The sequence below is a fragment of the Alloyangia pacifica genome (assembly GCF_003111685.1).
GTDB lineage: Bacteria > Pseudomonadota > Alphaproteobacteria > Rhodobacterales > Rhodobacteraceae > Salipiger > Salipiger pacificus_A.
This window is the reverse complement of the sequence record NZ_CP022191.1, coordinates 113,137-226,525: the sequence shown is the minus strand read 5'-3', so window position 1 is coordinate 226,525 and position 113,389 is coordinate 113,137. Positions and strand designations below refer to the sequence as shown.

Annotated in this window: 103 protein-coding genes and 2 pseudogenes (2 of these 105 running past the window's edge); 55 read left to right on the top strand and 50 right to left on the bottom strand. The window is 67.4% G+C overall.

Going from position 1 to position 113,389, the window contains the following annotated elements; all coding sequences use genetic code 11:
• The 6 genes from CEW88_RS20225 to CEW88_RS20200 all read left to right on the top strand — a co-directional run.
• Window positions 1-213, top strand: the final stretch of a protein-coding gene (locus CEW88_RS20225) for a carnitinyl-CoA dehydratase (RefSeq protein ID WP_108970171.1). Its footprint begins 573 nt before the window's first position; the window shows 213 of its 786 coding nt (coding positions 574-786); its start codon lies off the left edge, out of view; the stop codon is at window positions 211-213.
• Window positions 214-232: 19 nt separating this feature from the next.
• Window positions 233-1,156, top strand: coding sequence for a 3-keto-5-aminohexanoate cleavage protein (locus tag CEW88_RS20220; protein WP_108970170.1), 924 nt, complete (start codon window positions 233-235; stop codon window positions 1,154-1,156).
• Window positions 1,153-2,574: a carnitine 3-dehydrogenase gene (locus CEW88_RS20215; protein ID WP_108970169.1), complete on the top strand. Its 1,422-nt coding sequence runs from the start codon at window positions 1,153-1,155 to the stop codon at window positions 2,572-2,574. Before CEW88_RS20220 ends, CEW88_RS20215 begins: the two co-directional genes overlap by 4 nt.
• Before the next feature lie 21 nt (window positions 2,575-2,595).
• Window positions 2,596-3,330 (top strand): class II aldolase/adducin family protein, encoded by a 735-nt coding sequence (locus CEW88_RS20210; protein WP_108970409.1) that lies wholly within the window; start codon window positions 2,596-2,598, stop codon window positions 3,328-3,330.
• Window positions 3,331-3,449: 119 nt separating this feature from the next.
• Complete coding sequence (locus CEW88_RS20205; protein WP_108970168.1) at window positions 3,450-4,457, top strand: zinc-dependent alcohol dehydrogenase family protein; 1,008 nt, start codon at window positions 3,450-3,452, stop codon at window positions 4,455-4,457.
• 137 nt (window positions 4,458-4,594) lie between these two features.
• Window positions 4,595-5,551, top strand: a complete 957-nt coding sequence (locus tag CEW88_RS20200) for an NAD(P)-dependent oxidoreductase (protein WP_108970167.1) — start codon at window positions 4,595-4,597, stop codon at window positions 5,549-5,551.
• 16 nt (window positions 5,552-5,567) lie between these two features.
• On the opposite strand, the gene CEW88_RS20195 is transcribed toward CEW88_RS20200, so the two are convergent.
• From CEW88_RS20195 to CEW88_RS20180, 4 genes are all read right to left on the bottom strand, one after another.
• The gene (locus CEW88_RS20195; protein WP_254694577.1) at window positions 5,568-6,320 is read right to left on the bottom strand and encodes an ABC transporter permease; all 753 of its coding nucleotides are present in this window, start codon (window positions 6,318-6,320) and stop codon (window positions 5,568-5,570) included.
• Between the two features lie 88 nt (window positions 6,321-6,408).
• A complete protein-coding gene (locus tag CEW88_RS20190; RefSeq protein ID WP_108970165.1) occupies window positions 6,409-7,128 on the bottom strand; it encodes an ABC transporter permease in 720 nt (239 codons plus the stop codon).
• Between the two features lie 70 nt (window positions 7,129-7,198).
• Complete coding sequence (locus CEW88_RS20185) at window positions 7,199-7,975, bottom strand: transporter substrate-binding domain-containing protein (RefSeq protein WP_108970164.1); 777 nt, start codon at window positions 7,973-7,975, stop codon at window positions 7,199-7,201.
• A gap of 38 nt (window positions 7,976-8,013) precedes the next feature.
• A complete protein-coding gene (locus CEW88_RS20180; RefSeq protein ID WP_108970163.1) occupies window positions 8,014-8,787 on the bottom strand; it encodes an ABC transporter ATP-binding protein in 774 nt (257 codons plus the stop codon).
• 155 nt (window positions 8,788-8,942) lie between these two features.
• Between CEW88_RS20180 and CEW88_RS20175 the strand changes: the two genes are divergently transcribed.
• Window positions 8,943-9,605, top strand: a complete 663-nt coding sequence (locus tag CEW88_RS20175) for a TetR family transcriptional regulator C-terminal domain-containing protein (RefSeq protein WP_108970162.1) — start codon at window positions 8,943-8,945, stop codon at window positions 9,603-9,605.
• Window position 9,606: 1 nt separating this feature from the next.
• The gene (locus tag CEW88_RS20170; RefSeq protein WP_108970161.1) at window positions 9,607-10,791 is read left to right on the top strand and encodes a pyridoxal phosphate-dependent aminotransferase; all 1,185 of its coding nucleotides are present in this window, start codon (window positions 9,607-9,609) and stop codon (window positions 10,789-10,791) included.
• A 267-nt stretch (window positions 10,792-11,058) separates the two neighbouring features.
• Here the strand turns inward: CEW88_RS20170 and CEW88_RS20165 are convergent, their stop codons facing one another.
• From CEW88_RS20165 to CEW88_RS20140, 6 genes are all read right to left on the bottom strand, one after another.
• Window positions 11,059-12,540: a carboxypeptidase M32 gene (locus tag CEW88_RS20165; protein WP_108970160.1), complete on the bottom strand. Its 1,482-nt coding sequence runs from the start codon at window positions 12,538-12,540 to the stop codon at window positions 11,059-11,061.
• A complete protein-coding gene (locus CEW88_RS20160) occupies window positions 12,537-13,559 on the bottom strand; it encodes an ABC transporter ATP-binding protein (RefSeq protein ID WP_108970159.1) in 1,023 nt (340 codons plus the stop codon). Before CEW88_RS20160 ends, CEW88_RS20165 begins: the two co-directional genes overlap by 4 nt.
• Entirely contained in the window at window positions 13,556-14,521 is a 966-nt protein-coding gene (locus CEW88_RS20155) for an ABC transporter ATP-binding protein (RefSeq protein WP_108970158.1), read from the bottom strand. Before CEW88_RS20155 ends, CEW88_RS20160 begins: the two co-directional genes overlap by 4 nt.
• Complete coding sequence (locus CEW88_RS20150; RefSeq protein WP_108970157.1) at window positions 14,518-15,456, bottom strand: ABC transporter permease; 939 nt, start codon at window positions 15,454-15,456, stop codon at window positions 14,518-14,520. The genes CEW88_RS20155 and CEW88_RS20150 overlap by 4 nt, the downstream gene beginning before the upstream one ends.
• Window positions 15,456-16,430 carry an ABC transporter permease gene (locus CEW88_RS20145; RefSeq protein ID WP_108970156.1) on the bottom strand — a complete coding sequence of 325 codons (975 nt, stop codon included), beginning with the start codon at window positions 16,428-16,430 and terminating at the stop codon, window positions 15,456-15,458. The genes CEW88_RS20150 and CEW88_RS20145 overlap by 1 nt, the downstream gene beginning before the upstream one ends.
• 103 nt (window positions 16,431-16,533) lie before the next feature.
• Window positions 16,534-18,105: an ABC transporter substrate-binding protein gene (locus tag CEW88_RS20140; protein WP_108970155.1), complete on the bottom strand. Its 1,572-nt coding sequence runs from the start codon at window positions 18,103-18,105 to the stop codon at window positions 16,534-16,536.
• Between the two features lie 168 nt (window positions 18,106-18,273).
• Here CEW88_RS20140 and CEW88_RS20135 point away from each other — a divergent pair, with 168 nt between their 5' ends.
• The 6 genes from CEW88_RS20135 to CEW88_RS20110 are packed head-to-tail and all read left to right on the top strand — an operon-like array spanning window position 18,274 to window position 23,556.
• Complete coding sequence (locus tag CEW88_RS20135; protein ID WP_108970154.1) at window positions 18,274-19,269, top strand: GntR family transcriptional regulator; 996 nt, start codon at window positions 18,274-18,276, stop codon at window positions 19,267-19,269.
• A 1-nt stretch (window position 19,270) separates the two neighbouring features.
• Window positions 19,271-19,972: a creatininase family protein gene (locus CEW88_RS20130; protein WP_108970153.1), complete on the top strand. Its 702-nt coding sequence runs from the start codon at window positions 19,271-19,273 to the stop codon at window positions 19,970-19,972.
• Window positions 19,969-20,988 (top strand): ketopantoate reductase family protein, encoded by a 1,020-nt coding sequence (locus CEW88_RS20125; RefSeq protein WP_108970152.1) that lies wholly within the window; start codon window positions 19,969-19,971, stop codon window positions 20,986-20,988. Before CEW88_RS20130 ends, CEW88_RS20125 begins: the two co-directional genes overlap by 4 nt.
• Window positions 20,979-21,731 carry an SDR family NAD(P)-dependent oxidoreductase gene (locus CEW88_RS20120; protein WP_108970151.1) on the top strand — a complete coding sequence of 251 codons (753 nt, stop codon included), beginning with the start codon at window positions 20,979-20,981 and terminating at the stop codon, window positions 21,729-21,731. The genes CEW88_RS20125 and CEW88_RS20120 overlap by 10 nt, the downstream gene beginning before the upstream one ends.
• Entirely contained in the window at window positions 21,728-22,627 is a 900-nt protein-coding gene (locus CEW88_RS20115) for a polysaccharide deacetylase family protein (RefSeq protein WP_108970150.1), read from the top strand. The genes CEW88_RS20120 and CEW88_RS20115 overlap by 4 nt, the downstream gene beginning before the upstream one ends.
• Window positions 22,624-23,556: an isoaspartyl peptidase/L-asparaginase family protein gene (locus tag CEW88_RS20110; RefSeq protein WP_108970149.1), complete on the top strand. Its 933-nt coding sequence runs from the start codon at window positions 22,624-22,626 to the stop codon at window positions 23,554-23,556. The genes CEW88_RS20115 and CEW88_RS20110 overlap by 4 nt, the downstream gene beginning before the upstream one ends.
• Before the next feature lie 301 nt (window positions 23,557-23,857).
• On the opposite strand, the gene CEW88_RS20105 is transcribed toward CEW88_RS20110, so the two are convergent.
• The 3 genes from CEW88_RS20105 to CEW88_RS20095 form a co-directional block, all read right to left on the bottom strand.
• Window positions 23,858-24,613: a sulfite exporter TauE/SafE family protein gene (locus CEW88_RS20105; protein WP_108970148.1), complete on the bottom strand. Its 756-nt coding sequence runs from the start codon at window positions 24,611-24,613 to the stop codon at window positions 23,858-23,860.
• Between the two features lie 229 nt (window positions 24,614-24,842).
• Complete coding sequence (locus CEW88_RS20100) at window positions 24,843-25,832, bottom strand: NAD(P)-dependent oxidoreductase (RefSeq protein WP_108970147.1); 990 nt, start codon at window positions 25,830-25,832, stop codon at window positions 24,843-24,845.
• 150 nt (window positions 25,833-25,982) lie between these two features.
• Window positions 25,983-27,215, bottom strand: a complete 1,233-nt coding sequence (locus CEW88_RS20095; protein WP_108970146.1) for a urate hydroxylase PuuD — start codon at window positions 27,213-27,215, stop codon at window positions 25,983-25,985.
• Window positions 27,216-27,316: 101 nt separating this feature from the next.
• On the opposite strand from CEW88_RS20095, the gene CEW88_RS20090 reads away from it, so the two are divergent.
• The 4 genes from CEW88_RS20090 to CEW88_RS20075 all read left to right on the top strand — a co-directional run bounded on the left by CEW88_RS20090 (window position 27,317) and on the right by CEW88_RS20075 (window position 31,814).
• Window positions 27,317-28,252, top strand: a complete 936-nt coding sequence (locus CEW88_RS20090) for a LysR family transcriptional regulator (RefSeq protein ID WP_108970145.1) — start codon at window positions 27,317-27,319, stop codon at window positions 28,250-28,252.
• Window positions 28,253-28,376: 124 nt separating this feature from the next.
• Window positions 28,377-29,813, top strand: coding sequence for an allantoinase PuuE (gene puuE / locus CEW88_RS20085; protein WP_254694572.1), 1,437 nt, complete (start codon window positions 28,377-28,379; stop codon window positions 29,811-29,813).
• A complete protein-coding gene (locus tag CEW88_RS20080; protein ID WP_108970144.1) occupies window positions 29,810-30,298 on the top strand; it encodes an ureidoglycolate lyase in 489 nt (162 codons plus the stop codon). Before puuE ends, CEW88_RS20080 begins: the two co-directional genes overlap by 4 nt.
• Before the next feature lie 52 nt (window positions 30,299-30,350).
• Window positions 30,351-31,814 (top strand): uracil-xanthine permease family protein, encoded by a 1,464-nt coding sequence (locus CEW88_RS20075; RefSeq protein WP_108970143.1) that lies wholly within the window; start codon window positions 30,351-30,353, stop codon window positions 31,812-31,814.
• A 177-nt stretch (window positions 31,815-31,991) separates the two neighbouring features.
• On the opposite strand, the gene bhcD is transcribed toward CEW88_RS20075, so the two are convergent.
• From bhcD to bhcA, 4 genes are all read right to left on the bottom strand, one after another.
• A complete protein-coding gene (gene bhcD / locus CEW88_RS20070; RefSeq protein WP_108970142.1) occupies window positions 31,992-32,957 on the bottom strand; it encodes an iminosuccinate reductase BhcD in 966 nt (321 codons plus the stop codon).
• A 106-nt stretch (window positions 32,958-33,063) separates the two neighbouring features.
• Complete coding sequence (gene bhcC, locus CEW88_RS20065; RefSeq protein ID WP_108970141.1) at window positions 33,064-34,227, bottom strand: 3-hydroxy-D-aspartate aldolase BhcC; 1,164 nt, start codon at window positions 34,225-34,227, stop codon at window positions 33,064-33,066.
• A gap of 3 nt (window positions 34,228-34,230) precedes the next feature.
• On the bottom strand, window positions 34,231-35,202 hold the full coding sequence (gene bhcB / locus CEW88_RS20060) for a beta-hydroxyaspartate dehydratase BhcB (protein WP_108970140.1): 972 nt from the start codon (window positions 35,200-35,202) through the stop codon (window positions 34,231-34,233).
• Window positions 35,202-36,392, bottom strand: a complete 1,191-nt coding sequence (gene bhcA / locus CEW88_RS20055) for an L-aspartate--glyoxylate aminotransferase BhcA (protein WP_108970139.1) — start codon at window positions 36,390-36,392, stop codon at window positions 35,202-35,204. The genes bhcB and bhcA overlap by 1 nt, the downstream gene beginning before the upstream one ends.
• A 168-nt stretch (window positions 36,393-36,560) precedes the next feature.
• Between bhcA and bhcR the strand changes: the two genes are divergently transcribed.
• A complete protein-coding gene (bhcR, locus tag CEW88_RS20050) occupies window positions 36,561-37,403 on the top strand; it encodes an HTH-type transcriptional regulator BhcR (RefSeq protein ID WP_108970138.1) in 843 nt (280 codons plus the stop codon).
• Here the strand turns inward: bhcR and CEW88_RS20045 are convergent.
• The 6 genes from CEW88_RS20045 to xdhA all read right to left on the bottom strand — a co-directional run bounded on the left by CEW88_RS20045 (window position 37,384) and on the right by xdhA (window position 46,170).
• Entirely contained in the window at window positions 37,384-38,265 is an 882-nt protein-coding gene (locus CEW88_RS20045) for a bifunctional allantoicase/(S)-ureidoglycine aminohydrolase (protein WP_108970407.1), read from the bottom strand. The two genes, bhcR and CEW88_RS20045, sit on opposite strands and share 20 nt — an antisense overlap.
• Window positions 38,266-38,451: 186 nt before the next feature.
• Window positions 38,452-39,789, bottom strand: coding sequence for a guanine deaminase (guaD, locus tag CEW88_RS20040; RefSeq protein WP_108970137.1), 1,338 nt, complete (start codon window positions 39,787-39,789; stop codon window positions 38,452-38,454).
• A 117-nt stretch (window positions 39,790-39,906) separates the two neighbouring features.
• A complete protein-coding gene (locus CEW88_RS20035; RefSeq protein ID WP_108970136.1) occupies window positions 39,907-41,490 on the bottom strand; it encodes a xanthine/uracil/vitamin C permease in 1,584 nt (527 codons plus the stop codon).
• Between the two features lie 67 nt (window positions 41,491-41,557).
• Window positions 41,558-42,385, bottom strand: coding sequence for a xanthine dehydrogenase accessory protein XdhC (gene xdhC / locus CEW88_RS20030; protein ID WP_254694571.1), 828 nt, complete (start codon window positions 42,383-42,385; stop codon window positions 41,558-41,560).
• Window positions 42,382-44,706: a xanthine dehydrogenase molybdopterin binding subunit gene (gene xdhB / locus CEW88_RS20025; protein WP_108970135.1), complete on the bottom strand. Its 2,325-nt coding sequence runs from the start codon at window positions 44,704-44,706 to the stop codon at window positions 42,382-42,384. The genes xdhC and xdhB overlap by 4 nt, the downstream gene beginning before the upstream one ends.
• Window positions 44,707-44,718: 12 nt before the next feature.
• The gene (xdhA, locus tag CEW88_RS20020; protein WP_108970134.1) at window positions 44,719-46,170 is read right to left on the bottom strand and encodes a xanthine dehydrogenase small subunit; all 1,452 of its coding nucleotides are present in this window, start codon (window positions 46,168-46,170) and stop codon (window positions 44,719-44,721) included.
• Window positions 46,171-46,327: 157 nt separating this feature from the next.
• Here xdhA and CEW88_RS20015 point away from each other — a divergent pair, with 157 nt between their 5' ends.
• Window positions 46,328-47,248 carry a LysR family transcriptional regulator gene (locus tag CEW88_RS20015; protein WP_108970133.1) on the top strand — a complete coding sequence of 307 codons (921 nt, stop codon included), beginning with the start codon at window positions 46,328-46,330 and terminating at the stop codon, window positions 47,246-47,248.
• 305 nt (window positions 47,249-47,553) lie between these two features.
• Here the strand turns inward: CEW88_RS20015 and CEW88_RS20010 are convergent, their stop codons facing one another.
• Window positions 47,554-48,108 (bottom strand): cytochrome b, encoded by a 555-nt coding sequence (locus CEW88_RS20010; RefSeq protein ID WP_108970132.1) that lies wholly within the window; start codon window positions 48,106-48,108, stop codon window positions 47,554-47,556.
• A gap of 102 nt (window positions 48,109-48,210) precedes the next feature.
• Between CEW88_RS20010 and CEW88_RS20005 the strand changes: the two genes are divergently transcribed.
• The 7 genes from CEW88_RS20005 to CEW88_RS19975 are packed head-to-tail and all read left to right on the top strand — an operon-like array spanning window position 48,211 to window position 56,009.
• The gene (locus tag CEW88_RS20005) at window positions 48,211-48,951 is read left to right on the top strand and encodes a CDP-alcohol phosphatidyltransferase family protein (protein WP_108970131.1); all 741 of its coding nucleotides are present in this window, start codon (window positions 48,211-48,213) and stop codon (window positions 48,949-48,951) included.
• Complete coding sequence (locus CEW88_RS20000) at window positions 48,948-50,597, top strand: sulfatase (protein WP_254694570.1); 1,650 nt, start codon at window positions 48,948-48,950, stop codon at window positions 50,595-50,597. Before CEW88_RS20005 ends, CEW88_RS20000 begins: the two co-directional genes overlap by 4 nt.
• A complete protein-coding gene (locus CEW88_RS19995; RefSeq protein ID WP_108970130.1) occupies window positions 50,594-51,517 on the top strand; it encodes a lysylphosphatidylglycerol synthase transmembrane domain-containing protein in 924 nt (307 codons plus the stop codon). Before CEW88_RS20000 ends, CEW88_RS19995 begins: the two co-directional genes overlap by 4 nt.
• A 30-nt stretch (window positions 51,518-51,547) precedes the next feature.
• The gene (locus CEW88_RS19990) at window positions 51,548-52,537 is read left to right on the top strand and encodes an ABC transporter substrate-binding protein (RefSeq protein WP_108970129.1); all 990 of its coding nucleotides are present in this window, start codon (window positions 51,548-51,550) and stop codon (window positions 52,535-52,537) included.
• A gap of 36 nt (window positions 52,538-52,573) precedes the next feature.
• On the top strand, window positions 52,574-53,377 hold the full coding sequence (locus CEW88_RS19985; protein ID WP_108970128.1) for an ABC transporter ATP-binding protein: 804 nt from the start codon (window positions 52,574-52,576) through the stop codon (window positions 53,375-53,377).
• Window positions 53,374-54,969, top strand: coding sequence for an ABC transporter permease (locus CEW88_RS19980; protein WP_254694569.1), 1,596 nt, complete (start codon window positions 53,374-53,376; stop codon window positions 54,967-54,969). The genes CEW88_RS19985 and CEW88_RS19980 overlap by 4 nt, the downstream gene beginning before the upstream one ends.
• Complete coding sequence (locus tag CEW88_RS19975) at window positions 54,966-56,009, top strand: glycosyltransferase family 4 protein (RefSeq protein WP_108970127.1); 1,044 nt, start codon at window positions 54,966-54,968, stop codon at window positions 56,007-56,009. The genes CEW88_RS19980 and CEW88_RS19975 overlap by 4 nt, the downstream gene beginning before the upstream one ends.
• A 284-nt stretch (window positions 56,010-56,293) precedes the next feature.
• Here CEW88_RS19975 and CEW88_RS19970 read toward each other — a convergent pair whose 3' ends face one another.
• The 4 genes from CEW88_RS19970 to CEW88_RS19955 form a co-directional block, all read right to left on the bottom strand.
• Complete coding sequence (locus tag CEW88_RS19970) at window positions 56,294-57,334, bottom strand: glycosyltransferase family 4 protein (RefSeq protein ID WP_159099690.1); 1,041 nt, start codon at window positions 57,332-57,334, stop codon at window positions 56,294-56,296.
• Between the two features lie 97 nt (window positions 57,335-57,431).
• Window positions 57,432-58,442, bottom strand: a complete 1,011-nt coding sequence (locus tag CEW88_RS19965) for a glycosyltransferase family 2 protein (RefSeq protein WP_108970125.1) — start codon at window positions 58,440-58,442, stop codon at window positions 57,432-57,434.
• Window positions 58,443-58,465: 23 nt separating this feature from the next.
• Window positions 58,466-59,386 carry a glycosyltransferase family 2 protein gene (locus tag CEW88_RS19960; protein WP_108970124.1) on the bottom strand — a complete coding sequence of 307 codons (921 nt, stop codon included), beginning with the start codon at window positions 59,384-59,386 and terminating at the stop codon, window positions 58,466-58,468.
• Between the two features lie 3 nt (window positions 59,387-59,389).
• Window positions 59,390-60,640: an oligosaccharide flippase family protein gene (locus tag CEW88_RS19955; protein ID WP_108970123.1), complete on the bottom strand. Its 1,251-nt coding sequence runs from the start codon at window positions 60,638-60,640 to the stop codon at window positions 59,390-59,392.
• Between the two features lie 254 nt (window positions 60,641-60,894).
• Between CEW88_RS19955 and CEW88_RS19950 the strand changes: the two genes are divergently transcribed.
• Window positions 60,895-62,064 (top strand): polysaccharide biosynthesis/export family protein, encoded by a 1,170-nt coding sequence (locus tag CEW88_RS19950; protein ID WP_108970122.1) that lies wholly within the window; start codon window positions 60,895-60,897, stop codon window positions 62,062-62,064.
• Between the two features lie 129 nt (window positions 62,065-62,193).
• Here the strand turns inward: CEW88_RS19950 and CEW88_RS19945 are convergent, their stop codons facing one another.
• Window positions 62,194-63,555 carry a WecB/TagA/CpsF family glycosyltransferase gene (locus CEW88_RS19945; RefSeq protein ID WP_438839488.1) on the bottom strand — a complete coding sequence of 454 codons (1,362 nt, stop codon included), beginning with the start codon at window positions 63,553-63,555 and terminating at the stop codon, window positions 62,194-62,196.
• A 282-nt stretch (window positions 63,556-63,837) separates the two neighbouring features.
• On the opposite strand from CEW88_RS19945, the gene CEW88_RS19940 reads away from it, so the two are divergent.
• The 4 genes and pseudogenes from CEW88_RS19940 (at window position 63,838) to CEW88_RS19925 (ending at window position 68,098) form a co-directional block, all read left to right on the top strand.
• The gene (locus CEW88_RS19940) at window positions 63,838-64,452 is read left to right on the top strand and encodes a response regulator transcription factor (RefSeq protein ID WP_108970121.1); all 615 of its coding nucleotides are present in this window, start codon (window positions 63,838-63,840) and stop codon (window positions 64,450-64,452) included.
• Between the two features lie 142 nt (window positions 64,453-64,594).
• Window positions 64,595-66,061: a hypothetical protein gene (locus CEW88_RS19935; RefSeq protein ID WP_254694568.1), complete on the top strand. Its 1,467-nt coding sequence runs from the start codon at window positions 64,595-64,597 to the stop codon at window positions 66,059-66,061.
• Between the two features lie 23 nt (window positions 66,062-66,084).
• Entirely contained in the window at window positions 66,085-67,341 is a 1,257-nt protein-coding gene (locus CEW88_RS19930; protein ID WP_108970120.1) for a capsular biosynthesis protein, read from the top strand.
• 135 nt (window positions 67,342-67,476) lie between these two features.
• Window positions 67,477-68,098, top strand: a pseudogene (locus CEW88_RS19925) (DDE-type integrase/transposase/recombinase).
• 218 nt (window positions 68,099-68,316) lie between these two features.
• On the opposite strand, the gene CEW88_RS19920 reads toward CEW88_RS19925, so the two are convergent.
• The gene (locus tag CEW88_RS19920) at window positions 68,317-70,692 is read right to left on the bottom strand and encodes a response regulator transcription factor (protein WP_108970119.1); all 2,376 of its coding nucleotides are present in this window, start codon (window positions 70,690-70,692) and stop codon (window positions 68,317-68,319) included.
• A 109-nt stretch (window positions 70,693-70,801) separates the two neighbouring features.
• Between CEW88_RS19920 and CEW88_RS19915 the strand changes: the two genes are divergently transcribed.
• The 18 genes from CEW88_RS19915 (at window position 70,802) to CEW88_RS19830 (ending at window position 90,075) form a co-directional block, all read left to right on the top strand.
• Entirely contained in the window at window positions 70,802-71,830 is a 1,029-nt protein-coding gene (locus CEW88_RS19915; protein ID WP_108970118.1) for an ABC transporter permease, read from the top strand.
• Window positions 71,830-72,714: an ABC transporter permease gene (locus CEW88_RS19910; RefSeq protein ID WP_108970117.1), complete on the top strand. Its 885-nt coding sequence runs from the start codon at window positions 71,830-71,832 to the stop codon at window positions 72,712-72,714. The genes CEW88_RS19915 and CEW88_RS19910 overlap by 1 nt, the downstream gene beginning before the upstream one ends.
• 1 nt (window position 72,715) lies before the next feature.
• Window positions 72,716-74,362, top strand: coding sequence for an ATP-binding cassette domain-containing protein (locus tag CEW88_RS19905; RefSeq protein ID WP_108970116.1), 1,647 nt, complete (start codon window positions 72,716-72,718; stop codon window positions 74,360-74,362).
• Window positions 74,363-74,376: 14 nt separating this feature from the next.
• Window positions 74,377-75,951, top strand: a complete 1,575-nt coding sequence (locus CEW88_RS19900) for a hydantoinase/oxoprolinase N-terminal domain-containing protein (RefSeq protein WP_108970401.1) — start codon at window positions 74,377-74,379, stop codon at window positions 75,949-75,951.
• Window positions 75,944-77,074 (top strand): DUF917 domain-containing protein, encoded by a 1,131-nt coding sequence (locus CEW88_RS19895; RefSeq protein WP_108970115.1) that lies wholly within the window; start codon window positions 75,944-75,946, stop codon window positions 77,072-77,074. The genes CEW88_RS19900 and CEW88_RS19895 overlap by 8 nt, the downstream gene beginning before the upstream one ends.
• A 32-nt stretch (window positions 77,075-77,106) precedes the next feature.
• Window positions 77,107-78,699: an ABC transporter substrate-binding protein gene (locus tag CEW88_RS19890; protein ID WP_108970114.1), complete on the top strand. Its 1,593-nt coding sequence runs from the start codon at window positions 77,107-77,109 to the stop codon at window positions 78,697-78,699.
• A gap of 75 nt (window positions 78,700-78,774) precedes the next feature.
• The gene (locus CEW88_RS19885) at window positions 78,775-79,851 is read left to right on the top strand and encodes a DUF917 domain-containing protein (protein ID WP_108970113.1); all 1,077 of its coding nucleotides are present in this window, start codon (window positions 78,775-78,777) and stop codon (window positions 79,849-79,851) included.
• Window positions 79,848-81,386: a hydantoinase/oxoprolinase N-terminal domain-containing protein gene (locus tag CEW88_RS19880; RefSeq protein ID WP_108970112.1), complete on the top strand. Its 1,539-nt coding sequence runs from the start codon at window positions 79,848-79,850 to the stop codon at window positions 81,384-81,386. The genes CEW88_RS19885 and CEW88_RS19880 overlap by 4 nt, the downstream gene beginning before the upstream one ends.
• Window positions 81,387-81,458: 72 nt before the next feature.
• Window positions 81,459-82,418 carry an isoaspartyl peptidase/L-asparaginase family protein gene (locus tag CEW88_RS19875; RefSeq protein ID WP_108970111.1) on the top strand — a complete coding sequence of 320 codons (960 nt, stop codon included), beginning with the start codon at window positions 81,459-81,461 and terminating at the stop codon, window positions 82,416-82,418.
• 5 nt (window positions 82,419-82,423) lie between these two features.
• Complete coding sequence (locus CEW88_RS19870) at window positions 82,424-83,446, top strand: dipeptidase (protein WP_108970400.1); 1,023 nt, start codon at window positions 82,424-82,426, stop codon at window positions 83,444-83,446.
• A gap of 186 nt (window positions 83,447-83,632) precedes the next feature.
• Window positions 83,633-84,670 (top strand): zinc-dependent alcohol dehydrogenase family protein, encoded by a 1,038-nt coding sequence (locus CEW88_RS19865; RefSeq protein ID WP_108970110.1) that lies wholly within the window; start codon window positions 83,633-83,635, stop codon window positions 84,668-84,670.
• 166 nt (window positions 84,671-84,836) lie between these two features.
• Window positions 84,837-85,325 (top strand): hypothetical protein, encoded by a 489-nt coding sequence (locus tag CEW88_RS25265; protein WP_159099689.1) that lies wholly within the window; start codon window positions 84,837-84,839, stop codon window positions 85,323-85,325.
• A gap of 215 nt (window positions 85,326-85,540) precedes the next feature.
• Window positions 85,541-86,098, top strand: coding sequence for a sigma-70 family RNA polymerase sigma factor (locus CEW88_RS19855; RefSeq protein WP_108970109.1), 558 nt, complete (start codon window positions 85,541-85,543; stop codon window positions 86,096-86,098).
• Window positions 86,095-86,790, top strand: a complete 696-nt coding sequence (locus tag CEW88_RS19850) for an anti-sigma factor (RefSeq protein WP_108970108.1) — start codon at window positions 86,095-86,097, stop codon at window positions 86,788-86,790. The genes CEW88_RS19855 and CEW88_RS19850 overlap by 4 nt, the downstream gene beginning before the upstream one ends.
• A gap of 100 nt (window positions 86,791-86,890) precedes the next feature.
• A complete protein-coding gene (locus tag CEW88_RS19845) occupies window positions 86,891-87,454 on the top strand; it encodes a fasciclin domain-containing protein (RefSeq protein WP_108970107.1) in 564 nt (187 codons plus the stop codon).
• A gap of 364 nt (window positions 87,455-87,818) precedes the next feature.
• Entirely contained in the window at window positions 87,819-88,625 is an 807-nt protein-coding gene (locus CEW88_RS19840) for a DUF4394 domain-containing protein (protein ID WP_108970106.1), read from the top strand.
• A 260-nt stretch (window positions 88,626-88,885) separates the two neighbouring features.
• On the top strand, window positions 88,886-89,350 hold the full coding sequence (locus tag CEW88_RS19835; RefSeq protein ID WP_193989107.1) for a sigma-70 family RNA polymerase sigma factor: 465 nt from the start codon (window positions 88,886-88,888) through the stop codon (window positions 89,348-89,350).
• Window positions 89,347-90,075, top strand: a complete 729-nt coding sequence (locus CEW88_RS19830) for an anti-sigma factor (protein WP_108970104.1) — start codon at window positions 89,347-89,349, stop codon at window positions 90,073-90,075. The genes CEW88_RS19835 and CEW88_RS19830 overlap by 4 nt, the downstream gene beginning before the upstream one ends.
• A gap of 253 nt (window positions 90,076-90,328) precedes the next feature.
• Here CEW88_RS19830 and CEW88_RS19825 read toward each other — a convergent pair whose 3' ends face one another.
• The 11 genes and pseudogenes from CEW88_RS19825 to CEW88_RS25165 all read right to left on the bottom strand — a co-directional run bounded on the left by CEW88_RS19825 (window position 90,329) and on the right by CEW88_RS25165 (window position 97,669).
• Entirely contained in the window at window positions 90,329-91,177 is an 849-nt protein-coding gene (locus tag CEW88_RS19825) for a F0F1 ATP synthase subunit gamma (protein ID WP_108970103.1), read from the bottom strand.
• Window positions 91,174-92,703, bottom strand: coding sequence for a F0F1 ATP synthase subunit alpha (locus CEW88_RS19820; RefSeq protein WP_108970102.1), 1,530 nt, complete (start codon window positions 92,701-92,703; stop codon window positions 91,174-91,176). Before CEW88_RS19820 ends, CEW88_RS19825 begins: the two co-directional genes overlap by 4 nt.
• Complete coding sequence (locus CEW88_RS19815) at window positions 92,696-93,430, bottom strand: F0F1 ATP synthase subunit delta (RefSeq protein ID WP_108970101.1); 735 nt, start codon at window positions 93,428-93,430, stop codon at window positions 92,696-92,698. The genes CEW88_RS19820 and CEW88_RS19815 overlap by 8 nt, the downstream gene beginning before the upstream one ends.
• A gap of 11 nt (window positions 93,431-93,441) precedes the next feature.
• Window positions 93,442-93,690 (bottom strand): F0F1 ATP synthase subunit C, encoded by a 249-nt coding sequence (locus CEW88_RS19810; protein WP_108970100.1) that lies wholly within the window; start codon window positions 93,688-93,690, stop codon window positions 93,442-93,444.
• Entirely contained in the window at window positions 93,687-94,385 is a 699-nt protein-coding gene (locus CEW88_RS19805; RefSeq protein ID WP_193989106.1) for a F0F1 ATP synthase subunit A, read from the bottom strand. Before CEW88_RS19805 ends, CEW88_RS19810 begins: the two co-directional genes overlap by 4 nt.
• Complete coding sequence (locus tag CEW88_RS19800; RefSeq protein WP_159099688.1) at window positions 94,385-94,672, bottom strand: N-ATPase subunit AtpR; 288 nt, start codon at window positions 94,670-94,672, stop codon at window positions 94,385-94,387. The genes CEW88_RS19805 and CEW88_RS19800 overlap by 1 nt, the downstream gene beginning before the upstream one ends.
• Complete coding sequence (locus CEW88_RS19795; protein WP_108970097.1) at window positions 94,669-94,956, bottom strand: AtpZ/AtpI family protein; 288 nt, start codon at window positions 94,954-94,956, stop codon at window positions 94,669-94,671. Before CEW88_RS19795 ends, CEW88_RS19800 begins: the two co-directional genes overlap by 4 nt.
• Complete coding sequence (locus tag CEW88_RS19790) at window positions 94,956-95,420, bottom strand: F0F1 ATP synthase subunit epsilon (protein WP_108970096.1); 465 nt, start codon at window positions 95,418-95,420, stop codon at window positions 94,956-94,958. Before CEW88_RS19790 ends, CEW88_RS19795 begins: the two co-directional genes overlap by 1 nt.
• Window positions 95,417-96,841, bottom strand: a complete 1,425-nt coding sequence (gene atpD / locus CEW88_RS19785) for a F0F1 ATP synthase subunit beta (protein WP_108970095.1) — start codon at window positions 96,839-96,841, stop codon at window positions 95,417-95,419. The genes CEW88_RS19790 and atpD overlap by 4 nt, the downstream gene beginning before the upstream one ends.
• 129 nt (window positions 96,842-96,970) lie before the next feature.
• Window positions 96,971-97,159 (bottom strand): annotated as a pseudogene (locus CEW88_RS19780) (transposase); the annotation flags it as partial.
• A 378-nt stretch (window positions 97,160-97,537) separates the two neighbouring features.
• Complete coding sequence (locus tag CEW88_RS25165; protein WP_255455613.1) at window positions 97,538-97,669, bottom strand: hypothetical protein; 132 nt, start codon at window positions 97,667-97,669, stop codon at window positions 97,538-97,540.
• 414 nt (window positions 97,670-98,083) lie between these two features.
• Here CEW88_RS25165 and CEW88_RS19775 point away from each other — a divergent pair, with 414 nt between their 5' ends.
• Complete coding sequence (locus tag CEW88_RS19775) at window positions 98,084-98,935, top strand: ribosome-recycling factor (RefSeq protein WP_254694567.1); 852 nt, start codon at window positions 98,084-98,086, stop codon at window positions 98,933-98,935.
• On the top strand, window positions 98,925-99,983 hold the full coding sequence (locus CEW88_RS19770) for a hypothetical protein (RefSeq protein ID WP_159099687.1): 1,059 nt from the start codon (window positions 98,925-98,927) through the stop codon (window positions 99,981-99,983). The genes CEW88_RS19775 and CEW88_RS19770 overlap by 11 nt, the downstream gene beginning before the upstream one ends.
• Before the next feature lie 70 nt (window positions 99,984-100,053).
• Here CEW88_RS19770 and CEW88_RS25160 read toward each other — a convergent pair whose 3' ends face one another.
• From CEW88_RS25160 to CEW88_RS19730, 7 genes are all read right to left on the bottom strand, one after another.
• Window positions 100,054-100,179 (bottom strand): hypothetical protein, encoded by a 126-nt coding sequence (locus CEW88_RS25160; protein ID WP_255455614.1) that lies wholly within the window; start codon window positions 100,177-100,179, stop codon window positions 100,054-100,056.
• Window positions 100,180-100,392: 213 nt separating this feature from the next.
• Entirely contained in the window at window positions 100,393-101,805 is a 1,413-nt protein-coding gene (locus CEW88_RS19765) for a hypothetical protein (protein ID WP_254694566.1), read from the bottom strand.
• Between the two features lie 14 nt (window positions 101,806-101,819).
• Entirely contained in the window at window positions 101,820-102,893 is a 1,074-nt protein-coding gene (locus CEW88_RS19760) for a glycosyl hydrolase family 8 (RefSeq protein ID WP_108970091.1), read from the bottom strand.
• On the bottom strand, window positions 102,890-105,127 hold the full coding sequence (locus CEW88_RS19755) for a cellulose biosynthesis cyclic di-GMP-binding regulatory protein BcsB (RefSeq protein ID WP_159099686.1): 2,238 nt from the start codon (window positions 105,125-105,127) through the stop codon (window positions 102,890-102,892). The genes CEW88_RS19760 and CEW88_RS19755 overlap by 4 nt, the downstream gene beginning before the upstream one ends.
• Before the next feature lie 4 nt (window positions 105,128-105,131).
• Window positions 105,132-107,501: a UDP-forming cellulose synthase catalytic subunit gene (gene bcsA / locus CEW88_RS19750; RefSeq protein WP_108970089.1), complete on the bottom strand. Its 2,370-nt coding sequence runs from the start codon at window positions 107,499-107,501 to the stop codon at window positions 105,132-105,134.
• Window positions 107,498-108,181 (bottom strand): hypothetical protein, encoded by a 684-nt coding sequence (locus CEW88_RS19745; RefSeq protein ID WP_159099685.1) that lies wholly within the window; start codon window positions 108,179-108,181, stop codon window positions 107,498-107,500. The genes bcsA and CEW88_RS19745 overlap by 4 nt, the downstream gene beginning before the upstream one ends.
• A 689-nt stretch (window positions 108,182-108,870) precedes the next feature.
• A complete protein-coding gene (locus CEW88_RS19730) occupies window positions 108,871-109,992 on the bottom strand; it encodes an MFS transporter (protein WP_370457214.1) in 1,122 nt (373 codons plus the stop codon).
• A gap of 362 nt (window positions 109,993-110,354) precedes the next feature.
• Here CEW88_RS19730 and CEW88_RS19725 point away from each other — a divergent pair, with 362 nt between their 5' ends.
• The 3 genes from CEW88_RS19725 to CEW88_RS19715 are packed head-to-tail and all read left to right on the top strand — an operon-like array spanning window position 110,355 to window position 111,808.
• Window positions 110,355-110,744, top strand: a complete 390-nt coding sequence (locus CEW88_RS19725; RefSeq protein WP_108970086.1) for an MbcA/ParS/Xre antitoxin family protein — start codon at window positions 110,355-110,357, stop codon at window positions 110,742-110,744.
• Entirely contained in the window at window positions 110,741-111,442 is a 702-nt protein-coding gene (locus tag CEW88_RS19720; protein WP_108970085.1) for an RES family NAD+ phosphorylase, read from the top strand. Before CEW88_RS19725 ends, CEW88_RS19720 begins: the two co-directional genes overlap by 4 nt.
• Window positions 111,443-111,448: 6 nt before the next feature.
• Window positions 111,449-111,808, top strand: a complete 360-nt coding sequence (locus CEW88_RS19715) for an ATP-binding protein (RefSeq protein WP_108970084.1) — start codon at window positions 111,449-111,451, stop codon at window positions 111,806-111,808.
• Between the two features lie 426 nt (window positions 111,809-112,234).
• Here CEW88_RS19715 and CEW88_RS19710 read toward each other — a convergent pair whose 3' ends face one another.
• Complete coding sequence (locus CEW88_RS19710; protein WP_108970083.1) at window positions 112,235-113,200, bottom strand: pirin family protein; 966 nt, start codon at window positions 113,198-113,200, stop codon at window positions 112,235-112,237.
• Between the two features lie 128 nt (window positions 113,201-113,328).
• On the bottom strand, window positions 113,329-113,389 hold the 3' end of the coding sequence (locus tag CEW88_RS19705) for a GNAT family N-acetyltransferase (RefSeq protein ID WP_108970082.1). It continues 239 nt past the right edge of the window; the window shows 61 of its 300 coding nt (coding positions 240-300); its start codon lies off the right edge, out of view — the gene reads right to left on this strand; it ends in the stop codon at window positions 113,329-113,331.

Below are 113,389 nucleotides of genomic sequence, written 5' to 3'. Positions count from 1 at the left end.
ATGGCGGACGAACTGGCCGCCGGTCCGCCGCTGGTCTTCGCCGCGATCAAGGAGATCGCCCGCGAGGCCGAGGACATGAAGTTCCAGGACGCGATGAACCGCATCACCCGCAGCCAGTTCGAAACCGTCGAGCGGCTCTACCGCTCCGAGGACCAAAAGGAAGGTGCCCGCGCCTTCGCCGAGAAACGCGACCCGGTCTGGAAAGGCCGGTAACGAGACGACAGGAGACACCATGCCTCTTCAGATGAACCGCAAACCCTTCATCACCGCTGCGATCACTGGCGCGGGCGCAACGCAGGACAAGAGCCACCTCGTACCGCGCTCGCCCAAGGAAATCGCCGATGCCGCCATCGACGCCGCCAGGGCCGGGGCCGCGATCGTGCACTGCCACGTGCGCGACCCCGAGACCGGCGCGCCCTGCCGCGATCTGGACTACTACCGAGAAGTGACCGACCGCATCCGCGCGTCCGAGGTGGACGTGGTGCTGAACCTCACTGCGGGCATTGGCGGCGATCTGACCTTCGGCGATCCCGAGACGCCGATGCAGCTCGATACGCCGAACACAGACATGGCGGGCGCGACCGAGCGTATGGCCCACATCCGCGCCTGCCTGCCGGAGATCTGCACGCTCGACTGCGGGTCGATGAACTTCGGCGACGGCAATTATGTGATGACCAACACCACGGGCATGCTGCGCGCCATGGGCCAGCAGATGACCGAGCTCGACGTAAAACCCGAGATCGAGGCTTTCGACACCGGCCATCTATGGTTCGCCAAGCAGCTGGTGAAGGAAGGCGTGCTGGAAAACCCGGCGCTGGTGCAGCTCTGCATGGGCGTCCCGTGGGGTGCGCCGAACGACCTCAATACCTTCATGGCGATGGTCAACAACGTGCCCGAGAGCTGGAATTGGTCGGCCTTCAGCCTTGGCCGCGATCAGATGCCCTATGTGGCGGCGGCGGCACTGGCAGGCGGCAACGTCCGGGTCGGGCTGGAGGACAACATCTACCTCGAGCGTGGCGTGCTGGCGACCAACGCGCAGCTTGTCGAGAAGGCAGCCAACCTGCTGAGCAACATGGGCGCCTCGCTGATCGGGCCGGAAGAGGTGCGCGCGCAGCTTGGCCTCGTGAAGCGCGCCGCCCCCGCGGCTCCGGCATGAGCCGCGCCGCGATCATCGGCGGGGGCGTCATCGGCGGTGGCTGGGCCGCGCGCTTCCTGCTCAACGGCTGGGACGTCGCCGTCTTTGACCCAGATCCCGAAGCCGCGCGCAAGATCGGTGAGGTGCTGGACAATGCCCGCGCCGCGCTGCCCGCGCTCTATGCCCGCCCGTTGCCGCCCGAGGGCAGCCTCACCTTTGCCACCTCGATCTCCGAAGCGGTGGCGGGCGCGGACTGGGTGCAGGAGAGCGTCTCGGAGCGGCTCGAGCTGAAGCACAGGGTGTATGATGAAATCACCGCGGCGCTGCGCGAGGGTGATTTCATCGCGTCCTCGACCTCGGGCTTCAAGGCCAGCGACCTCGCCTCCGGCGGCGCGCCGGTGGTGGTGGTGCATCCGTTCAACCCGGTCTACCTGCTGCCTCTGGCGGAAATTTCGGGCGATCCGACACTTTGCGACAAGGCCGCCGAGGTGGTTACCTCGATCGGCATGCACCCGCTGGTACTGCGCAAGGAGATCGACGCCTTCATCGGCAACCGCTTCCAGGAGGCGGTCTGGCGCGAGGCACTGTGGATGCTGAAGGACGGCATCGCCACCACCGCCGAGATCGATGACGCGATCCGCATGAGCTTCGGCCTCCGCTGGGCGCAGATGGGGCTCTTCGAGACCTATCGCATCGCAGGCGGCGAGGCGGGAATGCAGAGCTACATCGCGCAGTTCAGCCCGACCCTCGACTGGCCATGGACAAAGCTGACCGATGTGCCCGAGCTGGATGCGGCGCTTGTCGAAACCATCAGCAGCCAGTCCGACGCCCAGTCCGGCCATCTTGGCATCCGGGAGCTGGAGCGGCTGCGCGACGACAATCTTGTCGCCATCCTGCGCGGCCTCCGCCGCACCGGCAGTGGCGCGGGTGGGGTGCTTCTGCGGCACGAGAAATTGCTGGACAGGGGCGGCGAGCAAGACGGTCTGCCGATCACCCTGCGCCAGTCGGTGCCGGTCACCTGGACGGACTACAACGGTCACATGAACGAGGCTGCCTATCTCGAGCTGGGCACCTGGGCCACCGACGGGCTGATGAAACTCGTGGGCGCGGATGACGCCTATGTCGCCTCGGGCAAGAGTTTCTTCACTGTCGACACCCGCATCCGCTATCTGAGTGAGGTGCATCGCGGGGACCTCCTGACGGTGACCACACAGGTGCTGGAGGGCGCGGGCAAGAAGATGAAACTCTTCCACCGGGTGATAAAACCCGATGGGACCCTTGCGGCCACGCTCGAAACCTTGCTTGTTCACACCGACCTCACCACGCGCCGCGCATGCCCGCCGGAGCCGCAGGTGGCGCAGGCGCTCGAAACCCTGGCCGCGGCCCACGCCGGGCGCCCCGCCGAGGGCGCCGGTGGCGCCGTCGGCCAACGCAACTGAAGACCGGAGACACCGATGACCATGTCCCCTGAAGAGAAACAGACCCGCGAAGAGCTCGCCGCCTGCTACCGGCTCGCGGCGCTGCATAAATTCACCGACCTCATTTACACGCATATCACCGCCCGCGTGCCGGGCGAAGACGGGCATTTCCTGATCAACCCCTATGGCTGGCGCTGGGAAGAGATCACGGCCTCCTCGCTGGTGAAGATCGATGTCGACGGCAACAAGGTCGACGGCAGCCCGCAGCGGGTGAACCCGGCGGGCTTCACCATCCATTCGGCGGTGCACATGACCCGGCATGACGCGGCCTGGATCATGCACACCCATACCCGCGCGGGCGTGGCGGTCTCCTGCATGGAAGAAGGGCTGCTGCCGCTCAATCAGATTTCGCTGCAGTTCCACAATCGCATCGGCTACCACGACTTCGAAGGCATCGCGCTGGATCTGGAAGAGCGCGAGCGCATCGTCGAGGACCTCGGCGATCACCCGGTGCTGATGCTGCGCAACCACGGGCTCATCGCCACTGGCCGAAGCGCCGCCGAGATGTTCAACAACATGTTCTACCTCGAGCGCGCCTGCGAGATTCAGATCGCCGCCACCTCCAGCGGCCAGCCGCTGCGCATGGTGGACGACGAGATCGCCGCCCGGGTGCACCAGCAGTACGTGCAGATGAACGAGGAAGATGGCGATCTCGAACTCGAATGGCAGGCGCATCTGCGCTCGATCGAAGGCGTCGGCCCCGACTTCCGCGGCTGAGCGAGCGACGGGCCTCTTACGCAAGCGCCTCGGGAATGGACTCTCGGCGAGGCGCGCTAGATCCGCCGAAAAGGTGGGCGTGGCCTGCCAGCGGGCCAAGACAGAAGGAAGGCAATCCAATGAAACAGGTGACAAACAAAGCGCCGGGCGGTCTCGAGAATCTCGTCACGAGCGACACCGCGGAGCCTTCGGCTCCGGCGGCCGGTGAAATTACCGTGCGCCTGCGCGCCAGTTCGCTGAACTACCACGACTACCGGGTCTGCGCCGTCGAGGGCGCGCTGCCTGACGGTCGGATCCCGATGGCCGATGGCGCGGGCGAGATAGAGGCGGTCGGCGCAGGTGTCGAGGGCTTCGCAGCCGGCGATGCTGTGGTGTCCTGCTTCTTCCCCGACTGGCAGACCGGCGACGATCGCCCTAGCGATTTCTCGACCACGCCGGGTGACGGGCGCGACGGCTACGCCCGTGAGCGGGTCACGCTGCCCGCCTCCTGGTTCACCCCTGCGCCCGCGGGCTGGAGCCACGAGGAGGCATCGACGATCACCACCGCCGGGCTGACCGCCTGGCGCGCGCTGGTGGTCGATGCGGGGATCAAGGCAGGCGATACGGTCGCGGTGCTGGGAACCGGCGGCGTGTCGATCTACGCGCTTCAGCTTGCCAAGGCGATGGGTGCAACGGTGATTGCGACCTCGTCGTCCGACGCCAAGCTCGAGCGCCTGCGCGCGCTCGGGGCGGACCACGTGATCAACTACCGCACCACGCCCGAATGGGGCGAGGAGATGCGCCGCCTCACCGGCGGGCGCGGCGTTGACATCGTGGTCGAGGTTGGCGGTCCGGCGACGCTGGCACAATCCATCGTTGCGGGGCGCCCGGGGGCACATATCGCACTGATCGGCGTGCTCACCGGGCGCTCCGGCGAAATTCCCACGGCATTGTTGATGGCGCGCCAGCAGCGGCTTCAGGGACTGATCGTCGGCTCGCGCCAGCACCAGCTCGACTTCGTCAAGGCGCTCGAGGCGCTGAACCTCCGCCCAGTGATCGACCGCAGTTTCGCGCTGGCCGATCTCGCCGAGGCCTTCCGCTACCAGGAAAGCGGCGCGCATTTCGGCAAGATCTGTGTGACCATGTGATCTCGCGCCGGTCGCGGCATGGGCGCGACCGGCGGCCGCGCGCGGGCGCCGATCCGGCGGATGGCAGAGCCGGCGGCATGGCGTCTATTGTACATTTGTGCAATAAGAGTCCCGATCAATGAAAGGGAAGCAGCCCCATGCCCGCGCAGTCACCAATCCTCGGTGTATACCTCAGTGCAACGGCGGACCTGGATGCGCTTTACGGCGCAGCGCTGCGGCAGTGTGCGTCGGATGTGTTGCTGCGCCGCCCCGACCAGATCGACCGACCCGAGGATGTGCGCTTCGCGATTTGCTGGGAGCCGGGAGAGGGGGCTTTCGCGCCTTATCCGAACCTTGGGCTCGCCATGTCGGTCGCGGCGGGCGTCGACGCTTTGCTGGCGCATCCCGGACTGCCCGACGCTGCCGTCGTTGCGCGGGTGCGTGATCCGCATCAGGCCGAACTGATGGCGGGCTATGCGGTGCATGAGGTGTTGCATTACGAGCGCGGCTTCGCCGAGATGGCGCGCAATGCCGCCAAAGCCCGGTGGCTTCCGCTTCGGATGAGGGCCCCGGGTTCGGTGCAGGTTGCGGTGCTGGGACACGGGACTATGGGCCGGGCGGTGGTGACCGGGCTGCGGGCCTTGGGATTTTCGGTACGCGTGGCCTGTCGCGGCGAACCGGCAGAGCGGCTGCCGGGTGTGAGCTATCTTTCCGGGCCGGGCGCCGTGGCGCGTGCGGCCGAGGGTGCACAGTACCTCGTCAATGTCCTGCCGCTGACTGCCGAGACCGAGAACGTGTTGGATGCGGCGCTCTTCGCGCAGCTCGCTCCGGCGGCGAGTCTGGTGCAAATCGGTCGTGGCGAGCACCTTGTGGAGGCCGATCTCGAGGCGGCACTGGACAGCGGCCAACTGGCGGCGGCGACGCTGGATGTCTTCCGCGCAGAGCCGCTGCCGCCTGAGCACCGCTTCTGGCAAGATGCGCGGCTGCGGATCACCCCTCATGTGGCCAGCGACTCTCTGCCCGAGGTGGTGGCCGAGCAGGTGGTCGAGACGGCGCGGGCGCTGCGCGACGGGCGCCCGATGATCTGTGCGGTGGACCGGGCGCGCGGCTACTGACCTTCTCGGGGCGGGCTCAGCGCCCGCTCGGCACCCGCCCCTCCATCCAGCGCAGCAGCAGGGTCAGAGTGCCGCTCAGGCACAGGTAGATCGCGATCAACAGCAGCAGCGGCTCGTAGGTGAGGTAGGTGTCCTGCCGCACGCGGGTGATCACTGCATAGAGGTCGGTGACGGTGATTGTCGCGACCAGTGGCGTCGCCTTGAGTTGCAGGATAATCTCGCCCGCCAGCGTGGGCAGCGCGCGGTGCATGGCGCGGGGCAACCAGACCCGGCGGAACACTTTTGGCGGCGACATGCCAAAGGCCCGGGCAGCCTCGAGTTCGCCCCGCGGCACCCCGGCGAAGGCGCCGCGCATCACCTCGCCCTCGTAGGCGGCGAAGGAGAGGGCCAGCGTCAGGAAACCGTAGGGCCAGGCCTGCCGCAGGTAGGGCCAGAGCCAAGAGCCGCGAATCTCGGGGAATTGCGCGAAGAGTGCGCCGAGGCCGTAGTAGATCAGCCAGAGTTGCAGCAGCAGCGGCGTTCCGCGGATCACCGTGCAGAAGCCGGCCGCCAGCCAGCGCAGGGGCGCCGGGCCGGCGACCTGCACCGCGCCGAGCGGCAGCGCGAGCGCGAGGCCGGCGGCGATGCTCGAGCCCAGCAGCGTCAGGGTCACCAGCAGTCCGTGGCCGATCTTCGGCAGGTAGGCGGGCAGCCAGGTCCAGTCCATCTGGGTGAGGATCGCCGCGAGCGCAGCCAGCGCCAGCGCCGCCAGGGCCAGGCGGTGCGGCATCAGCAGCGGCGCGAGTCGGGCGCGCAGGGGCAGCGCAGGGGCGGGGCGGATCGGAGAGGCGATGTTGATATCGGGCATGGGGCGCTCCTCAGGCGGCGGCCGGCAAGCCGCGGCGGGCGCGCCGTTCGAGCCAGCGCAGGCCGAGGTTCGAGATCAGGGTGAGCGCGAGGTAGAGCAGCCCCGCGGCGGCGAAGAACAGGAAATACTCCCGCGTCGCGGCGGCGGCCTGCTTGGTCACCAGCGTCAGCTCGGAGAAGCCGATCACGGCAAGCAGCGCGGTGTCCTTGGTGGCGATCATCCACAGGTTCGCCATGCCGGGCAGCGCATGCGGCGTCATGGCAGGCAGGGTCACCCGGCGCAGCACCTTGAGCGGTGACATACCGAAGGCCTGCGCGGCCTCGATCTGCCCGGGCGGCACGGCGCGGATGGCGCCGCGGATCACCTCGGTGGCGTAGCCGCCCTGCACCAAGCCGATCACCAGGATACCGGCGCTGAGGCCGTCGATGTCGATACCCTCGCGGCCCAGGGTGGCCATCAGCTTGTTCAGCAGGTCGGTGCCCACGTAGTAAAAGAGCAGCATCAAGACCAGCTCTGGCACCGCGCGGATGAGCAGCGTGTAGAGTTCGGCGATATCGCGCAGCACGCGCCCGCCGTAGAGCTTGGCGGTGGCACCGAGCAGGCCGATGACGATGCCGAGCAGATAGCCGCCTGCCGCCAGTTCGACCGAGCGCAGGAACCCGGCAAGGAGCGCGCCGCCCCATCCCGGTGACGTGAGGGCGAGCAGGCTGAAATCGAAAGCATCGAACATCGTGCGGCGGTGTCCTTGATTATTGCAGTGCCCGGGCCGCGACGGTCGTGTCGCGGCCCGGGAAGGCGGCTTAGCTGCCGTAGATGTCGAGACCTTCGAAGTAGGGCTCCGAGATCTTGTCGTAGGTGCCGTTCTCGCGGATCGCCGCAATGCCAGAGTTCACCCGTTCGAGCAGCTCGCTGTCCTCCTTGCGCAGTCCGACGCCGACCCCTTTACCGAGGATCGCCGGGTCGCTGTTGACCGCGCCGCGGTACTCACAGCAGGCCGCGCCGGCTTTGGTGTCGAGGAAGGGCATCATCGCCAGCATGTCGCCGATCACCGCGTCGATCCGGCCCGCGGCGAGATCCTGAAGCTCTTCGTCCACCGTGGGGTAGCTGCGGATGTCGGCGGCGGTCTCGGAGAAATGCGTGCGGGCGTAGGTCTCGTGGATGGTGCCCACCGAGACGCCGAGATAGGCACCCTTGACGCCCTCGGGGGTGGGCTCGACCTTGCTGTCCCTGAGGGCGATCACGCCGGTCGGCGTGTCATAGTACTTGTCCGAAAAGGCGATCTGTTTGGCGCGTTCCTCGGTGATGCTCATCGAGGCGACGATCATGTCGATCTTGCCGGTGTTGAGCGCCGGGATGATGCCGTCCCAGGCCACCGGGGTGATCTCGCAGTCGGCCTCGATCTCGGCGCAGAGCGCGTCGGCAAAATCGATCTCCCAGCCGCTCCAGCTGCCGTCCGAGGCAGGGCTGTAGAAGGGCGCATAGGGCTCGGCGGCGATGCCGACCTTGTAAGGCTCTGCGAGGGCCGGGGCGGCGAGCGTGGCGGCGGCAGTGGCGGCAAGCGCGAGTGTTCTGAACATGGTCTCTCCTCTGTTGGTCTTGTCGTGCACCCGCGCGGTCAGGCGATCGAGCGGATGAATTGCTGTAGGTGCGGCGAGCGTGGGTCGCCGAAGATCTGTTCTGGCGAGCCCTCCTCCTCGATCCTGCCGTCCTTCAGGTAGACGACGTGGCTCGCCACATCGCGGGCGAAGCCCATCTCGTGGGTGACGAGGATCATCGTGCGCTTTTCGGCGGCGAGGTCGCGGATCACATTCAACACCTCGCCGACCAGTTCGGGGTCGAGCGCCGAGGTCGGCTCGTCGAAGAGCATCGCCAGCGGCTCCACTGCCAACACGCGGGCGATGGCGCAGCGCTGCTGCTGGCCACCGGACATGTGGGCGGGGTAGGCGCCTTCCTTGTCCGCCAGCCCGACGCGGACGAGGACCTGACGGGCGCGGGCGACGGCTTCCTCCTTGGGGATGCCGAGCACCTGCATTGGAACCTCGATCACATTGCCGAGCACTGTGCGATGCGGCCAGAGGTTGAAGTTCTGGAACACCATGCCGAGCTGGGCGCGGATGCGCTGCAACTGCGCGCGGTCCGAGGGCTCGAGCCCGCCGTCGCGGGTGGGGCGCATGGCATAGGGCTCGCCATGGATGGCGATCCGGCCGGCGCTGGGGGTCTCGAGCATGTTGATGCAGCGCAGCATGGTGGACTTTCCCGAACCCGAACCGCCGATCACCGCCACGACGTCGCCGGGGCGGGCGGTGAGCGAGATGCCATTGAGCACCTCGAGACGTCCGAAGTGCTTGTGCAGGTCGCGGATCTCTACCGCCGGCGTGGCGTCGTTCATGGCTGTCCCTCTGCCGAATCCGGACGATCCCGGGTGGCTGCATCCCTTGCAATTTCTTCGCTGTTGTACGACTGTAAAACAAATCTCGACGAGGAAGTCAAAGTGACCATACGGAATGCGCGTGACAGGATGCTCTTGGCGGCGGGAGGCCGGGCGTGACCCGGCGTGTCTATAGCCGCCTGTCGCAGGACCGTCGCCGCACCGACCTGCTCGAGGCGACGCTCTCCTGCGTCGCCGATCTCGGGCTCGACAAGGCCGGGGCGCGGCAGATCGCCGAGCGCGCCGGGGTCTCGGCGGGGCTGATCCGTCACTATTTCCCTTCGAAAGAGGAGATGGTGCGCGCCGCCTACGCCTACCTCATGGGACAGATGACCGCCGCCGCCGAAGATTCCGGGGCCGGCGGCGCGCAACCGCCCGACGCGGCGCTGGCGGAATTCATTGCCGCCAACTTCGCGCCGCCCAGCCTTTCCGGGGTGAAGGTCTCGCTCTGGGCTACTTTCGTGGGCCGCGTGCGCGTCGATCCGGCCTATGCCGACATCCACCGCGAGGGCTACCGCGAGTTCCTCGATCTGCTTGAAGCCCGCATCCACCCGGTGCTCTTGGCGCATGGCTGCCCGGCGGACCCGGCCCGGTGCAAGCATCTGGCCATCGCGCTCAACGGGTTGATCGATGGCCTTTGGATCGAGGGGTCGCTCGGCCACGGGCTTTACGATGCGCGGCGGCTCTCTGGCATCGCGCTTCAGGCCGCCGAAGGCATCATGAGGCTGCCCGACACCACGCTGACGCGCCACCTGGCGCTCGAAGACGAAAGGACCTGACATGCGGTATGCCGCGATCACCGAACGCCTGCGCACCCTCGGCGGAGACAAATGGGCGGTGCACAACGCGGCCCGCGCGCGGCGCGACGCGGGAGAGGACATCCTCGAGCTGACCATCGGCGAGCCGGATATCTCGCCTGCGCCGGAGCTGATCGAGCGCTGCGTCACCGCGCTGCGCGCAGGCCGCACGCAATATTCCAACGGGCGGGGCGAGCCGGGGCTGATCGATGCGCTGGTCGAGGCCTACCGGCCCCGGCAGCCGGATATCGGACCCGAGAACGTGCTGTGCTTTCCCGGCACCCAGACCGCGCTTTTCACCGTCATGCTGGGGCTGGTGGGGCCGGGCGAGGGGGTGCTGATCGGCGATCCCTACTATGCCACCTACGAGGGCGTGGTGGCCGCCGCCGGTGGCCACGTGCAGCCGGTGCCGCTGCACATGGACCGGGATTTCGTGCTGCAGCCGGACGACCTGAGCGCGGCCATAACGAAGGACAGCCGGGTGCTGCTGCTCAACACGCCGCACAACCCGACGGGCGCGGTGATCGACCGCGCGACGCTGGAGGCTCTGGGGGAAATCTGCGCCGAGCACGACCTCTGGATCGTCTGCGACGAGGTCTACGCGGAGCTTATCTTCGAGGGCAGCTTCGCCTCGCCGATCGAGATCGCGGCGCTTCGCGAGCGGGTGGTCGTGGTTTCTTCGATCTCGAAGAGCCACGCGGCCACGGGCTTTCGCAGCGGCTGGGCCATCGGCCCGGCGGAGTTCTGCGCGGCTGTGCTGCCGGTCTCGGAAACGATGCTGTTCGGCAACCAGCCTTTCATCGCGGATATGACCGAGGCCGCCCTGCGCGGGGCCTTTGATACCTCGGAGCGGATGCGCGAGGCCTTTGGCCGGCGAGCGCGCATGCTCTGCGACCGGTTGAACGATGTGCCGGGTCTTTCGTCCCAGATGCCGCGCGGCGGCATGTTCCTGATGCTCGACGTTTCGGGAACGGGGCTCGATGGCGAGGGCTTCGCCTGGCGGTTGCTGGAGGAGCAGGGCGTGGCGGTGATGCCGGGCAGCGCCTTCGGCAGCAACGGCACGGGGCTGGTGCGTGTGGCGCTGACGGTTCCGGACGCAGAGCTCGCGCTGGCCACGCAGCGGATCGAGGCGCTGTGTCGGACGCTGGTCGGGCGCGCCGTCGCCTGATAGGTGGTGCCGGGTCGGCAGCTCGATGCCCCTGCCTATTGGGCGGTGCCAAGGCTGCGCGTGACGGGTGCGCGTCAACTCATCCATGGGTCGACCTTGTCCGAGAGATTGACCGCCCCACAGCCTGCTGCGGCGAGACCGGGAAAGCACTCTTTCGAGCGGTGCGCCCGACGCGGTGAGTGACGGCGCCTTCATTTGCATGGAACTGACCGCCAGCAAGGGGCACCGCCTGGGCCTCAGATATGGACGCGTGTCGCTGGCCCGCGGTCAGGTGAACTTTCGTCGAAGGTATCCGATATAGGCCGCTGGGTCCGAAGCCGTCTGCCCCAGTCCGTCCAGGATTTCCGCCCGGCTGCGGCTCCGCCCGTGCCGCCAGACATCTGCCTTCAGAGCCTCGCGCAGCGGACCCGTCTCGCCGCGCCCGAGTCCGGCCGCGATCTCGGGCCGATGGTTGCGGTAATGCTCGATGATCTGCGCGGCGGTGACATTGCCAATGGTGTAGGTCGGGAAGGAGCCGATGTAGCCCGAGGACCAATGCACGTCCTGCAGGCAGCCGAGACCATCGTGCGGCACCTCTACCCCGAGATCTTCGCGCATGGCGGCGTTCCAGGCGTCGGGCAGGTCGGCGGGGTCGAGGCTGCCTTCCATCAGCGCCATCTCGAGCCGGACGCGCAGCATGATGTGGAAATCATAACTCAGCTCGTCGGCCTCGACCCGGATGAGGCCTGGCTCGACACGGTTGACGGCCGCGACGAACTCCTCTGCGCTGACATCCGAAAGCTGCTCGGGGAAATGATCGCGCAGGGTGTCGAAGTGGCGCTGCCAGAACTCCGGCGCGCGGCCGACGTGGTTTTCCAGCAGGCGCGATTGGCTTTCGTGCATCCCGAAGCTGGTGCCGCCAACGGCGTAGAGGCCGATCATGTCGGTGGTCATGGCGCTCCGGGTGAAGCTCGGGTCGACGCCCATTTCGTAGAGCGCGTGGCCGGTCTCGTGGATCGAGCCGAAGATCGACATCGGCAGGTAATCGGGCCGCCAGCGCGAGGTGATGCGCACGTCGCCGCGGGTCATGCTGATCTCGAAGGGGTGCACCGCCGTGTCCAGTCGCCCGTGGGCGAACTCATAGCCCAACTCGGCAACCAGCGCGCGGCAGAAGGCTTGCTGCTGCGCGACGGGATAGTCGCGGTAGAGGAACTCGGTCCGGGGTCTGGGTTTGCCGAGCGCGCTGTCGAGGATCGGCTTCTGCGCGGCGCGCAGCCGGTCGAAGAGCGCGGCAAGGCTGGCGGCCGCCTCGCCCGGTTCGAAGGCGTGGACCATCGCGTCATAGGGGTGCGCGCCGAAGCCGCTCGCCTGCGCGACCTGCCGCGCGAGGTCCAGCATGGTCTGCAGGTAGGGTTTGAAGAGGGCGAAATCTCCGCTGGCGCGCGCCTCGGCCCAGACCGCGCCGGCGAGGGCGGATTGCTCGGCCTGGCGGCGCAGCAACTCGGCGGGCAAGGCGGCGTGCCAGCGGCGCGCGGCCTGAACCGCCCGCGCCGCGGCATCCTCACCGGTGCCAAGCGCCGCCTCTGCCGCGGCTTCCATTGCCGGGTCGAGGATCATCTCGCGGGCGATGCCTTTGAGCGTGGCAAGCTGGTGGCCGCGGGTTTCGGCCCCGCCGCGCGGCATCATCACCCGCGCGTCCCATTGCAGCGCGTTGACGCTGCAAAGGACGTCGTTGAGCCGGGCGACACGGGTCGAGAGATCGCTGGTCATGCCGCCGCCTCCGTCGCGCCGGTGCCGCCGTCGCGCAGGTGGCAGGCGACGGAATGGCCGGTCTCGGGGGCCGCGAGCCGGGGGACCTCGGTGCGGCAGCGCGGCCCGGCAAAGGGGCAGCGCGGGTGGAAGGCGCAGCCCTTGGGCGGGTTCAGCGGTGAGGGGATCTCGCCCTTGATCGGGTGAAAGGCGGCGCGGCCGGTGCCGAGCGTGGGCACCGAGGCGAAAAGCGCCTCGGTATAGGGGTGCATCGGGCGGGCGTAGAGCCGCGCGGCGCTGGACAGCTCGACCACCCGGCCAAGGTACATGATCGCCACCCGGTCGCAGACGTGACGCACCACGGAAAGGTCGTGGCTGATGAAGAGCGCTGTGAGGTCGAGCTCGCGCCGCAGGTCGATGAAGAGGTTGAGCACCTGCGCCTGGATCGACACGTCGAGCGAGGCGACCGCCTCGTCGAGCACCAGAAGTTCGGGCTCCATGGCGAGCGCGCGGGCGATGGCGATGCGCTGGCGCTGGCCGCCCGAGAACTGGTGCGGCAGGCGGTCGGCGTAGGCGCCTTCGAGCCCGACCTGTTCCAGCAGCTCGGCGACGCGGGCGCGCAGGCGCCCGGCCTCCACGATGCGGTGGACGCGCGGGCCCTCGGCGATGGTCTCGCCGACTTTCATGCGCGGGTTGAGGCTGGCAAAGGGATCCTGATGGATCATCTGCACGCGGGTGGTCAGCTTTTCTATGCCGTGATCCGCACCGCGGGCGACCGGCTTGCCGCCCAGCAGGACCGCGCCCTCGGTCGGGGCGTAGATGCCCGACACGATCCGCCCGAGCGTGGACTTGCCGCAGCCGGATTCGCCGACGATGCCCAGCACCTCGCCGCGCGTCACCTCGAGCGAGACATCGGTCAGCGCGTGCACGGTGCTTTCCGAGCTGCGGCCGGTGATCCGATCGATGCCGCGGCCCAGCAGGCCCGGCTTGCGGCTGAACCGCTTCGAGACAGTGTCGATCTTCAGCAAGGGGTCGGTCATGTCGCCTCCAGCGGGTGATGGCACAGGACGTGGCGGCCGTGCGCCTCGTGCAGGGGAGGGGGGCTGGCGCAGGCCTCGGTGGCGAAGGCGCAGCGCGGGCGGAACGGGCAGCCGGAGGGCAGGTTCGCGAGCTGCGGTGTCGCGCCGGGGATCTGCGGCAGCTTTGCGCCGGGCTCGTGCAGGCTTGGCACGCTGTCGATGAGCCCGCGGGTGTAGGGGTGGCGCGGGTTGCCGATCACCTGCGCGGCGGTGCCGCTCTCGACGATGCGCCCGGCGTACATCACCGAGATGTCGTCGGCGAGCGAGCTGACCACGGCGAGGTCATGGGTGACCCAGACGATGGCGGTGCCGGTCTCGTCGGCAAGGCGGCGCACCTCGGCGAGGATCTGCCCTTGGATCGACACGTCGAGCGCGGTGGTCGGCTCGTCGGCGATGATCACCGCGGGTCGGTGCAGCAGCGCCATGGCGATGGCGACGCGCTGGCGCATCCCGCCCGAGAGCTGGTGCGGATAGGCCTGCAGCCGCTCGGCGGGGGCGGGAATGCCCACGGTCTCGAGCGCCTGCCGGGCGCGGTCCCAGGCGGCGCGCTTGCTCATCTTTTCGTGCACCCGCACCGCCATGGCCATCTGATCGCCGACGCGCAGGACCGGGTTGAGGGTCATCATCGGATCCTGGAAGACCATCGACACCTTGCTCCCGCGCATCCGGCGCAGCGCGTCGGGCGAGAGCGTTCGCAGGTCGGTGCCCTGCACCAGCACCTGACCGCCGGTGACGCGCCCCGGTTCGTCGATCAGCCCGAGTACGGAAAAGCCGGTGACGCTCTTGCCCGACCCGCTTTCGCCGACCAGCCCCATGATACGCCCCGGTTGCACCGAGAAGCTGACGTCGTTGACGGCGGTGACCGGGCCCTTGCGGGTCTCGAAGCGGGTGGTGAGGCCGCGAACCTCGAGCGCGGCGGTCATCGCTGGCCTCGCGGGTCGAGCACGCTGCGCACCTGGTCCCCGACGAGGTTGATGGCAACCACGGTGATCATCAGGAATATCCCCGGATAGATGGACAGCCAGTAGCGGTCCGAGTGGATGTACTTGAAGCCGTTGGAGATCAGCGAGCCGAGCGAAGGCTCGGTCAGCGGCAGGCCGACCCCGAGGAACGAGAGCGTGGCCTCGAGCGCGATGGCGCTCGCGACTTGCACGGTGGCGACCACGATCAGCGGCGGCATGACGTTGGGCAGCAGGTGCCGAAAGAGCACGCGGCGCGTTGGCAGCGGCGTCGAGCGCGCGGCCTCGATGTAATCCTTGCTGCGCTCGACCGTGGCGGCGCCATGGGTGGTACGGGCGAAATAGGCGTATTGCGCGACAACCAGCGCGAGGATGATCTGCCCGACGCCCTGGCCCAGCATGGCCACCAGCACCAGCGCCAGCAGGATCGCGGGCATCGAGAGCTGAAGATCGACGATGCGCATCAGCAGGCTTTCAACCCGGCCGCCGAAATAGGCCGCGGTGAGCCCGACGCAGATGCCGGTGAAGAGCGCCAGCGCCCCCGCCGAGAGGCCGATGACGAAGCTTGTGCGCAGCCCGTAGAAGATCGCCGAGAGCATGTCACGCCCGGCGTTGTCGGTGCCGAGCAGATGGGTGTAGCCGCCCGAGCCGGTCTCGCCCGGATGCAGGAAGGCATCCATCCAGTCGAGCGCGGCCATGTCATAGGGATCCTGCGGCGAGACCAGCGGCGCGCCGAAGGAGACGAAGGCCAAGAGCAGGATCACCACCAACGAGGCCACCGCCACCGGCGAGCGGCGGTAGTCAGCCCAGAAATTGCGCAACCGCTGCGCGCGGGTTTCGACATCGGGTGCGGGTGGCAGGGGCAGGCTGGCCTGCGCAATGGGAGCGGTGTCGGACATCAGGCTTTCCCCTTCAGGCGCACGCGCGGGTCGAGCCGGGCGTAGACGAGATCGACCACCAGGTTGATCAGCACGAAGAGGATCACCACCAGCACCAGGTAGGTGACCATTACCGGCCGGTCGAGCTGCAGGATCGAGTCGATGATCAGCTTGCCGACGCCGGGCCAGGTAAAGACGCTCTCGGTGACCACGGCGAAGGCGAGGGTCGAGCCGAGCTCGAGGCCGAAGACCGTGACGATCGGGATGGAAATATTGCGCAGCACGTGGCTGAAGACGATCTGCCGGTCGGGCAGCCCCTGCGCCCGGGCGAATTTCACGTAGTCGGTCTGCATGGCCTCGACCATGCCGGCGCGGGTGAGGCGGATCAGCAGGCCCATCTTGAAGAGCGACAGGTTCAGCGCCGGCATGATGACATGGCTCCAGCCGTCGGCGGTGGCCAGCGAGGTGGGGATGCCGAAGAGGCTGCCGACATCGCCGCGTCCACCAGAGGGCAGCCAGCCGAGATTTACCGCGAAGGCCATGATCAGCAGCATGCCGATCCAGAAGGTCGGCACGGAAAAGCCCAGAACCGACAGCGCCATGATCGCGCGGGCTCCGAGGCTCCCGGGCTTGTAACCCGCGTAGAGCCCCGCCGGGATGCCGATGAAGGTCGCGATGCAGACCGAGACGAAGACCAGCTCCAGCGTCGCGGGCAGGCGCGAGAAGACCAGATCGACCACCGGGATGTTGTAGACCATCGAGGTGCCGAGATCGCCCTGGGCGACGTTCGAAAGGAAGGTGAAATACTGCCGCCAGAGCGGCTGGTCGAGCCCGTACTGGGCGATCAGCTTGGCGCGGATCTCCTGCGTCGCGCCGGGGTCGATCAGCACGTCGATCGGGTTGCCGATGGCGTAGACGCCGACGAACACGATGATCGACATGGCGAAGACCACGACCACGGCCTGGGCGAGACGCCTGGCGAGATATCCTAGCATTGGGGCCTCTTGTCGGTGACGGCGCGCAGCGGAAGCGGCCCGCCGCGCGGTTGCAGGTAGGGGCGCCCGGGCAGGCGCCCCCTCTATCAGCGGAGCGTCCGGATCACTTGGCCGGCCAGATTTCGTAGGCGCGGGTCTCCTGATCGACGCGCGGCGTGAACTCCAGAGAGGAAGCATCCGCCGCCCAGACCGTCTGCAGGATGACCGTCGGGATCAGCGCCCGGTCTTCCATCGCGATGTAGGACGCCTTCTCGTAGAGCTTGCGGCGTGCCTCCGGGTCGAGCGTCTGCGCGCCCTCGTCGAAGACCTTGTCGAACTCGGGGTTCGAATAGCCGGTGCGGTTGAAGTTGCCGAAGCCCTTCTCCTCGTCCGGGGTGTGGGTCAGGGCGCCGTAGGTGTAGGCGGCCTCGCCGGTCAACGTGCCCCAGGCGGACATGGCCATGGTGTATTCCTTGCGCGCCGCGGCAGGGAAGAAGACGGTGCCGTTGAGCGCCTGCGCCTTCACCTTCAGCCCGAGCCGCGACCACATCTGGGCCAGCGCCTCGCAGACCACCGCGTCACCCGGGACACGGTTGTTGGTGCAGGTGAAGTCGATCTCGAACCCGTCGGGATAGCCGGCTTCTGCCAGCAGCGCCTTGGCCTGCTCGATGTCGTATTCACGCGCGCCGATCTCGTCGGAATAGCCGAAGAAGCCCTCGGGCATAAGCTGGTTGGCGGGGGTGCCGAGGCCTTCGAGGACGACATTGACCAGCACGTCGCGGTTGATCGCGAGGTCCAGCGCCTTGCGCACGCGCACATCCTGCAGCGGGTTGCCGTCGACCGGCGCGCCGTTGAGCGTGATCGGCTGCGGCTCTTCGTCAACGACCGAGGGCTGCACGTTGAGGATGTAGACCGAGTCCGAGATGAAGGTCTCGAGGCCGGAATCATTCTTCATCGCCAGGTAGTCGGAGGCGGGCACGTAGTTGATCATGTCGACCTCGCCCGAGCGCAGCGCGGCGACGCGGGCGGCATCGTCCGGGATCTCCTTGCGAATGACCTTGTCCCAGGCCGGGGTGTCGGCCCAGTAGCCGTCGAACTTCTCGAGCACGAGATCGCCCTTGGGCTGCCAGGAGACAAAGGTGTAAGGGCCGGTGCCGATCGCCTTGGCGCCCGAGTTGAACTCTTCGTTGCGCGCCTCCATGCCGGTCTCGGAGGGAACGACGAAGAGGCGGGTGAAGTCGTTCGGCAGGGCCGGGGCGATGCCCTTGGTGTGGACGCGCAGCGTGTAGTCGTCGACCACTTCGACGCTGTCCACATACTTTGTGTAGAGCGTCATCGACATCGGGCCGGTGACCTCGGGGATTCGCTCGATCGAGAATTTCGCGTCCTCGGCGGTGAAGTCGCTGCCGTCGTGGAATTTCACGCCTTCGCGCAGCTTGAAGTCCCAGGTGGTGTCATCGACGGGTTCCCAGGACAGGGCGAGGCCGGGCTTGAGCTGCAGGTTGTCATCCACATCGACGAGCGTGTCATAGATGTGGCGCAGGGCCTCGGCCTGGCTGCCGAGGGTGGACCAATGCGGGTCGATGGAATCGGGACCGGCGCGCAGGCCGATCACCAGATCATCGGCCATAACCATCGGGGCCGTGCCCAGCAGGGCCAAAGCCGCGACGGCGGACTTGAGTGTCGCTCGTGTCATCTTGAAACTCCCTTGTTGTGTTATTTGATGTTGATACACTGAGGTGAGTTATTGATACGGTCAAGAAAATGTTGATACGGATAGCTACGAACAGATTAGCTGCATAAATAATGTGCAGGGAAAAACATAACACTTGGCAGTTAAAGTGTTTAAATGCAATGTGACGAAATGAGCAAGAAACAGGCCCAACTTGATCAATCCCTGAACCGCATCGCCGAGGCGATCGACCGCGAGTCGTCGGTACAGGTCTCTGTCCAGCTGCGTGGGGCGCTGGAATTCGGAATCGCCTCGGGCGAGCTTCCCGCCGGGGCGCGACTTCCCTCGGTGCGGGTGATGGCCGCGCGGCTCGGTATCTCGCCGGTCACCGTCAGCACGGTCTACGCGACGCTGCAGGAGGGTGGGCACTTGGAGGGACGGGTGGGCTCGGGCACCTTCGTGTCTGCCGGGGCGGCGGTCACCTGCGCCACGCAGCTGCGCAAGCTCGACGAGCTTGTCGCCGAGCTGATCCGGGTGGGCAAGCAATGCGGCTTCAGCGCCGACGACCTGGCTACGCGGGTCTCGACCGCGCAGTCCCGCAAGCGCCGGGCGCTGCGCATGATGATGCTCGGCAACTTCCACGATGCGACCGAGGCCTATGCCGCCGCGCTGCGCCCGCGCCTGGCGGAAGGCGACGAGATCGTGCCGGGCGTGCTCTCCGAACTTCGCGGGGCGCCGCCGCAGGATATCGATCTGGTGGTGGCCCCGCGCACCCTTCTCGGCGCGGCGCGCGAGCTGTTTCCCGGCGTCGCGGTCTACGGGCTGACGCTGATCCCGGACGAGGCGACGCGGGTGTCTCTGGCCTCGCTGCCCACGGAAGCGCGGGTGGTCGGCTATTCCTACTTCCCCGAGTTCGTCACTATCATGAAGGCGGGCATCCGGCGCTTTGCGCCGCATGTGTCGGACGTCTCGATGGCAGTGCGCGGCGAGCCGGGCGCCGAGGCGCTGATCGCCGAGGCCGATGTGCTCGTCTACGCCACCGGCACCGATTACCTGCGCGACAACCTGCGGCCGGGCCAAACCGGCTTTGAATATCGCCACACCCCCGACAACCAGTCGATCCGGACCGAGCTTCTGCCGGCCATTGAGGACCATCGCCTGCGACTGACCAGCAAGAAGGAAGACTGACGTGAGGATTTCGGAAAGCAACTGGTTCGAGATCGAGAAGTACCTCGAGACCGACGACCGCTGCGTGCTGCCGCTCGGCAGCACCGAGCAGCACGCCTACCTGAGCCTCTCGGTCGACTCGATTTTGTCGGAGAAAGTCGCCGCCGATGCCGCCGAGCCGCTCGGCGTGCCGGTCTTCCCGGCGCTGGCCTACGGGCTCACCCCCTACTTCATGGGCTTTCCCGGCAGCGTGACGCTGAAGCTCGCGACCTATGCCGCCGTGGTTCGGGACATCCTCGACAGTCTCTACGCCACCGGCTTCCGCCGCATCCTCATCGTCAACGGTCACGGCGGCAACAGCCCGGTGCAGCCGGTCACCATGGAGTGGATGCAGGCCAACCCGGGCGCCCGTTGCCGGTTTCACGACTGGTGGCGCGCGCCGAAGACCTGGGCCTGCGTGCAGGAGATCGACCCGGTGGCCAGCCACGCGAGCTGGATGGAGAACTTCCCCTGGACGCGGCTGCCGGGCCGCGCGCTGCCGGATGAGCAGAAGCCCTTCGTGCCCTTCGAGCGGCTGCGCGATCGCGACGCCGCCGGGGTGCGCGCGCTGATCGGCGATGGCAACTACGGCGGCGTCTACCAGAAGCCCGACGCCGAGACCGACCGGCTCTGGGGCGTGGCCGTGGAAGAGACCCGCGCACTGCTCGACGGGGACTGGGCATGAGCGCGCGTCCGATCCTGATCTGGGGCGCGGGGGCGATCGGGGGCATCCTCGGTGCCTATCTCGCCCGCGCCGGGCGGGCGGTGCACATGGTCGACATCGTGCCCGAGCACGTCGAAGCCATGCGCACGTCCGGGCTGCGCATCGAAGGGCCGGTCGAAGAGTTCACCCAGGTGCTGCCCGCCAGCACCCCGGAAGAGCTGACCGGCATCTATGACGTCGTCATCCTCGCGGTGAAGGCGCATGTCACCGAGGCGGCGCTGGAAATGCTGCTGCCGCATCTGGCGCCGGGTGGCTACGTGGTCTCGGCGCAGAACGGGCTCAACGAGCGGGTCATCGCGGCGCGGGTCGGTGCGGAAAATACCGTCGGCTGTTTCGTCAACTACGGCGCCGACTGGCTGGAGCCGGGGGTTGTCCTCTTCGGCAACCGCGCCGCGGTGGCGGTGGGCGAGCTTGACGGGCAGGTCACCGACCGCGCGCGCGAGGTCCATGCGCTGCTGTCGATCCTCGAGCCCGAGGCGGTGCTGACCGACAACATCTGGGGCTATCTCTGGGGCAAGATGGGCTATGGTGCGCTGCTCTTCTGCACCGCGCTGACGCCCGACAGCATGTCCGACGCCATGGCCCGACCCGAGCATCGCGCGGTCTACGCGCAGCTCGGCCGCGAGGTGATGACGCTGGCCGCCGCCGAAGGGGTCACGCCGCTGGGTTTCAACGGCTTCGACCCCGAGGCCTTTCGTGCCGGGGACCGCGCGGCGATCGACGTCTCGATGGACAAGTTGGTCGCGCACAACCGAAAGACGGCGAAAACCCATTCCGGAATCTGGCGCGACCTCGCCGTGCGCAAGCGCCGCACCGAGGTGGACGCGCAGATCGGGGTGATGGTCGGGCTCGGCCAAACGCATGGCATCGAGGTGCCGGCGCTGGCGCGGATGGTCGAGCTGATCCATGACATCGAGGAAGGCCGGCGCGCGCAGTCCGCCGATCTGGTGACGGAGATGCTGCCGCTATGCGTCTGAGTTTCGAGGGCAAGGTCGTGGCGGTCACCGGGGCGGCGCAGGGCATCGGGGCGGCCATCGCGCGGCGCTTCGCCGACTCGGGCGCACGGGTCGCGGGGCTCGACATCGATATGGACGGCATGGCGACGCTCGGCGCAGAGGGCATGAGCCTGCACGCCGCCGATCTCGGCAGCCGCGAGAGCGCCGCTGCCGCCATTGCTGAGGTTCTGGCGCGCCATGGCCGGATCGACGTTCTGGTCACCTCCGCTGGCGGGGTGCGCGGGCAGGTGGGCCGCCCGATCGAGGAGATCGCCGAGGACGACTGGTACGCCATCTTCCGCGCCAACGTCGATGCCGCCATGTGGTGCGCGCAGGCAGTGGCGCCGGGGATGAAGGCGCGCGGGAGCGGGCGGATCGTCACCATCTCGTCGGGCGCGGGGCTGCGGCCCAGCCTCACCGGCATTCAGGCCTATGCCTCAGCGAAACACGCGCTCGTCGGGCTGACGCGGCAGCTGGCGCTGGAGCTGGGGCCGCAGGGGATCACCGTCAACTCGGTGGCGCCGGGCTTCGTGCTGTCGAACCCCTCGACCGAGAAACAGTGGGAGGCCTTCGGCCCCGAGCGCCAGAAAGCCGTGCTGAGCGGCATTCACACGCGGCGGCTCGGTCGGCCCGAGGATATCGCCGGGGCGGTGACCTTCCTGGCCTCGGAGGCGGCGGAATGGATCAGCGGACAGGTGCTGTCTGTGGACGGAGGACATGCATGAGCGAGCCGCACGAATGGGACGAGGCGCAGTGGCGCGGGCTGGTGGGGCAGGTGCGCGCCGGGCGCAGCCTGCTGCCGGACCGCTGGCCGGGCGGCGCGCGCTGCGCCGTGGCGCTCAGCTTCGACAGCGACCACGAGACCAATGAGCTGCGCGATGGCGGCACCTCGATCGCCCGTCTCGGCTGGGGTGAATACGGCGCGCGCCGCGGCATCCCGCGGATCAAGCAGGTGCTCGACCGCTTCGACGCGAAGGCAAGCTTCTTCGTTCCCGCCGTCGCGGCGCTTCTGCACCCCGAGGAACAGCGGATGCTGGCGCAGGAAGGCCACGAGATCGGCCTGCACGGCTGGATCCACGAGCGCAACACGCAGGTGCCGCCCGAGGCGGAGCGCGACCTGATGCTGCGCTCTGCTGACACGCTGGAGAAGATCACCGGAACGCGTCCGGTCGGGATGCGCACGCCGTCCTGGGACTACTCGCAGGTCACGCTGAAGATCGCGCGCGAGCTCGGGTTGCTCTATGACAGCTCGCTGTTCAATGACGACGACCCCTTCGAGATCCTCGATGCGGGCGAGCCGACGGGCATCGTCGAGCTGCCGGTGGAATGGATCCGCGACGACGCCGTCTATTTCATGATGAACCGCTTTGGTGCGCAGCGTCCCTACACGCCGCCGGCCGACGTGCTCGATATTTTCCGCCGCGAGTTCGACGGGGCGCGGGCCGAGGGCGGGCTGTTCCTGCTCACCATGCACCCCCATATCACCGGCTACCGCTCGCGCATCTTCATTCTTGAAGAGCTGCTCGAGCATATCACCGCGACCGGCGATTGCTGGATTGCCACCCATGGCGAGATCGCCCGCTACTGCGCCGAAGAGGCCGGGCTGAAAGGACCGAAATGACCACCTATTCGCTTGCGATCCACGGCGGGGCCGGGACCATCCTCAAGTCTCAGATGTCCCCCGAAAAGGAAGCCGCCTACGAGGCCGGGCTGGCCCGCGCGCTCGAGGCGGGCGAGGCGGTGCTGCGGAGCGGCGGCAGCGCGATGGATGCGGTGACCGCCGCGGTCTGCGCGTTCGAAGATGAGCCGCTGTTCAACGCCGGGCGCGGCGCGGTCTTCACCACCGAAGGTGTGCAGGAGATGGACGCCTGCGTGATGGACGGGCGCGACCGCAGCGCCGGGGCCGTGGCCGGGATCTGCGGCCCGCGCAACCCGGTGCGCGCTGCCCGCGCGGTGATGGAGCGCACGCCGCATGTGCTGCTGATTGGGCCCAACGCGCTGCAGGTCGCGCGCGATGCCGGGCTGCCCTTCGAGGAGCCGGAGTACTTTTTCACTCAGGCCCGCTGGGACGCCCTGCAGGAGACGCTGGAGATGCGCCGCAACGGCGAGGAAAGCGACGATCCGGCCCGCCGCCACGGCACGGTCGGCGCGGTGGCGCGCGACCGCGCGGGCAACCTCGCGGCGGCCACCTCCACCGGGGGGATGACCGCCAAGCTGCCCGGCCGGGTCGGCGACACGCCGCTGCCGGGGGCGGGAACCTTCGCCGAGAATGCCACCTGCGCGGTCTCGGGCACGGGGCATGGAGAGGTTTTCATCCGCTACACGGCGGGCAGCGAGATCGCCGCGCGGATGAGGTTCCTGGGCGAGACGCTCGAGGACGCCGCCAGCCATGTGGTGATGCATGACCTGCATGACCACGATGGTTCGGGTGGGGTGATCGCCGTGTCGCAGGACGGCAGCATCGCGATGCCCTTCAACTGCGAAGGCATGTACCGCGCAAGCGTGCGCGAGGGAGAGTCGCCTGTGCTGGCAATCTACCGCACACCGTGACTCGTCGGGATAGCCGCCGCAATTGCCCTCGCCACCGCAGCAGGCCTTGCAGATCTGCGAATGGCGGCGAGCTGCGGCCCGAGGCAGCTCCATCTTCGGCGCCAGTTCCTTGAGCGTGTGGGCCGCGAGCGGCGCAAAGACCGAAGGCTTGAAGCGCGGCCGCGCGCGCTGCGCAATCTGGTGACGCCGGAGGTGATCCGCGGCGTCTAGGTTGTTGCCCGCGCGAACACATACTTGTCAGCGGCTGCGCTGATGCTCCAAGATCTGATTGCCGCCGGGCGCGCCTGTGGCCAAGCGGCCCTCAGCCCAGAAGATCCCGCAGACCCGCATAGATGAGCCGCAGGGCCAGCAGGATCAGGATCGTGTCGAGCGCCAAACGGAAGCGGTGATCGTTCATCCTGTTGAGCACCATCTTCCCCGAGACCGTTCCGAGCAGACCGGCGGCGATCATCGCCACGACGAACGCCCCCCATTGGGCGAAGGCGAAGCCGAGCAGGCCGAAGGTCAGCGTCTTGATCCCGTGCTGCACCGTCATCAGCGTCGCATGGGTCGCGATATAGGAGTGGCGGGGCAGCTCCTGCGACTTGGTGAAGGTCGCAACGAAGAGCCCGGTTGCGCCGAAGAACATGGTCAGGAAGCTCGACACCGCGCCGACGATGGCAGGCCAGTCGCGCAGCCCCTTGGGCGGCTTGGCAAAGACCGAGTAGATCACGAAGGCGCCGATACCGATCTGCATGATCGACGGCGGCAAGGTCACCGCGATGACGCCGCCCGCCGCCGCGCCGATCAGCGAGCCGAGTGCAAAGGCCGGGATCACCGACCAGTGGATGTGGCGGAAGGTCAGCGCCGCGCGCCCGAAGTTCGAGCCAAGCTGGATGACGCCATGGGTCGGGATCAGCGCCGCCGGGGGCACCAGGCTCGCCATGACCGCCAAGAGGACACCGCCGCCGCCGATGCCGAAGGCGACGGTGATGAAGGAGGCGGCGAAGCTCGTGCCGATGAGCAGGGCAAAGACCGCTTCGGTCATGCCGTCGGGCAGCAGCAGGGATGGGATCATGGGAGGTTTGCTCTTGCAGTAAGGTGCCGCAGGATCTCAACTATTGCAGGGAAGAACAAGGGGTGCGGGTCGTCTATCTGGAGCAGGAGGCCTGCAGGGGCAAAGCCGATGACGGCTCTTTCCAGCGCGGCGTTGAGGCGCCGACCCTCAGCCACGCGGCGCTGGCGCACCACCCGCGCACGATCGACGATGACCGGAGCTGCTCGCCAGGTTCCGGCCCGCCTCGCGCTCAACTCTGGCTGGGCGACCAGACCTCGGGATTGATCATCTCGATCGGTGCGCCCTCGGCGTAGGCAATGATCAGCTCGAAAATCTCGCCGAATTGCTTGTCGAGCTCCTCGGAGGTCACGAAACCCACGTGCGGCGTCGGGATCACCCGGGGGTGCGAGAGCAGCGGATCGGCGGGATCGGTGACGGGCTCTGCGGGGAAGACATCGAGCGCGGCCTGCCCGATGCGGCCCGCCTCGAGCGCGGCCAGCAGGGCACCCGGCGCAATGACGCTGGCGCGCGAGGTGTTCACCAGCACCGAGTCCGGCCGCATCACCATCAGGTCGGCCTCGGTGACCTCGCCCCGGGTCTCGGGCAGCAGGCGCTTGTGGATCGACACCACGTCCGAGCTTGCAAAAAAGGCCTCGCGGTCCTCGGGAACGATCAAACCATCGACAGCGGCGCGGGCACGGCTCGCCTCCGAGGCCCAGACCTGCACGTCCATTCCGAAGGCACGCGCATACCCCGCCACCACCTTGGCGATGCCGCCGTAGCCGTAGAGTCCCAGCCTCTTGCCCGCCACGTTGCGCCCCAGCGGCGCGTGGCCCTGCCAAGCCCCCGCGAGGGCCGAGGCGATCTGCTCGGGCAGGTGGCGCAGCGCCGCGATGATCAGCCCGAAGGTCAGCTCGGCGGTCGAGGTCGAGGGGCCGTCCTTGCTCATCTTCGAGCAAAAGAGGATGCCGGCACGGCTCAGCGCGTCGGTATCCACATGGCCATGCTGGCCGCGCATGGCAATCAGCTTCACCCCATCGAGCGCTTCGGCCAGCTCGGCGTTGATCGTGGTCCGGTCGCGGAACAGCACCACCGCCTCGGCGCCCTTCAGCCGCGCGGCCTGGGCGGCGGCATCGGGGGCGCGGTCGGTCCAGACGGTGACCTCATGGCCGTCGAGCAGGGAAAAAGACGGCAGGCACCGCAGGTTGTCGTACCAATCGTCGAGTATGTGAACCTTCAAGTCGGGATCTCCAGGGCAACCGGGTGCACGGTGCCGGCATGCCCCTTGCGATGGGCGCGGCGGATCACCGGCGAGACGACCCGGTCCGAGACCGGGACGCCCCACACTGCCGCACCTGCGCAACAGGCGGAAGTCTCGACCGGCGCGTGCTCAGCCTTTTGTCGCGGCGCGGTACCACTGGACGATCTCGCGGCGCGCCGCCGGGTCCATCTGGATGGCGTTGGGCGGTGGCATGGCGTGGCTGGCGCCGGCCTGCAGGAAGATCAGCCGCGCGTGGCGGGCGACGTCGGATTCGGTCTCGAGCACCACGCCCTTGGGCGGGTGGTGCAGCCCGTCCCACGAGGGCTCGCGCGCATGGCACATCGAGCAATTGCCGATCACCGCGTGATAGGCGTCCTCGAAGCCCGCCGCCCCCGCGAAACGCTGCTCGGCGGCGGTGAGCGGCCGGGCCTCGGCCTCCTCGTAGGTATCCAGCATCGGCGCGGTGGAGAGCCAGGCGATGGCGATGAAGAGCAGCGCGGTCACCGCCCAGGTCCAGTAGGGCGCCTTCTTGCGCGCGTGCATCGTGTTGAAGAAATGCCGGATCGTCACCCCCATGAGGAAGACCAGGCAGGGAATGATCCAGGCGGTCTCGGTGGCAAAGGCCAGCGGGTAGTGGTTCGACAGCATCAAAAAGACGACCGGCAGCGTCAGGTAGTTGTTGTGCGTCGAGCGCAGCTTGGCGATCTTGCCGTACTTGGGATCGGGGGTGCGGCCGTTCTTCAGGTCGTCCACCACGATGCGCTGGTTCGGCATGATGATGAAGAAGACGTTGGCGGTCATGATCGTCGCGGTGAAGGCGCCGAGGTGCAAGAGCGCGGCGCGGCCGGTGAACACCTGGGTGTAGCCCCAGGACATCACCACCAGCATCCCGAAGAGCAGCACCATCAGCAGCGTCGGCGTCTCGCCGAGCCTGGACTTGCAGAGCCGGTCGTAGACCAGCCAGCCGAGGGTCAGCGACAGCGCCGAGATCACGATGCCCTGGAAGAGCGAGATGTCGGCCTTGGTGGGATCGATCAGGAAAAGCTCGCCGCCCGCCCAATAGACGATCATCAAGAGCGCCGCGCCTGAGAGCCAGGTGGCATAGCTCTCCCATTTGAACCAGGTCAGGTGGTCGGGCATCGCCTCGGGCGCCACGAGGTACTTCTGCACGTGGTAGAACCCGCCGCCATGGACCTGCCATTCCTCGCCATGCGCGCCGACCGGCAGGTGCGGCGCCTTGCGCAGGCCGAGGTCGAGCGCGATGAAATAAAAGGACGAGCCGATCCAGGCGATCGCGGTGATCACGTGCAGCCAACGCACGGCAAAGCCGAGCCAATCCCAGAGGATCGCGAGATCATACATGCCGGTCTCTCCCTGATGCAGTTTGTTGCGGCACTCTAGGCCGCGAGCAATTATTCTGCTATCTCCAGCAACATCCAAGCAGTTTCAAGTTTTGCCGAAGAATGTCCTATCTCGACAATATCCGCACCTTCGTCCGTGTCTACGAGTTGGGCAGCATGTCCGCCGCAGGCCGCGACCTGAGAATCTCACCGGCGGTCACTTCGGCGCGAATCTCGCAGCTCGAGGAGCATCTCAATGTGCGGCTCTTCCAGCGCACCACGCGCAACCTCGCCCCGACCGAGCAGGGTCGGGCCTTCTACGGGGGGGCGCGCGAAGTGCTCGAGGTGCTGGAGATGGCCGAGGCGCAGGTGGCCCAGCTCACCGACAACCCGAAGGGCTCGCTCTACGTCGCGGCGCCTCTCGGCGTCGGCAGGCGGCTGATCGCGCCCCATGTGCCCGGGTTCCTCAAGGAATACCCGGATGTGCAGATCCGCCTTCGCCTGTCGGATCGCAAGGTGGACCTGACAACCGAGGGGCTCGATCTGGCGTTCTTCCTCGGGACGCCCGAGGACAGCGCGCTGCGGATGCGCAAGATCGCCGACGTGCAGCGCGTGCTCGTCGCCGCGCCCTCCTACACCGCGCGGCGGGGCAACCCGACCTCGGGCGAGGCGCTGATCGCCCACCGCCACGAATGCCTCAACCTGCGCTTTCCCGGCGCCACCGAGTTCCAGTGGCGGCTGCGCACGCCCGAGGGGCCGAAACGCTTCGCCGTCTCCGGACGCTACGAATCCGATGACGGCGACGTGCTGACCGACTGGGCGCTGGCGGGCGAGGGGATCGCGCTGAAGCCGGTCTTCGAAGTGGCCGAATACCTGCGCATCGGCCGGTTGGTCCCGGTGGCCGAGGACACGCCGCCCGAGCCGATTCAAATGGCCTGCCTGTTCACCCATCGCAAGGGACAGGACCCCAAGACGCGGCTCTTCATGGATTACATCACGGACCGGGTCGGCGCGGCAATCCGGCAGGCCGAGGACCGCGCGACGGAAAGCGGGCGCTAGGGGCGCGCCGGGCTCCACGCAAGGTTGTTGAGGCAGCTTCAAACGGAAATTGAAAATCATCCGGCATTATTCGGATTACACCTTAGGGATGACCCGGAGGCAACACCGAAGGAGCCCGTCCCAGATGACGCTGCTGAGCCCGCTGACCGCACCCCGCTATCCCCGCGACATGACCGGATATGGCGAGTCCCCGCCCGCCGCGAACTGGCCGAACGGCGCAAAGATCGCGGTGCAGATCGTGGTGAACTACGAAGAAGGCGGCGAGAACAACATCCTGCACGGCGACGCCGCCTCCGAGGCCTTCCTGTCCGAGATCGTCGGCGCGGCGCCATGGCCGGGCCAGCGTCACTGGAACATGGAGTCGATCTACGAATACGGCGCCCGCGCCGGATTCTGGCGGCTGCACCGGCTGCTGAAGGACCTCCCCGTCACCGTCTACGGCGTTGCCACCGCGCTTGCCCGTGCGCCAGAGCAGGTGTCTGCCATGCAGCGCGCCGGCTGGGAGATCGCCTCGCATGGTCTCAAGTGGGTCGAGCACAAGGACATGCCCGAGGAAGAGGAGCGCGCGCAGATCCGCGAGGCGATCCGCCTGCACACCCTCGTCACCGGCGCGCCGCCGCGCGGCTGGTACACCGGGCGCTGCTCGATGAACACCGTGCGTCTCGCCGCCGAGGAGGGGGATTTCGACTACATCGCCGACAGTTACGCCGACGACCTGCCCTATTGGGTGAAGGTCGGCAGCAAGGAGCAGCTGATCGTGCCCTATACGCTCGACGCCAATGACATGCGCTTTGCTTCGCCGCAGGGGTTCAATTCGGGCGACCAGTTCGAGGCCTACCTGCGCGACAGTTTCGATACGCTTTATGAGGAGGGCCTCGCGGGGGCGCCGAAGATGCTGTCGATCGGCCTGCATTGCCGGCTCGTCGGCCGTCCGGGCCGGGTGGCGGCGCTGAAGCGGGTGCTGGCCCACATGGCCGCGCAGGAGGGCGTCTGGTTCGCCACCCGCGCGCAGATCGCCGAGCATTGGGCGACGGAGCATCCCGCGCCGACCGGCCCGCGCCCGTCGCGGATGGACCGCCGCGCCTTCGTGGAGGCCTTCGGCGGCGTCTTCGAGCACAGCCCTTGGATCGCCGAGGGCGCCCATGCGCTGGAACTCGGGCAGACCCATGACACCGCGCGCGGCGTTCATGCCGCGCTGGCGCGGGTCTTCCGCGCGGCCTCCGACGAACAGCGGCTTGCCGTGCTGACCGCGCACCCCGATCTGGCGGGCAAGCTGGCACAGGCCAAGCGGCTCACCGAGGAGTCGACCGCCGAGCAGGCGGGGGCGGGGCTCGATGCGCTGACCGATGCCGAGCGCGACGCCTTTACCGGGCTCAACGAGGCCTATACCGCGAAATTCGGCTTTCCCTTCATCATTGCCGTGCGTGACAACGACAAGCTCTCGATCATGGAGGCCTTCCGCCGCCGCCTCGGCAATGATCGCGCCACCGAGTTCGAAGAGGCGTGCAGGCAGGTCGAGCGCATTGCCGAGCTGCGCCTGATGGACAAGCTCGGCGCATGAGCCGGATCGTCGCCGAACCTCTTGCCGCCGCCGCCTTTGCCCCCTTTGGCGAGGTGCTGGAGGCGGAGGGACCGCCTGACCGGATCATCAACCAGGGGCTGTGCGGACGTTTCCACGACCGCGCGACGCTCGACATGCTGGATGGCCACGCCGGGATCAGCCTCTTCAAGGCGGAGCCGCGCGCGCTGCCCTTGCGGCTCGAGATGGTCGAGCGCCACCCACAGGGCAGCCAGGCCTTTCTGCCGATGAGCCATGATCCGTTCCTCGTGGTTGTCGCCCCCGACGAGGGCGGCGTGCCGGGAGCGCCCCGCGCCTTTCTCACCCGCCCCGGACAGGGGATCAATTTCCGTCGCGGCACGTGGCACGGGGTGCTGACCCCGCTGCGCGCGCCGGGGCTCTTCGCCGTGATCGACCGGATCGGCGCGGGGCCAAACCTCGAGGAGCACTGGTTCGAAGAGCCTTACCTCATTCACGCCACCGCGTGAGGACGCCGGCAGCAAGACCGGCCCCGCGCCCCAGCAGGGAGCACCCCAAGACATGACCGACCACCGCATCGGAACGCCCGAGCAATTGCGCGATCCGAACTTCACCCCCGCGCTCAGCCGCGCCATCCCGCTCGGCATCCAGCACGTGCTGGCGATGTTCGTCTCGAACGTGACCCCGGCGATCATCGTCGCGGGCGCGGCGGGTTTCGGCTTCGGCTCGAACAGCCCCGACTTCCCGGAACTGCTTTATCTCATCCAGATGTCCATGCTCTTTGCCGGGGTGGCGACGCTGTTCCAGACGCTCACGCTGGGGCCGATCGGAGCGGGCCTTCCGATCGTGCAGGGCACAAGCTTTGCCTTCATCCCGATCATGATCCCGCTGGTCGCGGGCAAGGGGGTCGACGGGCTGGCAGCCATGTTCGGCGGCATCCTCGCGGGCGGCCTCTTCCACGCGCTCCTTGGCACGGTGATCGGCCGCATCCGCTTTGCGTTGCCGCCGCTGGTGACCGGCCTGGTCGTTACGATGATCGGCCTCGCGCTGGTCAAAGTCGGCATCGAATACGCGGCGGGCGGCGTGCCGGCCAAGGAGGCCGGGCTCGCCAGGTACGGGTCTTGGGCAAGCTGGTCGACGGCGCTGGTGGTGCTGGCGGTGACGCTGGGGCTGAAGTTCTTCGCCCGCGGCATGCTCAGCATCTCGGCGGTGCTGGTGGGCATTCTCGTGGGCTATGTCTACGCGATCTTCACCGGGCTGCTTTCGTTCGACGCCATCGCCGGCTCGTGGCAGAACGCCGCCGCCTTCTCGCTGCCGCAGCCGTTCCGCTACGGCATCGAGTTCACGGTCGCCGGGGTCATCGGCTTTTGCCTGATGGCCTTCGTCTCGGCGGTCGAGACCGTCGGCGACGTTTCGGGCATCACCAAGGGCGGCGCGGGGCGCGAGGCCACCGACCGCGAGATCGCCGGGGCCACCTATGCCGACGGTGTAGGCTCGGCGATCGCCGGGATCTTCGGCGGCCTGCCCAACACCTCGTTCAGCCAGAACGTCGGGCTCATCGCCATGACCGGCGTGATGAGCCGCCACGTGGTGACCATCGGCGCGATCTTCCTGATCGTCTGCGGGCTGGTGCCGAAGGTCGGCGGCGTGATCCGCACCGTGCCGATCGAGGTGCTGGGCGGCGGCGTCATCGTGATGTTCGGCATGGTCGTCGCCTCGGGTATCTCGATGCTGTCCGACGTCGACTGGACGCGGCGCAACATGGTGATCTTCGCCGTGGCGCTCTCTGTCGGACTCGGGCTGCAGCTCGAGGTGCTGAACGTCGCGCCGGGCGCGCCCAATGCGCTGCAGCACCTGCCCGACACGCTGCGCATCCTCGGCGCCTCGGGGATCCTGCCCGCAGCGCTGATCGCCATCGTGCTCAACCTCGTGCTGCCGAAGGAGCTGGCCGAGGAATCCACCGAAGAGGTTTCGGGAGGCATGGCCGGCCATCGCGGAGAGGAGCCGCGCGGCGAGAGCGCCTGACCCCATCCATCCTTCGCAGAAGCTGCGGCGCGCCGCTCGGGGCGCGCCGTTTGCCTTTGAGAGAGCCCCGGGCGACCTTCGGCCTTTTTCCGGGTGGGCACGGGGGCCGCATTCCACAATAGAGAAAGGGTGAAGGCTTGCCGCCTCCGCCCCGCCCGTGCACCGCAGTAAGATGGCTCAGAAATCGACCTCGATCGCGATGCCCTTCTCGACGGCCAGATCGACCACAGCCGCGGCCACGGCCAGATCCTGCAGGCCGACGCCGGTGCCGTCGAAGAGGGTGATCTCCTCGGCCGAGCTGCGCCCGATGTGTGTGCCGCCGATCACCGCGCCGAGTTGGGTGATGTCGGCGTCGCCGATCAGCCCTGCGGTGACCGCGTGTTGCGCCTCGCCGATCGAGACCGACTGCGCGACTTCGTCGGTGAACACCGTCGCCTTTGCCAGCAGCTCCGGCGCGGCCTCCTGCTTGCCCTTGGTGTCGGTGCCCATGCAGGCGATGTGGCAGCCCGGCGAGACGTGCTCGGCAAGAAGGATCGGCGCGAAGGAGGAGGTGATCGAGATGATCACATCTGCCTCGCGCATGCCCTCGAGTTCGACCGCCTCGAAGGGCAGGCCCGCCTCGGCGGCAACCTTCTCGAGGTTGGGCAGCATCTCGGGGTGCAGGTTCCAGCCGATCACCTTGTCGAAGTCGCGCTGCTCGAGCGCGGCCCGCAGCTGGAAGGTCGCCTGGTGTCCCGCGCCGACCATGCCGATCACCCGGGCGTCCTCGCGCGCGAGGTGGCGGATCGACACCGAGGAGGCGGCGGCGGTCCGCAGCGCCGTCAGCAGGTTGCCCCCGACCATGGCCTTTGCCCTGCCGGTATCGGGATCGAAGAGGAACACGGTGGACTGGTGGTTGATGAGGCCACGCTCTTCGAGGTTGTTGGGCCAGTAGCCACCAGCCTTCAGCCCCAACGTGAGGCCGGAGCGGTCGAAGCCGCCCTTGAAGCCGTAGAGCGCGTCTTCGTGGCCGATGGCTTCACGGACCACGGGGAAGTTGTAGGCGTCTCCGGTGGCCATGGCGGCAAACACCTTCTCGACCGCGGCAAAGGCGGCCTCGCGGGTCATCAGGTCGGCGATCTCGCGTTCGGGAACGATGAGCATGGGGCTCTCCTTTCGTGAAAAAGGCCCGCGCGCCGGGACTATGGACGCGCGGGCAAGGCGCGCCCGCGGGGTGAGCGGGCGCGCGGAGCATGAGGGGGGGTGCGGTTCAGTAAGCCTTGCCGCGCGCCGAGACCGGCCAGAGCGTCTCGACCTTGCCGCCGCGCACGCCGACGTACCAGTCGTGGACATTGGCGGTGGGGTCGCAGTGGCCGGGCACCAGCTTCAGCTTCTCGCCGACCTTCAGCACGCCCGAGGGATCGGCGATCACGCCGTGCTCGTCCGAGCACTTGACGTATTCCACGTCGGTGCGCCCGTAGATCACCGGCAGGCCACTGTCGATCGACTGGGCCTTGAGGCCCGCGTCGCAGATCGCCTTGTCGGACTTGGCGTGGCTCATCACCTGGGTGAGGATGAAGAAGGCATTCTCCCACTCGCCGTCGTCGATGCGGTTGCCGTCCTTGTCACGGATCCGGCCGTAATCGGCATCCATGAAGGCGTAGGAGCCGCACTGAAGCTCGTTGTAGACGCCGGAGTTGCTCTCAAAGTAGTAGCTGCCGGTGCCGCCGCCAGAGACCAGATCGGGCTTCAGGCCCACGGCCTCGAGCGCGGCGACGGCCTCCTTCACCTGCGCGATGGCAACGTTCAGCTTGTCGCGCCGCGCCTCGTAGCTGTCGAGGTGCTGCATGGCGCCCTGGTAGGCTTGGATGCCGGTGAACTCGAGGCCCTGGGCGGCATCGATGGCACGCGCGATCTGCACAACCGCCTCGGAGGTGGTCACGCCGCAGCGGCCCGCGCCGCAGTCGATCTCGACAAAGCACTCGATGGTGGTGCCATGGCGCTGCGCGGCCTCTGCTAGCTCGGCCACATTGGCGAGGTCGTCGACGCAGACGATGATCTTCGCGCCGAGCTTCGGCAGCCGCGCCAGCCGGTCGATCTTGCGCGGGTCGCGCACCTGGTTCGAGACCAGCACATCCTTGATGCCGCCGCGCACGAAAACCTCGGCCTCCGACACCTTCTGGCAACAGACGCCAATGGCCCCGCCGAGCCGGATCTGCAGCTTGGCCACGTCCACCGATTTGTGCATCTTGCCGTGCACGCGGTGGCGCATGTTGTGGGCGCGGGCGTAGTCGCCCATCTTGCGGATGTTGCGCTCGAGCGCATCCAGATCGAGCACGAGACAGGGTGTCTGGATGTCCGCCGCGTCCATGCCCGGCAGGGCGGGAACGTCGAAGCCGACCTCGAGTTGGTCGAAAGTCACGGGTGCATTCATGGCTCAGGCTCCTTTGGTCCAGGGCAGACGGTCGAGATCGACATTGCCGCCGGTGATGATGAGACCGACGCGCTTTCCGGCGAAACGGTCGCGGTTCTTGAGGATTGTGGCAAGCGGCACGGCGCTCGATGGCTCCATCACGATCTTCATGCGCTTCCAGATCAGCTTCATAGCCTCGACGATTTCCTCTTCCGAGGCGGTGAGGATGTCGCTGACGTGGCTGGAGACGAAGTGCCAGGTCAGATCCTTCAGCGGCACCTTCAGCCCGTCGGCCACGGTCTCGGGCGCGTCATCGGCGATGATGTGCCCGGCCTTGAAGCTGCGGTAGGCGTCATCGGCCTGCTCGGGCTCGGCGGCGATGACCTGGACTTCGGGGGCGAGCGTGGAGAGCGTGAGACAGGTGCCCGAGATCATGCCGCCGCCGCCGATCGGCGCCACGACCATGTCGAGCCCGTCCGTCTGTTCCATGAACTCGCGCGAGCAGGTGCCCTGACCCGCGATGACGCGGGGGTCGTTGTAGGGGTGGACGAAATCGCCCCCCGTAGCCGCCTGCACTTCGGCAAACACCGCCTCGCGCGAACTGGTCGAGGGCTCGCATTCGGTGATGATCCCGCCGTAGCCGCGCACGGCGTCCTTCTTGGCCTGAGGCGCGCTCCGCGGCATCACCACATTACAGGGGATGCCGCGCCGCCCGGCGGCATAGCTCAGCGACAGCGCGTGGTTGCCCGAGCTGTGGGTGCAGACGCCGCGTGCCGCCTCGACGTCCGTCAGGCTGAAGACCGCGTTGGAGGCGCCGCGCACCTTGAAGGCGCCGGCCTTCTGGAAGTTCTCGCACTTGAAGTAGAGCTGCGCGCCGGTGAGCTCGTTCAGGAAGGACGAGGTCAGCACCGGGGTGCGATGGATGTGCGGCGCGATGCGGGCGTGGGCCGCCAGCATGTCGTCATAGGTGGGGATGCTCAGCGCGATATCCTTCATCACGCGGCCTCCTTCCGGGCGAGCGCGGGGGTGGCGCGGTAGAACTCCTGCGCCGCCGCGACGCCCGAGCCGAGCGTGATGTCGAGCCCAAGGTCCTTCATGCACATCTCGGCGCAAGCGAGACCGGAAAGGGTCATCACATCGGTCAGGCTGCCGAGGTGGCCGATGCGGAACACCTTGCCGGCAACTTCGCCAAGCCCGGTGCCGAAGGCGACGCCATAGGTCTGCGCGGCGTGGCTGACAATGTCAGTGGCGTTGAACCCCTCGGGCGTGCGGATGGCGCTGACCGTGTCCGAGTAGACCTCGGGCGAGGCGGCGCAAAGTTCGAGGCCCCAGGCGCGGACCGCCGAGCGTACGCCTTCCGCAATGCGGTGATGGCGAGCAAAAACGTTCTCCAGCCCCTCGTCCAGCACCAGGCGGCAGGCCTCGTTCAACCCGTTCAGCAGGCCGACGGCGGGGGTGTAGGGGTAGGCGTTGTTGGCATAACCCTTCGCCATGTCCTGCACGTCGAAGAAGGTGCGCGGCAGCTTCGCGGTCTTTGTGGCCGCCATGGCCTTGTCGCTGAAGCCGACGATGGCAAGGCCCGGCGGCAGCATGAAGCCCTTCTGCGAGCCGGTGACGGCGCAGTCGACGCCCCACTCGTCAAAGCGAAAATCCATCGAGGCGATCGAGCTGACGCCATCGACAAACAGCAGCGCCGGGTGGCCCGCGTCATCGAGCGCGCGGCGCACCGCGGCGATGTCCGAGCGCACGCCGGTGGCGGTCTCGTTGTGGGTGGCGAGAACCGCCTTGATACGATGCTGTTTGTCCGCAGCCAGGATCTCTGCGTAGCGCTCCGCTGGCAGGCCCTCGCCCCAGGGCGTCTCGACGACCTCGGCGTTCAGCCCGTGGCGCTGGCACATGTCGATCCAGCGGTGGCTGAACATGCCATTGCGCGCCGCCAGCACGGTGTCGCCGGGCGAGAGCGTGTTGCTCAGCGCCGTCTCCCAACCCCCGGTGCCGGTCGAGGGAAAGATGAACACCTCGGCGCGCGTGCTCTTAAGCACCTTGCGCACGCCATCGCGGGCCGGGTGCAGGATCTGCCCGAACAGCGGCGAGCGATGGTCGATCGTCGGCATATCGCAGGCCTTGCGCAGGCGCTCGGGGATGTTGGTCGGGCCCGGAATGAAAACGGGGTTCTGAAAGCTCATGGCCACCTCCTCTGGTCGCTGGAAACGACCCTAACCGGGGGCGGCCCGCGGAGAATTTTTTTTGAAATCGTTTTTCAGAAATGAGCCAAGCAGGAAAACCATTCGTTGTCAGATGGTTGATTTTTTCATATGGTGAATTTCGCTTTCAAGGTAAATGAAAGAGATTTTATGGATTCTCCTAAAGATGCCGAAATCACCCCCCGCCGTGCCCGCGGCCGGCCGCGTGGATGGGAGGACAACAGTGCGCAGAACACCATCAAGTCGCTCGACCGAGCGATGGAGGTGCTGGACTACCTGAGTGCCCGCCCAGGCCTCACGTTGTCGGAACTGGCGAGCGATCTGCAGCAATCCCCGGCCACGGTTTACCGCATCCTCGTCACCCTCGAAGGCCGGCGGATGGTCGAGTTCGATCCCACCGAGCAGCTCTGGCACGTCGGCCCGCAATCCTTTGTCATCGGCGCACGCTTCCTGCGCCGGACCAGCCTCGTAGAGCGGGCGCGACCTATCCTGCGCACGTTGATGGAAGACACGGGTGAGACGGCCAACCTCGGCATCGTGCGCGAGGCGTCGGTGCTTTTCGTCAGCCAGGTCGAGACACATGAGAGCATCCGCGCGTTCTTTCCGCCGGGCACGCTGTCGCCGCTGCATGCCTCTGGCATTGGCAAGGCGCTGTTGGCGGAGATGGGTGGGGACAGGCTCGAGAAACTGTTGGCGCGGGACATGGAGCGCTTCACCGAGCACACGCTGGCCGAGCCGGAGGCACTGCGCGCCGATCTCGCGGCGATCCGGACGCGGGGCTATTCTATTGATGCAGAAGAAAAGAATCTGGGAATGCGCTGCATCGCGGCGGCGGTCTTCGATGCCTCGGGCGAGGCGGTGGCGGGCGTTTCGGTGTCCGGCCCGACGATCCGTATACGCGAGGAGAGCACAGACGAAACGAGCCGCGCGGTGATGCGCGCGGCCCGGGAGCTTACGGCGGCGATCGGCGGGGTCAGCCCGCCGGAGCGCTGACCTTGCGGTGCGCGGACATCGGCTGTGCCGCGCCCGACGGACGCAGCGCCATGTGCCGGTTGACGTCCTTGTAGAGCAGGTAGCGGAACCGGCCCGGACCGCCCGCGTAGCAGGCCTGCGGGCAGAAGGCGCGGAGCCACATGTAATCTCCGGCCTCGACCTCAACCCAGTCCTGGTTGAGCCGGTAGACCGCCTTGCCTTCGAGCACGTAGAGCCCGTGCTCCATCACGTGGGTCTCGGCAAAGGGGATCACCGCGCCGGGTTCGAAGGTCACAACCGTGACGTGCATATCGTGGCGCAGGTCTGACGGATCGACAAAGCGGGTGGTGGCCCATTTGCCGTCGGTGCCGGGCATCGGGGTGGGGGCGATGTCCTGCTCGTTGGCGATGATCACCTCGGGATGGGGCAGGCCGGGCACTGCCTCGTAGGCCTTGCGGATCCAGTGGAAGCGCAGGATGTCTTCACCCGTGTTGCGCAGGCTCCAAAGCGTCGCGGGCGGCAGGAAGGCGTAGCCGCCCTCGCGCAGAACATGCGCCTCGCCTTCGACGGTCAGCACAGCTTCGCCGCCGACGACAAAGAGCACCCCCTCGGCGCCAGCGTCGGTCTCGGGATGGTCCGAGCCGCCGCCCGGCTGCACTTCCATAATGTACTGCGAGAAGGTCTCGGCAAAACCGCTGAGCGGGCGCGACAGCACCCACAGACGCGTGTCCTCCCAGAACGGCAGGAAGCTGGTGACGATGTCGCGCATCGTGCCCTTGGGGATGACCGCGTAGGCATCGGTGAACACCGCGCGGTCGGTCAAGAGCTGGGTTTGCGGCGGGTGGCCGCCGGTGGGGGCGTAGTAGGAAGGGGTCTGGGTCATCTGGGGCTCCGATGGGAGGGGAACTGCCGGAAGTATGGGCGCTCCGGGCGGCGCGGGCGACAGGGCGCGGGGCGAAAAGTCCTTTTTGGAAAAAAGGATAATCGCGGCGCGCCTTTCGGACTTGCCGAAAGGCGCGCCCATGGATGTCTCATCTCGCCAGAGATGGCGGATGTGGCAGGGGCGGGTTCAGGCAGACTGCAGTTCGGGTCGCGGAGCGCGGACCGCTGCGTTTTTCTGCGGCACGCCCGCGACATAGGTCTCTGCCACGGCGCGGTCGTCGCCAAGCATCTGAAGCACGAAAAGCTCTTCGCTCAGAGTCCCGGCCCGCTGCATGCGCAAGGCCATCGGCTCGGTCGCCGAAGAGTCGAGCACCACGATATCCGCTTCGGTCCCCGGCTCCAGCGTGCCGATCTTGTCCTCGAGTCCCAGCGCAAGGGCATTGCCACGGGTGATCCAGTGGAAAGCACGCAGCGGGTGGAGTTTTTGGCCCTGAAGCTGCAGCACCTTGTAGGCCTCGTTCAGGGTCTGCAGCATCGAGTAGCTGGTGCCCGCGCCGACGTCGGTGGCGATGGCATTGCAAATGCCGCGCGCGCGCAACCCGGCGTCGTCGAAGAGCCCGCTGCCAAGAAAGAGGTTCGAGGTCGGACAGAAGACGGGCTTGGCGCCGATCTCGGCCAGCAGGTCGATCTCGCGGGGCTCGAGGTGGATCGAATGGCCGAGCAGCGTCTTGGGCCCAAGCAGGCCATACCGCTCGTAGACGCCAAGATAGTCCGGCGCTTCGGGGTAGAGGCTGAGCGTATAGGCGATCTCGTCGCGGTTCTCCGAGAGATGGGTCTGCAGGAAACACTCGGGGTGCTCGGCGACGAGCGCGCCGGCCATTTCCATCTGCTCGGGGCTTGAGGTGATGGCGAAGCGCGGGGTGATGGCATAGCTGGCGCGGCCGCGGCCATGCCAGCGGGCGATCAGCCGCTTGCTGGCGTCATAACCCGATTGCGGCGTGTCACGCAGCGCCTCGGGCGCGTTGCGGTCCATCATCACCTTGCCGCCGATCATCCGCATGTCGCGGCGCGCGGCAGCGGCAAAGAAGGCCTCGGCCGAGGCTTCGTGGACGGAAGCATAGGCCACAGCCGTGGTGGTGCCATGGGCGCAGAGCTGCGCGATCAGCCACTCGGCCATGGCCCCGGCATGGGCGGGATCGGCAAAGCGGGTCTCTTCGGGGAAGGTGTAGCTGTTGAGCCAGTCCAGCAGCTGCGCCCCCCAAGAGGCAATGACCTGCACCTGCGGGTAATGGATGTGGGTGTCGATGAAGCCGGGCATCAGCAGGTGCGGGCGGTGGTCCACCACCGGCACGCTCGGAGCCTGTCGGGCAAGCTGGTCGAAGGCGCCGCTGGCGCGGATCATCCCGCCCGCGATCAGGATCGCCCCGTCCTCGATGTAGCGGTAGGCGGCATGGTCGTCGGGGCCCTGCGGCTCGGCGTTGAAACTGAGGATGCGTCCGCGCAGGAGCACTTGGTCGGTTTTCATCGGATCACCTTTCGGGGAGTTGGCCGGGGATCTGGCCGGGGATCTGGCGGGGGAGGGCATAGGGACGCGGGCCGGGACGTGGCCCGCGCCGGTGGGGTGAGGATGGCTCTGCCCGGATCACTCCGCGGGCGCGGCAGGCGGCTCCTCGACCACCACGTTCTGGTTCTGCGTCGCGCCTTCGCGGTGGAAGAGCGGGTAGATGTAGAGGAAGGCGGCGGCCATCAGGTAGCCGGCGGACACCGGGCCGAGCGCGGGCCAGTGCAGGCTGGCGCCATGGATGATCCCCACCAGTGACATGAGCGCGGCGGCGAGCGCAAAGCCCCCGGCATTGCGGAACCGCCCGTCGATCACGCTCGCGACGATCGCGCCCCAGATGAGCCCGGTGAGGATCGCACCCTGGCTCAGCGACAGGTGCCCCGCGAAATGCGCGCCCTGCTGCAGCAGCGCGGCGGTCAGCGCCTCGTCACCCAGCTGCGGCAGGCCCTCCACGCCGGTGGCCTGCAGCGCGCCCATCAGCGCCCCCCATTTGATCATCAGGAAGGACGACACATGCGGCATCATCGCGATGGTGACGGCGGCCATATGCGCAGGTTTGACGCAATGGGCGGTGTTGGTGATCAGGCTCAGCGCCACGAAGACCAGTACCGGCGCGGCGGCGGCCTCGGGGATCAGGTTGTTGAGGAAGGCCAGCAACCCGAGGAAGGCGGCCAGCGGAATGACCAGACCCACACCGATGATGTAGCCCGCGTGCGCACCCATGCGCTTGTAGGCCGGGTGGCCGATATAGGCGGTGGTGGGGAAGGGCGAGCCGAAGACCGCGCCGATCATCGTGCCGAGCCCGTCGGTGATCTGGCACACGCCCACCGGGTAGTGATCGCCGGCGCTTTCCGCGCTCTCGACGTTGTTCATCGTCTCGATGAAGTTGTAGATCTGCACCGGCACCAGCACGAGGAAGAGCTCGGGGTTGGCAAAGAGATGGTTGATCCCCGCAATCAGGTCTCCGACATAGGGCAGCGGCGGATAGAAGCCGGTGCCCTCGAAGCTGATCCGCGCCTCGCCGATGCTGAACGCCACGGCGGTGCCGACAATGAGCGCCAGCAGGCCCGCAGGAATGTTGAATGGCAGGCGGAACCGCCCGACAAGCCCCCAGAGGATGATGATCATCGAGGCAAAGCCGATGTAGGGCTGCTCGAAGATGGTGGCCAAAGGCACGGTGCCGATGAACACCAGCGCGATGCCGCAGAGCGTGCCGAGCATGCCGGCGCGCGGCGTGACCCGCTTCAGCCAGGGCCCGACGATGGCACCGAGGGCAGCGACGATGCCGCCCATGAAGCCCGCGCCGATGCCGACCTGCCAGGCCAGCATCGGATCGTTGGTGGCCCAGTAGATCGGACCGATGACCCCGAAGAGATAGACGAACATCACCGGCGTCGAGATGCCGTAGGGCAGGGCCGTGACATCGCGCCCATGCCGTGCTGCGGCGCGCTTGGCCAGCACCACATAGGCCGCTACGCCCGACAGGATCGCCACCGCCGCGCCGGGCAGGATGCGGCCATAGACGATTTCGGCGGGCATCCCGAAGACGAACTGGCAGACGCCGGCCAGCACCATCAGGTTGATCAGATTGTCGGTGAACAGCGCCCAGAAAGCACTGAAATCGCTGCGTGAGAACAGCCTGTAGTGATAACTCCCTTCCCGCATGTGGGATCTCCTCGGGTTGCTTGCGGTTGTCCCGCGCCGCCCGCTCCTCTTCGGGCGGACGCGGGGGTTATTCTGCGGCGAAAGCCATGGGCCGCGCCGCGCCTTGCTGGAGGGTGAGGGCGGTGAGCACCTCGGCCACGACAAAGGCGGCGATCACCTCGGGGCGCTTGTCGCGGCTGCCCTGTGCGCCGATCGGGCAGGTGAGGGCCTCATCGGACAGGCCGTCGCACGCGTCCCGCGCGAAGCGGCGGAACTTCTCGCGTTTCGTGGCTGAGCCGATCAGCCCGACATAGCGCGCATCCTGCCGCTTTAGCGCCGCGGAGGCGCAGAGAAAGTCGAGCGCGTGGTCATGTGTCAGCACGATGAAGGCGCTGCCCGCCGGGGCCATGGCGATCTCCAGCTCGGGCAGGGCGCTGAGCACCGTGTCGACCTTCGCGGCGCAGAGCGCCAGCTCCTCGGCGCGCTCGTCCACCAGCAGGCAGCGGACGGGCAGGTGCTGCATGAGTTCGGCCAGCGCGCGGCCGACATGGCCCGCGCCGTGGATCTGCACCATCGGCAGCGCCGCGGCCTCCTCCGCCGCACGTGCCAGCGCAAGGCGCCGATCCTGCGCGCCCATCCGGGTGAGCGAGACCTCTACCCTGCCGCCGCAGCACTGCCCGATTTCGGGTCCAAGTGGTAGGTCGAGCGTCTCCGCGAGATCGCCCCGCGCCAGCATCCTCCGCGCGGCGGCGATGGCGCGGTGTTCGAGCTGGCCGCCGCCGATGGTTCCGTGACGCGCCGCCTCGGAGACATACATCTCGCAGCCGGCCTCGCGCGGCGAGGAGCCGCGCACCCGGCTCAGCCGCAGGCGGGCCATGGGGCCGGGCGCGGCGAGGAAGTTTTCCAGCGTGCTCATGACCGTCCCGCCAACCGCTCGACCGCCAGCAGCACGCGCTCGGGGGTCGCGGGGGCATCGAGGCGCGGGCATTCGCGGTAGTCGGCGACGCTCGCCACGGCCATCGACAGCGCTTCGAAGACCGAGATGCCCAGCATGAAGGGCGGCTCGCCCACGGCCTTGCTGCGCTTGATGGTGCGCTCGCGGTTCTGCGACCACTCGGCGAGGTTCACGTTGAAGACGCGCGGACGGTCCGAGGCGAGCGGGATCTTGTAGGTCGAGGGCGCATGGGTGCGCAGCGCGCCCTTGTCGTCCCACCAGAGCTCTTCAGTGGTCAGCCAGCCCATGCCCTGGACGAAGGCGCCCTCGATCTGGCCGCGGTCGAGTACCGGGTTCAGCGAACGGCCCACGTCGTGCAGGATGTCGGTGCGCTCGACGCGGTATTCACCGGTCAGCGTGTCGATGGTCACTTCCGAGCAGGACGCGCCATAGGCGTAGTAATAGAACGGGCGCCCCTTGCCTGCCGCGCGATCCCAGTGGATGTCGGGCGTCTTGTAAAAGCCAGCCGCAGAGAGGTGCACGCGCGCCATGTAGGCGGCCTTGATCACTTGCTCCCACGGCAGAAGCTGCGCGCCCACCTGCACATGGCCCGGCACGAAGCGCACCTCTGCCGGCGTCACGCCCCAGTGCCCCGCGGCGAACTCCACCAGCCGCGCCTTGATCTGCTCGGCGGCATCGAGCGCCGCCATGCCATTAAGGTCCGAGCCCGACGAGGCCGCGGTGGCAGACGTGTTGGGCACCTTCTCGGTGGTGGTGCGGGTGATCTTGATGCGCTCAAAATCCACCTGGAAGGCATCGGCCACCACCTGCGCCACCTTGGTGTTGAGCCCCTGGCCCATCTCGGTGCCGCCGTGGTTGAGATGGATCGAGCCGTCCGAGTAGACGTGGATCAGCGCGCCAGCCTGATTGTAATGGGTGGCGGTGAAGGAGATGCCGAACTTCACCGGCGTCAGCGCGATGCCCTTGCGCAGCACGCCCCCCTGCGCGTTGAAGCCAAGAATATCGTGGCGGCGCTGCTGGTAGGCGCAGCTTTCCTCCAACTCCAAGACGACCCGGCCGATGATGTTGTCGGTGACCTCCTGATGGTAGGGGGTCAGGTTCCGCCCGTCGTGAGCATCGCCGTAGAAGTTTGCCTTGCGCACCTCCAGCGGGTCCTTGCCGAGCGCATAGGCGATCTCCTCGATCATCCGCTCGGCAGCGACGACGCCCTGCGGCCCGCCGAAGCCGCGGAAGGCGGTGTTCGAGACGGTGTTGGTCTTCATCGGGCGGCTCTGCAGCCGGACATGCGGATAGAAATAGGCATTGTCGGCATGGAAGAGCGCGCGGTCGGTGACCGGGCCGGAAAGGTCCGAGGACCAGCCGCAGCGGGCCGCGAAGCTGCCGTCGACCGCGCGAATGCGGCCCGCGCCGTCGAAAGCCACGTCGTAGTCGATGACGAAGTCGTGCCGCTTGCCGGTGGCGGTCATGTCCTGATCGCGGTCGGGGCGAATTTTCACCGGTCGGTTCAGGCGCTTGGCGGCCAGGGCCGCGACCACGGCGAAGAGGTTCATCTGGCTTTCCTTGCCGCCGAAGCCGCCGCCCATGCGCCGTACGTTGACCACCACGGCGTTGCTTGGGACGCCGAGCACATGCGCCACCATGTGCTGCGCCTCGCTGGGATGCTGGGTCGAGCAATGCACCATCACGTCCTCGTCCTCGCCCGGCAGGGCAAAGGCGATCTGGCCCTCGAGGTACATGTGGTCCTGCCCGCCGACCGAGATCCGCCCCTGAAGGCGGTGCGGCGCGGCAGCCATCGCGCTCTCGACCTCGCCGCGCTCGAGCTTCAGTGGCTCGGTGACGAGCGGATAGCCCGCCGCCTGCGCCGCGATCGGGTCCAGAGCGTGGGGCAGCGGGTCTGCGGTGACCTTTGCCAAGGCGGCGGCGCGGCGGGCGGCATCGCGGGTTTCGGCGATCACTGCAAACAGCGGCTGACCGTGAAACTCGATCTGTTCCGTAGGGAACACTGGCTCGTCGCCGCGCCCGGTGGGGCTGATGTCGTTGTGGCCGGGGATGTCGGCGGCAGTGAGCACGTCGACGACGCCGGGGGCGGCGCGCACCTCCGAGAGGTCGAGACCCTTCAGCGTGGCATGGGCGACGGTGGACACGCCGAGATAGGCATGTAGCGTGCCCACCGGCTCGGCGATGTCGTCGGTGTACTCGGCAAGGCCCTGGACGTGCTTGATCGCGCTGTCGTGCTGGCGGTCCTCGTGGACCGCGCCGCGGATGTTGGGCTGATGTTTCATGATTTTCCTCCCTCAGGCGCTCAGGCGGACGGGCAAACCGTCCTGTTCGAGAAAAAACCGCCGCAGCAGGTTCTGCGCGACACGCATCCGGTAGTCTGCGCTGGCCCGCCAATCGCTGAGCGGGGCGAAATCCTCGGACATGGCGCGCGCGGCAGCGGCAAAGGTCGCCTCGCTCCACGGCTGGCCCTGCAACGCGGCCTCGGCGGTTGCGGCGCGTTTCGGCGTCGCGGCCATGCCGCCAAGCGCGATGCGGGCGTCGGTGATCATCCCGCCTTTCACCGTCACGCTGAGTCCCGCGGCGACGGCGGAGATGTCCTCGTCGCGGCGTTTCGAGATCTTGTAGGCGGCGCAGCGGGTGGCGGGGGACGGCAAGGGAATGCGGATGCTCTCGACAAACTCGCCAGGGCGGCGGTCCTGCTTGCCGTAGTCGATGAAGAACGCCTCCAGCGGCAGGTTCCGGCGCGCGGCGCCGCGGCGCAGCGTGACCTCGGCGCCAAGCGCGATCAGCACCGGGGGTGTGTCGCCAATGGGCGAGCCATTGGCGATATTGCCGCCGATCGTGCCCATGTTGCGCACCTGCCAGCCGGCGATGCGGTCCCAGTACGCGGAAAGATGCGGCAGGTGCTCGGCGATCAGTGGCTGCAGTTCGGAATAGCTGACACCAGATCCAAGGGTGATCGCCTCCGGGCTGACCTCGACAGATTTCAGCTCGGGCAGATGGGCGATGAAGATCGCCGGCGATATCGGGCGCAGGAACTTGGTGACCCAGAGACCGACATCGGTGGATCCGGCGATCACCGTCGCCTGCGGGTGCGCGGCATAGGCGGCGGCGAAATCATCAAGATCGGCGGGGAGGATGGCGCGGTTGTCGTCGGGGCCGGTCTCGACGCGGCGCCCGTCCTTCAGCGCTGTCAGCTCGGCGGTAACGCGGTCCCGCTCGAGCGTGAGGTGATCGGCCTCCGGCGTGCCGTACTGGCTTGCCGCCACGGCGGCGCGGATGATCGGTGCGTAGCCTGTGCATCGGCAGAGGTTGCCCTGAAGCGCGGTTTCCACCTGCGTTTCGGTCGGCTGCGGGGTCTGCATCCAGAGCGCGTAGAGCGACATGATGATGCCCGGAGTGCAGAAGCCGCATTGCGCGCCGTGATGCTCGACCATCGCCCGCTGCACCGGGTGCAGCGCACCGTCGCGGCCCGAGAGGTGTTCGACCGTCACCACATGGCAGCCGTCGAGCGAGGCGGTGAAGCGGATGCAGGCGTTGACCGCTTCGTAGCGAAGCGCGCCCTCGTGCAGGCGGCCGACCAGCACGGTGCAGGCGCCGCAGTCGCCCTCGGCGCAGCCTTCCTTGGTGCCCGTGAGGCGGCGCTCGATCCGCAGAAAGTCGAGCAGGGTCTGGCTGGCGGGAACCTGTTGCAGGCTCACAGCCCTCCCGTTGAGCAGAAAGCGGATCTCGCTTCGGTGCGTCATGCATCCCTCCGTGGCTGAGCATGTGGCTGGGTGATCGGAGGCGACGCTAGCGCAAGGCACTCTCTCTGAATACGCGTGGTTTCGCCAAGGACTTTATACAGATCGTTGATAATGATCTGTCGCGGCGCGTAGTATGCCGGGGCAGAGGAGCCGAACCATGCAATACATCGAGAGCCTGCGGGTGTTTGTCCGAGTGGTCGAACTGGGCAGCATCACATCGGGCGGACGCGATCTGCGGCTGACACCGGCGGTGGCGAGCAAGCGGATCAAGGAACTGGAAAGTCGGCTCGGCGTCCGGCTCTTCAACCGCACCACCCGGTCGATCACCCCGACCGAGGTTGGTCGCGTGTTCTACGATCAGGCGCGCACGGTGCTGGCCTCAGTGGACGAGGCCGAAGCGGTGGTGGCAAATTTCTCCGAGACGCCGCGCGGCGCGCTGCGGGTGACGGCGCCGCTGGGGATCGGGCGGCGCATCATCGCGCCGCTGGTGCCCGAGTTCACAGAAAGATATCCCGAAGTGCAGGTGCAGATGCGCCTGTCGGACCGGCTGGTAGACATGATGGGCGAGCGGCTTGACGTGGCCTTCTTCCTCGGGGTGCCGAAGGATTCAAACCTCAAGTTGCGGCACATTCATGATTGCCCGCGCGTGCTCTGCGCCGCGCCTGCCTATCTCGAAAAACGCGGCATCCCCGCCGCGCCCGAGGACCTGCTCGGGGGGCGGCACAATTGCCTGCTTCTGCGGTATCCCCGTTCGCCGGAGTATTTCTGGCAGCTAAGGACCGCCACGGGGTTGCGGCGGCTCGAGGTGGAGGGCCCCTTCGATGCTGACGACGGCGACGTGCTGACCCGCTGGGCGCTGGACGGCCATGGCATCGTCAACCGGCCGCGGCTCGAGGTCGCGCAGCATCTGCGCAGCGGCGCGCTGATCGAGGTGCTGCCCGACACGCCGCCGATGCCTTCGACTCTCGGTTGCCTCTTCCAGCACCGGAAATTGCAGGACCCGAAGATCAGACTCTTCGTCGATTACATGGCGGCCGCCGTGAAGACGTCGATCGCGGGGGGTGAGAGCGCGGAATAACCTGCCGAGGGCGGGGCGCGCACGATTGTCGCGGGTGTCTGCATCGCAGGCGCCGAGCACCGGCACCTTCTGAACCAGAGAGAGGGGCAGCGTCAGACCTCTCGATTGCGGCCTTTTCGTCGCCACGGAGAAGGAGCGGTTTCCCGGCGTCTCGTTGCGGCCTGCGCCGCCCGATGCCGCCGGACGGCAGTCCGCCCTGCGTCGGCAGCGCCGCGCACATCAAGCTGTTTCACAGCCGTGCCTTCCGCGTCCGAGCCTATTTGCTGCAGCCGAAGCAGAGGCATGGCGGGATGAAGGCTGAAAGATCAGGCGGGCGGCCACATGCGGCTGAACACCCCGTCGCGCTTTACCAGCCCGTGTAGCGCGGCGGCGCCCATGTGCAGGGCGATCAGCACGATCAGCACGCTCTTGGCCAGCTCATGAAAGCCGCTGGCGGATTTTGCCAGCGCCTCGTCCTTGCCAACCATTCCGCCGAGCAGCGGGTCCCAGAGTTCCATCGGGAACCCGCCGGCCTGCACCCGGACGATGCCGGAGATCACCATCGCCACCAGCACGATGTAGAGCAGCCAGTGCACCCCCTTCGCCGCCAGCGCCTGCAGCGCCGGTACTGTGGCGGGAAGCGGGGGCGGTGGAAAGATCAGCCGCAGCGCGAGCCGCAAAGCGACAAGCAACAGGATGATCGGGCCGATGTTCTTGTGAAAGAGAAAGAGCGCGTCTTGCTGCGCCCGGGGCAGCCCTTCCTGCACCATGATCAGCCCCGCGGGGATGGTGGTGAAGACGAGCAGTACCGTCAGCCAGTGCAGCACCCGAGCCGCACGTGAATAGCGAGGGGAATGCCCTGTCTGGGACAGGCTTGCCATGCGCCGACCTCCCGGTTCTGAGCTGTCACAGCGTAGTGAGTATCTGCCCCAACGTAAAGGGCGGTGCTTGACAGGCTCTGACATGGCAGCACTTCATTCGAAATGGATCTGCCGCCGCCCCACCTGCAGCGCGCCCCGGCTCTGAGCGGCGCAAGGACGCCTTTCGCGTCCCTGGTGCTGCTGGCCACTGGCTTTGCGATCGCGCTCTTTGCGCTGTCGTGGTGGCTGGTCGGATCGGCGATGCTGCTGCCAGTGCTGGGCTTTGGGTTGGGGGCGTGCATCTCGGGGCACTTCCTGCTGCGGCACTGGACCGCGCCGCGGCTCGGCTGTGCCAATGCGCTCACCCTCGGCAGGCTGGCGCTGGCGGCGCTCATGCTTGTGCCCTTGGCGCGCCCCGGGCTGACCGAGGGCGCGTCGGGCTGGGGTTTCTTCTGCCTCGCCTTGCTCACTTTGGCGCTCGATGGGGTCGACGGCCCGCTGGCCCGGCGAAGCGGACTGGATGGACCATGGGGCGCGCGGTTCGACATGGAGGTCGACAGCGTCTTTGCCCTGTTGCTCGCGGCGGTCGCATGGCGCAGCGGCGCGGCGGGAGGCTGGGTGCTGCTTCTGGGCAGCTTGCGTTACCTTTTCGTGACCGCGAGCATGCTCTGGCCGTGGCTGAACGCTCCATTGCCTCAGAGGGTCCGCCGCAAGTTGGTTTGCGTGGTGCAGATCGCGGTGCTGGCGACGCTGCTCGCGCCGGTGGCCGTGCCGCCGTGGTCCGAGGTCGCGGCGCTGCTGGCACTGGCGCTGCTGGTGTGGTCCTTCGCGCGCGACGTTCTCTGGCTGGCGAGGCGGCGGTGACCGGGCCCGGCACGGCAGCGACGCTCCGCCTCTGGCTGGCGCTTTTCCTCTCGGCGGTGCTTGTCGATCTTGTCCTGGTCCTGCCGAACCACCCGGATGCCTTGCACTGGCCCGCGTTGGCGATGGTGCCGCTGGAATTGCCGGTGCTGCTGCTGGGCATGCTGGCGCTTGGCGGGCACGCCCGGCCGCTGGCAATCGCAGCCACCGCGGCGCTCACCCTGATCACGATGCTCAAATTGGCCGATCTTTCCGCCTATGCCGCCTTCGGTCGGGGCTTCGATCCGCTGGCGGACATGCATCTTGTGCCGGCCGCGGCGCATTTGCTGCGCGGCAGCGCGGGACTGGCGGGCACTCTGGCGATTGGCGCAGCGCTGGCGCTGCTGCTGGGCGGCGCGATGATCCTTCTCTACCGTGCGCTGCGGTTGTGGGCCCGCAGCGGCAGTCGGCTCCTGGGCGGCCTGCGGCTCTTGGCGGGCGGGGTCGCGCTGGTGTTCGCGCTGCTCTGCGCCGCCGAGATCCGCACGGCGCTCAATGGCTGGCAGGGCTGGCGCCCGCCCGGCAGCGCGTTCACCGCGCGGCTGGCGGCCGAGCATATCCGGGGCTTCGCGCGCGCGCGCGCCGCATTGGCCGAGTTCGAGCGCGCCGCCGCCGAGGATCCCTGGGCCCGCCGCGGCAATCTTCTGTCGAAACTCGCGGGGCGCCCGGTGGTGATCGTCTATGCCGAAAGCTACGGACGCGCGGCCTTTGACAACCCGCTCTATGCGCCGCGCCATCTCGCCACGCTGCACGCCGGAGAGGCGGCGCTGGCGCAGGCCGGGCTGGCGGCGCGCTCCGGCTGGCTGGCCTCGCCGGTGCAGGGCGGCCAGAGCTGGCTGGCCCATGCGACGCTCGCGGCGGGCGTGCAGGTCAGCGACCAGCGGCGCTATCGCGCCTTTCTGGCGAGCGCGCGGCAGACCCTGTTCACCCTCGCGGCGCGCTCGGGCTACCGGACGATGGCGGTGGCCCCGGCGATCGTGATGGACTGGCCCGAGGGGCCGGCCATGGGGTTTCAGGAGATCCGCGCCGCCGCCGACCTCGGCTATCGCGGGCTGCCCTTCAACTGGGTGACCATGCCCGACCAGTACACGCTGGCGGCTTTCGACCGGGCGACCCTCGATCATGAAGAGCCGCTGATGACCGAGATCGCCCTGATCTCCAGCCATGCGCCCTGGACGCCGGTGCCGCACATGGTGCCCTGGGAAAAGGTTGGCGATGGCAGTGTGTTCGACGCCGAGGCCACTCTCGGACCCAGCCCAAAGCAGGTCTGGGCCGATCCGGACCGCATCCGCGATCACTATGGCCGCTCGCTCGATTATACGCTGCGCACGGTGCTTTCTTGGGCAACGCTGCCACGCGGCCTACCGCCGCTTCTTATCCTGCTCGGCGACCATCAGCCCGCCGAATTCGTTGCGCAGGCGGGCGGCAAGGATGTGCCCATCCATCTCATCGGCCCGGCGGATACGCTACGCCTCTTCGATGAATGGGGCTGGGCAGAGGGGTTGCAGCCCGCTGCCGCGCAGGGGGTTTGGCCGATGGCCGCGTTCCGAGACCGGTTCTTGCGCGCGACCAGCAAAGCGGGCGCCGAGATGCGGGCAGACGGATCATGAGTGCGCTGCGTCTTTGTCTGCCGCTCGCGCTGATCGGGCTCTGTCTCTGGCTTGCCGAAGGGCGCGAAGCTCTGCAGAGGCTCTTGGACCTCGCGCCAGGTTGGGGGCTGGCCACGCTGGGGCTGCTCAACGCGGTCACGCTGTTGTCGGCGCTGCGCTGGCAGCGGACCGCCAAGGCCCTGGGGCTTGAGCTGCCGCGGAGCGAGGCGGTGCGAGAGTATTACATGGCGCAATTTGTCAACCAGACCCTGCCCGGAGGCGTGCTTGGCGACGCGGCGCGGGCCGCGCGCAGCCGCCGGAGCGGCCCGCTGAGCCGCGCCGCGCAGGCAGTGGTGCTGGAACGCGCGGCGGGGCAGGCGGGCATGGCGATGGTCGCTCTCTCGGGCGCTGTTCTATTGCTCGCGGGGTCAGAACGTCCGGCGCAGGTCGCGGGGCTCTCGGCCAGCCTTTGGCTGCCCGCCGCGGCATTGGCCATGCTGCCGGGCGCGCTTGCCCTGCTGCTTGCCAGCCGCAGGGGTCGGGCGCATGGCTGGCGCAGGGCCGCGCACACGGCACTCCTGGACGACTGGCCCGCGCAGGCAGCGCTGTCGCTCGTGATCGCCGTGCTGACCGTGGCCGCCTTCGTCACCGCCACGCTCGCCAGCTGCAGCCAACTGCCCATAGGCAAGGCCGCGCTCATCGTGCCGCTGATCCTGGCCGCGATGCTTTTGCCGGCCTCTGTCGCCGGCTGGGGTTGGCGCGAGGGCGCGGCGGCGGCGCTCTTTCCGATTGCCGGCTTGGACGCCGGGGCGGGGTTGGCGGCCAGTATCACCTTCGGCCTCATCAGCCTGTGTGCGGCGCTGCCCGGGGCCTTTTTCCTGCGCCGCGCGCCGCAGACGGCACCACGGACCTCTGTCGGCATTGCCTCAACCCCTGATTAAGCTAGTCTCTTTTCCAACCGGGAGGGTCCCATGCATTTTCTGACACCCACACGCCGCCTTTTTCTTGGGGGAGCGCTGTCCGCGGCCGGAGCCACGCTGCTGGCGCCGCGGCGCGCGAGCGCGCAGGACCCCGTCGCCCTGCAACTGTCTTGGCTGCACTCGGTGCAGTTCGGCGGCAGCTATATCGCCCTCAAGAACGGCTACTGGAGCGAGGCGGGACTCGACGTTTCGCTGCTGCCCGGCGGACCAAACGCGCCGGTTGAGCCGCCGGTGGTCGCGGGCACAGCGCTGATCGGCATCTCGGCGGCGGATTACACGGCTGCGGCGGTGAACCAGGGTGCGCCATTCAAGATCATTGGCGTGGCCATGCAGAAGAACCCTTTCGCCATTGCCTCGCTGCCGGACAACCCGGTTAACAGCCCTGCCGACCTGGTCGGCAAGAAGATCGGCATGGCGCTGGCCAATACCCCGGTGCTGGAAGCGCTCTGCGAGATCAACGGCGTGAAGATCGACGAGATCGAGGTGGTGCCGACCCAATACGACGCCGCGCCGCTGGTGCAGGGGCAAGTGGACTGCCTGCTGTGCTGGGCCACCGACCTGCCCGTGGCGATGGAGATGCAGGGCGTGGAGTGCGTCACCATGCTGCTCGCCGATCACGGCTACGCGGTGCATTCGCAGACCTACATCGCCACCGAGGACAACCTCGCCAACCGCCGTGACCAGCTTGTCGCGCTAATGAAGGGCGATGTCATGGGCTGGCAGGACTACCAGGCCGATCCCGAAGCCGCCGCCGCGCTCACCGTCGAGATGTTCCCCGAAGCAGGTCTCGATCTCGCGACGCAGAAGCTGCAGGCCGAGCGGCAGGTGCCGCTGATGTTCTCGGAGCTGACTGAGGCGGAGGGGTTCGGCTGGTTCACGGACGAGACCGTCGCCGCCAACGTCGAGACGCTGGCGCTTTTGGGCAAACCCGTCTCGCCCGATCTTTGGGACCGCTCCATTCTGGAGGAGGTGCATGGATAGGACGCGTCACGCGACCGCGCGGGTCGCTGTGGGCCAATGAGCCAGTCTCCCGAGGGCTTCCCCGATATCCATCTTGTCGGGGTGGCCAAGAGCTTTGCGGGGGCGGGCCGACCGGTCGAGGCGGTGGCGCAGGTCGATCTCGTTCTCGACGGCGGGCAAATGACCGCGCTGGTGGGGCCCTCGGGGTGCGGGAAGTCGACGTTGCTGCGGCTGATCGCGGGGCTCGAGCGGCCATCCGAGGGACGGATCACCATCGGTGCAGAGAGCCCCGACGAGCTGCGCCAACGTGCCGGTCTGGCCGTCGCCTTTCAGGATGCGGCGCTCCTGCCATGGCGCACGGTCGAGAGCAATATTGCGTTGGGGCGGGCGTTGGCGCGCAAACCGCGCGACCCCGAGATGATCGCCGAGCTCATCACGCTGGTCGGGCTGTCTGGCTTCGAGCGCCGCCGCCCGGCGGAACTGTCTGGCGGCATGCGCCAGCGCGCCGCCATCGCCCGCGCCCTGGCCGGAGAACCCGAGCTCCTGCTGCTCGACGAGCCTTTCGCGGCGGTGGATGCGCTGACCCGCGACCGGCTCAACGCCGAGTTGCCGCCGCTCTGGGAAGCGCGTGGTGCGACGTCGGTCCTGGTGACCCATTCGGTGGCCGAGGCGGTGCGCCTGTCGGACCGGGTGATCGTGCTGACCCCGCGCCCGGCGCGCGTCGCCGCAGACATCCCGGTGCGCCTGCCGCGGCCGCGCGGTCCAGAAGCACTGGCCTCGGGAGAGTTTCGCGCGCTCTGTACGCAGGTGACGGATGCGCTGCGCGACCACCAATACCCCGAAAGTGTCGCGGCGCAATGAGCGCAGGCCGAGGAGCCCTGCGCGGCGGCCGCACCGCTCTGCGCCGGGCGCGTCCGCTGCCGCGCGGGCTCGGTCTGCTGCTGGTCCTGCTGATCTGGGAGGGCGCCGCCCGCGCAACCGCGGGCAGTTTCATCATCGCGGCACCGAGTCAGATCGTCGCCTATGCGGCCAACAACGCCGGGCTGCTCTGGCGGGCACTGGGCACCACGTTGGCCTCGGCGGCGCTTGGGTTCTTCTGGGGCAATCTTGCCGGGGTGCTGCTGGCGCTGCTGGCGGTGCTGCTGCCGCGCGGCGAACGGCTTCTTTCGACGTTGGCGCTGCTGGTCTTTTGCCTGCCGCTCGTGGCCACGGGGCCGATCCTGCGCGTGCTCTACGGGCCGGGCAGCGGCCCGCAGGTAACGCTGGCGGCCCTGGCAGTCTATTACACCACCTTTCTGCCTGTCCTCGTGGGGCTGCGCGCCGCCCCGCAGGGCTGGTTCGACCTGCTGCGCAGCTACGGACGCGGACGAATGATCGCGCTGCGCGAAGTCCGGCTGCCCGCGGCGCTGCCTTACCTCGTTGCCGGTCTGCAGATCGCCGCCCCGGCGGCCTTTCTCGGGGCGATGGTCGGCGAGTTCACCGGCGCCGAGCGCGGGCTTGGCGTGCTGACAGTGCGGGCGCTGCGGGCGCTCGACCTGCCTGCGACATGGGCCATCGCGGTGATCGCGGCCGGTGTTTCCATGCTGGCCTTCGCGGCGGTCGGCGCGCTTGGCCGACGTCTCGACCTTGCTCCGCCCGAGGTGCTCATGGCACCGCCCGTCGCGCGCGGCCGGCGAGTCTGGGACGCACCCGCGCAGGCGCTGCTGGCGCTTGGCGTGACGCTGCTGATCTGGAAAGGCAGCATGGAGCTTTTCGGCGTGCCGCGCTTCTTTGCAAAACGCCCCGAGGATGTCTGGAGCTACCTGGTCACTGGTGCCGGTGCCGGGGCGCAGCGCGCGCGCCTCTTCGGGGCGCTCGGAGAGACACTGGCGCTGGCCGGGCCGGGCTATCTGGCGGGACTGGGGCTGGGCGCGGGGCTGGCCCTGCTGCTGACGCTTCTGCCGCGCCTCGCGCGGGTGGTGCTTCCGCTGTCGATCGCGCTGCGCTCAATCCCGATCATCGCCACGGGGCCGCTGATCGTCTGGGCGTTCGGGCGCGGCACGGCGGGCACCATCACCGTGGTCGCGGTGATGATCTTCTTTCCCACGCTGATCGCCTGCCAGCACGGTCTCGCCCGAACGCCCCGCGCGGTGCTCGACCTTTTCGACGTCTATGCCGCCAGCCCGCTGCGCCGGCTGCTTGGCGCGCAGCTTCCCGCCATGCTGCCAGCCTTCTTTGCCTCGGCGCGCATGGCCATCCCCGCCGCCATCCTCGCCGTCACCACCGCCGAGTGGCTGGCCACGGGGCGCGGCATTGGCGCGCTCATGGCGACGGTGGCCTCGACCTCGGATTACGGCATGCTCTGGAGCGCCATCGCCCTCGTCGGGCTGGCCGCGGTGCTGGCCCATGCGCTGGTGGCCGCACTAGAGCGCGCGGTTCTGGCCCGCACCAGCGCCGAGCAGCTTGTCCGATGAGACCCTGCGCCTTTGCAATCCCCGGCGATCACCGCCAGAAGACCGGCGGCTTCATCTACGAGCGCCGCCTGTTGGAAGAACTGCAGGCGGTGGGCCGGCAAGTGACACACATCGCGCTGCCCGCAGGGGCGGCGGCGGCGGAACAGAGCGCGGCGCTGCGCCGCGAGGTGTCGAAAGTGCTGGAGGCCCTGCCGCCGGATCAGCCTCTCATCCTCGACGGGTTGGTCTTCGCGGCGATGCCCCCCGAGGCGCTGGCCCGTCTGACCTGCCCCGTGGTGGCCATGCTGCATCATCCCATGGGGATGGAGCAGGGGCTGCCTGCGGATATTGCGCAGCATCTTCTGGCGCAGGAAAGAACGAACCTCTCGCTTGCGGCCGAGATCGTCGTCACCAGCCCGCACACGCGACAGACATACATCGGTCTTGGCGCTGACCCCGCGCGGATCACCGTGGCGCTCCCCGGACATGACGGGCCGCGCGATCTGACGCGCGTCGAGGCGGGCCCGCGCATTCTTTCGGTCGGCCTGCTGGCGCGGCGCAAGGGGCATGACGTACTGATCCGCGCACTTGCGCGCGTCGCCGATCTGGAGTGGACGGCCTCGATCGTTGGCAAAATACATGATGCGGCGGTCGCCGACGAGCTGGCCCTTCTGATCGCCGAGCACGGGCTCGGGACGCGGGTCGCGCTGACCGGAGAACTGCCCGACGCGGCGCTGGCTGAGGCCTACCGCAAAGCGCGCATCTTCGCCCTCGCGACGCGTTACGAGGGATATGGCATGGCGCTTGCCGAAGCGCTCTGTCACGGGTTGCCGATCGTGAGCTGCGATACCGGCGCAGTGCCCGGCACCGTCGGGCAGGCGGCGCTTCTGGCCGCTCCGGATGATCCCGCGGCCTTCGCCGGACACCTGCGGACCCTGCTGCTGTCCCAAGCGGCGCGGGACGAACTTGCCCGTCGTTCCCGCGTGCTGGGCCAGAAGCTGCCGCGGTGGAAAGACACCGCGGCGGTTATGGGGCTCGTCTTGGACGGGCTCCGCTGCTGAAACCGGGACTGGGCCGTGTGAACCGCTCCGAGTATGCCGAAGGCTGATGTCGTCTTGTTGCGCTGCGATGCCTTCAGATTCCAGAGTGGCGTGGAAATCTGCCTCTGCTCACGCTGGCGGGACGTTCCCGCTCAACTCCAGCAGGTGGCGGTTGTTGAGTCAGTCCACCCATTCAAGCACGGCATATTTGCCGGCCTCGGTGCGCGAACAGAAGTCCGCACCCCTGAGGCCCGCTGCACGACCGCACCTGATCACATGCCCAAAGGTGCCAAGGGTCCATTGCCTCAAAGGGGGCCACAATTCACGGCTGCCCGGCTTAGGGAGGGTATCTCAGCTTCAGCAAGTCGAGCACTGGTCAAGCAGGTACCTTCCATGATCAGACGGCGCCAGCCATCGCGCGTTGCCGTTTCTGAGAGGGCGGCGAGAGCGATGCGCTCATCAGAGGTCTGGCTGGAGGTCGCATTTTCTAGAAGCGCTTGCGAAAGTTCGTCCACGGCGCCCGGCCGAACCAGCGTGACCCCGGGGCCAGCGTGGTCGCGCAATCCATCGATGCTCGTGGCGACCAGGGGGCGTCCGGCAACACGCGCTTCGAGCGCGGCGATGCCATAGGCCTCCCAGCGGGAGGGCATCGCCACCACGTCGACCTCGGCCATGGCCAGAGCCGGAACCGCGACATGGCCAGGGAATTCGATCCGCGCATCCCCGGCCGCGAGCGATTTCAGCATGGCGAGATCGGCGCCGGCGCCATAGAGGCGCAGGGTCTTGTCGTGCCCGGGGATTTTGCGAAAGGCCAAGATCAGCGTGTCGAGACCTTTCTGACGGTCGAGGCGCCCGAAGGCACCGATCACGCGCGGCCGCGTGCGGGGTGCTGGCAGAGAGGCAAAGTCCGAGAGGTCGACAGCCGGGCGAATGATCTCGAGCCTGTCCCATGGCACGATGCCGCGCGCGCGCAGCCATTCGCCCTGCGCGGCACTCACCGCCACCACTTTGTCGAAAAGAGCGTAGGCGCTTCGCAGGAGCGTGAAGAAACGCCCCCGGCTGGGCACATTCAACGCGGTGAAAGCCGCGGTGTAGCTGTGTTCGACATGGATCATCCGTGCCGAGGCGTGGCGGGCGCGCAGCGCAATGAGGCTGGGCAAGGCCCGCCAGTTCACCGAGAGGTGCGAGACGATGACCTCGGCGTCCAGCGACAGCCGACCGATCTCGCCGCGACTGACCGGGCGCAGGATATGCTCTGCCGCCTCGGCGAGCGCAGCATCGTTTTTCAGGAAATCGAGATACCGCATGACGCCGCCGGGCGTGGTGTCGTCGACGAGGTGGATCACGCGCTTCCGATCAAGGGACGCGCTCGGGGCAGGGGGTCTGAAAAAGCTCATCGGGCTCGCTCCTTGGTATTTTCGTGGGGACCTGGCGCCAAGGGCATCAGGCCGCGGCGGGCCGCGTGGCCACCCGGTGCAGGGCGCGGCCCAGCGGTCGGTCGACCAAAGTCGCCGCGACGAGGGTGACACACGAGCGGATCGGTTCCTCGATCAACGGCCGGGGCGAACTTGCGAGCGCGCGGCGCAGCAGCCTCCGCGCCTCGGCACCGCGTCCGTCGCTGACCGCCCGCCGGGCGAGGTAGCGAAGCTGGTAGGCGCGCGCGGCGGGTGCATGGCGGCCAAAAAACTGCGGATCGAGCGGTGTCAGCTTCTCGACCATACGCTCCCAGGCCGCGAACTGGCGATCGGTCGCCGCGCTCAGACCGCCCGAAGTGATCCGGTAGCGTGTCAGAAGGCCGGGGATGCCCTCTATCTCCCAGTCGGTGCTCAGCGCGAGGCGCAGCCAGCATTCGATATCTTCGGACTGCCGGAAGGTCTCGTCAAAGACCCAGTCGCGCTGCTGCTGCTCACCCTCGGGGCGCCAGGCGATATCCTCGAGCGCGGTGCGACGAAACACGGGCACGGAGCCGTTGCCGATTGGATTGCGCTTGAACACATGCGCCGCGCCAATGCCTGTCAGCCGCGGCTTCTGAGCACGCCGCATGAGCGCGCCGGTCTCGTCCATGAGCTGCGATCCGCTGAACGAAAGGCCGACGAGCGGGTTCGCCTCCAGATGCGCGACATGCGCGGCGAGCTTGCCGGGGGCCCATTGGTCATCGGCATCGCAAAAGCCGATATAGCCTGCGCGGGCTGCGGCAATGCCGCTGTTGCGCGCTCCGGCGAGGCCTCGGTTCGCCTGGCTCACGATCCGCACGCGCGGGTCCTGCCGGCGGACAGCCTCGGCGATCATCGGCGTGTCGTCGGTCGAGCCATCGTCCACCACGATGATCTCGAGCCCTTGGCAGGTCTGCAGCCTGAGGCTTGCGAGCGTCTGCTCCAGCGTCGCCGCGGCGTTGAAGGCGGGCACGACGACAGAGGCGATCGGGGCGAGCGGGGCGTGGCGAACATGGGACATGGAACGGCTCCTCGGAGTATGTCTCAGCGTGAAAACAGGGCGCGGCGCATCGGCGCGGGCAGGGCGGGCGCGATCAAGGCACCGGCGAGCGTGCCGCAGCCGCGGTGCATCGGGGTCAGGAAGCGGGCCGGGGCAAGCGCGAGGCCCCGCAGCGCGAGGCCGAGCGCGGTGGTGCCACCAAGACCGACGCGCAGCGCCCGGCGCGCGAGGTAGCGCAGATGCACCGCCTCGGCCTGCGCGTCCGGCTGGAAGCCGAAGCGTGCCGCGCTTTCCAGCGCTATGGCCCGGCCCGCGCGCATGCGCTCGATGTCGGCAGAGAGCCCGCTTCGCGAGACCCGATAGTGCACGAGGACCCTGTCGATGGGGTCAATCCGCGCGCCGATGCCCACGAGACGGATCAGCCAGTCGAGATCCTCGTTGTGGACCATCTCGCGGCGCAGTCCCCCGCTCTGGGCAAACACCCTTGCCCGAAGCGCGATGTTGGACATCGTGCAGACCGGGTTCTCGCCCAGGAGCATCGGGATGCTCAGCGGCGCGGAGGGAACGCTGGAGACGGAGCGCGCATCCTCCGCCCGGCGCTCGAAGAAGGAGACCCTGCCGAAGGCGCCATCGCAGGCCGGGTCGGCAAAGGCGGCCTCCAGCGCGGCCAGCTTGTCCGCTGCCCAGAGGTCGTCGGCGTCGCAGAAGGCGAGGAGTTCGCCGGATGCCTGTGCGGCCCCATGGTTGCGGGCGTCCGACGGGCCCTTGCCCGGGTTCTCCAACACGCGGATACGCGGGTCAGCCACGGCGGCGGTGCGCAGCAGCGCGTAGGTCGCATCGGTGGAACCATCGTCGACGCAGAGCGCCTCCCAGTCGGTCACCGTCTGCGCGCGCAGGCTTGCGAGCGTGTCGGCAATGGTCTTGGCGGCCTGATAGCAGGGCACGATGATCGAGAAGCGGGGCATGGGTCAGCTCCTTTGAGGGCGCGGGCCGAAGCCGGCAATGAGGGCGGGAAGGGACGCCGCACCCATGGTGAGGCAGGCAGTGGCGAGATAGCCCCAGGCCAGCGCGGTCAGGCCGAAAGGCGACATGACGACCGTGTTCAGAAGCAGCACGCCGGTGAGCAGCATGGTCGCGCGCAGCTCCTCGCCGGTGCGCCCCTCGGCGCGCAGCCAGCCGGCGGCGCCCGACCAGAGGCTCATCGGGATGGCCGCAAGGCACAGGATGCTCACCACTTCGGCGATGCCCTCCCATCCGGCTCCAAAGAGCAGCGGCACGTAGACGGGGGCCAGCGCGGCCTGCAGCGCCACGGCCGGGGCGATCACCGCAAGGCTCAGCAGGATGCCCTGCCGCAGCGCCTCGGCCCGGTCCGTGGCGCGGCAGAGATGCGGGAAGATCACCACCGAAAGCGCCACCGAGAAAGACGAGGCAAGGCCGAGCCCGGCATTGAAGGCGAGGAAGTAGAGGCCGAGCATCTCGGGCCCCATGAGAAGGCCGATGAGCAGCTTGTCGGCCTGCATGCGCAGGGCCTTGACGATCTCGATGCCCAGAACTGCGGCTCCGAAGCGGCTGAACTCGGAGACTGGCGCGCCCATGGTGCTGTGCGCCGGTCTCCAGGGCCGAAGGCGGCGCATGCAGACCAGCCAGATCGGCGCGGCGAGGATGCGCGGCAGCACCAGCGCCAGCGCGCCGGGCCAGAGCAGCGCCAGCAGCGCCGCCATGAGGTTTGCTCCCACCACCTGTCCGCCGGCGATGGCGGCGGTCTGCCGCATCTTGCCCTCGCGCATGGCCAGGGCCGCCTGCACGAGCCCGGCGGGCATGAAGAGGTACTCGAGCGCCAGCAGCGCGATCAGGCCACCGACAAAGACGCTGCCGCCAAGCGCAACGACCAGACCGGCGACCAGCAGCTGCAGCCCGAAGAGCCCGGTGCACCAGAGCGTGAAAATCCTCCGCGCGGTCTCGCAGGTGGCTTCAAGTCGGTGGTCGGGCGCGGCGATGATGCGCTGCCCCACGCCGTTCTCGGTCAGCGCCTTGAGGATATCCGCCGCCGCGAGCGCCGCCGCTGCGAGGCCGATGGCCTCGGCCTCCATGGTGCGCGACACGGCGATGACGACCAGCAGGCGCGAGGCCTTCGCCGCAACTTCCGACGCGCCGTAGGACAGCAGGTTCCGCACGAGCGGAACACCGGTGAGCGCGAGAAGGGCATGGGGCAAGGGCATTGGCGGAACCTTTGGTATCTGGTTCCACGAACTTGCCGCATGGCGTGCCGCTACGTCGCCTGCGCGGGCGGACAGTTGCATGCTGCCCACGGACAGCCGTCAATCCGATGGGATATGGCGTCAACCCTAGCGGGAACGTGGATCCGCCCGACGAGATTGCCTAACACTGGATTTGGACCTTACCGGCCCCTTAGTTCCGACGGAGAGTTTGCGTGTTCCAGCCAAGTCTAAAGGCAGCCTCGATACTCGCGCTCATGGCGGCAAGTGGCTGCGCCAGCTACGACAGGCCCGACAATCTTGGATTGGTGGCAGAGGGCCGCGATTACCAGGCGCAGTGGCGCGAGCCCGAGGTCAGTCGCGCTAACGCCCAGTTCCTCCGCTCCCCGGCGATCAATGCCCAGTCGTGCCGCGCCCCGCTCGGCGGCGGCGACGGCAAGGGCAGCGGCCTCGCCGCGGCCTCGCTGCGTGGCGAGCGGCTCACGCGGGGCGATCTTCTCGACATTAGGGTCGAGCAGGACGAGACCTTCAACGGCTCCTACGAGGTGTCGCGCGACGGCACGATCCGGCTGCCCTTCCTCGACGCGATCCCGGCGCAGGGTCGCACCGTCGACGAAATCGAGGACCATCTCGCCGCCGCCCTCATCGCCGAGGAATTCTACGGTGACAGGCCGCGCATCTCTGTCAGGGTTCTCGATCTCGCCCCGGTCAGCGTCGGCGTTTCTGGCGCGGTGTTCGAGCCGCACCGGATCGAGATCGGCGCACTCGGGGCGGACCAACGCGACGGCGTGCGGATCAGTGCCATGGGTGCCTCGACCGAGGCGCGCAACCTCTCCGCCGCGCTGCGCGCCGCCGGTGGCGTGCGGCCCGATGCCGATATCTCGGCGATTGAACTGCGGCGCGGCGGGCAGCTCTACAAGCTCGACATGCGCGGTGTCTTCGAGGGCGAGAACGTGGTCGACGTGATGCTCGTCACCGGGGACGAAATCCGCGTGCCGAGCCGCCAGTGCTTCCAGGAAGACCTCATGCGGCCCTCGCCGATCAGCCCGCCGGGCGTGTCGCTCTACCTGTCGAACCTCACCCAGCCGGCCAGCAGCAATGCGCAATCCGCCGTCGGGCGAGAGGTGCGCGAGGTGCCGTGGGGCACGCGCTACATGCAGGCGGTGGTCGATACCAACTGCGTCGGCGGGCCGCGCGCCACCAGCGCCGATCGCTCGGCGGTGCTGTTCAGCCGCAACCCGGTGACGGGGGTCTCGGCTGTGATCGAGCGCAACATCGAGGACTTGCTGCGCCGCGCCGACCGCGACGACTACGACCCTTACCTGCTGCCCGGCGATTCCATCGCCTGCTACGACAGCACCGTCACCAACCTCACCGAGGTGGCGAAGCTTCTCGGCATCGTCGGGGTGGTCTCGTTCCTGCGCTGATCGTGGTCGGCGCTGAGCGCCCGTCCTTCTTCAACGGCCAGACTCGAAAAGACCCGGCGCGGGGGGCGGCGCCGGGTCTTTCTTCCGTTCGCGTGTCCGCTGGGGTGCGGCGGGGCGGATCCTAAAGGATCAGTAAGCCCCGCGGCCGGACAGCACGGTGCGGAAGGTCAGGAAGATGATCATCAGGTCAAGCAGGGTGGAGCGGCTCGCGCCGTAGGCGAGATCCATGTCGATCATCTTGTCGAAGGAAATGTCGGCGCGGCCCGAGATCTGCCAGAGACCGGTTATGCCGGGCTTCACCTTGAGGCGCCCAAGTGCCTGTGCGGGATAGACGGCGACCTCCTGGGGAAGCGCGGGGCGGGGGCCGACGAGCGACATTTCTCCCCGCAGGACGTTGAAAATCTGCGGCAATTCGTCGAGCGAGCTGCGCCGCAGGAAGCGGCCGACGCGGGTCACCCGGGGATCGTTCCTGGATTTGAAGCAGATCCCCGCGCGGTCCGATTGCGCCAGAAGCGCGGCGCGCCGCTCCTCGGCATCCGTGTGCATGGAGCGGAATTTCAGCACCGAGAAGGGCACGCCGTCCTTGCCGACGCGGGTCTGCCGGTAGAGCGCGGAGCCGGGGCTGTCGAGCCGGATCGCCAGCACGACCAGCAGCAGCAGCGGCGAAAGCGCGACCGCGGCCAGACCGGCGAGGGTCAGATCAAGCAGGCGCTTGCGCAGAGCGATCGGCTCGACCGATCCGAGCGCATGCAGCGCGGCGCGGGCCAGGAAGGTGGCGTTGCCGACCAGGTAGCGACCGGCCATGCGGCGCGGCTCGATGGCCAGCCGCCAGACCCACTCGCAGCGCGCCTGCCGGATCGCGACAGGGGCGCGACGGACGTTGCCTGCAAGAAAATCCAGCAGGGCGCCGACACCCAGCCGGATGCGCGGGGCGAGCCGTTCCGCGTTTCGCGCGAGCCAGACATCCTGCCGCGGCACGCCCATGGCGACAATGAGGATGTCGGCGCCGGAGGCGTTGATGGCGTCAATTGCGGCTGTCTCGTCGGCGGCGCCGCTGAAGCCGTCCCGCGTGCCGACCACGCGCAGGCCGGGCAGATCGCGGCAAAGACGGTCCGCCGCGCGCTCGGCGGTGCCGGGGGTGCCCCCGAAAAGGAAGACCGAAAGACCGCGCTGTCGGGCCGTGCGCAGCAGGGCCGGCACGAAATCAGTTCCATTGAGATTCGCCGTGAGTCGCTGGCCAGTCATGCGCGCCGCCAGATCGACGCCGATGCCATCGGGCAGGATCATGTCCGCCTGGCGCAGCGCGTCGGCGTAGGAGGTGTTGCGCGCCATGACGTTCGCGCAATGCGCATTGAGAAAGGCGACGGTCCTCCGCCCGGGCGCCAGCATGGCCTCGATCGTGGCTTGAGCGGTGGCGTCGACAAGCGGCAGGCGGATCACTTCGCGCGTCGGCAGGGCACAGTCATCTAGTTGAATTTTCTGCGTATTCAGTGCGTGGAATTCGGTGTCGGCGGCGTGTTTCACGGGCGTTCTCCCAGGGGTCAATCGTTGTTGACCCAAAGGTTGACGACGCAGCGACTCGGTTCAACGGAGCGTCGGGAGAACCCATCGAGCCTGACAGGTGAAAGCCTCGCTGCGGGTATCGAAAATCTGTCCCACCGGGTAGGTCGTCTGTTCTGGCGGATCAAAAATGCATTTTTTCGCAACTCCTGCGTGTCTACGCGCTATCTTAAGGCGCGGAGGAGAGACCATTGCCGAGGTTAGGGAGTTTTCATGCGCCTATTGATTGCCGACGATCATGACCTTCTGAGGGACACGCTCGTCATATTTCTAGAGTCTGCCAGCGACATCGCGGTCGTCACTGCTGCGAGTTTCGGCGAGGCGGAAAGGTTGATCGAAAAGGACGGACCGTTCGATCTCGTCCTGTTGGATTTCAACATGCCGCAGATGGCCGGCCTTTCGGGCCTCGAGCGCCTGCTTGCCCGCCCGGAGCAGCCCCGGGTGGCGCTGATTTCTGGTGAGGCCCGGCGCGAGGTGGCGGAGAAGGCGCTGGCAATGGGGGCCTGTGGCTTCATCCCCAAGACGCTGACCGCGCGACGGCTGGTGAACGCGGTGCGATTCATGGCGATGGGCGAGGTCTACGCGCCCCTCGAGTTCATGAGCGGTCCCGAAACGCGGGAACTCCACCCGCTGGCCGAGAAGCTGTCGCGCCGCGAGCAGCAGGTCGCCAAAGGTCTGACCGAAGGCAAGTCGAACAAGGAGATCGCCCGAGATCTCGATCTGCAGGAGCCGACCATCAAGCTCCACGTGAAGACGCTCTATCGCAAGATCGGCGCGTCGAACCGCACCCAGGCCGCGCTGATCGCGCGGGAGGTCGGTCTCGCCTGAGGGGTCCTGCGTCGCGATCCCTTCGGATAGCGGGGCGATGCCATCAGCCAGGCGGCCTCGCCCTCACGGTGCTCTGCTACCCGGCGGCGCAGGGGACCCCGGGGGGATGGCGCGATAGACTGTCGGATGAAGGAGAGCCTCCATGTCCGACATCACCGCCAGCGGGTCCGCCCGCCGACACGCCCCCATCCCCGGCCTGCTGCGCACGCCACCACGCGAGCTCTCGCTGGGGCGGATCTTCGGCGGCGGACGACCGAGCGACCTCGTCCGCCTGCCGCGCTACCTGATCCTCGCGTCGCTGGGGGCGGTGGCGATCTGGGGCCCGATCACAACCTACCTCAGGAAGGCGCCGCTCAGCTTCAGCTCCGAGATGTCGTTGATCCTGCCCGGCTCCGGCGCGGCGGCGTCGCTGAACCTCGCCGACATCGGGCAGGCGTCTTCCTACGCCAATTCGGCATTCTCCTCGAACGCGATCAGCCCGACCGAAACCTACAAGCGCCTGCTCAGCGCCGACCGCATCGTCGATGCCGCGGCGACCACGCTGGGAGAAGAGCCGCGGGCCATCGGACGGCCAAAGGTCGAACTTGTGGACCAAACCGGGCTCATCCGGGTGCAGATGAAGGGTCCCACCCCCGAAGACGCGCGTGACCGCACCGAGGCGCTGCGCCAAGCGTTCTTCACCGAGGTTGACGCGCTGCGCGTTGACGAGCTGTCGGTGCGCGAGGCCGGGGCGCTGTCGGCCATCGAGGACTATCGCGGCTCGGTCGCCGACACACGGCAGACCATCGCCGCGCTCCAGGCTGAAACCGGCTTGGTGTCCTCGGCGCAATACGATCGGCTCGTCGCGGCGGCGGATGATCTGCGTTCAGATCTGGCCGGGCTCGCCTCGGACGTCGCGCAGAAGACCGAGGCTGTTGCCGCGCTCTCACGCAGCCTGGGCATCGCGCCCGAGCAAGCAGCGGTCAGCATCAAGCTCTACGCCGATGCCGACTACACGGCTCTGCTGGACGAAATCGCATTGCACACCGCGGCGCTGGCGCAGGCCGGGGCTCGATATGGCCTGCGCCACCCCGAGGTGACCGCCGCGCGCGCGGCGCTCGACGCGGCGCGGACCATGGCCCGCACCCGCGCCATGGCCCTGACCGGCCTCTCGGCTGACGCGGTGGCGGCGCTCGATCTCGCGCAGCCCGGAGCGCGGGCCGAGCTGCTCGCGGAGCTTGTCCGCGAAGAGGCCGCGCGCGAGGGTCTGCTCTCCGAACGCGATACGGTGGCGCGCCGCCTCGATGCCGAGACCGCGCGTCTGAACAAGCTGGCGCCCGTCGCGGCGCGGCTCGAGGACATGCAGCGGGACTTCTCGGTGGCCGAAGCGGTTTTCGCCTCGGCCATCGCGCGCAGCCAATCCAGCAAGGCCGACATTTACGCCTCCTACCCGCTGGTGCAGGTCCTGGAGAACCCCTCGTTGCCAGACCGGCCGACCTCGCCCAACCGCAAGTTGGCGCTCGCGGCCGGGGGGGCGGCGACTATGATGCTGGTCTTGGGGTTGTTTCTCGCCTGGATCCGCCGTCCGCTGATCGGGCGCATCCTCGCCCGTCCCCTTGGTGCGCCGTGACCGGGCGGGGCCGGCCCGACGCCATGTCCCCGCCCGAGGCCCTGGCCTGGCGCGTCATGGTGATGACATGGGTGTTCTACGGGATGGGCGCGCTCTACGTGGTCGGTCCGGTGCTGGGCTGGACCTTCGCGGGCATGGCGGTGCTGGCGCTCTACCTGGGACCGGCGATCCGCGCCGATCTGCGCGCAACGGGGCCGGTTCCGGCTTTGGTCTGGCTCTGGCTCGCGGGCATGCTGGTCATGCTGGTCGCGCTCTGGGGCGGGCACCTGGGCTGGGGGCTGGGTCTCAAGCAGACCATCAAGTCCTCGATCGGCTGGGCCAAGGGCTGGGCGCTGGTTGCGCTCTTCATCCTGGCGGGCGCCGTGCTGCCGATCCGCCGCGAAGTCTTGATCCGCGGACAATGCGCCATCGGTTTCTGGACGCTCGTGCTCGCGCCCGTGCTGCTCGCCGCGCCTTACATTGGCATGCCCGAACGCATCTTCACCTCACCGCTGAAAGCCATCGGAGGGCCGGGGCCGGAGTATTTTTCGGTCTATTTCTTCACCTATGATCCCGCCTCATGGACACCGCGCTGGCAGTTCTATCTCCCTTGGTCTCCCTTCGCGGCACTGCTTGGCGTGGTCATGGTGCTCTTTGCGCTCGAGGAAAGGCATCGTGGCTGGATGGCGGCGGGGGTCGGGGCCGGCCTGCTCATGATCCTCGCCTCGAAATCGCGGATGGGTCTCGTCGGGCTGGTGGCCTGCACGATCGGGCCCCGAATGCTGCCGCTGGTTCTGCGCAGTGCGGCCTGGCTGGCACTCTCTGGCGCCACTGCATCTCTTGCGGTGTTGGGCACATGGCTCCTCACGAGCGCCCAGGCGAGCGTCGCGGCCTTCAAGGGCGCCCGCGCCGACAGCACACGGGTGCGCGAGGCGCTGCAACGCATCGCCTTCGAGCGGTGGCGGGAAGAGGCGCCATGGTTTGGGCACGGGACCGTGCAGCCGGGCCCGCATCTCGTCGAATACATGCCCATCGGCAGCCATCACACCTGGTTCGGTTTGCTCTTCGTGAAGGGGCTGGTGGGTTTCGGCGCGCTTTTCGTGCCGCTGGTGGCACATCTCGTGGTCGTCCTCGCTGACGCAACCCGCCATCCGCGCGGTCGCCTCCCGCTGGGTATTCTGATGACGCTGATCCTGCTCTCTTTTGGAGAGAACCTCGAGATCGAGGCCTATATGTTCTGGCCGGCGCTCTTGATGCTTGGCGTGCATCTTCGCGAGATGGCGGATGCGCGCGCGCCTTGAAGGGCATGTGTGGATGCCCTTTCGTTGGCAAGCTTAATCTTCGATGCGTCGGCGGGGTCTTCGATCGGATGAGGGTGTCCCCGAAAACCGGACACCCTGCTAAGCTTGCCGCCAACGATGGCGAGGTAGAACCGCGTGGCTGGCAAACGAACGACTTACGGCGCCGAGTTCAAGGCGAAGGGGGCGCTTGGGGCGATCCGTGGCGAGCTGACGGACGCCGAACTGGTGGCAAACCACGGCGTGCATCAGACCCTGATCAACACCTGGAAGCGGCAGGCGCTCGAGGGCATGTCCGGGAACTTCTCCGGCAAGGCGGAGGCGGAGGCGGCCGCGAAGGAAGGCGAGATCGAGCGCCCCAACCAAGTCTGGTGCGCAGACATTACGCGGCGCGGGCTCCTCTAGCTCCTGGCGATCATGGAATGGGCGACGCGCCCGGTGCTGTCCTGGCGGCTCTCAAACACGATGGACACCGAATTCTGCATCGAGGCGCTGGACGATGCCTTTCGGCTTCACGGATGGCCCGAGATTTTCAACACGGATAGTCATACGATTGATGCCAGTTCACCAGCCCCCGCTTCACGCAGCCCTTGATGGACGCAACGGTGAAGGTCTCCATGCCTTCGAAACCGGGTCAGCGGCCCGGGCAGGCATCGGCAAATGGATGACCTTCTACAACACCGAGCGCCCACATTCGGCACTCGGGGGAAGAACACCGGTTGAGGCCCATCAGGGCCCCGGCCCCAAGGCGGCAGCATGAGCACCACCCAAGCTTGGCAGCGCCGAAACCTGTCCGGGAAATGGGGTCCACCTCAGTGCATCGTCAAGAATGATGGAAGAATTCAAGCTTCGAGTTGTCTCCTGCGTCATCGTCACCCCGCTCGGAACGCCTGACCCACCGATCAGGTCGGTGCGGGTTACGATACCAATGACGCGCCCGCAGGCTGCGCGCAGAGGCGCCAAAACGCGCTTGCCCGATCACAGCCAACCAAGTGCATTGGCCGCCTGGATAGCTTCGCTTCGTTTCTTCGCTCCGAGCTTCGCGTAGAGCCGGGACAGGTGAAACTTCACTGTCGGTTGCGCGATATTCAACGCTTGCGAGATGCGCTTGTTGGGGTAGCCCCCGGCAATCAGCTGCAAGAGTTGGGCCTCGCGTTCGGTCAGCCCCCCGGCGCGCGCCTTGGCCTTGGGCGTCGAGATGGACGCGGCGTATTTCGACAGGGTTGCCCGTATGTCCGGTGCGGTTTCGAGATGCTGGCGAATGCGCGCCTCGCGCAGCAGCGGCGCAAGGAAGATCCGCTGCTCGGAAAGCACGCCGAAACAGCCCAGCCGCGAGGCCGACAGAAGCGCGGCCTGCAGCTGGCTCCGAGCGCCGGCGGTGTCGCGGCGCTTGTGCGCAAGGTGGGCACGCCAGATCTTCAGCGCGACGGTTTCCCGCAAGGTCGCTTTCGGGTTGCTCTCGAGTGCAGCGAGTTGACGGTCGATGTCGGGTCCAGGCGCGGGGTCCTCGACGAGGCAGCGCAGGCGGGCCATGGCCAGCGCGATGGCGTTGCGGTCGTTGAGCTGCGCCAGCCAAGCCGGGGTCATCTCCTCGGTCGGGACACTCTGCGTGGCGCGCAGGCTCTGCAGCGTGGTGACCGCTTCGCCGATGCGGCCCTCGTTCTGATAGGCGGCGGCGGTGCGGATCTGGACGGCCTGCAGCAGGTCCATCCGCTCGGCAAGGTGCAGCCACAGACCGTCGAGGAAGCCGGGCCGGATGCTGGCGGGGTAGTGGTCCATCACCGCCTGCGACGCATAATGGATCGCGAAGTGGAACAGGCTCGGCCAGATCTCGGCACGCGCGAAGACGTCGAACTCCTGCTCGACAAAGGTCACAAGTTTCTGAGGCTGGCCGTCCTCATAGGCCAGCGCCGCCTCGGCAAGATGCAGCATCCGGAATTCCTGTTCGACCGGATGCGTGACGGATTGCAACTTATCTCGCGCGATGCGCGCGGCGGGGCGGGCCAGCCGGACGTCGCCGTTCGTCAGGTGCAGCACGGTCAGGTGCAGATGGATGAAGAACTCGAGCAGCGGATGGCCCCCGATCTTGCGGAAGTAGATCAGCGCACGGGCGGCGGCGGCCTCGGCCTCGCGGAAGTTCCGGCGCCGGATCTCGAATTCCAGCAGCGCGTTGTAGAAAGCCGCCCATTTCTGATCGTCGCCCACCGGGTAGTCGGCCATGAACTCGCCGAGCCGTTGCAGCATCGCGTCGGAGGGCGTCATGTCCTCGCTGATCATCATGTTCAGGCGAAAGCGGCGCGCCGCGAAGGAGAACCGCGTCCCGCGCGACAGCACCTTGAGCGGGTCGAGATAATCCGAGCCCAGGTGCTTGGCGACGAGCTGCCGGACGCGCTGGAACTCGCCCTGTTTCATCAAGGTTCGGGTGATCGCGAAGAGCACCGTCTCGTTGGTCGCAACGACTTCGGGAGAGAAGCGCAGGACGATCCGGCTGAACTCGTCGAGGTTTGACTCGTAGATCAGCTCGAGCCCGCGGGAATGCGCAAGGATCTGCGCCGCATGGGCCTCGTGCCCGTGGTCGAGCAGCAGCGCCATAGCGGCGAGCGGGCGGTTGGCGGCCTCGAGGGCGGTGGCGACCTCGGCGACCGAGCCGGAGTTGGAGAAGGTTTCGATCCGCGCGGCCACGGCCGTGCGCAGGGCCTCGGTCAGGTCGGATTGGGCGTCGGGTACGCTGAGAAGGAAGGGCGGCAACGCGTCGCACCAGTCGCCGTCGGGGCCCGGGGTTGGGTCTTCGAGCCAGATCGACAACCGGGTCGTGGGCGCAGGAGAGAGCTGCGCTAGGAAGGTCTCGCCGATGTAGGCGGCGGCCAGGTCCGGGTCAGGCGTTGCCGCAAGCGGCAGAAACGCCGGCCAGCCGGCGTAGCTTTCCAGCAGCCGCCGCGTCAGGGCCGCGGGCAGGCGGGTGCCAATCTCTGCGGCGCTGAAACTCAGCGCGCGCGCATCGAGCGTCTGTGTGCCGCCGTGCAGGAGCCGCCGAGCAAGGCCGGTGATCTTCTGGCTGGGACGGTGCGCGATCACCAGATGCTCGACGCTCTCCGCCACCTGAGCCGGCAAGCGCGCGGTGCGCGCCGAGCTCGGCACATCCCAGAACAGCCAGCCGTTCTGCACATCGCTTTCGCGCGGGGTATGCAGCGCGCAGACCGACGCCCCCATCTGTTCCGCTGCGTCGCGCATCAACGCCGATTTCCCGGCGCCGGCGGGCGCGCGCAGGAAAATCGTGCCGGTCTGATCGCTCAGGACGCGCTCGATCAGCGCTTTGCGCAAGATTCTTGCGGGCGGGGAGGGATGGAGAAACATTCATAAACCTATACCAATTTTATCAAAACCCATACCAGCCCCAAATTGTCGAACCCTCGACGCTGCAGAATAGTCCGCCGAAAGAGACCAACCGGGAGGTTTCCGGCTGATGCAGCAAAACCCGTTCTTAGCGATCCTGACCCGACTCGGCACTTTCGTGCTGGTGATGGTCGTGCTCTCGATCATGATTTTCGTTCTGGCCCGGGTGGTGCCGGGCGACCCTGCCCGCATGGCACTGGGCCCCACCGCCACGCCGGAACAGGTCAGCGCCCTGCGCACCGAGATGGGGCTCGATGACTCCCTGCCGGTGCAATACGTCTCCTACATAGCGCGCGCGCTGCAGGGCGATCTGGGCATGTCGCTGCTGTCGCAGCGGCCGGTGACGGTGGACCTTGGCCAGACGGTTCCGGCGACGGTCGAGCTGGTTTTGGTGGCGGTGATCATCATGTTCGCCGTGGCCATTCCGCTCGGCGTCATGACCGCCCATTTCCGCGATCGCTGGGTCGACCACGTCGGGCGGCTGTTCTCGCTCGTCGGCGTGACCATTCCGAGCTTTCTCTTCGCCATTTCGCTCCAGCTTCTGGTCGCGCGCTACTTCGGGGACTGGCCGATCATCGGGCGGATGGATCACAGCCTCGGCTTTGCCGGCGGGCCGACCGGGCTGATGCTGGTGGACGCGTTGCTCGCCGGGCGGATGGACGTCTTCGTCTCGGCGCTGCAGCATCTCGCGCTGCCCGCCGTCGCCCTGTCGATGGCCGGGATCGGTCAGATCACCCGCATCACCCGCTCGGCGATGCTCGAGAACCGCCGCAAGGATCACGTGCTCACGCTGCAGAGCTTCGGCGTGCCGGAACGGGTGATCATTTTCCGCTACCTGCTGAAGCTCTCGTCGATCGCGCCGCTGACCATCATGGGGCTCGAGTTCGCCTCGCTGATCGGCAACGCCTTCGTCATCGAGATGGTCTTCTCCTGGGGCGGCTTCGCCTCCTACGGGCTCAACGCGATCCTCCAGAAGGACCTGAACGCGGTCACGGCAGTCGTGCTGGTGTCAGGCCTATTCTTCATCGTCGCCAACCTGATCGTCGATGTGCTGATCGCCATCATCGATCCCCGCATGCGCCGAAAGGAGGCCCGCTGATGGCCGAGGTTAAGATGGCTCTGGACGGAGCGAACAAGGACCTGAGCGCAAGCTACATGATGTGGTACCGCTTCAGCCGCAATCCCGCGGCGGTAATCGGCAGCCTGATCGTGCTCTCGGCGGTGATCTTCGCGATCCTCGCGCCCTATATCACCCCGAAGCCAGAGGACGTGGGCGCCGTGGTGAACTTCCGCGCGCGCCACCTGCCGCCGGATGCGACGCACTGGTTCGGTACCGACAAGGTCGGGCGTGACATCTTCTCGCGCGCCGTCTTCGGTCTGCGCATCTCGCTCTTGCTGGTCATCGGCGTGCTCGGGATCTCGGTGCCGATCGGCACGGTGCTCGGCCTCGCTGCGGGCTACTTCGGCGGCTGGACCGAGCGGATCATCACCGGGCTGACCAACGTCATGCTGGCAATGCCGCCGCTGGTGATGGCGCTGGCCGTGTCGAACCTGCTCGAGCCCACGCTGATGAACGCGATGATCGCCATCACCCTGCTGTGGTGGACCTGGCATGCACGGCTGATCTACGCGGTGTCGAAATCGGTGGCGTCCGAGGACTTCATCGAGGCCGCACGCATCGCAGGGGCCGGCCGGATGCACATCCTCTTCCGCGAGATCCTGCCCAACTGCGTGTCGGTGATCTCGGTCAAGACGACGCTGGACGCGGCCTTCGTGATCCTCTTCGGCGCGACGCTGAGCTTCCTCGGTTTCGGCGTGAAACCCCCGACTCCCGACCTCGGCTCGATGGTCGCCGACGGACGGCAGTTCATGCCCGACTTCTGGTGGGAGGTACTTTGCCCGGGGGCGGTCATTCTCTACGTCACGCTCGGCTTCAATCTTCTGGGCGACGGTCTGCGCGACATGTTCGATATGGAGGGCTGAGATGAGCGACCCACTTCTGAAAGTCGAGGGCCTCGACGTCCTGTTCACCTCCTACGGCCAGACCCGTCAGGTGCTCCGCGATATCTCCCTCACCGTCGGCGCGGGCGAGCGCGTTGCGCTGATCGGCGAGACAGGCTCGGGCAAGTCGGTCACCGCCAAGGCGATCCTCGGCACGCTGCCGCGCAATGCGACGGTGAGCGCCGGCCGCATCGAGGTCGAGGGGCGCAACGTGCTCGAGCTGCCGCGCGGAGAGCGCGATGCCCTGAAAGGGTCGGCCTTCTCGCTGATCATGCAGGACCCGCTGTCGTCGTTCAATCCGGTGTTCAAGATCGGCACCCACCTCGACGACGTGCTGCGCTTCGCCGACAGCCGCGAGGGGGTGAAATCGAGCCGCGCCGACCGGCGGGCCCGCATCGCCGCCGTGCTGCGCCGCGTCCAGCTGGCCGATCCGGACCGGGTGATGAACGCCTATCCGTCGGAACTCTCGGGCGGCATGCGGCAGCGCGTGCTCATCGGCCTGGCGCTGCTGCACCAGCCGAAGCTGCTGATCGCCGACGAGCCGGGCACCGCGCTTGACGTCACCACGCAGGACGAGATCCTCAACCTGATCAACACGCTGGTGGCCGAAGAGGGCATGGCGCTGCTGATGATCACCCACAACCTCGGGGTGGTCCGCAAGGTGGCCGACCGCGTGGTGGTCATGCGGCATGGCGATATCGTCGAAGCCGGGCCCTGCGCGAAGATCCTCTCGTCGCCCGAACACCCCTACACCATCGGGCTGCTCGACGCCGTGCCGCCGCTCTATGGCCCTCGGGTGCAGACCCAGCAGATCAGCGCGCAGGCGCCCATCGTCAGCGCCACCGGGCTCGGCAAGCAGTTCGGCCGCCAGAGCAAGCGCTTCACCGCGGTGAAGGACGTGACGATCACCCTGCGCGAGGGCGAGATCTTCGGCCTCGCAGGGGAGTCGGGCTCGGGCAAGACCACCGTGGCGCGGATGATGATGGGGCTGTCGCGCCCCACCTTCGGCAGCGTCTCCGTGGATGGCACGCCGAACCCCGGCCGCCCGCTGGCGCAGATCGTCTACCAAAACCCGGGCACTTCGCTGAACCCCAAGCGGACGGTGAAGCAGAGCCTCGGGCTTCCGCTGAAATACGCCGGTCTGACCGGCGCGGCGCGCGCCGCGCGCATGGCCGAGCTGATGGAGTTGGTGCGCCTGCCGGTGTCCTATCTCGCGAAGTATCCGCACGAGCTGTCGGGCGGGCAGAAACAGCGCGTTGCCATCGCCCGTGCGCTGGCCGCCGAGCCCAAGGTGCTGATCCTCGATGAGCCGACGGCGGCGCTCGACGTGTCGGTGCAGAAGACCGTCATCGAGCTGTTGCTGCAATTGCGCGAAGAGCTGGGTCTGACCTACTTCATGATCTCGCACGACCTGTCGCTGATGCGCAATTTCTGCTCGCGCCTCGCGATCATGCTGCGCGGCGAAATCGTCGAGGAAGGCACGACGCCCGAGGTCTTCGCCGACCCGAAACATCCCTATACCCGCGCGCTGATCGCGGCGATCCCGGTCGTTACCGACGATGAGGAACGCCAAAAGCCCGCGGTGAGCCCGGAAGAGCGCGCAGCCTTTCTGGTCAAAACCACTGATTGATGAAGGAGCCTTTGGTGTATCGCGTAGGAATTGACGTAGGCGGCACGAATACCGATGCCGTCGTGCTGAAGGGCAATGAGGTCCTTGCAGGGATCAAGGCTTCGACCACCGAGGACGTGACCTCGGGCGTGTTCGAGGCGCTGGAGCAGGTGATCGCGGCCTCGGGCATCGACCGTGCCCGTATCGGCGCGGTGATGATCGGCACCACTCATTTCACCAATGCGGTGATCGAGCGCCGGCATCTCGACCCGGTGGCCGCCATCCGTCTCGGCCTGCCTTCGGGCGCGGGTCTGCCGCCGATGGTCGACTGGCCCGAAGACATCCGCGAGATGGTCGGCAATCACGGCTACCAGGTGAAGGGCGGCTATGAGTTCGACGGCCGTGTCCTGTCGCCACTCGATGAGGACGAGATCCGCAGGATCGCCGGTGAAATCCGCGCGAAGGGCATCCGGGCGGCCTCGGTCACCGGGGTCTTCTCCGGCGTGAACGACACGATGGAGCTGCGCACCCGCGACATCCTGCTGGAAGAATGCCCCGGCCTCAGCGTCGTGCTGTCACGCGACATCGGTCGCCACGGGCTGCTGGCGCGTGAAAGCGCGGCGATCATGAACGCCTCGCTGCTGCGGCTCGCGGACAAGACCGTGCAGGCCTTCGGCCACGCGCTGGAGCAGGCGGGCGTGAAGGCGCCCTTCTTCATCACCCAGAACGACGGCACGCTGATGGCCGCCGACACGGTCCGCGCCTTCCCGGTGCTGACCTTCGCCTCGGGCCCCACCAATTCGATGCGCGGCGCGGCCTTCCTGACCGGCCTCAAGGAGGCGATCGTGGTCGACGTCGGCGGCACCACCTCGGACGTCGGCGCGCTGTCGCACGGCTTCCCCCGGCAGGCCTCTACCTCGGTGGACATCGGCGGGGTCCGCACGAACTTCCGCATGCCCGACGTCTTCTCCATCGGTCTCGGTGGCGGCTCGCTGGTGAAGGGCACGACCGAGAGCGTGGTGATCGGCCCGCAGTCCGTCGGCTACCGTGTCCGCCAGGAGGCGCTGGTCTTCGGCGGCCAGACCCTGACCGCGACCGACATCGCTGTGGCCACCGGCAAGGCCGAGATCGGCGATGCTGCACTGCTGGAAAGCCTCGATCCGAAGCTGGTCGCAGCGGCGGCGGACCGCATGACCGAGATGTTCGAAACCTGCGTCGAGCGGGCGCGCATCTCGGCCGAGCCGGTGCCGGTGATCGCGGTCGGCGGCGGCTCGGTGCTGATGCCCGACCAGATCGGCGATCTGAAGGTGATCCGTCCCGAGAACTTCGCCGTGGCCAACGCGGTGGGCGCGGCGATCGCGCAGATCTCGGGCGAGACCGACCGGATCTTCAGCCTGACCGATGGCGTCACCCGCGACAGCGCTCTGGCCGAAGCCGAGGCGGAAGCCCGGGCTCAGGCCATCGCCGCCGGGGCCGTCGCCGAGACAATCGAGGTGATCGAGCGCGAGGACATGCCCCTCGCCTACCTGCCCGGCAATGCCACCCGCATCCACGTAAAGGTCGTGGGTGAGATGGGTGCCCTCGCAGAAATGGAAGTCGAAAATGCCTGATACCCGTGAGCTGACCTACGATCCCGCCGACCTGTGGGAGCTGACACTCGACGATCTCGAGGCGCTGGAAGTCGGCGCCGGGATCCTCGGCACCGGTGGCGGCGGCAACCCCTACCAGGGCAAGCTGCTGACCCGCGAGGCGATGAAGGCGGGTTACAAGATGACCATCCTCGCCACGGAAAAGATCGCCGATGACGCGCTGTGCATGTCCATCGGCGGCATCGGCGCACCGGTGGTGGGCACCGAGCGGATCCGCGAAGGCCGCGAGGGGCTGCGCTGCCTGCAGGGCATGGAAGAGCTCACCGGTCGCAAGATGGACGCCATCGTCTGCGAGGAGATCGGCGGCGCCAACTCGATGAACCCGCTGGTCACGGCGGCCCTCGGCGGCCTGCCGGTGCTGGATTGCGACGGTATGGGCCGGGCCTTCCCCGAGATGCAGATGACCACCTTCTCGATCTACGGCCACAGCTCGACCCCCTCGGTGATGTGCGACCTGCACGGCAACCGCGTGGTCTTCCAGCACGCGGTCTCCGAGGTGTTCCACGAGCGCATGGCACGGGCCTGCGTGGTGGCGCAGGGCGGGGCGGCAATGTTGGCCACGGCCCCGATGCCGGCGAGCTTCGTGCGCCAGAATGCCATCCCCCAGAGCTACACCAAGGCGATCCGCCTCGGGCGGGCGGTGCTGGACGCGCGCCGCAACGGCGACGATCCGGTCGCGACGGTCTGCGCGCTGGAAGGCGGGCGGCACGTCTTCACCGGCAAGATCACCGACCTGAAGCGCCACCTGCGCGGCGGCTTCGCCGTGGGCGATCTTGAGCTTGGCGGCTTCGACGACTTCCAGGGCCAGACCGCCAGCATCGCGATCCAGAACGAGTTCCTGATCTTCCGCCGCGAGGGCGAGGTCGAGGTGACCGTGCCCGACCTCATCATCGTGCTGGACGTGGACACCGGCTACCCGATCACCACCGAGATGCTGCGCTACGGCCAGCGCATCGCCGTGCTCGCCGTGCCCTGCCACGACCTGCTGCGCTCCGCGCGGGCGCTCGATGTCGTCGGCCCCGCCGCCTTTGGCTACCCCGAGATCCCCTTCGCGCCGCTTGCCCCGCTGGGACAGGCCGCCTGAGACAAAGAAGAAAACCCAACAGGAGTACAACAATGTCTATTCTGGCAAAGAAACGCGGGCTGTCGGCCCTCGCTCTGGCAGCCGTGCTCGGCCTCGGTGCCGCACCCGCCGCCATGGCGCAGGAAAAGGTGTCGACCGTGGTCAACACCATGCAGATCTTCAGCTCGCTCGATCCGGCGAAGGTCACCGACTACACCGGCTACATGGCGGTGGTGAACATGTACGACGGTCTGACCACCGTCGCCCCCTCGGGCGAGATCGTGCCGCATCTGGCGACATCCTGGGACATCTCCGAGGACGGGCTGACCTACACCTTCCACCTGCGTGACGACGTGACCTTCCAGGACGGCTCGGCGCTGAGCGCCTCCGATGCGGTCTGGTCGATCCAGCGCCTGCTGAAGATCAACAAGGGGCCGTCGAACCTGCTCGTCGATCTGATCGCGCCGGAGAACGTCTCCGCGCCCGACGCGACGACGGTCGAGATCAAGCTGAACCGCCCGTTCTCGCCTTTCCTTGCCTCCACACCGATCCTGCTGGTGCTGAACCAGAAGCTGGTCGAGGCAAATGCGACGGCGGATGACGCGCTCGGCGAAGCCTACGTCGGGGACAACTCGGTGGGTTCGGGCCCGTATTCGCTGGTCAGCTACAACCGCTCGGCGGACATGGTGATCGCGCGCAACCCCGACTACTTCCTCGGCTGGGACAAGGGCACACCGATCGACGAAGTGCGCTTCGTGCAGACCTCGGACGACGCCACGGTGCGCGCGCTGGCGGAAAAGGGCGAGCTGGGCCTGTCGTCGCACGGGCTGGGCAACGACACGTTTGAGTCCATCGGCAACATGCCGGGCTACAAGCTGCTGCAGACCCGCACCGCCGGCGGCTTCCAGATCAAGCTGAACACCAAGGTCTACCCGACCGACGACGTGCACGTGCGCCGCGCCATCGCCTATGCGACCGATTACGAGACCATCCAGGAGATCATCTACCCGGGCGTGCCGATGCACGGCCCGCTCTCGGACACCTTCGAGGCCGCGTTCAACACCGAGATCCCGACCGGCGTCTACGACCTGGAGAAGGCCAAGGAAGAGCTGGCGAAATCCAAATACGCGGGCGAGGACATCACGCTGGTCAACAGCTACGTCGCCTCGCTGGCCTTCGAACAGGAAGTGGCGCTGCTGATGCAGGCCAACCTCGCGCAGATCGGCATCACGCTCGACATCCGGCCCGAGCCGTGGAACCGCATCGTCGAACTGGCATCGAACCCCGACACCACCCCGGCCTCGACGCAGGTGAACGTGAGCCCGAGCTACCCGTCGCCGGATTCGATGTTCTTCAACCAGTACCACTCCAAGGCCTCGGGCACTTGGTGGTCGATGGCATGGCTGCAAGACCCGGAAATCGACGCGTTGATCGACCAGTCGCGCGCGCAGACCGACCCGGCCGAGATCAACGCGACCTACAAGGAGTTGCAGCAGTCGATCTACGACCTGCAGACCTCGGTCTGGGCCGTGGCCCCGATGCGCCGCTACGCGGCCAATGCCTGCCTGCAAGGCTACGAGTTCCGTCCCATGCAGAGCTGGGACCTGAACTTCTGGCACTTCACCTGGGAATGCCCGTCGAACTGATCGGTCGCGATCCCTTTGAAACAGCCCGGTCCCGCAGCGCGCGGGGCCGGCACAAGCAAGGCCCAAGGTGGACAGATGCTCCAGGAATTTCCGGAAGAGAATATTGAATCCCTCGCGACCGGCGCGTGGATTCTGGGTACGGGCGGCGGCGGCAACCCCTATCTTTCAACGCTGAACCTCCGCCGCCTCTACGCCGAGGGCGCACGGGTCCAGGTCCTGCAGCCGGACGAGCTGGCGGATGATGACATGGTCGCGGTGGTCTCTGGCATGGGGGCTCCGCTGGTCGGCCAGGAACGGCTGAAGGATCCGCGGCACATGGCCCGGGCGGTCGAGCTGATGGAAGACTACCTCGGCCGTCCGTTCCGGGCGATCATGGCGCTGGAGATCGGCGGCGCCAACGCGCTGTCGCCATTCCTTGCCGCCGCGCTGCTGGGCCGTCCCGTGGTCAACGCCGACTGCATGGGACGCGCCTACCCCGAGGCGCAGATGACCTCCTTCGCGATCGGCGGGCTGTCGATGTTCCCGCTGTCGCTGGTGGACGTGCGCGACAACGAGGTGATCGTCACCCGCGCCGAAAGCTGGAAATGGATGGAGAAGGTCTCGCGCGCGGTCTGCACCGCCGTGGGCTCGACCGCCGCGACCTGCAAGGCACCCCGCACCGGCCGCGAGGTCAAGGACTGGGGCATCCACCACACCATTACCCAGGCGACCGAGCTTGGCCGTGTGGTGCTCGAGGCCCGCGCCCGCCACGACGATCCGGTGGCCGCAGTGCTGGACCATGCCAAGGGCAAGCAGATCTTCCGCGGCAAGATCGTCGACGTGGACCGCACCACCACCGGCGGCTTCCTGCGCGGCAAGACCGTGATCGAGGGCATCGACACGGATCGCGGCGCGACGCTCGAGCTGGCGTTCCAGAACGAATGGGCGGTGGCCTTCCGCAATGGCGCGCCCGTCGCCATGACGCCGGACCTGCTGTGCCTGCTCGACAGCGTGTCGGGAAGCGCCATCGGCACCGAATCCGTGCGCTACGGCCAGCGTGTGAACGTGGTGGCGCTTCCGGCACCCGAGATCCTCACGACGCCCGCGGGCGTGGCGGCGGTCGGTCCGCGCGCTTTCGGCTATGACATTGACTTCAAATCGGTATTCAAATGAAGCGTATTGGCATTGACGTCGGCGGCACCAATACGGATGCCGTGCTGATCGACGGCGACAAGATCACCGCCTCGATCAAGGTTCCCACCACGCAGGACGTGATGTCGGGCGTGAAAGCCGCGCTCGCGCATGTCGCTGCGCATATCGGCGACACGCCGCGTCCGCTTGACGCGGTGATGATCGGCACGACCCATTTCACCAATGCCGTGGTGGAGCGCGCTCGGCTCGAGCGCGTGGCGGCGATCCGCATCGCCCTGCCCACCGGCGCGTCGCTGCCGCCGATGTGCGACTGGCCCGAGGATCTGTATCGCGCGGTCGATCCGATGATCTTCATGGTGCATGGCGGGCACGAATACGATGGCAGCCCGCTGGTGCCGCTGCGCGAGGACGAGATCCGCGAGGCCGCGATGAAGATCCGCGACGCAGGCGTGACCTCGGTGGCGATCTCCGCCACCTTCTCGCCGCTGACCACCGAATGCGAGGACCGCGCGGCCGAGATCGTGCGCTTGATCATCCCCGAGGCGCGGATCACCCTGTCGAACAGCCTTGGCCGGATCGGTCTTCTGGAACGCGAGAACGTCGCGCTGCTGAACGCGGCGCTGCAATCGCTCGGCAAGACCACGGTGCAGGCCTTCAAGACGGCGCTCGCCGAGATCGGGCTCGATGCGCCCTTCTTCCTGACCCAGAACGACGGCACCGTGGCTCTGGCCGATGTGGCGGCGGCGAACCCGGTGTTCAGCTTCGCCTCGGGCCCGACCAACTCAATGCGCGGCGCAGCCTTCCTGACCGGGCTCAGCGATGCCATGGTGGTCGACGTCGGCGGCACGACCTCGGACATCGGCTGCCTGATCGGGGGCTTCCCGCGCGAGGCCAACAACATCGTGCATATCGGCGGCGTGCGGACCTTGTTCCGGATGCCCGACCTGCTGCCCATCGCGCTTGGCGGCGGCACGGTCGTCGATGCCGAGACCGGCGCCATCGGCCCGCGCTCGGTGGGCTATCGCATCCTGCGCGAAGCCCGGGTCTTCGGGGGCCAGACGCTGACCACCTCGGACATCGCGGTGGCCGCCGGGATGATCGAGATGGGCGACCCGTCGTTGGTCAGCGACCTCGATCCGACCTTCGTGCAGGAAACGCTTGCCCGGATGCGCGCCATGGTGGCCGAGAACTTCGACCAGATGAAGACCTCGGCCGAGGACGTGCCGTTGATCGCGGTCGGTGGTGGTGCCTTCCTGATCCCCGATGAGGTGCCCGGCGCCTCCGAGGTGCTGCGGGTCGAAAATGCCGGCGTGGCCAATGCGCTTGGCGCGGCCATGGCGCAGGTGTCGGGCGAGGTCGACCAGGTGTTCTCGGATATGACCCGCGAGCAGGCGCTGGCGGCGGCGGAGACCGAGGCTCGGGCCGCGGCGGTCGCCGCCGGTGCCGATGCCGCGAGCCTGCAGGTTCTCGAGATCGAGGACATCCCCGTCGCCTACCTGCCCGGCGGCGCGCGGCGCGTGCGGGTGCGGGTGATCGGTGATATCTCCTTTGGCTGACGCCCAGGTTGAGGCTTGAGCCGCCCCCGCGCTGATGCCCGGGCGGCTCTGCATGAAGACAGGAAGATGACTATGACGACGATTGCACTGGCCATTCACGGGGGCTGCGGCGTGCTGCCCCTCGACGGCATGAGCCCAGAGGACTGGGCCGAGGCCCGGCGGGATCTGGCGCGCGCGCTCGCCGCGGGCTGGGCGGAACTGACGCAAGGCGGCTCTGCGGTCGCTGCGGTGGAAGCCGCCGTCGTCGTCATGGAAGACAGCCCGCATTTCAACGCCGGACACGGCGCGGCGCTGAACGAGGACGGCATCCACGAGCTTGACGCCTCGATCATGGACGGGGCCACGCTGGAGGCAGGCGCAGTCAGCGCGGCACGTGGCATCCGCAACCCGGTGCGCGCGGCGCGCGCGCTGATGCAGGACGGTCGGGCAGTCTTCCTGACCGGTATTGCGGCTGACAATTTTGCCGCCGGCTCGGGCCTTGAAGTCATGCCGCAGGACTATTTCACCACCGACAAGCGCGTCGAGGCGCTGGCGGCGATGAAGGCGCATGCCGCCGCCGGGACCGAGGCGACCGAGAACGAGAAGCACGGCACGGTCGGCGCGGTGGCGCTCGATGGGGCAGGGCACCTCGCGGCGGCCACCTCGACCGGGGGCTACACCAACAAGCCCGCCGGCCGCGTCGGCGACAGCCCGGTGATCGGCGCCGGCACCTACGCCCGCGACGGGGTCTGCGCCGTCTCCGGCACCGGCAAGGGCGAGTTCTTCATCCGGCATGTGGTCGGGCACGAGATCGCGGCGCGCATGGCTTATCTGCGCGAAGACGTCCGCACGGCGGCCGAGCACGTGGTGCACGTGGACCTCTCGGCCTCGTCGCAGACCACCGGGATCGTCGGCGCGGGGCTGGTGGCGCTGGACGCCTCGGGTCAGGTCAGCACGCCGTTCAACACCGCTGGCATGTTCCGCGGTTGGGTCACCCCCGAGGGCAGGGCCTTCGTGGCGACCCACCAGGACGTCCACGAGGTGCAGCTGTGAGCGAGATGATCCCCGTCTTCGACGGCCACAACGACGCGCTTTCGAAACTGCTGCGCGCCCGTGACGGAGCCGAGGCCCGCTTCCTGACCGGCGCGCCGGGCATGCAGATCGACCTGCCCCGGGCGCAGGCCTCGAAGTTCGCGGGCGGGCTCTGCGCGGTCTGGGTGAGCACCGACGATCAGACGCCGGACGAAAACGGCGACCTGCCACGCGTGCCGCAGGCGTCGGCGCTGCAGCAGACCCTCGCTCAGGCCGCGCTGCTTCATCGCATCGTGCGCCAGTCGGACGGCGCCGTCACGCTCTGCCGCAGCGCTGCCGATATTCGGAGCGCCATGGCCGAGGGCAGCTTTGCTGCCGTGTTCCACATCGAGGGCATCGAGGCCGCGACCGAAGATCTCGACCTGCTGCATGTTCTGCATGCCGCTGGCTTGCGCACGCTTGGCCCGGTCTGGAGCCGCCCCAACATCTTCGCCCATGGCGTGCCCTTCGTGATGGGGCACGAGCCCGACATTGGTGGCGGGCTCACCCCTGCGGGGAAGGATCTTGTCCGGGTCTGCAACGAGCTGGGGATCCTCGTCGACCTGTCGCACCTCAACGACGCCGGGTTCTGGGATGTCGCGCGGATTTCCGATGCGCCGCTGGTCGCCTCGCATTCGAACGCCTTCGCGCTCTGCCCGCACAGCCGCAATGCAACGGACAAGCAACTGGATGCGATCCGCGAGACCGGCGGGCTGATCGGGCTGAATTTCGGGGTGCGCTTCCTTCATCCCGAAGGCGTCCGCGATCCCGAGATGGGCTTTGATGTCATGGTGCGGCACATCGACTACCTCGTCGAGCGTGTCGGCATCGACCACGTGGGCCTCGGCTCGGATTTCGACGGCACCTTCATGTCGCGGCACATCGGGGATGTGGCAGGGGTGCAGCGCCTGCTGGAGGCTCTGCGCGCGGCAGGCTATGGCGAAGAGGAGCTCGCGAAGATCGCCCACCGCAACTGGATCGCGACGCTGGAGCGTACCTGGGGGCAGTGATCCCGGATCGCGCCCCGAAATCCACCGTGGGACCGGCGCCGGAGACGTGTCGGGCGTGCCGCGAGCCCTTTTTGTCGCAGCGCAATTGCTGCAAGACATGCGAGCGGGACCGGGATTGGCAGGCAGGCTCTCCTCCACGCCGCCGTGCGCGCGATCTATGAACGCAAAAAGCCGAAAGACCCTGCAATGAAAGCCGTCTTTTTCGAGAAATTCCGGGAAGCCCCGAAACTGGTCACCGTGGCCGATCCTACGCCGCAAGCGCACGGTGTCGTGCTCAGGGTCATGGCCACCGGGGTTTGCCGCAGTGACTGGCATGGCTGGATGGGCCACGACAGCGACATCGAGCTGCCGCATGTTCCCGGGCACGAGTTGGCGGGCGTGGTCGAGGCCGTGGGCAAGGATGTCGTCACCTGGAAGGTGGGCGACAAGGTGACCGTGCCGTTCATCTGTGGCTGCGGCAGCTGTTCGGAGTGCCACGCGGGGCAGCAGCAGGTGTGCCTGCACCAGGAGCAACCGGGATTCACCCACTGGGGGTCCTTCGCCGAATATGTTGGCATTCACCAAGCGGACCTGAACCTCGTGGCGCTGCCCGAGACCATGGATTTTGCGACCGCGGCGAGCCTCGGCTGTCGCTTCGCGACCTCCTTCCGGGCCGTGATCGACCAGGGCAAGGTCAGCGCCGGGCAATGGGTGGCCGTGCACGGCTGCGGCGGGGTCGGCCTCTCGGCGGTGATGATCGCAGCGGCGGTGGGTGCAAACGTCATCGGCGTCGATCTCGACCCGGCCAAGCTGGCGCTGGCCAAGGATCTTGGTGCCGTGGCCGTCATCGACGGTGCCGAGGCAGATGTGCCCGGGGCAATCCGCGAGATCACGCGCGGTGGCGCGCATGTTTCGCTCGATGCGCTCGGTCACCCGGTGACCATGACCAATTCGATCCTCTGCCTGCGCCCGCGCGGCAAGCACGTGCAGGTTGGGCTGATGCTCGGCGAGCACGCGGCGCCCGCGGTGCCCATGCCCAAGATCGTCGGCCAGGAGATCGAATTGCTCGGCTCTCACGGGATGCAGGCGCATCGCTATGGGGCGATGCTGGACATGGTCGCCAGCGGCAAACTGGACCCGGCGCGGCTGGTGGGGGAGCAGATCAGCCTTGCCGATGCCCCCGAGGCGCTGATGACCATGGACAAGTTCCGATCCGTCGGGGCGACGGTCATCACGCGGTTCTGACGCGGAGCGCGTGCGTTGGGCGAGACACGTGCGCGCAGTGCAACTGGCAAGCCGCGTCGACGACCTTACCACAGGACAGGCGCGGCAACGAAGTGGCGCTTGTGCACCTCCAGCGAAGGGCAGGGGATCGCCCGAGCATCAATCCGAGGCGGCGTCCAGGCCATGCATGGTCCAGGAGATCGGAGAGTTAGCCTCGGGAGCTGGTTGTCCGTGGTGGGAGGGCATCGTCGTTGGAAGAGCCCGTGTTCCGTCCAACCTCGTCAGTGGTCCCAGCGTCATTATAGTTGCCGGGATCGAAGTCCTCAGGGTCAAACCCCTCATCCTCCTCGCCGATCCCTGTGACGTAGGAGGTGCCCGTCTCTTCATCAAACACGAGGCCATAGGTCGCGCGGCCCTCCGATTTGTATCGCAAGTACTCGTGGACGCCCGCGTAGACGAACGCGAGCACGAAGGGCGTCAGGATCAGGGCGGCCAGCAGATGAGCGTCTATGGTGGTCCTCCATTCAGAATTATTTGCAAGACAGAACACGCCAGTCGGCGCGCCAATGTGAACATAGCATCATTTGGAACCGAATTCGAACTCCGGTCGATGGGGCCTGCCCGACGGGGCGGCTTGGGCGCGGCGATCATATCGCTCTCTGTTCGGACGTCTTGAAGGCCCGATGCTTTGCGCGCTTGGCCTAGAGCGTTGGCGATACGACGCGCGTCCGGGATCAGGTCCGGCTCGGAAGGGCCTGAAACTTGCGGCGGGAAAAACTTCGTCCTTTCGGTCTGACTTGCAGCATCTCGCGGCGGCGGTGGCCATCATTTTCGTTTTCCTTGACATTAGGCCGCTTTGGCATGCGTTCTGGCCCAAGATGAGGGGGACCCATGACCGAGGAACCGCTGGCTGACGTCCTCTTGCGCATGGCGCAGGGGGAGCGGGCCGCGCTGCGCAACCTCTATTCCGAAGCCGGCCCGAAACTTTTCGGGGTCTGTCTTCGTATGCTCAAGGACAGGGCCGAAGCGGAAGACGCGTTGCAGGAGATCATGGTCAAGCTGTGGAGCAAGGCGCATCAGTTCGATCCCATGCGCGGCCAGCCGATGTCTTGGATTGTGACCGTCGCGCGCAACCATTGCCTCGATCGCCTGCGGTCGCGCAAGGCCGCGCTGCGACGCGAAGCCGCCCGTTCCAACGATACGGCCATGTTGGAGGTTGCCGACGCCGGGCCGGGGCCGGAAACCCTCGTCGAGATGAAGGACGAGGCGCGGCGCATCGCCGATTGCCTCGCAACGCTCGACACGGATCGTGCCACCGCCATTCGGAGTGCCTATCTTGACGGGCGCAGCTACGACGACATTGCGAGCACCTTCGGGATCCCGCTGAACACCCTGCGCAGCTGGCTGCATCGCGGCCTGCGCAAGCTCAAGGAGTGCATGGACGCATGACCGAAGACGAGACCCCCGATCTCGCGGCGGACTACGTGCTGGGGCTTGCCTCGGCCGAGGATCGCGCGCGGGCCGAGGACCGGATCATCCGCGATCCGGCCTTCGCGCGGGAGGTCGAGATGTGGCAGGCGCGCTTCTCGGAATTGAACGTCGAGTTCGCAGCCATTGAGCCACCTTCCGCCGTGCTGGACCGGGCCGAACACAGGCTTTTCGGGGCGCCCCCGCCGCAGCGCGGCGGCGTGTTCGGCTGGCTGCGTCGGGCAGCCACAGGCCGGGAGGACGGGTCCGGGGTCGCCGCGCAGAGACGTGGAGTTTCAGTTCTTCTCGGGCTGGCCGTGGCGGCGGTTGTGGCGCTCGTAGCGATCTGGGGCGTGCCCCTGTACCGACCCGGCACCCATCTGGCAGAGCTCGCCGCGCCGGACCTGCAGATCGCTGTCCGCGGCGACAGCCAAAGGCTGGTCTTTCGCCGCCTGTCCGATGCACCCGACCCCGAGGGGCGGTCCTATCAGCTGTGGCTGATCCGCGATGGGCAGGTCGCCTCCCTCGGACTGCTCGCCCCGCGCACGACCGAGGTGAGCGCAGAGGTGCGCGCCGGCGATGTGCTGGCGGTCAGCCTGGAGCCGGCGGGGGGATCGCCCGTGGCGGGCCCGAGCGGACCGGTGCTGGCAACAGCGCAGATCCCGAGCCTCTAGCGCCGCGGAACTTTTTCCACGTCTTGGTGCAACGCGGTCAATCGCGCCTTCGTATCCTCTGCAGCCCCGGACGGAACCGGCGCATTCTGGAGGAAACACCATGACCAACATCAACTGCACCGCCGCACTCGCCCTCGGCCTCGTCGCGACCCTTGGCTTTACGGCCCCGACCTTTGCCGCAAACCCGATGGTCGGCGGCGCGCCGATGTACGAATCCAAGAACATCGTCGAGAATGCGGTAAACTCCGCCGATCACACGACCTTGGTCGCCGCGGTTCAGGCCGCCGGCCTGGTCGAGACTCTTCAGGGCCCTGGCCCGTTCACGGTGTTCGCGCCGACAAACGCCGCCTTCGAGATGCTTCCGGCCGGAACGGTGGAGACACTGCTCAAGCCCGAAAACAAGGCGATGCTGACCAAGGTTCTGACGGCGCATGTGCTCGCCGGCGACTGGACCGCCGCGAAGATCGTGCAGAAGGCACGGGCGAGCTCTGACGGGCTGGCGAACTTCACGACCGTTTCGGGCGACGCGTTGTCCGCACGCATGAAGGACGGGATGCTCTATATCTATGATGAAAGCGGCACGGTTGCCCGGGTGACGATCGCCGATGTCGATCAGTCGAATGGTGTGATCCACGTGGTCGACCACGTGCTGGTGCCCAAGTAAGCGCGCCTAGGACAATGGCGCCCGCGGCCTCATGCGTGCCGCGGGCGCATGCCACCCTGCCTCTTGGCCAAACGGACAGGCGCGCGGCGCTCTTTTTTTCGTCGCTGGCGGGCGAACGACCGCAGACCAACCGTGGCAAACGCTGTTGGACCCCGCCCGCACCCTACGCGGCTTTCAGAAATGCTCTTGGAGCCGGGCATGGAATGGATGCTGCTGGGCTCCGCGCAGCCGTACGCCGGCACCTGGCCGACAAAAGCACTCCAAAATAAAATTTGTCCCAGATGCATCCAAACGGGCCCGGGCCCGAGTCCTAGGGGTATCGAGCCCGCGGACTGGCCGCGCTCGCGACCTGAGGAGACCAACGATGCACAAGACATTTTCCGCCCTGACCCTGCTGCTGACCACCTCTGCCGCCACCGGCGCGCTGGCCGATGATCATGGCGCGATGACCGCGATCGGGCTCAGCGGAGACAAGATGCTGCACGTGATCGACACGAGCTCTGCCAAGGTGACGGAGTCCATGGAAGTCACCGGCGTCGACCGGCTTCTGGGCATCGACCTGCGCCCCTCGAACGGGCAGCTGATCGGCGTCACCGACACCTTCGAGATCGTGGAGATCGACCCCGAGACCGGGGCCGCCACCGTGATCTCGACCATGGACAAGGAGCTGCCGATCGAAGGCGATGCGCCTGTGATCGTCGACTTCAACCCGATGGCCGACAAGCTGCGCTTCATGTCGGGCACCACCAACCACCGCGTCGACATCGAAAGCGGTGCCGTGACGGTGGACGGCTCGCTGGCCTTCGAGGAGGCCGACATGCATGCGGGCGAGGGCCCGGCCATCGTCGCCGCGGCCTATATCAACAGTTTCGGCAAGCCCGAGAGTACCGCGATGTATGACATCGACAGCACCATCGTCGCGCTGATCCAACAGACTTCACCCAATGACGGCACGCTGGCGGCGGTCGGCAAGCTGGGCATCGACGGCGCGGATCACTATGCCTTCGATATCGCCACCGATGCCGAGGGCACCAACACCGCCTGGCTCGTGGCCGCGGGTCAGTTGCACACCGTCTCGCTCGAGGATGGCTCCGTGCAGGAAAGCTGGGATATCGAGGGCGCTGACGGCGCGATGCTGCGCGACATCACCTTCATGACCGCGGAGATGTGAGGCGTCTCGAGACGTCCATGTCGGGCGCAGGCTGCATGCCTGCGCCCGACTCGAAGGGGTCACGCAAATCGGCAACGTCTCATCGCGCATCCCGCCCTGCCATCTTGTGCAAATTGACAGGCCCGCAAACGGTCTCTAGCCGTAGGTCCATCGCCGCAACGCAAGAGGGCGGCACAGGGAGAGCAGGTAGTCACGTGACGGATCATGCAGCCTTGATCAGGGCCTGCGCCGGGGGCGACAAATCCGCCCTGCGCGGGATCATGACGGCGGAGGGTGGGCGCATGCTCGGTGTCGCGCGTCGCATGCTGGGCCGGATCGACCTTGCCGAGGACGCGGTGCAGGAGGCTCTCGTGCTGGTCTGGCGCCGGGCGCATCAGTTCGACGAGAGCCGGGGCAGCGCCAAGGGCTGGCTCTACACCATCCTGCGCAACCGCTGCCTGACCATGCTGCGCAGCGAGGACCGTGAAATGCCGACCGAACCGCAGGCCATCGACCGGGCCTCCGAGGGCGCCCTGGTCGATGCGGCCTTCGACCGGCTGCCCACGACGGCCGATCTGCGCGGCTGTCTGGAGGGGCTTGATGAGGCGACACGGCGTGCAATCCTGTCCTCCTACGTGCTTGGGCACAGCCACGGCGAGATCGCCGGGCGGCTGGCAACGCCGCTGGGCACGGTGAAGGCACGTATCCGCCGCGGCCTTCTCAAGCTGAGGGAGTGTCTGTCATGACGGAGCGTTCTCTTGACCTGCTGATCGACGAGGTCGTGCTCGGGCTCGCCTCGGAGGCGGATACCGCGCGGCTGGAGGAACTTGCCGCGCGCGATCCCGAGGTGGCGGCGCGGCTTGCACGGGCGCGTGACCGCTTCGCCCCGCTCGACGAGACCGCCGAGGAGCATCCGCTGCCGGACGGTTTCTGGGAGCGTCTCGCGCCCCGGCTGGATCTCCCCGATGAAACGTCGCCCCGCCCGGAGCCTGGAACGGCTGGCGCCGAGGTGATCGAGCTTGCGCCGCTGCGCGCGCGCCTGAACCGCTGGCGCAGCGCGGCCGTGACCGGGATAGCCGCCAGCCTGCTGCTGGCCGGACTGCTCGGCTGGTCGCTGCTTTCGCCCTCTGACCCCTTGGTCGTGGCGGTGCTGCTGGATGACCGCGGCGAAGCCATCGCGCTTGTCGAAAGCGGCCCGGACAACACCACCCGCGTGACCCTGCTCGAGCGGCCCGACGTGCCCACCGGCCAGGTGATGCAGGTCTGGACCAAGCCCGAAGAAGATGGCCCGCCCGTTTCGCTGGGTCTGCTCTCCACTGGCCTGTCACGCGTGTTGAGCATAGAAGGCCTGCCCGAGCCGCATCCGGCGCAGCTCTACGAGATCACCTTCGAGCCCGCTGGCGGCTCGCCGACCAACCTTCCGACCGGACCCATCCTCGGCAAGGGGCTGGCCAAGGCACCGGTGACCTAAGAAGGCGGGATCGGTGCCTGCGTGGCCGTTCGGCTTGGGAAGCACCGCAAGGAGATTTTCGGGGAACGTCGTGGTCCTTGCGCCCGGGCAGGTGTCCTCCATGGCCTCGGGATCGAAGCGGAATGCGGTCGCCGGGAAAGCTCCCCTGACCTGTGACGAACTCACAGGAGGCCAACCTGAGCTCCGGGCACCAGGCTCTCCGCACCTATCCGTGCCCGCGCCGCCTCACTCCGAAACCGGCGGTCCGCGCGACTCAATCCCGCGGGTGGCCCGCTGCGAGTTCGACAATTTCCTCGGTGATCTCTTCCTGCCGCAGCCGCCTTGCGGTGCCGACGAGGGCATCCAGCGTCTCCGAGACGTTGTCCTGCGCCGAGATCATCGCCCGCATGCGGGCGACATTCTCGGCGACGAAGGCCAGCATCACCGCCTCGAGAAGTTCGGCGACGATATATTCCTCCACCAGCCGGGCGAGCAGCCGGTCCGCGGGCAAGGTGATCCTCGGCGAGACCTGCGCGGCGGGTGGCGGGAACCGGGCGTAGTCGAAGGGCAGCACGCGCCGGGTCACGATCTCGATGCTTCCGGTGCCGACCGGAATGGCGTGGACGACCGTGACATGGGTGATCTCGGCCGAGGCCAGCATGCCAAGAAGCGCGTCGGCGAGGCGCGAGACCAATGGCCCCGCCTGCGCCGGGTGGGCGATCATCGCATCGCTCCAATGCGGCGGGTGATGCCGCTCGCCGGCGATCAGCACGCCTCGGTCGCCGACGAGAAAAAGGACGTGCGGCGCGTTCAGCAGGGATGCGGCCGCGTCGAAGACCTGCTCGTTGTAAGTGCCTGCGAACCCCTGCTCGGCGGCCATGAGGATGACCGCGTGGCGCTGGCTCGCCTGCACATGCGCCCCCGCGCTCGCGGCAGAGGGCAGGAGGACCAGCGCCTCGGCGATGGCGTCTCCGATGGTCTCGGCATAGGCGCGGATCGCGGCGACGTGTTGCGTGGCGTCCTGCACCCGCGCACTGGCGATGCCGCGCATCGCGCCGATGACCGCGCCCAGCTTGCGGACCGAGCCGATCCGCCCTTTGACTTCGGCGAGCCGGCCGGTCACTGCACCTCTCCGCCGCGGGCCATGTCCTTGACGAGTGCCGCCACGGCCGCGACAAGCGCGGCCCTCGGCGCCGCGTCCAACCGGCCCGAGGCGCGCACGGATGACACCTCATCCCCGGCGGTGCCCTCGAGCCAGCCTGGCAGGCGGCGGCGCAGTTCGGGGATCCGCGCTGGCGAGACACCGTCCAGCACGCCGCCCGCCAGCGCGGCGAGGATCGCCACTTGCCCGACCATCGATAGCCCCGAGAAGCGCGGCTGGGTCAGCAGCGCGCGGATGCGCTTGCCGCGCTCGATCCGGCCCTGCACGCGCGCGTTGGGGACGCCGCCGAAACGGGTGAACATCTCGAGTTCCTGAAATTGCGCGTAGTCGAGCCGTACCCGCCCCGAGACCTGCCGCAGCGAGGGCCATTGCGCCTTGCCCCCGACGCGGCTGACCGAGAGGCCGACGTCGACCGCCGGGCGGTGGCTGGCAGCGAAGAGGGTGGTGTCGAGAACGATCTGACCATCGGTGATCGAGATCAGGTTGGTCGGGATATAGGCCGAGAGATTGCCGGCGTCGGTCTCGGCGATTGGCAGCGCGGTCAGTGATCCGCCGCCGAGCTCGGGCGAGAGCTTGGCGGCGCGTTCGAGCAGCCGCGCGTGCAGATAGAAGATGTCTCCCGGATAGGCCTCGCGGCCCGGCGGCTCACGGGTCAGCAGCGCCAGTTCGCGGTGTGTCGCGGCGTGGCGCGTGAGATCGTCGAGAACGATCAGCGCGTGTTGGCCGCGGTCGCGGAAATACTCAGCGATGGTCATGCCGGCGAAGGGGGCGATCCATTGCAGGCCCGGGCTGGTTGCGGCGCCGCCCACGACGTAGACGCAGCGCTCGGGCGCGCCGTGGCGGTGCACCGCTTCGATCACCCGCTGCACCGCCGCGGCGGGCTGGCCGATGGCGACGTAGACGCAGATCACGTCGCTTTCGCGCTGGTTGATGATCGCATCGACGGCGAGCGAGGTCTTCCCCGTGGCTCGGTCGCCGACAATGAGCTCGCGCTGGCCGCGGCCGATCGAGAACAGGCTGTCGACGACCAGCACGCCGGTTTCGAGCGGCTCGGTCACCTCGCTGCGGTCGATGATAGCCGGGGCCGGACGTTCGATCGGCAGCGTCGGCCAGCTTGGCAGGGGTGCCCCGTCGTCGAGCGGGCGGCCCAGCGGGTCGATCACCCGGCCCAGCAGGGCCTCGCCCACCGGAACCTCGAGCACGCCGCCCGTGTCGATCACCCGCTGCCCGGCCTCGATCGCGCTGGCGTCGTCGCAGATCACCACGTCGATCTCGCTGATCCCGAGGCTGTGGGCAAACCCGAGCTGTCCGCCCTCGAACCGGACCAGCGCGCCGAGCGCGATGTCGGGCAGGCCCGACACCTGCGCGATGCCGTCCGCCACGCGCTCAACCCGGCCGACGGCAAGCGACTCGGGGGCCAGTGGCGTGGCAGCGACGGCGGCGCGGCTCCGCGCCAGCCAGTCGGCGGCGGCATCGCGGTCAGCCATCTCGCGCGACCTCCTGCGCGATCCGTTCAAGGTCGGCACGGATCGAGTTGCGGACGATGGCGTGCGGCGTGTCGAGTTCCAGCCCGGCAATCAGGGTCGCGTCGGTCTCGAAGCGCAGCGCGACCGGGCGACCGAGAACCGCGGCGAGACGCTCCGACACCAACGCCTGCTCGTCACCGCCGAGCGGCCCGGCGGCATGCAGCACAGCGGGGCCGTCGCGGCCGATCCTGTCGCGCGTCATCTGTGGCAGCTTCGCCACCGCCACCGCCAGTCCCTCGACAAAATCCCCCGTCCGCGCTCCGCCCGGCAGCCGCCCGAGCAACCGCTCGGTCATGTCGACGGCCAGCGCGGCGGCCTCGGCCTGCCAGTGCTGCGCCTCGGTCTCACGCAGGCGCGACAGCTCGGCCTCGGTCTCGGCGCGCGCCTTTTCAGCGCTCTTCCGGGCCTCTGCCAGCATCGCGCTCTCCTGCTTCGCCGCCTCCTCCTGGGCGGCGGCAATCATATCCGCGCGCGCTGCGGCGACTGCGTCGCGCTCCGTCTGCGCTTGAGCCAGCGCCGCCTCGGCCTCTTTGCGCGCCGCCTCCGCCTCGTCGAGCGCGGCATGGGCCGTCGCCTGCCGCTCGGTGATGATCCGGCTCACCGGACGGAACAGGAAGCGGGCCAGCAGCCACACGAGCACCAGCGCGTTCACGGTCTGCAACATGAAGGTCCACCAGTCGAAGTTCACGGGCGATCCTGTCAGACGAAGGGATTGGCGAAGAGGACCAGCAGCGCGATCACCAGCGTGTAGATCGCCATGGTCTCGATCATCGCGAGACCGACGAAGAGCGTCCGGCTGAGCGTGCCGGCCGCCTCGGGCTGGCGCGCGATCGCGTCCATCGCCGCGGCCACCGCCCGGCCCTCGGCCAGCGCCGGGCCGATCGCTCCGAAGCTGACGGCCAGCGCTGCCGCGAGAATCGAGACGATTTCGATCAGGTTCCCTGTCATTGCGGAATTTCCTCTTTTTCTGAAGGTGCTGCGGGGCGGTCCTCGCCAACAGCGGCCCCGATGAAGACGGTGGCGAGCACCGCGAAGATGTAGGCCTGCACGGCGCCGGTGAGCAAATCGAGCGCCATGAGCGGGATCGGCACGAAGAGCCCGGCGAGCGAGAGCACGATGCCCACGACGAAGACCCCGCTCATCACGTTGCCGAAGAGCCGGACGACGAGCGAGAAGCTGCGGGTGATCTGCTCGACCACATTGAGCGGGATCATCACCCATGAGGGCTCGGCGAAGGTGGCGAGGTAGCCCTTCGCGCCGCGGATGCGGATGCCGAAATAGACAGTGGCGACCAGCACGATGGCGGCCAGCGCGGCATCGGTCTCGAGATGCGCGGTGGGCGGCTCGACCCCCGGGATCAGCGCGCTCCAGTTCGCGACCAGCACGAAGAGGAAGATCGTCCCGATCAGCGGGCGGAAGGCGACGGGATCGCGCTGCATCGTATCGCGCAGCTGGTCATCGATCACCCCGACGAAAAGCTCGAGCACCGTCTGGGTCTTGCCCGGAAGCAGGCTCAGCCTGCGGGTTGCGAGGATGGCGAAAAGCGTGAGCCCCGCCATGATCGCCCAGGTCACCACCACAGGTTTGCTGATCCCGACAGGGCCGATCTGGAACAGCGTGTCGAGTTGCAGCGGGTTCTCCATCACCCGGACTCCCGGCTGCACCGCAGCACCACCGCGCGGCCGATCAGAAGCCCCAACGCACCCGCGAGCAGCGGCGTCGCCCCGGCCCGGGCCAGCAGCACGAAGAGCCCGATCAGAAACGCGAAGCGCGCCAGCTGCAGCGTCAGCGCGCGCCAGACCGGCCCGCCCGAGAGATAGAGCGCCGACACCCGCCGCAGGCTGGAAAAGTGGAAGAGCCCCAACGCCAAGCCCGCCAGCAACGCGGCAAGGCCGAACGGGAGCGGATGTACCTCGATCAGGCTGGTCATTGGCGGTGCATCCATTTCCAGGCGGCGTGCAGGCCGATGGCCGCGCCGATGAAGATTGCCGGGGCGGAAAAGAAGATCCCGGTGCCGAAGTGCCGGTCGGCCAGTCGGCCCAGCACAATCCCCAGCAGGATCGGCGTGACGATGGCCCAACCAAGGATGCCGATCTGCCCCATGCGGCTGCCGAAGGAGGGTTCGGGGGTCTCGCGGGCCAGCTTCTCACGGTGAGCAGAGCGGCGCGCGGCATCGGCAGTGTGATCGGTCTCTTCGTCCCTGTCCGCCGCCATCACGAGACCTCCCCGTCGCGGCCCGACAGGTGCGGGGGATGGTCGAAGGCGCCCGGCCGGTCGGGGCGCAGGTAGCGAATGATCTGGCGCACGGCGCGGGAATGCAGCCGGGTCTGCTCGATTCGCGCGCTGCGCTCGGACTCGCTGTCGCGCTCCCGCAGCTCGGCCACCCGCGCGACCAGCCCCGCGAGATCGTCGCCGAGCACCCCCTCGCGGCAAGAAATGGCAATCTCGGTTCCGCCCGAGACCGTCAGGACCCCCGCCCTGAGCGCGCAGAACCGCAGCCTGTCCTGCGTGTCGCGCCAGCGCACCACCGAGGCGGGAAGGACGGTGAGATAGTCGACATGTCCCGGCAGAATGCCGAAGCCGCCGCTCTCGTCCTCGGCTCGGAGTCCGCGGACGTCCGGCGCGTCGACCAGCGCCTCGAGCGGTGTGGTGATCCTCAGATGCAGCCCCCGGGTCATGCCGCCTGCCCCTTGCGCGCGGCCTCTTCCTTCGCCCGAGCCTCCTCGAAGGTGCCGACCATGTAGAGCGAGCCCTCGTCCCAGTCGTCGGCCTCGCCCGCGAGGATCGCCCTGCAGCCCGCCAGCGTGTCTGCGATCGCCACCGAGCGCCCCTCGATGCCGGTGAAGGCCTCGGTCACGGCGAAGGGTTGGGTGAGGAAGCGCTCCAAGCGCCGCGCGCGCTCGACCGCTTGGCGCTGCTCGCGGCCCAGTTCCTCGACCCCGAGCAGCGAGATCACGTCCTGCAGCTCGCGGTAGTGCTCGATGGTCCGGCGCACCTGGTTGGCGATGCCGACATGCTCCTCGCCGAGCGCCAGCGGATCGAGCAGGATCGAGGTCGAGGCGATCGGGTCGACCGCCGGGTACATGCCATCGGCCGCCATGGCCCGGCTCAGCACCACAGTGCTGTCGACATGCGAGGCGATGGTGGTCACCGCCGGATCGGTGAAATCGTCGGCGGGCACGTACACCGCCTCGATCGCAGTGATCGCGGCGCTGCCGCGCCCGGCGATACGCTCCTGCAGCTCGGCGACCTCCGTGGCAAGAGTCGGCTGATAGCCCACGCGGCTGGCCATACGGCCAAGCAGCCCCGAGACCTCGGAGCCCGCCTGCACGAAGCGAAAGACATTGTCCATGAGAAGCAGGACGTTGCGGTGCTGCTCGTCGCGGAAATGCTCGGCGATGGCAAGCGCGGACATAGGAACGCGCCAGCGTGCCCCGGGCGGCTCGTTCATCTGGCCGTAGACCAGTACGGTGCGCCCCAGCACCCCGGCGGCGGTCATGTCCGAGAGCATCTCGTGCCCCTCGCGCGAGCGCTCGCCGACCCCGCAGAAAACCGAGATGCCCTCGTAGCGCGCCACCATGGCGTGAATGAGTTCCATCACCAACACCGTCTTGCCGACCCCCGCCCCGCCGAACATCGCCGCCTTGCCGCCCTGCGAGAGCGGCGCCAGCAGGTCGACGACCTTGATCCCAGTGCGGAAGATATCGTGGTTGCCCGATTGCGCGACCAAGGGTGGCGGCGCGTTGTGGATCGGCCGCCGCGGCGTGTCCGCGGGCAGCGGGCCGCCGCGGTCGCCGATGCTGCCGGTGATGTCGAGCAAGCGGCCGAGCACCGCATCGCCCACCGGCACCGAAACCGCCCCTCCCAGAGCCCGCACCAGAGCCCCGCGGCGCAGCCCGGTGGTCGGACGCAGCGCGATGGCCCGGGCCGTGCAGCTGTCGAGATGCGCCTGTACCTCGGCGACGAAGGGCGGCCCGTCACCCGCCGCGATCTCGACCGCGTCGGTGATCGCCGGCAGCGTGCCAGCCGGAAACAGTATGTCGAGCACCGCCCCGCGGATCGCGACGACTCGAGCACCGTCTTTCGCTGTCGGTTCCACTCACCCGCTCTCCCTCTGCGAGCCCCTGACGGCACGAGACTACTCGCTTCCGCGCGGCGCCACAGGATCCAGATCAAATTGCGGTTGTTCCCCCGACAACGCGCGCGCGGGGGCCTGTGCGGGCAAGCGGCGCCTGGTCGTCTTGCAGGTCGAGTAGTCGCTCGGCACGAGCCCGAGACAGGCCATCAGCTTCACAGGTGTCTCGAACCGCCGCACATCGCCGAGCTTGGCCATGAAGGTGACGGCGCTGATCAGAGCGACGCCCCGCAGCGCCTCAAGCGCTTTCACTGCCGGGGCGAGAGTCCAGTCCGGCACCAGGGGCCTCGATGTGCCCGGAAAGACATGCGGTCTTACGTAATTTCACGCGTCACAGGGGGACATGTTGAAGCCCTGAGCGCGGCGAGGGATCTCATACTTCAGGTGATGGTCATGGCCGCCAGCCTCTGCGGCTGCAGATACAGGCGAGGAACCCCGCTTTGATGCTATCTCTGCATGCCGCGGCGGTGTCCTTTTTTGAATAGATTGGCCGTTCTGCCGACAGAATAGAGTTGTGCCTTGCCTAAACGTGAATGGCATGACCCGCAGTCTCAGGGCAAAAACCAGGCGATGCGGCTCTTTTGGGTGTCCGCCGACCGAGGCACTCCGGGTCTCGGTTCGGGCCTGCGCGGTGTGCGCCGGATACCCGGTCTGCTCGGGTCAAGCAGCGCTGCCCAAGTAGTTGATCACGGTCAGAAGGACTGCAGCGCCAGCAAAGAGTTCGAAAGCCTGTGCACGGAACCAACGACGGCTCTTCTGCTGTGCGGCGCGCTCGATTTCGATCTTGCTCATGGTGTTTCCCCTCCGCCCTGCATCGTTGGGCTTGCGATACTGGTTACAATCGAGCCTCACGCTGTTGTCGTCCGGCTCTGGAACCTGAGTACCCTGCCGAGATCGCGGCGGGCAGTCCCGCGGCGGGCTAGCCACAGACGAAAAGGGACGCCCGGGATAGCGAGTTGGGCTCGGAACACGCCCGGAGGGAGTTCGATGCTATCCCAAAGGAGGGGGTGGCAGTTCGCCCGGCCTCGACGGATGGCAGAACCTGGAGGGATCATGTATGTGTGAGCGGCGGGCTTCATGCATGCCGACCTGCCTCGCAGGGCGGAGTCATCTGTCCCTGTGGGGTCAAGGATCAGGAACCAGGACGTGTCTTTATTTTCCGTGTGTGGGGTCGCCGTAACTCCTGTGCCACTCCGTAAGCTTTGCGTGGCAGGCAGCCTCGTTCTGACGCTCGCCAGCTGTGGCGGGGGCGGCTCGGGCGGCGGGAGCGGAAGCGCTCCCGCGGGCAACGCGCCGGAAACCGGGACAGAGATCGACACCCCGGCTTTCGAGGCCTATTCGACCGACCACAACGGCTACAGCCGCGTGCGCCTGCAAGCCGGAGACAGGCCCGGGGACGCCGCGATCCTTGCCAAGTTCGACGACGCGGACCCGGCTGACCCGAGCGGCTATCGCAATCTGATCGCCCAGACAGAGGCCCGTTACCTGGACACCATGACGATCGAGGTGATCGCGGAGGTTTCGGGCACGGGCGCAGAGGAGCGGGTCAAACGCATCCTGCGTCTGACCGCGGATCAGGCGCCCTTCAACAACGTCGACGGCGATGGCAACCTGATCGCGTCAGGGCAATATTATTTCCGCGGCGGTGCGGAGGTCTACGCCAGCGTCGACGGCGGCAGCCTGCAGCGCGGTATCGGTGATCTCGAGAATATGGTGGTCGACTTTGACAGCGAGACGGTGACGATCGACCTGCGCACCCCTTATGATCCCGGCGCCGGGTCGGAGATCGAGACCGCCATCCAGGCTTCGGACCTCTCGCTGAACGTGCTGACTGGTGCCTTTGGCGGGACGGTCGCGATGACCACGCGCTCGGCCGACACCGGCGAGATCCTCTCGTCGACGGGGCAGCTCCGGGGCAATCTCAACGGTGATGAAGAAGGGCTTTCCCGGCTCGTCGAGAATATGACGACCTCGGGCCTATTCACCGTGGGGGGCGACAGCGATCGCTTCCAGGCGGACGGCGTCTTCTGGGGCAGCCAGCTCAACTATGAGGATTAAGCGCCGGTTCGCGGCGCTACTTCTGGGCGTTCTCGCTCTTGCACCGCAGACGGCTGGGGCACAAGCGACGAACCCCTCGCTCCGCGATCTGACGCAGTTGGTGACCTCCGAGAGGTTGCGGACCTATGCTTTGGCGCGCGGGCTCGCCGCGGGCGGACCCGACCTCGGGACCGCGCTCGACCTCAAACAGCTGCTGCGACGGCAGGGCTTCTACATGGATGAGGCCGGCTGGCAACGGCTCGCCGCCGACCAGGCGCTTTATCCGCAGCTCAGCTACGTGCCGAACATGAATGGCGGCTCACCTCAGGAGAGTCTGGAATTCCGCGGGCTGACCTTTGATTTGCGCGACGATCTGGTGGCGCGGGGCGGGCTGGCGGTCGGCGCCACCTACGACGGGCTCCTGCGCTATGGCTGGGACAGCGGGCGGTACCTGCAGCTACAGGCGCAACTCGGCGGTCTCTACGCGCCGGGCCCCGACCTGGACAGGACCCGCGCGAGACTCGCTCTTTGCTCGCGCAACCATCTAACCGACTGGCAGTTCGTCGATCTGTGCCTGAGTCATTACGAGGATCACCGCGATCTGCAGGACATCACGCGGGATGAGGCAACCGTCAGCGTCAGCACACTTTTCGAGCGCAGCGCGAGCCGCCATGAGGTCGGGCTGTCGCTGTCCCGGCGAAGCGACGAAGATCGGCTGCGCAGCCTCGCGGAGGTTGGGCTCGAGTCGGTCTGGGCCGGGTCGGCGACGCGGCTCTCGTTCGAGTATGGCGCGCCGACCGGGGACGAGACCGGCGCGCTGCTGACCGCGGCAGGCGAGATACGCTGGCCGGCGGCGGGTCAGGTGGTCGGGCTTGGCCTGTCGCTCTCGCGCTCGCCGAAGACGCTATTCCTGGGCGAGGATCGACGCGATGACAGCCTCGGCGTGACGGGGTTGCTCGCCATCGATGGCAGGCTCGTCCTGACGGCGGCCTATGGCCGGACCTGGTCGACAGTGAACTTCTTCGAGGATGAGGTGATCAGCTTCGGTGTGTCCTACAGCCTTCCCTGACGGGGCGGGACCCGGCCATGTCTTGGAGCGGGCAACAGGACAGGGCGCCGCTCCTGCGAGGGATCGAGACCTAGGCGGCGACGTAGTTGACGACACACAGCAGGATCACGGCGCCGATGATCAGCTCGAATGCCTGGGCGCGGAGCCAGCGGCGGGTTTTCTTCTGGGACTCGTGCTCGATTTCGAATTTGCTCATGTCACGCGTCCCTCTCAACCAATTCTCAACTCACGCTGCAAATTTGCAGTCTTTAATCTTGGGTTAACTAGATAGCCGCGGTTGCGGAGGAACGGCAGTCCCACGGCAGGTTAGGTCTTGGCGCGTTGGGGGGCGGGGGTAGTCCGAACGGCGTGTCCCGGCCTATCCGATCGGATAGGTCCGCCAAGCTGAGGGTACGTCTCGGCCTGTGGATCAGCGCAACGCGTCGGAGAGCGCACGGCGCGAGGCGGGCGTGGCCATTTGGTCGTGGAGCCTCTGGAATTCGATCCGGGCCTGCGCTTTCTGCCCGGAGTTCAGGTAGGCATAGCCCCGCAGAAGCGCGAGATCGCGGCGCACCACGCCCGTGACGCGTTCGAGCTCGTCAAAATAGGCGATGGCACGCCTGAAGTCCCGGCGGTTGTAGGCGGCGACCCCGCGCTTATCGAGGATCTGGCTTTCGATCTCGAGCCGTTGCTCGGCGGTGAAATGCGTGCCGGCGGCGACGGCCGCGGCCTCATCCACCATGTTGAGCCGCAGCATGACGAGCGCCTGACCATAGCTGGCATCGCGGCGGGTCTGGGGGCTCCGCGCGCTGCTGGCGGCAGCCTTGAAATCCGCGAGCGCCTGCATGGGACGGTCCGCATTGAGGGCGCACCATCCGCGCTGCGCGACGGTCTCCGCGTCACGCGCGCTGGCGGACTCGGCGAGGCAGCTTGCCCAGTCGCCGCGTTGCGCGGCGCTTCGAGCGCCCGAGAGCGACGCGGGAGCCGTGGTGGCCGGGGCGCTGCTTGCCGGTCTTTGCAGGCTGGCCGCGCGCTGAGGCCGGCCGACAGGGCGCAGGCTGACTGCAGGTGAGGAGCCTGTCGCAGGGCCGATTTCCACGGTGCTCAGGGGATCAAGGGGAGACGTCGCGGGCGCGATCTGTCCCTGCGCCAGCATTCCGGCACGAAGCCGGTCTTCGACCGAGGTCAGCCGGTCCGCCGTGGCCGGAGACTGGCTGCGCGCAAGATCGGCTAGTCGTGCAAGCTGGTCGAGTGTGGCGACATCCGCCGATTTCTCGAGTGTGGCCACCAGGGCGTCGGGATCGGTGCAGCTGCGCGCGATCCCGGTGTACACCCCGAGCGCGGCGGTCACGTCGCCAATCGACTGGTATTGCTCGGCCAGCAGCCAGGCGTTGTTGACCCGCTCGCAGCGCAAGAGGGCGGGATTGGCGCGCGCAACGCGGATCGCGACGTCGGCATTGTTCCCCGACACGGCTTCTTCAAAGCTGGCCTGTGCCTCGGAGAGCGCGAGGGTCTCTAGCAGGTCCGCGGAGGGCGACCAATTGGGATATTCGCGGCTGATCTCGGCGATCGTGCCGCGGGCGCCTTCGAACTGCCCGGCGTCGACCTGGCGATAGATGCGGTCGATCATCTCGCCGGGCACGCTGCGTTCGATCTGGCCAAGATCGTCCGGCACGACCCAATCGGGGTATTGCAACTGCAGCCGCCGGATCTCTGAATTGACCGCCTGCTGGTTGCTCTCGGACATGTAGAAACGCAGCGCCTGGAGGTCCGCGTCGGTCGGCGTTTGCGCCAGGGCGGCTCCGCCGACAAGGCAACACGCAACCGCGAGCGGGAGTCCCATGTGTCTAAGCAGGGTCATATCGGGATACACATCGGCGAGGCTTCGATCTGGGCGATCATCGTAAAGAGCTGCAGCGTGCCCGGATAGTAGGGCGAACTGCTCGAGAAGGGCGGGATCTGCGAGCCCACGCTCTGGCGCACCGTGCAGGCGGCGAGCGCGGAGATCGCCCTGTAGCCGGGGTCGTTGCTGGTGGAAAGCGCGCGGCCGGTCTCTCGGTCGATGACCGTTGCGACAACGCCCGCGGCGAGCCGCTCCTGTGCCTCGGCGTAGCGCAGCACCGCCGGGTGGTCTTTCAGCCCGGACCAGATCAGGTAGAGCGGCAGACGCATGGCTTCGTAGCCGGCCTCGAACGAAAAGCCCTCGGCGGCGCGGACCCCGCTTGGGGTCACCTCTACCCAGTCTGGAACGACACCGTCCTGCGCGAGCGTCCTTGCCAATTCGACGGACCCGCGGGCGGCCTGCGCGAGGATCGGCGCATCGAACTCGGTGGCCAGCTCGGTCATCGCGAGCGGCATCGCGTAGCAGGGATTGTAGATGAACCCCGCATCGGTCCTGAAGCCTTCTGCGCCGGGGATGAGCAGCGGATCATGGTCGTCACCGCCGGGGTGCCGCGCGATGCAGGAGGCGACGATGTCCGAGACGATGAGCTTGGCGCTTTGGCGGTAGTCGGGGATGTTGAAGCGCCGCGCCGCGCGCAGGAGCGCCCAGGCCCGGAAGAGATCCCCGTCGCTGGCGTTGTTGAGATCCGGCACCTTGACCGGCTCGTCCGGGAACCATCGCCAGGCCATCAGGTTGTCGGAACGGATGGCAAGGTTCAGACGCGTCCAGGTTTCCATGCGTTCGAAGGCGCGCTGGTCGCCCAGTGTCGCGGCAAGCAGCAGGCCGTAGCCCTGTCCTTCGGAGTGGCTGGAATTGCGCTGGAATTGGTCGATAACACGTCCGGTTGCATCGAGATTTGCAGTGCGCCAGGCGAGCCAGACGTCCTGCAGGTTGGCTTCCAGCCCGAGCGTCTGGGCCGAGGTTGCCGCGCCGGTGCCAATCAGGCCAGCCAGAGCCGCCATTCCCGAAAGCAAACTGCGCCGGTTCATTTCTTTCTCCGTCGGCTCGCGACCAGGAGCCCCATCGCGGACAGTGCGCATCCTATGGCGAGCAGGAAAAGGGGGGCAATGTACCTTCCCGGCGAAAGTGTTACATAGTTGCCGACAACTGCGCGTGCGTTCGAGATGGTGAGAGGTTCCTGCAGGCTGAGCGGGCGGCTTGCCGATCTCCAGACCTGCCAGGTGCCGTCGAATCCGAACAGCGAGACCTGTCCCTTGGGGCCTTCGGACTTTTGGTGCATGTCGACAAGCGAGGCAACGAGGCGCTCGTAATCGGTGTTGGGACGGACAATCAACCAGAGGTCCTCGGGTGTCTCCATGCTGGGCTGAACGAGCATGGCCTCGGCGGAGCGGCCGAGCAGCCAGCTGTCGAGATCGGACTCCGGGCCGCGCCAGAGCGAGATGATCTTGCCCCGCAATTCCCGCAGGCTGTCGGTGGCCTTGTGCCGGTCGAGAAAGAGCGTCCACCAGCCGCGCGAGTCAACCTTCGCCCAGGGATCGACGACCTGTCCCGTGGTGGTGGGCGGCGACAGCAGGACCTCTTCGAGTTCCGCCACGTTCTTGCTGACGATGTCGCCGGGGATCACCGAAAGATCGGCAGGGATGCCGATCTTGATCGAACCGGTGCGTGGGGGTTGACCCTGCGGGACGGCGGCGGCTGTCTCATCCGAGACGTAGATCGACGAAATTTGGGCGAGCATCCCGAGCGGCAGCGTCCGCTGCGCCGCTTCGCTCATCGAGATGCGGGATACATCGAGCGAGGCGAGGCTCCGGTCGATGCGCGGCAGCACCATGCGCGGGCTCTCCGGGACCGTCAGGCTGGTCGTGTCGAAGATCTGGAAGACAGGGGCGGGCTGCGGCGCGCAGGCGGCATCCGCCGGCTCACCCGGGACGAGCGCCTCGAAGGACACCTCGTTCACGCCCGGCTGCAGCTGGTTTGCCGCGAAGGGGATCAGCAGCGGATCGAGGCGGCGCCCGGCCTGATTCACATCGTCCAGTGGCAGCAGTCGGATGGTCTCGTCGTTGATCTTCACCAGCAGCAGCGCGCCTTTCGGCAAATCCCTGACGAACGCGTAGTCAAGGCGCAGTTGCGCGCGCTGCGACGCCAGAACCAGCCAGTCCCACGGCAGGCGGAACGGGACCGCCTGGCGGATGTAGTGCCCGCGACCCTCGAGCGTGCTCACCCCGAGTTCGGACAGCGGCTGTCTTTTTCCGGGGACGACCTCCGGCACCGATGTGCCGGCTGGCATCGGGCCGAGCGCGCGTGCCAGCAGCGCCTCGGACGCTTGCGCCTGCCCATTGTTGGTGAGCAGGACGATGGCGCCGTCTCCGCCGCGCTGAAACCGCGGCAGGTCGGGAACGGGGTATTGCTCGGGAAGCGCGGTGACACGGGCGAGTTGAGGGCTTTGCTCCGTGACCCTGTAGTAATCGTCGACCGTGATCTCGGGCGGCAGGCCTTCGAAAAGGCTTTCGATGCGCGCGACGTGGGGTGATGCGTTCATCACCTGTGCGTAGCTGTCACTTGCGAGCGAGAAGGTCTTTCCCTGCGCGAGTTGTGCGGAAGTGGCGGCGATGAAGCTCAGCGGATCGAGACCGAGCTCCGTGCGCGGCACCGTGATCCCGCTCTGATACGCGATGATGTCGGTCCAGAGCCCAAATGAGGCGTCCGGGCCGCAGAACACGCGGTGAATCTGCTCGAGGCGGACTTCCACCAGGTTGCGGCCCGCGGTCAACAGCCCATCCGGCACCGGAAGCAACATGGTGCCGGCTGCGGAGAAATTCTCGAGCACGACGCTACCGATCTCGGTGCCGTTGACGAGGACCGTGGCATGCGAGCGATCCGGAAGAAGGTTGATCGAGCTCAGCGTGGTGATCGCGAGAGAGGCCCCGTCGATCGCGCGGGGCAGAAAGAGCCAGAAATCTTCTTCGGGATATTCGCCCTGCAGGCGGTGGCCGGCGGTCTCTCCCCCCTGCGGGCTGCGCGGGCGCAGCGGCAAGAGCACGTCGCTCTCCTGCGCCCCCTCTGACGAGGGCTGTACGTCGGGCACGGACCATTGCCGCTCCGAGGGCAGGACCCGCGTTTCGGGCTTGGGCTCGGCCGGCGCGACGCGCGGTTCCGAGGCCGGCGGAAAATCCTCGATTTCGATTTGTTGCGCGGCGCTCCACGAGGTCTGCAGTGCGAGCGCGGGGAGGAGCGCCAGGATCAGGGGTCTTATCGTGTGCATGGGCTCAATCCTCGATCCTGAGGTAGCCGTCGGCCTGCGGGATACTGGCCTGGGGGACATTTGTCTCGGCAACCAGGACAGGATTTGGCTGGGTCCCCTTCGTGGCGCCGGTGAAGGCATCCTCGAACAGGGTGTCATCCGCCTCTGGCCGGCCGCTGCGCAGGGTCAGCTCGCGGGCAAAGTCGAAGATGGACTGCGGAATCGAGATCGCGCTCTTGGCCAGAACGTAGAGCAGCCCCGCAACCAGCGTGCTGCTCTGCGAATGGAACTTGCGGAAGAACTGCCACCTGCGGCTATCACCGTAAACGACATGCGCGGTCAGCTGCGCGGCCTGAACCATGTGCTCGGGCGCGACGCTGAGCTCGATCACGGTGCCCTCCACTCCCGAGCGCACCTCGGAGATGGTCATCGGCAGAGCGGTTTCGAGGTCGGGGGCCTTGGGCAGGGTGGGGACAAGCGCGACTGTCGCTCCGGGATGTTCGGCGGTCCAGGCTTCTTGCGTGCCGTCCTTGAGCTGCAACTGGAACTTCTCGGGGCTGGCGGACAGGATCGTGACGTCCTGCGCCTCGCGGTCGGCCTCGGAGGTCGGCGCGAGCAGGGTGATCTGCCCGGGGGTCGACACCGCGGTGCGCGGGCGGATCAGGCGCCGCGGGCGCTCGAAGACGGCGCGCAGGGCATAGGCCGCCAGCACGAAATTGTAGAGCGCCCAAGCGCCGACGATCTGCACGACCGACCGGTCCCCGGGGAAGGCGTACCAGCGGTAGGCCCCGGCGGCGAGGCCCGCGAGCAGCAGTGCGACGAGCAGCGTGAGCGGCCGGTAGATGGGCGACAGGAAGGCGTGTTCGAGACTGCCGTCCTTTGCGGTCACCTTGAACGAGGCGCCACGCGGACGCAGCACGGTTTCGACCAGCGCCTTGAGGATATAGGGGGTCTGCGCGATCTCGTAGACCTCCGAGATCTGCGGCCAGCGTACCTCGGAGAAAAGCGCGTTCTGCACCATGAAGCCGATCAGGAGGTAGGGCAGGATGTAGACGAAGACCTCCTCGGGATCGACGACGAAGATCTCGAGGCCAAAGAAGAGATAGAGCAGGGGGCTGAGCAGGAAGATCGTGCGGATCAGCGGAAACAGCCAGAAGCTCATCGAGTTGAGATAGCAAAGCCGCTGCGCCATGGTGAGGCCGCTGCGGAAAATGGGGTTCTTGAGGATCAGCATCTGCAGCATGCCTGTCGCCCAACGGCCGCGCTGCTGGATGAAAGAGGCAAAGGTCTCGGGCTGCAGCCCGGCGATCATGGCGTGGTCGAGGTACAGGCTCTCCCAGCCGCGCGCATGGATGTCGAGCGCGGTTTCCGCGTCTTCGGTGATGGTCTCGCCCGAGATACCGCCGACCTCGTCGAGCGCCTTGCGGCGCAGCAGCGCCGCCGATCCGCAGAAGAACGCCCCGCCCAGCCGGTCGAGCCCGCGGTGGATCTCGGAATAGAACATCTCGTTTTCGGACGGGCAGTTCTCGGGCAGCGCGAGGTTGCGCTCGATCGGGTCGCGGTTGGTGAAGAAGTGCGGGGTCTGCACCAGGAAAAGCCGTGGCCGTTCGGCGAAATATCCCACGGTCCGGGCCAGGAAGTCCGGCGTGGGCACGTGGTCGGCATCGAGGATGAGAACCAGCTCCCCGCTGACCTTCCGCAAGGCCGCGTTGAGATTGCCGGCTTTTGCGTGCTCGTTGCGGGCGCGCGTGGTGTAGACCACGCCAAGCTCATCGCAGAGCGCCTGAAGCCTCGCCCGGCGCGCCAGCGCCCGCTCGGAAATGGCAGGGTCGGAATGGGTGCAGCGCTGGTCGGTGCCGCCATCGTCGCAGAGCACGACGGTCTTCCTGTCTTCGGGGTAGTTCACCCGCTTGGCCGCCGCCAGCGTGACGGCCAGAAGCTCGGGGCTCTCGTCGTAGCTCGGCACGAGGATGTCGACGGTCGGAACATCGCTCAGCCTGATCGGCTCCGGCCGCGGATGGGTGACCGGGTCGGCAGTGATCAGCGCGGTGAGAAAGAACAGGCCGACGGTGAAGGTTTCGGCCCCGAAGAGCACCAGCGCGGCGATCAGCGAGACCGGGTCATCGAGCGATGGCAGCGTCTCGAAGGCACGCCACAGCCAGTAGCGCAGCACGAAGACCCCGGCGATCGACATCACGACGAAGCGGACCGAAATCCGTGTTCCCACGAACGGCTTGAGGCCATAGATGAGCACACAGGCCACCAATGCCAAAAGGCCCTGCGTGCTGACGGAGATCGGCACCGACGCGAGGAAGAGGAGAGGGACGGCGAGGACCGTCCAGACCCCGAACAGCAAGAGCGAGGTGGCGGATTGTGCGCTTGATGACGATTTCATGGGAGGGGACCCGCCAGAGGTGAGAGCATTTGAGGGGCGGCGGCGGGCTCGGTGGTGATCGCGGCAAAGCCGACGGCCTCCGGCCCGATCGGTGCCAGTGCCGTGTCTTCGCTGCCGTGGATGCAATTGCGCAGCATCATGTCCATTGCCGCGGTGCCCGACAACAGGGTGCGCGCGGTCGCATCAAGGCGGCGGAAGGCGAGGACGCAGTTGAGCCCCGCATGGTTGCTCCAGCTCGCCCAGCTCATGATGCCAAGAGCATCGGTGGTGGTTTTAAACTCCAGGTCCTCGAACCGTTCGAACGGGTAGGGCGTGCCTTCGGCAGAGGCCAGCAATTCGGTCGGACGGAACCTTCCTCCGACGGAGAGCGGCGACGCTTCCGAGTGAAGAAGGATGAAATTCTCGCCCCGCAGGGCCGTGCGGTTGGGCAGCAGGATGCGCTGCTCGGTAACCGAACGAAATCTGCGTTCCAGAACGAGTTGGGCCTCGGGAACCCGGATCCATGCGCTCGACAGCGGCTGCTGCACATAAGGCGCCTCGTCAAGGCGCGCCTGGAACTCTGTGTAGGTTAGAGGAAAGCCCCCGCAGGCGGCAAGCATGATCGCCAGTAGGCCCGGCACCAAAACGCGCGCAAGCCGAATGGGCAAACGTGCCGCCTTCCTGCTCCAATGCTCGGCCACTGTAACACCGCACCTTGCCTCAAACTGAGGCCATACCTGACCGAAGTGGAGCCCAAAAGCCATAGGCGAAGACTTGCCGAGGTCTTGAGTGTTGATTTCGACCCATCACGGCACCGGGGGGCGCCGGGGAGGGACGACCTTACATTGTGCCGCGCGGCGCATGTTTGGGTCAGGATATGCGTCCCCCCCTCGTTTTCGCGCTGCTGCGGCCGCGTTGCCCCCGAAATGGAGACAGCCGTTTCGTGTTTCGAGCATATGGCTGCGAAGCGTCAGCCGGTCGAGGAGCGCGTTGGTCCTCTTGGCGTCACCGAACGCGCTGGCTCGCACACTGAGGCTGAGGTTCGCTGTGTGTTCGCTGTGCACTCACGCCGAAGCGCAAAGTCTGATTTCCTATTTTTCGTCAATCGGTTCCGGATATCCACGAGCTTGGCTTCGAAGACTTCGGCAGGCGTTCTGCAGCCTACCGCTGAGTGACCTGTGGAAGTTCGTTGCTATCGCATTTTTCTTTGGGGGGACGGCTGGGATGACGCTTATCACCCAGGCCTTCCGAATGGCACCCGCGGTTGTCGTTGCGCCTCTCGCCTATACGGCTCTGGTCTGGGCAACATTCGCAGGATGGCTCGTTTGGAACGAAATCCCGGAAATGCCCGTACAGGCGCGCCGGACCCTCGACATCCATTCGCTCCATCCTACCGAACGCGCCGTTCCTCAATCGGCGGTAGGAACCAAACGGCAAGTCCCGCCAGCGGCAGGAAGGCACAAAGCCGATAGACCGCCTCGACCCCGTAGCTGTCCGCCAGGATGCCGAGCAGCGCTGCCGCGATTCCTCCGAGGCCGAAGTTCAGGCCGTAGAAGAGTCCTCCGATCAGCCCGATGCGGTTCGGCAGCAGGTCCATTGCGTAGATCAGGATCGAGGCAAAGGCGCTGGCCATGATCAGGTTGATGGCGATCGTCAGCACTCCGGTCCAAAACAGGTCGGCGTAAGGCAGGATCAGGGTCAGAGGCAGCGGCCCCAGCACCGAGATCCAGATGATCTGTCGCCGTCCGATTGCATCGCCGACGATGCCGCCGATCAGCACGCCCACGGCTGCGGCCATGAGGAAGAGGAACAACATCATCTGCGAGGCGGGAATCGACAGGCCGAACTTCTCGATGAGGTAGAACGTGTAGAAGGACCGGAAGCTCTCGCCATAAGTGTTCTTGGTGAACATCAGGAAGGTGAGGACGATCAATCCCAAAGCAACCGTCGCGGCACTCCGCTTCGATGCGGGGGCTTCGGCCAGCCTGCGGGCCGAGCGGTGGGTGAACTCTGCCCGGATCCGGTGCTGCTGGCTGCCGATCCAGGTCAGGATCAGCATCGCGAGCAGCGCGAGCACCGCAAACCAAGCGAGGCTCGGCTGCCCCCAGGGCACGATGATCAGCGCGGCAAGGACCGGCCCGAGCGCGCCGCCCGCCTGACCTCCAACCTGAAAGATTCCCTGCGCCAGCCCCTGCCGGTCACCCGCGGCATAGCGCGCCGTCCGGGTCGCCTCCGGGTGAAAGATCGAGGAGCCGATGCCGATCAGCGCGACCGCTACAAGGATACCGCCGTAGCTTCCCGCGAAAGCGAGGCAGATCAGCCCCGAAAGGGTGAAGGCCATGCCGACGACCGGCGAATAAGGCGCGGGATACCGGTCCGTCACCATCCCCATGACCGGCTGAAGCAATGATCCGGCGATCTGAAAGGTCATCGTAATCAGCCCGATCTGCACGAAGTCGAGGCCGTAAGCCTCTTTCAGGATCGGATAGGCCGCCGGGATCAGCGACTGCATCAGGTCGTTCAGAAGATGCGTCGCGCCGAGCGCGGTCAGGACGACGAGGTAGGTGCGGGCGGGCGTGGTGGTGGTCAAGGCATCCGCCCTTCCTGTGGGTCCTAGTAGGCCCCATGAACTACGCCTCGATGAGGATGGCAACAGGTGAAGGCCCGCTACACGCGAATTCACGGATTACCAGCGCGGTGCCCACTCCCAAGGTGAAGACTCGCGTCCGCGTGACCCTGGAGCGCACCGAGCCGTCGAAGCTATTCCCAGTCCAGGAGGACACGCGCGCTGACATCTGTTGCAACCATGCTGTCAGTTCATATGAACTTTACTATAGGTTCATATGGACTATATTCGAACCAAAGGAGATCGAGATGCACATCATCGCCAAGACCCGGGAACCCGCGCAGATCAACGCCGTCGCCCTCAAGGCCTACGCGCGCATCGCCGATGCCTGGGCGCTGAGCGTGAAGGAGGCGGCGGGCCTTGCGGACATGTCGGAAAGCACTTGGAAGCGCGCCCGGAAACCCGATTTCGCAGGCGAGCTGACCAAGGACCAGCTGCTGCGGCTCAGCGCGGTGATCGGCATCTACAAGTCCCTCGAGCTCTATTTCTCGGATCCGCTCGCGCGGAGCTGGTTCACCCGGCCGAACGCCGGCCCGCTCTTTGGCGGCAGCCGGCCGATCGATGCCGCTGTCGAGGGCGGCTTGCCGCAGATCCTCGCGATCCGCACCTACCTCGACGCGCTGCGGGGTGGCGCGTGAAACAGACCGAGATCTCGGATCGCGGCCTCGTTCGCCTCCTGCCCGCCACCTACCACAAGCCGCCCGCGCTGCGCGGCCTCGTGGACAGCGATGACGAACTCGAGATCCTCGCCGAGATTGAGGGGCTGACCAGCGGCCGCCTTCAGGCCGAGCGGGGCAGGAACCCGCATATCGACCCGCGCGAACTCGCCTGGCGCCGCCGCAGCCACGACCTGCGCATCTATGGCGAGACCCATGTCAACGCGGCCTTCACCTATACGCGGGCGGGTGGCAATCGCTTCAACTCCGAGGAGCGCGGGGCCTGGTACTGCGCTTGGGACGTCATGGTCTCGGTCAGCGAGGTCGCGTGGCACCGGACGCGGGAACTCGGCTACATCGGCTGTTTCGAGGACAGCGCCCGTTACGTCGAGATCCTGGCGGATTTCATCGGCACCTTCGATGACATCACCGACGATCCGGTCCATCCTGCGCTGCGCCCCGAACCGGAGATCGGATACCCCGAGGGCCAGAGCCTCGCCCAGCACCTGCGGCGCGAAGGCTCGCGGGGGCTGATCTACCCCTCGGTTCGCGCGCCCGTGCCGGGGGGCAATTGCCTCGTGTGCTTCGAGCCCCGCGCCATACAGAACGTCCGCCCGGGGGCGTCCTGGGACCTCGTCTGGGAGGGCTCGCCCGACTATTCGGTCGTCGCGGTGACCTGACCTCCCATCGGGGCTGATCCCGTTACTTGCCCGATCCCGAATTCCAAGTTTGGGTGTGAGAAAGAGGATTTTGCTCATGCGCTGCGCAATCTGCTGGAGAATGCCGTGAAATACGGGGGCAGCGCGGAGGTCAATTTCCGCAAGACGCGAGACATGGTCGACGTCATCATCCGCGACCACGGCCCCGGCATCCCGGACCATCTGCTCGAGGAGGTATTCCGCCCCTTCTACCGCATCGATGCGGCACGCGGTGCCGCGCAGGGCAGCGTTGGTCTGGGACTGTCCATCACCCGCGCCGACGCCCATGAACGCAGCCAAGGCCAGACGCGGTCAGCCTTGGTTTGCCATGTTGTTCAGCCGTCTTGATCGATCCGCTTCCGGTAGTGTGCCAACGGGTATCTTTCGATGAGGCCTTGCGCCGCTTCAAACCCGCCTTGGACGTTGCTGCGATTAAGTGTGCGGCAGACGGAGAATGCAGGGCACTTTCGTCACGTCGATCGGCGCATTGGGGAGCTCACCCATCCGCGCCACCAATGCCGCGATGAGGCTCGGAACATCCCGCCAGCCGAAGCAGAAGCCAACTTCTACGCAGCTCGGGAAACTGAAAACACGGCCGCGTATCTAACGACAATCAGCCTCCGGCAAACCCGGGGCGCTCAGAGTTCGCGACGTCCATAAGTAAGAAATGACGTTATATCGAGAGTCTATTTGTCACATAATTCAGCGTTATCCGCCCCTGAGCTTGCAAGTGCGCCATCGATCTGCCTCGCTATGCATGTTCATTCGCGGAAACTAGTCCCAGTTTCTCGGGCGGGTGCGGTCCAGCTCTTCGGTGATCGGGATGAACTCCTGCTCGTCGCCGGGCGGCAGGCGGAAGGGACCGTTCGCCCAGTCGGCGGCCTTCCAGTCCTCCTTGGCCTGTTCGATGCGGTCCTTTGACGACGAGACGAAATTCCACCAGATATACCTTGGTCCGTTCATGGTCGCGCCGCCGAGCGCCATGAGGCGGGCGCCCTGGGGACCGGCCTTGGCCGAAATCCGGTCGCCGGGGCGGAACACCATCATGCGACCGGCCTCGAAGATGTCGCCTGCGACCTCGATCGCGCCTTCGGTGACGTAGATGCCGCGGTCTTCCTGATCCTCGGGCAAGGGGAACCCGGCGCCCGGCTGCAGCACGACGTCGAGGTAGAAGGTTTCGGACGGCATGGTCACAGGGCTTTTCTCGCCATAGGCGGCGCCGAGGATGAGCCGGGCTTCGCTGCCACCGTCGGAGATCAACGGAAGCGCCTCCTTGCCGTGGTGCTCGAAGCCGGGGTCGCTTTCCTCGAGGTGTTCGGGCAGGGCGATCCAGGTCTGGATGCCAAAAAGGCTGTGGCGGGTGCCGCGGGTCTTTTCGCTGGTGTGTTCCGAATGGGTCACGCCGCGGCCCGCGGTCATCCAGTTGACCTCGCCGGGGTAGATCATCTGGTGGCTGCCGATGCTGTCGCGGTGCTCGAACTCGCCCTGGTAGAGGTAGGTGACCGTGCCGAGCCCGATATGCGGATGCGGGCGCACGTCGATGCCGCCCTCGGTGATGAACTCGGCGGGGCCCATCTGGTCAAAGAAGATGAACGGTCCGACCATCTGCCGCTTCGGCGAGGGCAGGGCGCGGCGGACGTCAAAGCCGCCGATATCGCGGGCGCGGGGGATGATCAGCGTCTCGAGCGCGCCGCAGCCAAAGTCCGGGCATTCAGGGCTATGGGTAGGGTTCCAGCTCATCTCGGGTCTCCTCTGGGGTGGCCGGCGTTACCGCCTCTGTCCTGTGTGTCGTCCTGCCACGGGCGATGCCTCGCCCGCAGGACTTGCGCACGGCGGCGCTGTGTTCGCGGGCCCGGCGACCGGCGGGGTCACCACTGGATGACGTCGGCGGTCTCGTCGCTGTGGCGCATCGCGTAGCCACGCACGAAG

Coding starts and splice junctions, on each gene's coding strand:
- CEW88_RS20080 (WP_108970144.1), top strand. CDS start 29,810: ATGAGCCGGATCGTCGCCGAACCTCTTGCCGCCGCCGCCTTTGCCCCC.
- CEW88_RS19950 (WP_108970122.1), top strand. CDS start 60,895: ATGGCGGCAAGTGGCTGCGCCAGCTACGACAGGCCCGACAATCTTGGA.
- CEW88_RS20155 (WP_108970158.1), bottom strand. CDS start 14,521: ATGACCGCCGCGCTCGAGGTTCGCGGCCTCACCACCCGCTTCGAGACC.
- CEW88_RS19880 (WP_108970112.1), top strand. CDS start 79,848: ATGAAGCGTATTGGCATTGACGTCGGCGGCACCAATACGGATGCCGTG.
- CEW88_RS20145 (WP_108970156.1), bottom strand. CDS start 16,430: ATGCTAGGATATCTCGCCAGGCGTCTCGCCCAGGCCGTGGTCGTGGTC.
- xdhA (WP_108970134.1), bottom strand. CDS start 46,170: ATGACGCACCGAAGCGAGATCCGCTTTCTGCTCAACGGGAGGGCTGTG.
- CEW88_RS19890 (WP_108970114.1), top strand. CDS start 77,107: ATGTCTATTCTGGCAAAGAAACGCGGGCTGTCGGCCCTCGCTCTGGCA.
- CEW88_RS19820 (WP_108970102.1), bottom strand. CDS start 92,703: ATGGCTGACCGCGATGCCGCCGCCGACTGGCTGGCGCGGAGCCGCGCC.
- CEW88_RS25165 (WP_255455613.1), bottom strand. CDS start 97,669: ATGAGCAAGATCGAAATCGAGCGCGCCGCACAGCAGAAGAGCCGTCGT.
- CEW88_RS20180 (WP_108970163.1), bottom strand. CDS start 8,787: ATGAACGACGCCACGCCGGCGGTAGAGATCCGCGACCTGCACAAGCAC.
- CEW88_RS25160 (WP_255455614.1), bottom strand. CDS start 100,179: ATGAGCAAATTCGAAATCGAGCACGAGTCCCAGAAGAAAACCCGCCGC.
- CEW88_RS19795 (WP_108970097.1), bottom strand. CDS start 94,956: ATGGCGGCGGACAGGGACGAAGAGACCGATCACACTGCCGATGCCGCG.
- guaD (WP_108970137.1), bottom strand. CDS start 39,789: ATGAAAACCGACCAAGTGCTCCTGCGCGGACGCATCCTCAGTTTCAAC.
- CEW88_RS19765 (WP_254694566.1), bottom strand. CDS start 101,805: ATGGGACTCCCGCTCGCGGTTGCGTGTTGCCTTGTCGGCGGAGCCGCC.
- CEW88_RS20045 (WP_108970407.1), bottom strand. CDS start 38,265: ATGACCCAGACCCCTTCCTACTACGCCCCCACCGGCGGCCACCCGCCG.
- CEW88_RS19730 (WP_370457214.1), bottom strand. CDS start 109,992: ATGCAGTCGCTGATCCCGGCGGCCTATCCGATCCTGAAAGAGGCTTAC.
- CEW88_RS20165 (WP_108970160.1), bottom strand. CDS start 12,540: ATGACCAGCGATCTCTCGACCCGTGTCGCCCGGCTCAACGACGTCCTT.
- CEW88_RS19710 (WP_108970083.1), bottom strand. CDS start 113,200: ATGAGCTGGAACCCTACCCATAGCCCTGAATGCCCGGACTTTGGCTGC.
- CEW88_RS19755 (WP_159099686.1), bottom strand. CDS start 105,127: ATGCACACGATAAGACCCCTGATCCTGGCGCTCCTCCCCGCGCTCGCA.
- CEW88_RS20110 (WP_108970149.1), top strand. CDS start 22,624: ATGACCACCTATTCGCTTGCGATCCACGGCGGGGCCGGGACCATCCTC.
- CEW88_RS19905 (WP_108970116.1), top strand. CDS start 72,716: ATGAGCGACCCACTTCTGAAAGTCGAGGGCCTCGACGTCCTGTTCACC.
- CEW88_RS20220 (WP_108970170.1), top strand. CDS start 233: ATGCCTCTTCAGATGAACCGCAAACCCTTCATCACCGCTGCGATCACT.
- CEW88_RS19760 (WP_108970091.1), bottom strand. CDS start 102,893: ATGAACCGGCGCAGTTTGCTTTCGGGAATGGCGGCTCTGGCTGGCCTG.
- CEW88_RS19960 (WP_108970124.1), bottom strand. CDS start 59,386: ATGCCCCGCTTCTCGATCATCGTGCCCTGCTATCAGGCCGCCAAGACC.
- CEW88_RS20075 (WP_108970143.1), top strand. CDS start 30,351: ATGACCGACCACCGCATCGGAACGCCCGAGCAATTGCGCGATCCGAAC.
- CEW88_RS20105 (WP_108970148.1), bottom strand. CDS start 24,613: ATGATCCCATCCCTGCTGCTGCCCGACGGCATGACCGAAGCGGTCTTT.
- CEW88_RS20200 (WP_108970167.1), top strand. CDS start 4,595: ATGCCCGCGCAGTCACCAATCCTCGGTGTATACCTCAGTGCAACGGCG.
- puuE (WP_254694572.1), top strand. CDS start 28,377: ATGACGCTGCTGAGCCCGCTGACCGCACCCCGCTATCCCCGCGACATG.
- CEW88_RS20160 (WP_108970159.1), bottom strand. CDS start 13,559: ATGACCGACCCCTTGCTGAAGATCGACACTGTCTCGAAGCGGTTCAGC.
- CEW88_RS19770 (WP_159099687.1), top strand. CDS start 98,925: ATGAGGATTAAGCGCCGGTTCGCGGCGCTACTTCTGGGCGTTCTCGCT.
- CEW88_RS20185 (WP_108970164.1), bottom strand. CDS start 7,975: ATGTTCAGAACACTCGCGCTTGCCGCCACTGCCGCCGCCACGCTCGCC.
- CEW88_RS20125 (WP_108970152.1), top strand. CDS start 19,969: ATGAGCGCGCGTCCGATCCTGATCTGGGGCGCGGGGGCGATCGGGGGC.
- CEW88_RS19930 (WP_108970120.1), top strand. CDS start 66,085: ATGTCCCCGCCCGAGGCCCTGGCCTGGCGCGTCATGGTGATGACATGG.
- xdhB (WP_108970135.1), bottom strand. CDS start 44,706: ATGAAACATCAGCCCAACATCCGCGGCGCGGTCCACGAGGACCGCCAG.
- CEW88_RS19875 (WP_108970111.1), top strand. CDS start 81,459: ATGACGACGATTGCACTGGCCATTCACGGGGGCTGCGGCGTGCTGCCC.
- CEW88_RS19915 (WP_108970118.1), top strand. CDS start 70,802: ATGCAGCAAAACCCGTTCTTAGCGATCCTGACCCGACTCGGCACTTTC.
- CEW88_RS19990 (WP_108970129.1), top strand. CDS start 51,548: ATGCATTTTCTGACACCCACACGCCGCCTTTTTCTTGGGGGAGCGCTG.
- CEW88_RS19810 (WP_108970100.1), bottom strand. CDS start 93,690: ATGACAGGGAACCTGATCGAAATCGTCTCGATTCTCGCGGCAGCGCTG.
- CEW88_RS20150 (WP_108970157.1), bottom strand. CDS start 15,456: ATGTCCGACACCGCTCCCATTGCGCAGGCCAGCCTGCCCCTGCCACCC.
- bcsA (WP_108970089.1), bottom strand. CDS start 107,501: ATGAAATCGTCATCAAGCGCACAATCCGCCACCTCGCTCTTGCTGTTC.
- CEW88_RS20135 (WP_108970154.1), top strand. CDS start 18,274: ATGAGCAAGAAACAGGCCCAACTTGATCAATCCCTGAACCGCATCGCC.
- CEW88_RS20115 (WP_108970150.1), top strand. CDS start 21,728: ATGAGCGAGCCGCACGAATGGGACGAGGCGCAGTGGCGCGGGCTGGTG.
- CEW88_RS19935 (WP_254694568.1), top strand. CDS start 64,595: ATGTCCGACATCACCGCCAGCGGGTCCGCCCGCCGACACGCCCCCATC.
- CEW88_RS20090 (WP_108970145.1), top strand. CDS start 27,317: ATGTCCTATCTCGACAATATCCGCACCTTCGTCCGTGTCTACGAGTTG.
- CEW88_RS19870 (WP_108970400.1), top strand. CDS start 82,424: ATGATCCCCGTCTTCGACGGCCACAACGACGCGCTTTCGAAACTGCTG.
- CEW88_RS19965 (WP_108970125.1), bottom strand. CDS start 58,442: ATGTCCCATGTTCGCCACGCCCCGCTCGCCCCGATCGCCTCTGTCGTC.
- CEW88_RS19805 (WP_193989106.1), bottom strand. CDS start 94,385: ATGGAGAACCCGCTGCAACTCGACACGCTGTTCCAGATCGGCCCTGTC.
- CEW88_RS20095 (WP_108970146.1), bottom strand. CDS start 27,215: ATGTATGATCTCGCGATCCTCTGGGATTGGCTCGGCTTTGCCGTGCGT.
- CEW88_RS19725 (WP_108970086.1), top strand. CDS start 110,355: ATGCACATCATCGCCAAGACCCGGGAACCCGCGCAGATCAACGCCGTC.
- CEW88_RS19975 (WP_108970127.1), top strand. CDS start 54,966: ATGAGACCCTGCGCCTTTGCAATCCCCGGCGATCACCGCCAGAAGACC.
- CEW88_RS19920 (WP_108970119.1), bottom strand. CDS start 70,692: ATGTTTCTCCATCCCTCCCCGCCCGCAAGAATCTTGCGCAAAGCGCTG.
- CEW88_RS19895 (WP_108970115.1), top strand. CDS start 75,944: ATGCCTGATACCCGTGAGCTGACCTACGATCCCGCCGACCTGTGGGAG.
- CEW88_RS19955 (WP_108970123.1), bottom strand. CDS start 60,640: ATGCCCTTGCCCCATGCCCTTCTCGCGCTCACCGGTGTTCCGCTCGTG.
- CEW88_RS20210 (WP_108970409.1), top strand. CDS start 2,596: ATGTCCCCTGAAGAGAAACAGACCCGCGAAGAGCTCGCCGCCTGCTAC.
- bhcA (WP_108970139.1), bottom strand. CDS start 36,392: ATGAGCTTTCAGAACCCCGTTTTCATTCCGGGCCCGACCAACATCCCC.
- bhcR (WP_108970138.1), top strand. CDS start 36,561: ATGGATTCTCCTAAAGATGCCGAAATCACCCCCCGCCGTGCCCGCGGC.
- CEW88_RS20205 (WP_108970168.1), top strand. CDS start 3,450: ATGAAACAGGTGACAAACAAAGCGCCGGGCGGTCTCGAGAATCTCGTC.
- CEW88_RS19855 (WP_108970109.1), top strand. CDS start 85,541: ATGACCGAGGAACCGCTGGCTGACGTCCTCTTGCGCATGGCGCAGGGG.
- CEW88_RS19910 (WP_108970117.1), top strand. CDS start 71,830: ATGGCCGAGGTTAAGATGGCTCTGGACGGAGCGAACAAGGACCTGAGC.
- CEW88_RS19840 (WP_108970106.1), top strand. CDS start 87,819: ATGCACAAGACATTTTCCGCCCTGACCCTGCTGCTGACCACCTCTGCC.
- CEW88_RS20010 (WP_108970132.1), bottom strand. CDS start 48,108: ATGGCAAGCCTGTCCCAGACAGGGCATTCCCCTCGCTATTCACGTGCG.
- CEW88_RS20140 (WP_108970155.1), bottom strand. CDS start 18,105: ATGACACGAGCGACACTCAAGTCCGCCGTCGCGGCTTTGGCCCTGCTG.
- CEW88_RS20215 (WP_108970169.1), top strand. CDS start 1,153: ATGAGCCGCGCCGCGATCATCGGCGGGGGCGTCATCGGCGGTGGCTGG.
- xdhC (WP_254694571.1), bottom strand. CDS start 42,385: ATGAGCACGCTGGAAAACTTCCTCGCCGCGCCCGGCCCCATGGCCCGC.
- CEW88_RS19845 (WP_108970107.1), top strand. CDS start 86,891: ATGACCAACATCAACTGCACCGCCGCACTCGCCCTCGGCCTCGTCGCG.
- CEW88_RS19995 (WP_108970130.1), top strand. CDS start 50,594: ATGAGTGCGCTGCGTCTTTGTCTGCCGCTCGCGCTGATCGGGCTCTGT.
- CEW88_RS20035 (WP_108970136.1), bottom strand. CDS start 41,490: ATGCGGGAAGGGAGTTATCACTACAGGCTGTTCTCACGCAGCGATTTC.
- CEW88_RS19790 (WP_108970096.1), bottom strand. CDS start 95,420: ATGACCCGGGGGCTGCATCTGAGGATCACCACACCGCTCGAGGCGCTG.
- CEW88_RS20190 (WP_108970165.1), bottom strand. CDS start 7,128: ATGTTCGATGCTTTCGATTTCAGCCTGCTCGCCCTCACGTCACCGGGA.
- CEW88_RS20170 (WP_108970161.1), top strand. CDS start 9,607: ATGCGGTATGCCGCGATCACCGAACGCCTGCGCACCCTCGGCGGAGAC.
- CEW88_RS19985 (WP_108970128.1), top strand. CDS start 52,574: ATGAGCCAGTCTCCCGAGGGCTTCCCCGATATCCATCTTGTCGGGGTG.
- CEW88_RS19865 (WP_108970110.1), top strand. CDS start 83,633: ATGAAAGCCGTCTTTTTCGAGAAATTCCGGGAAGCCCCGAAACTGGTC.
- CEW88_RS25265 (WP_159099689.1), top strand. CDS start 84,837: ATGGTCCAGGAGATCGGAGAGTTAGCCTCGGGAGCTGGTTGTCCGTGG.
- CEW88_RS20120 (WP_108970151.1), top strand. CDS start 20,979: ATGCGTCTGAGTTTCGAGGGCAAGGTCGTGGCGGTCACCGGGGCGGCG.
- bhcC (WP_108970141.1), bottom strand. CDS start 34,227: ATGAATGCACCCGTGACTTTCGACCAACTCGAGGTCGGCTTCGACGTT.
- CEW88_RS19980 (WP_254694569.1), top strand. CDS start 53,374: ATGAGCGCAGGCCGAGGAGCCCTGCGCGGCGGCCGCACCGCTCTGCGC.
- CEW88_RS20005 (WP_108970131.1), top strand. CDS start 48,211: ATGGATCTGCCGCCGCCCCACCTGCAGCGCGCCCCGGCTCTGAGCGGC.
- bhcB (WP_108970140.1), bottom strand. CDS start 35,202: ATGAAGGATATCGCGCTGAGCATCCCCACCTATGACGACATGCTGGCG.
- CEW88_RS19835 (WP_193989107.1), top strand. CDS start 88,886: ATGACGGCGGAGGGTGGGCGCATGCTCGGTGTCGCGCGTCGCATGCTG.
- CEW88_RS19830 (WP_108970104.1), top strand. CDS start 89,347: ATGACGGAGCGTTCTCTTGACCTGCTGATCGACGAGGTCGTGCTCGGG.
- CEW88_RS20195 (WP_254694577.1), bottom strand. CDS start 6,320: ATGCCGCACCGCCTGGCCCTGGCGGCGCTGGCGCTGGCTGCGCTCGCG.
- CEW88_RS19940 (WP_108970121.1), top strand. CDS start 63,838: ATGCGCCTATTGATTGCCGACGATCATGACCTTCTGAGGGACACGCTC.
- CEW88_RS20015 (WP_108970133.1), top strand. CDS start 46,328: ATGCAATACATCGAGAGCCTGCGGGTGTTTGTCCGAGTGGTCGAACTG.
- bhcD (WP_108970142.1), bottom strand. CDS start 32,957: ATGCTCATCGTTCCCGAACGCGAGATCGCCGACCTGATGACCCGCGAG.
- CEW88_RS19800 (WP_159099688.1), bottom strand. CDS start 94,672: ATGACCAGCCTGATCGAGGTACATCCGCTCCCGTTCGGCCTTGCCGCG.
- CEW88_RS19885 (WP_108970113.1), top strand. CDS start 78,775: ATGCTCCAGGAATTTCCGGAAGAGAATATTGAATCCCTCGCGACCGGC.
- CEW88_RS19850 (WP_108970108.1), top strand. CDS start 86,095: ATGACCGAAGACGAGACCCCCGATCTCGCGGCGGACTACGTGCTGGGG.